The organism is Silvimonas terrae (genome assembly GCF_014202765.1).
Lineage (GTDB): Bacteria > Pseudomonadota > Gammaproteobacteria > Burkholderiales > Chitinibacteraceae > Silvimonas > Silvimonas terrae.
This window is the reverse complement of sequence record NZ_JACHHN010000009.1, coordinates 113,627-225,250: the sequence shown is the minus strand read 5'-3', so window position 1 is coordinate 225,250 and position 111,624 is coordinate 113,627. Positions and strand designations below refer to the sequence as shown.

The window sequence follows — 111,624 nt, the reverse complement described above, 5'->3', positions numbered from 1 at the left end:
CTCCCTCTATGGTGATCACCTCGCCCCCCTTGAGCCAGGCTTTGACCAACTTGGGCGACGCACTCTGTACGATCGCCGCCAGTTCTTCATCAGAGTCCTTGATGTCAGCTACTGCATCGTCTAATGCTTCTTCATTACCAGCATTGAAAAGTTCTGGGTCTATAAAGCCTTCAGGACCCCGATATCCATGACGGATGTCGTAATCGACAAGGCCCTTTCGCAGGGCAACATACGCGGCTGTCTGGTTCTTGCTGTCGAGCGTCGTGTAAACCTTGAATCCGGCGGTATACGCGGCATCCTTGTAACGGTCGAACATCATTTGTCGTACCGATTCGGCTACGTATTCAGCGTGTACCGGGAAATCCTGGACCATACGCTTGATGGTGAGGGGGGTGTTCAGGGCTGTGTTGTACTGTTCGTCGGTGATGAAATGCAGCTCATGCATGCGCCGTAATACATATTGCTGGCGTAATGTAGCGCGTTTGAAATTGGCGACTGGATTGTAGGACGAAGGAGCCTTGGGCAGGCCGGCCAGCATGGCGGCTTCGGCAACATTTAATTGTTTCAGGTCTTTGCCGAAATAAGTCTGTGCAGCAGAAGCAAAACCGTATGCACGTTGGCCCAGATAAATCTGGTTCAGATAAAGTTCCAGAATCTGGTCTTTGGAAAGATTGTGTTCAATTTTGAATGCAAGCAGTGCTTCGTTGAATTTACGGCTTAATGTTTTTTCGTTGGACAGATAAAAATTGCGGGCGACCTGCATGGTGATGGTACTGGCGCCAGACTGGACATGGCCAGGAATCATGTTGCCTGCCATGGCGCGCATGACGCCCATGTAGTCGACACCGCCGTGCTGGTAAAAGCGTTCGTCTTCCGCTGCCAGCAAGGCTTGTTTCATGACCAGGGGAACCTGGTCAATGGGGATGAAAGCGCGGCGTTCTTCGCCGAATTCACCGATTAACACCTGATCAGCGGTATATACACGCAACGGAATTTTAGGGTGGTACTCGGTTAATGCTTCAAGCGAGGGTAATCGCGGATAGGTCAGAAGGACGGCAAAGAAGACCAGACCGACGGCAAAAAGAATAAGGCCGGAGAAGATGCCGAGGCAAATAAACAGAATTCGTTTTGTCATTTTGTTCATTAATGGCCGCATTACAAAGTTTTTAAGATATACGCAGCCTGTTGCAAAAATAAACGTAAATACCAGGCGCTTCTTTACAGGTCTGGCCGCAGCTTGTTAGGATTTTCACGCATTCTGACAGCTTACCATCCTACTTTCCTGTTTTTAAAAGGAAATTGTGTTGAATCTCGACTTTCTCAAACCAAAGGCGCCGCCGTTGATCGGAGTGGATATTAGCTCCTCGGCCGTCAAGATGGTCGAACTGGGTCAAACCGGGCGCAACTATAGTCTTGAGCGCTATGTGATCGAGCCATTGCCAAAAGACGCTGTAACCGACGGCAACATTGCCAACATGGAAGCAGTGGGCGAAGCCGTGCGCCGCGCCTGGAAGCAAATGGGCACCCGGTTGAAAAACGTGGCGATTGCCTTGCCGGCAGCGTCCGTCATCACCAAGAAAATTCTGGTGCCCGGTGAGCTCTCTGAACGTGATCTGGAAACGCAGGTGGAAACCGAAGCGAACCAGTACATCCCGTTTTCGCTCGATGAGGTGAACCTGGACTTCCAGGTACTGGGCGCAGCGCCCAATGTACCGGAAGAAAACGAGGTGCTCATCGCTGCCGCCAAGAAGGAAAAGGTGGAAGAGCGTGTGGCGGCCATTGAACTGGCCGGTCTCAAAGCGCTGGTGGTGGACGTAGAGTCCTACGCGACCCAGGCGGCATTTGAGCTGATGCGTCCGCAGTTGCCCAACAACGGTGACAACCAGATTGTGGCCGTGGTGGACATTGGCGCGACCGCCATGCACATGAACATCTTCAAAGATGGCCAGTCGATTTACAGTCGCGATCAAGCCTACGCCGGCAATCAGCTGACTCAGGAAATCCAGCGCAAGTTCAACATGTCTTCGGACGACGCGGAAGTCGCCAAGAAGCAAGGTGGGCTGCCGGAAAACTATGAGCCGGAAGTGCTGCAGCCGTTCATGGATACCATGGCGCTGGAAATCTCCCGTTCTTTGCAGTTCTTCTACACCTCCAGCAACTACAACACGGTCGACCATATTTTGCTGGCCGGCGGTTGCAGCGCCATTCACGGTCTTGATGATGCGGTGTCAAGCCGTACCCAGGTCACCAGCACCATGCGCGCCAACCCGTTCTACGGCATGGCCACTGGCAAGGTCCGTGGCAAGCAAATCCAGCTGGATGCCCCTTCTTTGTTGATCGCATGTGGTCTGGCCATGCGGAGGTTTGACCCGACATGATCCGCATTAACCTGTTACCGCACCGGGAAGAAGCGCGCAAAGCGCGGCACAACCGGTATCTGGCGATGCTGGGCGTCGCTTTTGCTGCCGCCGCGGCAATTGTGGCGCTGGTTTACTTTTACTATCAGGCCCGCATTGATACCCAGATCGAGCGCAACCAGTTCCTGACTCAGGAAAACGCCAAGCTCGATCAGCAGATTGCCGAGATCGACAAGCTCAAGCAGGAAAAGCAGCAGTTGCTGGACCGCAAGAAAGTGGTTGAGCGTCTGCAATCGAATCGTTCTGAAGACGTGAAGGTGCTGGATCAGCTGACACGGCAGACGCCGGAAGGCATTTACCTGAAGAACGTCAAGCAGACCGATATGGTGCTTAACCTCAATGGTTACGCCCAGTCCAATGCCCGTGTTTCCACCTATATGCGCAACCTGGCTGATTCGCCGGTGTTTGAGCAACCGACGCTGATTGAAGTGAAGTCGGCGCAGGTGGGGAACCAGCGTTTGTCCGAGTTCACCCTGGTTGTCCATATTGCGCGTCCCAAGGATGACGCTTCTGGCCCGGCGGCTGCACGTAACGCTGCATCTGCGCCTGGAGGTGCCAAATGACGCTTGATGAATTGCGCAACCTTGACCCCAAGGATATGGGGAACTGGCCACGCGCGGCACAGATTGGTCTGGTCGTGGTCGTCGCAGTGCTGGTGCTGGTGCTGGGTTACTTCCTGTTGTGGAGTGACCAGATGGACCAACTGGCTGCCGGGCAGCAGCAGGAAGAGGCGCTGAAGACGCAGTATCTGGACAAAGCCCAGAAGGCGGCCAACCTGGAAGCCTACAAGCAGCAGCTGGCAGAAATTCAGCAATCGTTCGGTGTGTTGTTGCGCCAGTTGCCGACCAAGTCGGAAATGGAAACGTTGCTGACTGAAATTAACCAGGCTGGCGTGGGGCGTGGTCTGCAGTTTGATTTGTTCAAACCGGATACCGAAACCAAAACCGCTGAATTTGCGGAAATGCCGATCAACATCAAGATCACTGGTAGCTATCACGATCTGTCGGCCTTTGTGAGCGATGTTGCGCAACTGTCGCGCATTGTGACGCTGACCAATATCGAACTGACGGTGCCCAAGGCGCCCGATACGCTGAGTATGTCGGCCGTGATCAAGACCTACCGCGCGCTGGACGACGCGGAGCAACAACAGGTGCATCAGGCTGAGACTGCTGCGAAGAAGAGGACGCAATGAGTAACCCTCGCTTGGACCATCTGCACAAACGCATGATGCTGCGCGGCCTCGCGGTGTCGATGCTCGCACTGATGCTGGCTGGTTGCTTCGGTGACGAGAACAGCGATCTGAAGGCCTGGATGCACGAACGCGCGGAAGGGATGCGCGGCCATATCGAGCCGCTGCCGGAAGCGCGTCAGTACACGCCATTTGCCTACAACGCCTTTGATATGGCCGATCCGTTCAATCCCCACAAGATGGACGCGGCAAGAAAGAGCAACAGCGCGCTGGCGCCGGATCAGAACCGGCCCAAGGAAGCGCTGGAAAACTACGATCTTGAGAAGCTGACGTTTGTCGGCACGCTGCAGCAGGGCAAGACGGTACAGGCATTGGTGCACGCGCCTGACGGCAATTTGTACCGGGTCAAGGTCGGTAACTATATGGGGCAGAACTTCGGCAAGATCCTGGCGATCACCGATACCGAAGTGAAGCTGAAAGAAATCGTCGAAGACAGTGGTGGAGACTGGGTGGAGCGCGACACGTCGCTTCCCCTGCAAGAGGCGGAGCAAAAGAAATGATCAAGGCATCTTTCCTGCAACGAGCGTTGCTGGCCAGTGGCATGCTGGTGGCGTCGTGGGCGTTTGCGGCAGATATCACCGCCGTGGATGTAACGACGATTTCTGCTGAAAAGCAGGTGGTCAAGCTGACCTTCAGCGGTGATGTGCCGACGCCGACCAGCTTCTCGGTCAACACACCACCGCGTATTGCCTTTGACTTTGCCGGTACCGGCAATCAAGTGGGCAAGAGCACGGTTCAGGTCAATGGCGCAGCACTGCGCCTGATCAACCTGGCGGAAGGTTCCGGCCGTACCCGCGTGGTGCTGAACCTGCAAAAGCAGGCTGGCTACACCACCAAGGTCGATGGCAAGACCTATCTGATTACCCTGGATTCCACGCAGTCTGCGGTCTCCAGCGAAGCGCGCCCGGTGCACTTTGCCGACGTGAAGCCCTCCGCCACGACTCAGTCGATCAAGGCGGTCGATTTCCGTCGCGGCCCGAATGGCGAAGGTCGTCTGGTGGTCGATCTGTCTGACCCCAACGTCGGTATCGATATCAAGCCACAAGGCAAGAGCCTGGTGGTGGACTTCACCAAAGCCACGCTGCCCAAGCCGCTGGAGCGCCGTCTGGATGTGACCGACTTTGGTACTCCGGTGGTCAAGGTGGATTCGTTCAGTCTGGGCGATAACGCCCGCATGGTGATCGAACCCAAGGGCAACTGGGAATACTCCGCGTACCAGACTGAAAACCGCTTCATTGTTGAAGTGCGTGAGAAGATTGATGATGACAAGGTCGTCAAGGCCAAGCCGGTTTACAAGGGTGAGAAACTCTCGCTGAACTTCCAGAACGTGGAAATCCGCACGGTACTGCAAGTGATTGCCGAGTTCACCGGGCTGAACATCATTACTTCTGACACGGTCAACGGTAACCTGACGCTGCGTCTGAAAGATGTGCCGTGGGATCAAGCGCTGGATATCATCCTGCAAGCCAAGGGTCTGGATCAGCGTCGCAGCGGCAATGTGCTGTGGATTGCCCCGCGCCAGGAACTGGCCGACAAGGAAAAGCAACAATTCGAAGTGCAAAAGGCAACGGACGATCTGGAGCCGACCCGCACCGAATCGTTCCAGCTCAAGTATCAGAAGGGTGACGACATCAAGAAGATGCTCACCGACGGCCAGCAAATGCTGTCCAAGCGCGGTAGTGTCGTGGTGGATCAACGCACCAACACGCTGTTCATCTCTGATGTGTCGAGCAAGCTGGAGCAGATTCGCGGCATTATCAACAAGGTGGATATTCCGGTTCGTCAGGTGTTGATTGAGGCACGGATTGTGGAAGCATCCGATACCTTCAGCCGTGAACTGGGTGCGCGTCTGGGCTGGGCTGCACTGGGTCACACCGGCGGCACCACCATCGGAACTGCGCCAAGCCTGAACAACATCAACTCCAGCTCGGGTAACAATATTGCGTCGGGCACCACGCTGGGTGGTAGCGATGCGACCAACCTGTTGAACGTGAACCTGCCGGCAACGGGTCTGGGTGTGGGTAATGCCTCCACCTTCGCCCTGGTGGCAGCAAGCGCCAACTGGCTGGTGGGTCTGGAAATCTCTGCACTGGAAGCGGACAGCAAAGGCAAGATTATCTCCAGCCCGCGTCTGGTGACGGCTGACCAGGTGGAAGCGGTGATTGAAGACGGTCAACAGATTCCGTACTCGCAAAGCGCGCAGAACGGGGCTACGACCATTGCCTTCAAGGACGCCACCCTGTCGCTGCGTGTCACGCCGCAGATCACGCCAGACGGCAACGTGATCATGGACGTGAAGGTCAACAAGGATAGCGTGGGCCAGAACACCAGCAACGGTCCGGCCATCAACACCAAGCACATCGAAACCAAGGTGCTGGTCGAGAATGGCGGCACGATTGTGATCGGTGGTATCTACACCCAGACGCTGACCAACTCGCAGAACAAGACCCCGCTGCTGGGCGATATCCCTATCCTTGGCAATTTGTTCAAGTACAAGATTGATACGGATAACCGTGCCGAACTGCTGATCTTCATCACACCGAAGATTCTGCAGTCTGACCTGACCCTGCGTTAAACCGCACAGGTTGCAAAAAAGGAGAGCCGCGGCTCTCCTTTTTTGTTGTCCACGTCAGCGGCCGCAGGCTGACGCGTGCCATGCCCGGCTGGCTTCTGTACAATTGATCATTATGAAAATCCCAGGCAACTTCTTTCTTGTCGGCCTGATGGGCGCCGGCAAAACGACAGTCGGTCGGGCGCTGGCGCGGGCGACTGGCAAAACCTTTTACGACTCGGATCATGAGATCGAGGCGCGTACTGGTGTACGCATTCCCACGATTTTTGAACTGGAGGGCGAAACGGGTTTTCGCGGCCGCGAACACGATGTGATCGCGGAACTGGTGGCCATGAAAGACATTGTGCTGGCGACCGGTGGTGGCGCGGTGCTCAATCCGGAAAATCGTGCCAATCTGCGGCGCGGCGGCTTTGTGATCTACTTGCGTGCCAGTGTGGATGACCTTTATCTGCGCACCGCGCACGACAAGAATCGTCCGTTATTGCAAACTGCCAATCCCAAGCAGCGCCTGGCGGAACTGTTTGAAGCGCGCGACCCGCTGTACCGCGAAGTGGCAGACCTGGTCGTTGATACCAGCCGCCAGACCGTCCAGCATCTGACCCACCAACTCTTGCAGCAACTGGAACAAAAAGCATATGCGCACCGTCAAGCTTGATCTCGGCCCGGATTCTTATGACATCGTGATTGGCCGGGGTCTCTTGGCGCAAGTGGAGCGCATGACCGCGCTGTTGCCCCAGAAGCGCGCCGCCATCGTGACCAACACCACGGTTGCCGCGCTCTATCTGGCGCCGTTGCAAAAGGCGCTGGAAGCCGCAGGGGTGCAGATCATTCCGATCGTGCTGCCCGATGGTGAGCAATACAAAACCTGGGAAACGCTGAACCTGATTTTTGACGGACTGCTGACCGCACGTGCCGAACGCAAGACCACGCTGATTGCCCTGGGCGGTGGCGTGGTGGGCGATATGACCGGTTTTGCGGCCGCGGTGTATCAGCGCGGCGTGCCGTTTATCCAGATTCCGACCACCTTGCTGGCGCAGGTGGACTCCTCTGTTGGGGGGAAGACCGCCATCAACCATCCGCTGGGCAAGAACATGATTGGCTCGTTCTACCAGCCCCAGTTGGTACTGGCTGATCTGGCCTCGCTCGATACCTTGCCGGATCGCGAATATTCGGCTGGCCTGGCCGAAGTCATCAAATATGGCCTCATCGACGATCTGCCTTTTCTGGAATGGCTGGAAGCCAATATCGAACGCCTGATGGGGCGCGACACCGATGCACTGGCCTATGCCGTAGAGCGCAGCTGCCAGAACAAGGCGCGGATTGTCGGTGAAGATGAGAAAGAGCACGGTGTGCGTGCGCTGTTGAACCTGGGTCATACCTTTGGTCACGCCATTGAAACCGGCCTGGGTTACGGCGCCTGGCTGCATGGTGAAGCTGTGGCCGCAGGTATGGTGCTGGCCGCGCGGGCCTCGTATGAACTGGGGCAGATCACGGATGCTGACCTCGCCCGTATCATCAAGCTACTGGACGCCGCCGGCCTGCCAACCATGGCCCCGGCGCTGGGGTACGAGCGCTATGCCGCTCTGATGGCGCAAGACAAGAAAGTCGACGCCGGCCAGATCAAGTTCATCATCATGCGCAAGCTGGGCGAGTCGTACATGGGGACGCTCTCGCCCGAAGTCATTGCCGCTGCGCTTCAGGCCGGCTGCAGCGACGACGCGGCCGCTTCACGCGTCGCATAGTCTTCCAGCGATTCATCCAGGGTCATCCGCATCTGGTCGATCAATTCGGCCAGATATTTGCCGTCATGTGTGTATAGCGGTGTCACCACGTGCTCAAACACGTCCACCAGCTTGATATGCCGCAGGGAGATGGCCGAGACCCACGCGCCATCGCGCACCTGTTCTACCCAGCCTTTTTCCAGCATGCGTTCCAGCAGGCCGTGTGCAGTGTCCAGCCCCAGACTGACCGCCCGGCGTAGCTCATCGATATGCATGATCTCGCCCCGATGACGCGCACGGGAAAGCTCAACAAGGATACGCAGTGCCTGCTCAAAGCGTGTGCCAGCGTGGCTTTGCCAGGTCCAGGCATTGCCGTGCCAGTACGACAGACTGGCTGAGAACACTGCGCCGCCCAGCACAATCACCCAGCAGACATACAGCCAGGTCAAAAAGATCGGGAAGCTGGCAAACGCGCCGTAAACCAGTTTGAGGGTCACGAACTCGTTGATATACAGGCCGAACAAACCCTTCATTAATTCCAGCAAAATCCCCACCAGCAAGCCCGCAGCCACGGCATGACGGCGTGGCACATAGCAATTGGGGATCATCTTGTACATCAGGCTGAGCATGGCGAACGTCACCATGGTCGGCCCAATGCGCACGGTACTGTCAAAAATGTGGAATCCACCAATCAGGCCGCGATGGTAGAACCAGGACGTCATCGTCAAACTCAGCCCCAACGCCAGCGGGCCCAGCGTGAGCGCCGCCCAGTAGATCAGCGTCCGGGTCAGCAGTTTGCGCTGCCGGCGCACCGCCCAGATCTGGTTGAAGGATTTCTCGATATTGAACACCAGCAGCAAGGCGGTTACGGCCAGGCCGATCGTACCGAACGCCGTCAGTTTTTCAGCGTTGTCAGAGAACTGTTTGAGATACACGCTGATGACTTTGGACGAGGCATCCGGCACCAGGTTGATCACGATGAAGTTGCGAAAGCGGTTGCTGTAATCGCTGAACATCGGGAACGCCGAGAACAACGTCAGCGCAATGGTAAACAGCGGAATAATGGCCAGCAGTGTGGTGTAGGTCAGGCTGCCGGCGGTCTGCATGCAGCGGTCTACCAGCAGGCGGCGCCCGACAAACTGCATGAAGCCATACAGTCTGCGCCAGGAGTGCAAGGTCAGCCAGGTTTGAAGTTGCTGTCGAGCCACCAGAAAATGCCGCATGTGCGTTGAATGTTCCTGCAGAAATGATGCCGTCAAAGGGGCGGCGGGAATTTATAATACGCGAGTTTAACCATACCGCCGCTACGCGGGTTCGCCATCGTCATGGTGAAGTTCACGCGTGTCGGAAACCCCTGATTCTTCGCTGGAGTTTTCCTTGGCTGACATTCTGGTTCTGTATTACAGCACGCATGGCGCTACCCGCCAGCTTGCCCAACTGATCGCCCGCGGTGTGGAAGCCGTACCCGGCGCGCAAGCCCGGTTGCGCACCGTTCCGCGTGTTTCGACCGTGTGCGAGGCCACCGAGCCCGCCGTGCCCGAATCCGGCGCCCCGTATGTAAGCGAGCAGGACCTGACCGAGTGCATTGGCATTGCAGTGGGTTGCCCCACACGCTTTGGCAATATGGCCGCGCCGATGAAGTATTTCTGGGACTCCACCATCAACGCCTGGCTCTCCGGGTTGTTGGTTGGCAAACCCGCCAGCGTGTTTACCAGCACCGGCTCCATGCACGGGGGTAACGAGGCCACGCTACTGACGATGATGATTCCGTTATTGCATCACGGCATGATCATGGTGGGTACGCCGTATTCCGAAGAAGCCCTCTCTGCGACCGAGAGTGGTGGCACGCCCTATGGCGTCAGCCATATTGCCGGTGGACGTGGTGAAAAGCCCATTTCCGAACATGAACGTGCGCTGGCGCTGGCCCAGGGTAAGCGGCTGGCGCAGATTGCGCTCAAACTGGCCGCCGCATGACGCCCGCCACCAAACGCGCCTGGGCGCAATGGACGGCGGTGGGCTGTGTGCTGGCGCTGATTGCGTTGTGTCTGGCCTGGGAGCTATGGCTGGCACCATTGCGGCCCGGCGGCTCGTCGCTGGCCCTTAAGGCCGTGCCGTTGCTGCTGCCGCTGCGGGGCTTGTTGCACGGTCGACGTTACACCTATCAATGGTCGTCCATGTTCATCTTGCTGTGGTGGACGGAAGGACTGACGCGGGCGTGGAGTGACACGGGTTTGTCCCAGCGTCTGGCACTGCTGGAAGTGCTGCTGACCACCGTCGCATTTCTGGCGATTGCCTGGTATGCCAAATGGACACGCCCCAGCGTACTGGAAGCGGAAATCGAGGCCGCCGAAAAAAGCGCATAAAAAAACAGGCCGGATGCCTGTTTGTCTGGTTAACGCGCGAAGGGAAAATAATGCCGGAGCCGTTCAACCTGCGGGGAAGTGATGCTTCCTGCGGTTGAGGGTATCAAAGCTTTCGGTAAAGCTTTGCCTGTCCCGCCTTGTGGGCAGGAAGAAATCCGGCAACATCGCAATATCTGGAAACGGCCCGCCCAGCGGGCCGTTTTCATTGAACCGATGCGTCGATAAACGGCTTAGACGGGTTGCGGATGCGTACGTGTGATATTGGCGTGTAATTTGTTCACAGCGGAGATATAAGCCTTGGCGCTGGCCACCAGAATGTCGGTGTCGGCGCCCTGACCATTGACCACTCGGCCGTCTTTGGACAGACGCACCGTCACTTCACCCTGGCTGTCGGTCCCCTGGGTGATGGCGTTGACCGAATACAACTGCAGTTCGGCGCCGCTATTGGCAATCGATTCAATGGCTTTGAAGGCGGCATCAATCGGGCCGTCGCCCTCGCATTCCACGCGGTGTTCTTTGCCGTTCTCGTTCATGACCAGCGTGGCACTCGGCGTTTCACCGGTTTCAGACACGATCTTGAGCGAGGTCAGGCGCCAGGTTTCCTGTTCCTTGTTGACCAGTTCATCTGACACCAGTGCGTGCAGGTCTTCGTCGAAGATTTCACGCTTGCGATCGGCCAGATCCTTGAAGCGGGCAAATGCGGCGTTCAGCGCTTCTTCGCTCGCCAGTTCAATGCCCAGTGCGGTCAGCTTGGTCTTGAAGGCGTTCCGGCCAGAGAGCTTGCCCAGGGTGAGGCGGTTGGTGGTCCAGCCGACCGATTCCGCGCTCATGATTTCGTAGGTTTCGCGGTGCTTGAGCACGCCGTCCTGATGAATGCCGGATTCATGCGCAAACGCGTTGGCACCCACAATCGCCTTGTTCGGCTGTACCGGGTAACCGGTGATGGTGGAAACCAGCTTGGACGCCGGCACGATTTGAGTCGCGTCGATGCGGGTTTCTACGCCAAAGATATCCTTGCGGGTTTTCACCGCCATTACGATTTCTTCCAGGCTGGCGTTGCCTGCGCGCTCACCCAGACCGTTGATGGTGCATTCCACCTGACGTGCGCCACCCAGCACCGCAGACAGCGAGTTGGCTACGGACATGCCCAGATCGTCATGGCAATGGGCAGACCAGATGACCTTGTCGCCACCCGGTGTTGCGGCAATCAGATCACGGAAAAACGCTTCGGTGACACGCGGAATGGCGTAGCCGACGGTATCCGGTACGTTGATGGTACGGGCGCCGGCCTTGATCACTTCGCCAAAAATACGGGCGAGGAAGACCGGGTCCGAACGCAGCGCGTCTTCGGCGGAAAATTCCACGTCATCCGTGTATTCGCGGGCAATCGTCACGGCCTTGATTGCGGCCTCGACCACCTGATCCGGATGCATGCGCAGCTTCTTTTCCATATGGATCGGGCTGGTCGCAATAAAGGTATGTACACGGCCACGTGCGGCGGGCGAGATGGCTTCGCCAGCGGCGCGCACATCACGCTCGTTGGCACGGGCCAGCGAACAGATCGTGGATTCACGGATGATGCCGGCAATGGTGCGGATGGATTCGGCATCACCCGGGCTGGCGGCGGCAAAGCCGGCTTCAATGACGTCAACACCCAGACGTTCCAGTTGGCGGGCGATGCGGATTTTCTCTTCGCGGGTCATCGAGGCGCCGGGAGACTGCTCGCCGTCACGCAAGGTGGTGTCGAAAATGTAAAGACGATCGCCCATATTCGGTGTGCTCCGTGTGGCCGGTGCAGCGTCTGCACCGGTAAAAAACGACTGGATGTCGAAAGCGCGCCCCTGACTGGCGGCAAGCCGGGAAATACGGTTCAGTGCGGAGAGGGGCATGCTGCCGCGCTCGCGCCATTTGTAGATGGCGGCGCGCGAAACAGGATCATCAGGGAAGAGGCGGTTGAGCGCGTCGGCCAACTCGCTGGGGCCGCCAAATTGCTCAATCAAACGTTCAATGTCCACTGACATGTCATGCTCCAGACCGGATATTGGTCTGAAGCATAAAACGTCGTGGACATTTGGTCAAACGATTTTGTCCAATTTTTGTCGAACAAGTGCAGGCTGCACGATGGGATTCGACAATTGATAGACTTAATGTCTAATTTGAGGCGCCATTGGATGGGCGCTCAGCCGGTTTCTTACCGCGGCGCAGTAGTTTCCACACCCACATCACATAGCCGGATGCGGCGTAGACGAGGAACAGGCAGAACAGCATCAGTTGCGGCTTGGCCGCCAGGGCCAGGAGCGCCAGCATCATCACCAGCATGGCGACAAAGGGCACGGTCTTGCGCATGTTGATTTCCTTGAAGCTCCAGAACGGCACATTGGAGACCATGGAAAGGCCCGCAAACAGCGTCAGCAACAAGGCCAGCAGCGGCAGCGCATCGCTGATCGGCGAGAGCAGATCGGCATATTCATGGCTGATCCACACGAGGCCGGCCACCAGCGCAGCGGCGGACGGGGAGGGCAGGCCCTGGAACCAGCGTTTGTCGCCGGTTTCAATATTGGTGTTGAAACGCGCCAGGCGCAGCGCGGCACCGGCGCAGTAAACAAACGCCACCATCCAGCCTACTTTGCCGAACTCACGCAGCGCCCATTCGTAGACCACCAGTGCTGGGGCCACGCCAAAGGACACCATGTCGGAAAGGCTGTCAAATTCAGCACCAAAAGCCGATTGGGTGCGGGTCAGCCGCGCCACGCGGCCATCCAGACCATCCAGCACCATGGCAATGAAAATGGCGACAGCGGCGGGCACGAACATCTTGTTCATCGACTGCACGATGGCATAAAAGCCAGAGAACAAGGCCGCCAGTGTGAACAGGTTGGGCAGCAGATAAATGCTCTGCCGCCGGAGTGTCTGGCGACGTAATGCGATTGGACGTTTGGGTTGCACAGGTGAGTTCCTTGCTTGTTATAGGCGGTCTGTCGCTAACAGAACCATGCTGCACTGAAGGTTGAACAGATCAGCATGGTTGTGTTGGCGGTCCGGGCGTAAACCCGGACGCACCGCATCAGGCCAGTTCAGCCAGGATGGTTTCGGTGGCGGAGACCTTGTCGCCAATGGTGACACGCGCTTTGGCGGTCAGCGGCAGGTACACGTCCACGCGGGAGCCAAAGCGGATAAAGCCGTAGCGCTGGCCGCGCGCGAGCTGGTCACCCACCTTGGCATAGCACAGGATACGACGTGCGACGAGGCCGGCGATCTGCACAAAGGTCACTTGGGTGCCATCAGCAAGGCGCGCCAGAACGGCGTTGCGCTCGTTTTCTTTGGAGGCTTTGTCCAGCGCCGCGTTCAGGAAAGAACCGGCGTTGTATTCGATATGTTCGATGGTGCCGTCAACCGGGCTGCGGTTGGAATGTACGTTGAATACGTTCATGAACACGCTGATCTTGAGCGCTTCAACCTTGCGGTACGGGTCCATGGCTTTTTCCACGACCACGATTCGGCCATCGGCCGGGCTCAGGATGGCTTTGGGCGCTTGCGGGATTTCACGCGGCGGATCACGGAAGAACTGCACCACAAATACGGCGATGATCCAGAGCGGGATCGACCAGGCGCCAAACAGCGCGGTCACAACAATAGCCACGATCAGGCTGATGGCAATAAAAGGCCAACCTTCGCGGGCAAGGATAGGATGAGGGTAGTGTTTGTTCAAATTGTTCCCCGAGGGTCTGGGCGCGGCTGGCAAAAAAAACGGTCTGGCCTCTTCACACCGCCACGGTGTGCGCGTTGCCGGACTCGTCAGCCGTACTGATCACAAAGTGCAGATTGTAACCTGGGGGCCGGGGCTGCGGCATGCCGCATTGTGGTGCGACCGGCTAACCGGTTGCGATGGTGCGGTAAAGGCCGTAGCAGAAAATGTCTTCGGCCTGACCACAACTCATCCCCCAGCCAGGTCGCATGCCTTCACGCACAAAACCGGCTTTTTCCAGCAAGGCCACGGAGGGTGCATTGCGGATGAGTACGGTGGCATCAAAGCGTTGCAAGGCCAACTCGTCAAAGCCGTAGCGCAACACAGCGCAGACGGCCTCGAACGCATAACCCTTGCGCTGAAACGGTAAACCAATCCAGTAGCCCAGTTCCGCGCGATGTCCCTGCCGGATATCGTGCAGTTCTACACACCCGACCAGTTGCAGGCCACCACGTTGGCGGATACCCAGATAAACGGCTTGCCCGGCCGCAAACAGGCCGGGGTGGGTGGCAATCCACTCCGCCGCCGCACCGTCTGGATACGGACAGGGCGCGTTATCGAGCATGCTGATGAGCGCGGGCGCACTGGCAAATGCCTGTACCTGGTCGGCATCTTCGGCACTGAACGCGGTGAGGACCAGGTTCTGCGTCATGATCAACGGAAAATCGCCCACGGTTTTATCTCTGCATTGATGTATGCAGGATAATGCGCGTGGGCGTGTTGGCGTTGACCGGCCAGACTTATGGCTGGGCGAGGCGCGAGTGGTGACGGGCGTAGCCGAAATACACGACCAGCCCGATCAGAATCCAGATGCCGAATGCTTTCCAGGTGATCGGCTGGAGCGCGCTCATCAAAAACAGGCAGAAGGCCACACCCAGCAGCGGTACAACGGGAACCCCGGGGCAGCGGAAAGCACGGTGCAGATCAGGCCGGGTTTTACGCAGCACAATCACCGCAATGGAGACCAGCGCAAAGGCCGACAGCGTGCCGATATTGATCAGTTCTGCCAGGACATTGAGCGGAATCAGCGCGCCGATAATGCCGAACACAATGCCGACCACCCAGGTGGTGACAAAGGGGGTGGCAAAGCGCGGATGCACGCGCGCCAGCGCTTCGGGCAGCAAACCATCGCGTGACATGGCAAAAATCACCCGGGTCTGGCCGTACATCATCACCAGAATCACGGTCGTCATGCCGAGGATGGCACCCAGATCAATAAACCCGGCCACCCAGTTCTGCCCGGCATATTGCAGTGCCAGCGAGACCGGGTGATCAACGCCTTCAAACTGCTTGAACGGCACAATACCGGTCATGATGGCGGATACGGCCACGTACAGAATGGTGCAGACCGATAGCGAACCAATAATGCCGATCGGCAAATCACGCTTGGGGTTTTTGACTTCTTCGGCTGCGCTGGACACTGCGTCGAAACCGATAAAGGCAAAGAACAACAAAGCCGCCGCGTTGAATACGCCGTGGAACCCGAACGGCATGAACGGCGTCCAGTTGGCTGGCTTGACGTAACCGACGCCGACCGCAATGAACAACAATACGATGCCGATCTTGATTGCCACCATAATGTTGTTGAGTTTGGCAAAGCCGGACACGCCGATTGATACCAGCGTGGTGATCAGCATCATGATGACGAAGGCGGGCAGGTTAAAGAGTGTCGTCTTGCCGGCCAGGGCCCCTGGCGCTGCGGTGAGCGCCGTGGGCAGGTCAAAACCGAAGCCATGCAGCAGGGACTGGAAATACCCGGACCAGCCAACCGACACGGCGGAAGTGGCCAGACCGTATTCCAGCATCAGATCCCAGCCGATGATCCAGGCCACGATCTCGCCCAGCGCGGCGTAGGAATACGCGTAGATGGAACCGGAAACCGGAATGGTGGAGGCGAACTCGGCATAGGCCAGTGCGGACAAACCGCAGGCGATGGCGGCAATGACAAAAGAGAGTGTCAGTGCCGGGCCGGCGGTCAGGGCGCCAGTGCCGGTCAGGACAAAAATGCCGGTGCCGATGATGGCGCCAATACCCATGAAGACGAGGTCCATGGAACCCAGCGCTTTTTTCAGGCCCGAAGCACCCGATTCGCTGACGGCGACCATCGCGTCAATATTTTTGGTACGAAAAATGCTCATGTTGTTGTGCTTTCGAAGTTGCGGCGGGACCGCCAGGTGCCATGGGGCACCTGCGAGCGGTCAGTGGCTCGCCTCGTGGGCTAACAGGTGCGGCGATCAATTCAGGAGACCGGGGTATGGCCAGGAGAAACGTGCCGCGAATGGAATCTGGACACCAGCTCTTACCGGTTAGTCCGGCTTGCTGGTAATGTCAAGATTCACTTGGAGGGGTAGTCGAACAGTACACGCCCATCGTCGGGCTTGTAAGGTTGAAAATCCCCACTTGTTTTTTTCTGGAATTGCATGATTTGTATGCCATTTTTTGATCAAACTGCGGGTCCTGCCGAAAAAATGACCGAAACCCAAGACAAGGAGAGCGGCATGTGGGCTGACATCACCGCACAACTGGCCGCCGTCACCGGCCGAGCGCTGCAGTTTCGCCGTGCCGAGGTAGTGGCCGGGGGCGATATCAACGAAGCCTGGCGCCTGCGCACTAGTGAAGGCGACTGGTTTGTCAAACTCAACACTGCATCGCGGCGGGCCATGTTTGAGGCCGAACGCGCCGGCCTTGCCGCGCTGGCGCGGGGCATCCATGTGCCGTCGCCGGTGTTGTGCGGCGTAGCGGGGGAGCACGCTTTTCTGGTGCTGGAATGGCTGGATTTGCGCCGGCGGGGCGATGAGGCCGAACTGGGCCGGCAACTGGCCCGGTTGCACCGGCTCACTGCGCCGCAATACGGCTGGCCGCATGACAACACCATTGGCAGCACCACCCAGCCCAACGGCTGGATGGACAACTGGCTGGATTTCTTTCGCGAGCGCCGGCTGGGGCACCAGTTTGCGCTGGCCGCCCGCAATGGCATTGCCCTGCGCGATACGCGCCTCTTGCTCGATTGCCTGCCGGCGTTGTTGGGTGGGCGCAAAACCGTCCCGTCGTTGTTGCATGGCGATTTGTGGGGCGGTAATGCCGCATGGCTGCCCGATGGCAGTCCGCTTCTGTTTGATCCAGCTTGCTACTATGGAGACCGGGAAACCGATCTGGCGCTAACCGGCTTGTTTGGCGGTTTTGGCAGCGCGTTTTATGCCGCTTACCAGGCCACCTGGCCGCTGGAGCCGGGGTTTGAACGGCGGCGCGATCTCTACAATCTGTACCACATGGTCAATCACGCCAATATGTTCGGTGGCGGTTATGTGCAGCGCAGCCAAAGCATGATCGACGCGCTGATTGTGAACATTCAGGCTTGAGCGGATTGACCGCCTCATCGTTTAATGCCAACCCGCGCCACGGCGCGGTCCACTGAAAAAAGACAGGGCCAATATCAGGTCCGGCCCCAAACTGGAGAATGCATGCAGGTCACCTTGCAGGCCATGATCGGCGCAACGCCAGAGCGCGCGCCCGCGCTGCTGCGCGAACTGGTAGAAACCATGCGCCCGCGCCGGGTGGATGACGCCCAGGCCGCCATCAACGGTGTTCGTTCCCTGGCGTTTTTGCTGGAGCAATCACCCCAGGCGCGGGCGGCATTGCGTCGTTGCCTGCTGGCGGTGCTGTCCCGCAGTGAACAAGTCCAGTTCTTTGCCGACACCGGCATTTTGTCCAACGAGAGCTTTTTCTCTGCCGTATCGCGCCGCATTGGTGATCGGCTACTGCCGCCGGCACCGAATCCTGGCGCGTTGCGGGATTTGTTTGGCAGCGTGTTTTACCGGCATAACGATTACATCTGGCTGGAAAGCGTGCCGCAGGACATCTGGTTCAGCCTTGGCACGGCACTGCATATTGAAGAAGAAACTGACGTTGAGCAGATTGGCCGCGTACGCGGGCAATTGCTGGATGCCATTGAAGTGTTGTCAACGCGTATTGCCGCCATTGGCCTTGAGCCGGAAATCACCCGCAACCAGCCAGAAACGCGGCGCAGCGTATCGCCCTTTGTGCGGCAAAACCTGGAAGTGCATGCCTTCATTGAGCACAACCTGCAAGCCATGACCGAGAAAACGGTGCCGCAGGAAGACGAGCGCCATATTCTTGTGCTGCTGGAGCAATGTGAAGACGTGATCAGCCGCGTGCGCAAATACGCCATGCGCAACGGGGTTTCGGTCAGCCTGAGCTACCATTTGCTGCGGATTACCCAGCATATCGAACGCTTGAAAGCGCTGCTGCGGCTGGTGTCGGTGACGCGTACGCGGGAAAAAAGCGAAGCCATTCTGGGCGTCAGCCTGACGCTGGTCCGGGCAGAAAACCGCAAGCATTCGTTGCGCGACGTGTTTGCCGAAAACACCGAGATGCTGGCGCTGCAAGTGACCGAACACGCCAGCCACACCGGCGGCCATTACATTGCCGAAACCCGCAAGGAATGGCGCGGCATGTTCCGCTCTGCCGCAGGTGCCGGGGTGATTGTCGGCTTTATGGCGCTGCTCAAACTGTTGTTTGCCAAGGCCCATCTGCCGCTTTTGCTGGAGGCCCTGGCCTTTGGCTTGAACTACGCCTTTGGCTTCATGCTGGTGCATATTCTGCATTTCACCATCGCCACCAAGCAGCCCGCCATGACAGCGGCGCGGATCGCCGCCACGCTGCACGAAGGCACACGCTCGGGCAAGCTCAAGCCGGACGATATCGACCAGTTGAGCGAATTGATCGTCAAAGTCTTCCGCACCCAGTTCATCGCCATTCTGGGCAACGTGCTGGTGGTGCTGCCCACGGCGCTGCTGATCGCGCTGGGCTGGGTATGGAGCACCGGCCATCCGGTGGCGGATGCCGACAAGGCCCAGCATTTGCTGCACGATCTGAACCCGATCCAGAGCCTGGCGTTGTTCCACGCCGGTATTGCCGGGGTATGCCTGTTTCTGGCCGGGCTGATATCGGGTTATTACGATAACAAGGCGCTGTACAACCAGATACCGCAACGGATTGCGGCGCTGCCGTGGTTGAACCGGCTGGCCGGTGAGCAACGCGCGCGGCGGCTGGGCAATTATCTGGGCAACAACCTGGGGGCGCTGGCCGGCAATTTTTACTTTGGCATGATGCTGGGCACCATCGGTACTATCGGCGTCCTGCTGGGTTTGCCGATTGATATCCGCCACATCACCTTCTCGTCCGCCTACCTGTCATTTGCCGCCGTCACGTTTGATTTTGCGCTGGACTGGCATGTGGTGGCGATCTCGGCGCTCGGGATTGCGCTGATCGGGTATATCAACCTGATTGTGAGTTTCGGGCTGGCGCTGTGGGTCGCGCTGCGTTCGCGCAAGCTGACCTTGCGGGCCACGCGGCCTATTGTCGGGCGCCTGTTGCGCCGTTCCGTCCGCCGCCCGCAGGATTTTCTGATTCCGCCCCGGGCACGGGTAGAAGAAACCAAAGTGACCGAATTGAAAGGGGAAAATGTTGTTGAATGGGTTCAGCGCCGCCGCGCAGACACTGGCCGATGAAGGCAAGCTGATCTGGCCAGGTTTTCTCAGCCAGGACGAAGTACGACAACTGCGCGCCGACATGGATGCGCGTCGCGACACCTTTCATGCCGCCGGGATCGGCCGCGAACAAGGCTATCAGCGCGATACATCCATTCGCGGGGACGAGGTCCTGTGGCTGGAGAACGACGCGCCGCTCTCTGTACCCATCCTGTCTGCGCTGGAAAATCTGCGGCAGACCTTCAACAGTGAGCTGTATCTGGGCCTGGCGGAATTCGAGGCTCATTTCGCGGTCTATCCGCTGGGGGGCTTTTACAAACGCCATCTGGATCAGCACCGCAATCGCGACACGCGGGTAGTCACTTTTGTGTTGTACCTTAACGAGGACTGGCATGAGCAAGATGGCGGCCAGTTACGTATTTATCTGGACGGTACACAAAGCGGCGCCTGGCAGGATGTGACGCCCCACGGCGGCACGCTGGTGCTGTTTTTGTCGGACCGGTTTGAGCATGAAGTTATTCCCGCCACGCGGGAGCGGCGTTCGCTCACCGGCTGGTTCCGCCGCCGCGCGCTGTAAGCGCAGTGTGAATGTTGCGCTCCCAGCCATTTGGTCGGTTGCCTATAATGGGTTGATTACGTTCGCAATTCTCATAATTGTTGATTGAAAATCAAACGGCATCTCGGGAGAAAATCATGAAATTTCGCAACACGCTGATCATTGCCATGAGCGCGGCTGCGCTGGGTCTTGCCGGCTGTGCCAGTGATTCGGCCAATACCTACACGCGCAGCCAGGCCATGCGCACGTCCACCGCCCAGGCCGGGACAGTAGAAAGTGTGCGCAATGTGCGCATCCAGAATGACACCAATGCCATTGGCACGATTGCCGGTGGTGTGATCGGTGGTGCGGCCGCCAGCCAGATCGGTGGTGGCAATGGCGCGATTGTGGCCGGTGTACTGGGTGCCATTGCCGGTGGCGTGGTGGGTAACCAGGTCGAGAAACAGGGCAGCACCCAGAACGCGTATGAAATCACGGTGCGCCTGGATAACGGTCAGCGTCTGGTCGTGACCCAGGCTGCGGATGTCGCCTTTGGCATTGGTCAGCGCGTCGACGTGATCAGCGATGGTCAGACCAGCCGTGTCGTGCCGACCTCGCAACAAGCTGTGCCGGTACAGCGCTAATTGCCAGCACCGAGTTGGCGTCAGCGGTAAAAAACAAAAGGGCCCAGAGAGGCCCTTTTGTTTTGTCCGCGTTGATTGCTGCGTATTAGCGACCCAGCCGCTGGCAGATGGTAGACACCGCACCTGCCGCGTTTAGCGTGTAAAAGTGCAAGCCAGGTACACCTTGCTGCATCAAACGGTCACACAACTCGGTAATGAAATCGAGCCCCAGTGCGCGGATGGACGCGCTGTCATCGCCAAATGATTGCAGGCGCAGCTTGAGCCAGCGCGGAATCTCGGCCCCGCACATGTCAGAAAAACGGGCCAGCTGGCTGAAGTTCTGGATTGGCATGATGCCTGGCACAACCGGAATCTTGACCCCGCGCGCGGTCACCTCATCCACAAACCGGAAATAAGCATCAGCGTTGAAGAAGTACTGGGTAATGGCGGAATCCGCACCGGCGTTCACCTTGTTCACAAAGGCACGCAGATCGGCCTCGGCACTTTGGGCTTGCGGGTGGTATTCCGGGTAGGCAGCGACTTCAATCTGGAACCAGTCGCCATGCTGTTCGCGGATGAACGCTACCAGTTCATTGGCATACCGAAACTCACCGACATCCACCATGCCGGACGGGATATCGCCGCGCAGCGCCACAATGTGGCGAATGCCGTTGTCGCGATAACGTTGCAGAATGTCCGCCACACTGGCGCGGCTGGAGCCGATGCACGACAGATGTGGCGCAGCGGCCAGCCCTTCGGACTGAATATCCAGCACGGCGTTGAGCGTCCCGTCCTGGGTGGTGCCGCCCGCGCCAAAGGTCACCGAACAATATTCAGGTTTGAACTGCGCCAGTTGCCGGCGCGTAATGCGCAGCTTTTCGGTGCCCTCTGCGGTTTTGGGCGGGAAAAATTCAAAGCTGATGGGCGGTTGGCTCACGGTATCTCTGGCGCAAAAAATGAAGAAAACGGTGTCGCATCTTAACATTGTCCACCGGTCGCTGGCGCATCGCCTGTTTCATGCGGGTGTGAGCCCGGTGCATGTAGGACATATCAAACAGGCGAATGCGGCGTAGACCCCATGCCTTGTTTTGTCCGTATGGTCCTACAATGCATTCATCATCACCGACCCGATTACGCGACGACCCACCCGACACGATGCAGAACGCGATGCACGACCTGCCCGAATTGACTCGCAGCGAACTGGCTGCCCGCCTGAATGGATTGCGCCGGGCCCAGCGCCGCCAGCCCATGCCGGAGTGGGCCGCCCGTGCGCAGAGGCTGCAGACTTTGCGCCGGTTGATTGTGGAACACCGCGCGGAATTGATTGACGCCATCAATCAGGATTTTGGCCAGCGCCCGGCCCAGGAAACCGAACTGCTGGAGCTGGTGCCCACCCTGGCGGGCATTGAGCACGCACTCAAATGCGGCCAACGCTGGATGAAGCCACGGCGCCGCGCAGTGGGATGGCGGCTGTGGCCAGCCCGTGGTTGGCAAATGCCACAACCGCGGGGGGTGGTGGGGATTGTTGTACCGTGGAACTATCCGCTGTTCTTGTCACTGGGGCCGCTGACCGGTGCACTGGCGGCGGGCAACCGCGCCATGATCAAGTTATCAGAATCCTCCCCGGCCTTTTTCCGGGTCATGCAGCGCCTGGTAGGGGATTATTTTGCGCCGGATGAGGTAGTCGTACTCGGTGGAAATGTGGATGAAGCCCGCGCTTTTGTGTCGCTGCCGTTTGACCAGCTTGTGTTCACCGGCTCAACCGCCGTGGGCCGTAGCGTCATGCAGGCGGCTGCGGCGAATCTGACGCCGGTGACGCTGGAATTGGGGGGGAAATCCCCCGCGCTGATCACGGAAGATTGCGATTTTGAACAAGCAGTCTCCCGCATCCTGTACGGCAAGCTGGTGAATGCGGGTCAGACCTGCGTAGCACCCGACTACGTGCTGTTGCCAGCCGGACGGGAGGCGGATTTTATTGCCGTAGCCAAACGTTGGGCCGAGCGCCTGTATCCGGCCTGGCCGCGTGATTTTGCCAGCATGGCGACTGCCGGCCAGTTCCAGCGCATGCAGGCCGTGCACGACGATGCGCTGACGCTGGGGGCATTGGCGCATGGCTTGCTGCCGGCTGCCACGCTGGATGCCCAGGCGCGGTTCTTCCCGCCATTTGTATATACCGGCGTGCCGACAGATGCGCGTCTGCTTTCCGAAGAATTGTTTGGACCTTTACTGCCGCTAGTACCGTATCAAACGCTGGAGGAGGCGCTGGCCTGGATCAATGATCGGCCGCACCCGCTGGCGCTGTATGTGTTTACCCGTTCCCGCGCCAAGGTTCGCCGCGTGTTGCAGCAGACCCGGGCCGGCGGGGTCACCGTCAATGACACGCTGCTGCACATTGCCGCAGCGGAGCTGCCATTTGGTGGCGTAGGCGAAAGCGGCATGGGCGCTTATCACGGCAAGGATGGCTTTGATGGCATGTCGCACCTTAAATCTGTATTGCGGCAGGGGCCGATTCGCACGCTGGACTGGCTGATGCCGCCCTATGGTGAGCAATTTGCCCGGCTGGTGAAATGGCTGACGCGATAGCTTCATATTCGTCAGTGTGTAGCAAAGACACGAACATAACGCTTTCATTATGGCTATAACTCAAACACGGTTTGTGGCCGGCTCCTTCATTTGGCGCCGATCACGACAGGATTGATCATCTGGTTTTGTAGTCTGAGCAGTGCCTCAGGGGGAAAGCCCGATATCTGTCTGCCAGGGTCAGTTGCAGATGACTAGCCGATGGAACATAGAGTCCAGAGCGCAGCAGGATATCGATAACGTCACTTGAAAGGAGAACCCGACATGAACAAGACATGGATTGCGATCCCCGCAGTAGTTGCCCTGTTGGCTGGCGCCCCGGTTATGGCGCAAGAGATGAACAACACCGATGCACTCTCGGCGCCCAAGAAGTCGCCGGATGCGCGCCGCGCCGAAATTCGCAAGGTCACGCAGGAAACGCTGGAGACTGTCTACCAGAAGCACCCGACGGCGAAGGAAGCGATCGCCAAGTCGGCAGGCTATGCCGTGTTTAACAACGGCAGCGCCACGGTGATCTTCGCCGGTGCCGGCGGTGGTTCGGGTATGGCGGTGGACCCGGCGACCGGGCGTGAAGTCTTCATGCAAATGATCCAGCTCAAGGGCGGGATTGGTCTGGGCGTGAAAAACAGCCGTCTGGTGCTGGTCTTTAACGACAAGACCTCTTTCCACAAATTTGTGACCAAGGGCTGGGTACTGGGTGGCGAAGCCGCTGCCTCGGCCAAGGCTGGTGACGTAGGCGGTGGTCTGGAAGGTGCGCGTTCGCTGGGTAACGGTGTTTATGCTTACCAGTTCACCGAGAACGGGGCCGATGCTGAAGTGACCGTGACCGGGACCAAGTACTCCATTGACCATGATCTGAGCCCCAAGGCCAAGAAATAAGGGTCATGCAATACTGAAAAGGGGCCTGATGGCCCCTTTTTTATCTGCTTGAATCTGTTGAAGTTTCAAACTCAGAGTTTGCTGATCAGCACCTGGTCAATCTTGTGGTGATCAATATCCACCACCTCAAAACGGAACCCTTCAAACTCCAGCGCCTCGGCCTTTTTGGGAATGCGCTTGAGCCGCAGCATCAAAAACCCCGCCAGCGTGTCATAGCTTTCTTCATCCAGCAGGTCATCCAGGCCAATGGCGCGTTTCAGATCACCAATGGGGGTCATGCCGTCGGCCAGCCAGGAGTGTTCATCCCGCCGCACGATCTGGTCTTCATCACTGTTGTCCACAATGCTGCCTATCAGTTGACCGGTCACATCATTGAGCGTGATCACACCGACCACCAGCGCGTATTCATTAATGATGACCGCAAAGTCTTCCCGCGTTTCGCGGAAGCGGTCCAGCATATCGGCCAGCGACAAGGTATCGGGCACCACCAGCACGCCTTTGACCGCGATCTCCCGCAAGACGGTCAACAAAGGGGCTTGCGGGGTTTTAAGGATGGCGTGCAGCAGATCTTTGGCATCGATATAGGCAAACACGGTATCGATACTGCTGTTCTCGCACAGCGGAAACTTGGCATGCGGTTGTGCGGCGATTTTCTGGCGAATGGCGGCATCGGTATCGGTCATGGAGAAGTACACCACGGCCTCACGCCCGGTCATGGCCGAGGGCAGATAACGTTCGGCCAGCTCGAACACATTCTCGATAAACCGGTGTTCCTGCTTGTGCAAGGTACCGGCCTCGGCACCGGCATCGACAAGCGCAACGATCTCGTCTGCCGTCACTGTTTCCGAGCGCACCGTGGGCATGCCGGTCAGTTTGAGCACCAGCGTGGCAATCCCGTTGAACAGCAGCACAAAGGGTTTGAGCAGCACGGTGCACAAATGCATGGGCCGCACGATGGCAATGGCGATCTGCTCGGGTGCCACCATACCCAGCCGCTTGGGAATCAGATCGGCAAACTGGATAAACAAGCTGGTGGTAATCAGAAACGTCGCCAGAAAGGCCAACCGTACGGCCATATCCGGGTCCAGCGCATTAAAGCCGCGCAGCAAGAGCGGCGAGAACGTCGCATCGCCGACAATCCCGCCCAGAATGGCGACGGCATTGACGCCAATCTGTACCACGGTAAAGAAATCACCCGGTTTTTCCTGCAGGTCAATCACCGCCTGGGCGCGGGCTTCACCTTCTTCGGCCAGCATTTGCAATTTGAATTTGCGGGCGGACGCCAGCGAGATTTCCGACATGGAAAAAAACGCGGACAGTGCGATCAGCACGACCAGCAGAAAAAGACCTGTTGCGATACTCAAGAGGGGCCCCCGGTAAGAAACTATGCCATTGTGTTTTTGTGTGCGTCTTTACATTACAAAATAGCGCATCCCGCCTACCGCGCGGAAAATAAAAAACGGCGCCGCAGCGCCGTTTTTCTCAGTCTCAATCCGGTTACAGACCGGCGTCAGCGCGCAGCGCTTCGGCCTTGTCGGTGCGTTCCCAGGAGAAGTCCGGCTCTTCACGACCAAAGTGACCGTAAGCCGCAGTGCGGGTGTACACCGGGCGCAAGAGGTCCAGCATCTGCACAATGCCTTTCGGGCGCAGGTCGAAGTGCTTCTTGATCAGTTCAACAATCTGCGCGTTGGAGAGCTTGGAGGTGCCCCAGGTGTCGACCATGATCGAGACCGGCTTGGAGACGCCAATGGCGTAGGACACCTGTACCAGGCACTGCTTGGCAATGCCGGCAGCCACAATGTTCTTGGCAACATAACGGCCCGCGTAGGCAGCAGAGCGGTCCACCTTGGACGGGTCCTTGCCGGAGAACGCACCACCACCGTGTGGCGCTGCGCCACCGTAGGTATCGACGATGATCTTGCGGCCGGTCAGACCGCAATCGCCCATTGGACCACCAATCACGAAACGGCCGGTCGGGTTGACCAGGAATTTCGGGCTGTCCTGCAGCCATTCCGGCGGCATCACGGGCTTGATGACTTCTTCAATCACGGCTTCGGACAATTGGGCGTGGCTGACATCCGGGTGGTGCTGGGTCGACAGCACGATGGTGTCAACGGCCTTTACCTTGCCGGTTGCTGCGTCATACTTGAGTGTCACTTGCGACTTGGCATCCGGGCGCAGCCACGGCAGGCGGCCGTCTTTACGCAGTTCAGACTGGCGCTGCACCAGACGGTGCGCGTAATAAATGGCCGCCGGCATCAGTTGCGGGGTTTCGTCGCACGCATAGCCAAACATCAGGCCCTGATCGCCCGCGCCCTGGTCCAGGTCCATGCCCTGGCCTTCGTTCACGCCCTGGGCAATATCGGGGGACTGCTTGTCATACGCCACCAGCACCGCGCAGGTCTTGTAGTCAAAACCGATGTCAGAGTGGTCATAACCGATGCGCTTGACGGTGTCGCGCGCGATCTGGATGTAATCGATATTGGCAGAAGTGGTGATTTCACCCGCCAGCACCACAAGGCCTGTGTTCACCAGGGTTTCAGCCGCTACGCGGGCGTATTTATCCTGTGCCAGGATGGCATCGAGGATGGCGTCGGAAATCTGGTCGGCTACCTTGTCCGGATGGCCTTCAGAAACTGATTCGGAGGTAAACAGGAATTCGCTCATGGGCTTGATGATCCTTTATGCCATGTCTGTAATGGTTGAAAGTCGTTAGAATCCGGGTTTTTGCCCGAAAGGTCTTCATACATGCTGGTGCGTTTGCTCAGACCAATTGCATATACACCATTATGCATCCTGCAAGCTGTTGGTGCAGGATTGGGCTGGATTGCGTGGTGGACCTCGCCGACCTGGCGACGCCGGCTTGCCGATAATGCAAGGCGGGCCGCGCAATTCGATTCAACTATCGATTATATCCGATTAAGGCGCTCAAGTATTGCCGAGCACGGCAAGGGGGCGCTGGAGCTACTGGCGGCCTGGCTGCGTCCGGTACCCGTAGTGGCCGCGCTGGTGACCGAGGTCAAAGGGAAAGAACACCTTGATGCCGCTCTGGCCCGGCCCGAACCCATCATCTTCGTTTCACCCCATCTGGGCGCGATTGAGGTCTGTGGTGTTTACCTGGCCCATGCTGTGCCACGTGCCCTGGCCGCGCTGTACCGCCCGCCCAAACTGGCGTGGCTGCAACCCCTGATGCTGGCCAGCCGGGACCGCGGCAACGCGCGCGCTGCGCCGGCCAACGCGCAAGGGGTGCGCCTGTTGCTCAAGACCCTCAAGGAAGGGCAGTCAGTCTACATTTTGCCAGACCAGGCGCCCGGTGGCGGCGATGGCGCATGGGCACCGTTCTTTGGGCATCGTGCTTATACCATGACGCTACTGGCGCGCCTGGCGCGCTCCAGCAAGGCCACTGTATTGTTCTGCTTTGCCGAACGCCGCAAGGGCGGTCGCGGCTACATCATGCATTTCGAGCCCATGCAAGGCAGCTTCACGGGTGATGCCGTGGCGGATGCCACCACGCTCAACCAGAATCTGGAACGGCTGATTCTTAAAGCCCCAACCCAGTATCTGTGGAGTTACAACCGTTATAAAACCCCTGCCGGTGCACCGGCTCCGGAGTCTGAATGAGTTTTACCGCCCGTTTGCTAGCCGCGTTCTTCTGGCTGCTGCACCTGTTGCCTTTCACCGTGTTGCGCTGGTTGGGTGCTGCCCTTGGCACGGTGCTGTTTTACGTGGCCGCGCGCCGGCGCAAGATCGGCCTGACCAATCTGCGGCTGTGTTTTCCGGAGTGGTCGGATACCCAGCGCAGCAAAGTGCTGCATGAGCATTTCAGGTTGCTGGCCACTTGCGCGGTCAGTTATGGCGTGCTGTGGTTTGGCAGCAAGGCTCGGGTAGAGAAGCTGGTCCGCCGCGAAGGTTACGAGCATTACCTGGCGCATCAGGACCAATCCATCATCCTGCTGGCACCGCACTTTATCGGGCTTGATTACGGTGGCATCCGCCACACTATTGATCACTGGGGCGCCAGCATGTATTCGGCGTCGCACCAGAACCCGTTTGATGAACTGCTGTTGATGGGCCGCAGCCGCTTTGGCGAGCCTTTGCTGATCAAGCGTAACGATGGCATCCGTGCCATTGTCAAAGCGCTGCGTCAGCACACCATCCCGTTTTACTATCTGCCCGATCAGGATCTTGGGCCCAAAGAGTCGATCTTTGCGCCGTTCTTTGGCATTCAGGCCGCCACCATCCCCGCGCTGTCACGGTTGGCCCAAATGGGCCGCGCGGTGGTCATCCCCATGATCACGCGGCTGGAGAAAGACGGGTTCGTGACCCGTTATTACCCGGCATGGACCGACAACTTCCCGTCGGACGATCTGCTGGCCGATACCACGCGCATGAACCAGTTCATTGAAGATCGCGTGCGCGAAATCCCGGCCCAGTATTACTGGATGCACCGGCGCTTCAAAACCCGGCCTGAAGGTGAGAAGTCGCCTTACTGAGCGATCGCTCAGGCAGGCAGTAAAGCGAAAAACGAAAGCGGTGTGCGTGTGACGGCCACACCGATAATCCATGCAAATACCAGTAGCGCGGCAACAAAGGCGATGGCCCTTGTTTTTCTGGTCTTGCCGCGTTTAAGCGCGATCATACCCAGCCCGATATAGACAACCAGCCCGATCAGTTTGGCCGTTAGCCACGGCTGCTGACCCGGATACTGGTGGCTGATCACCGCCAGCGTCACACCGGCCGTCAAAAGCACGGTATCGACGATATGCGGCAGCACGCGCAGCCAGGTCTGGCGCAGTCGGGGTGATGCCGCCAGCATCAAGCCTCCCCGGTACAGAAACAATAGCCCCGACAACAGGACGCAAGTGACGTGGATCTGCTTGATGATCAGGTAATACGCCATGTTTTCTCCGTATCGGGCGCGCCGGGCGCAGGTGAGACCTACAATTCTGATATTCTGCCGGCTTCGCCGAGAGGCGACCAGTCACAAGGAGATGAACCATGACCGATGAATCCCGTCGCGACGAAAGCGACAGCGCTGGCGCGCCCGATGATGGCTCGATGCGCCTGTCCAAACGTATGGCCCAATTGGGAATCTGTTCCCGCCGCGAGGCCGACGATTACATTGAACGCGGCTGGGTGCGGGTGGATGGTGTGGTCGTCAACGTACTGGGTAGCCGTGTCAAACCAGACCAGCAGATTGCACTGGATAAACCGGCGCAGCAGGCTCAAGCCAACCGCGTGACCATCTTGCTGAACAAGCCGGTGGGGTACGTGTCCGGCCAGGCTGAACGCGGTTACAAACCGGCATCAGTGCTGGTGACCCTGGACAATCACTGGGACGGCGATCTGTCTGGTGTGCGTTTTCATCCGCAGCACTTGCGTGGCCTTGCGCCGGCAGGCCGGCTGGATATCGACTCTGTCGGTTTGCTGGTGCTGACCCAGGATGGTCGCATTGCCAAAACGCTGATTGGCGAAGACTCTACCGTCGATAAAGAATATCTCGTGCGCGTGTCCGGTTCGCTGTCGGCAGAAGGCTTGCGCATGCTCAATCACGGGCTGGAACTGGATGGCGAAAAGCTCAAGCCGGCCATCGTGACCTGGCAAAACAAAGACCAGTTGCGGTTCATTTTGCGTGAAGGCAAAAAACGGCAGATCCGCCGGATGTGTGAGCAGGTCGGCTTGCATGTGGTGGGGCTGAAGCGTATCCGCATCGGCAACGTGCGTCTGGGGCAGTTGCCACCCGGAAAATGGCGTTATCTGGCCTCGAACGAACAATTCGACTGAGCCATGCAGCGCGCTGATGTTCTCCTCGTGGAGCGCGGTTTTGCCGCCTCGCGTACCGCTGCGCAAGGCTTGATTGATGCCGGGCGAGTGACGGCAGATGGCAAGCCGGTGGCCAAATCCAGCCTGAAACTGCCACCTGACGCTGAAATCAGCATCACGCCGGATGCGGCTGACCGCTATGTGTCACGCGGTGGCCTCAAGCTGGCGGGCGCGCTGGCCCACACCGGGCTGGACGTCACCGGCATGCTGGCGCTGGATGTGGGTATTTCGACTGGCGGCTTCACCGATTGCCTGTTGCAAGCCGGTGCGCGCAAGGTGATCGGGGTAGAAGTCGGGCACGACCAGTTGCACCCGCGCTTGATGGCTGACCCACGCGTGACCCAGTTTGAAGGGGTGAATGCGCGGCACCTGGACGCCGCGTTGATCGCACCTGCCCAGGATGGGCCGATTGATCTGGTCGTGGGGGATGTGTCGTTTATCTCGCTCACTCTGGTGCTGCCGGCCATTGCCAGCGTGCTGCCCACCGGCGCGCGGCTGTTGTTCCTGGTCAAACCGCAGTTTGAGGTGGGTCCGCAGCGCATCGGCAAAGGCGGCATTGTGCGGGACGACAGTTGTTATCCCGAGGTCGAGCAGAAAATCCGCACGGCCGCCGCGGCCGCCGGGTTTGAGGTGCTTGATTACCTGGCCAGCCCGATCACGGGCGGAGATGGCAACCGCGAGTTCTTCATCTACGCGGTTTACCGCTGACCGCCCGTAGCGGGCCCTCACTCTATCTTTACTACTACCCCGGCTTTATTCGGCTGGGCAATTCACCATCCATGGCGTGCCAAACCGGTCGACCAGCATGCCAAAGCCTTTGGTCCAGAATGTGGCCTGGAAGGGCATGGTGATCTGGCCGCCTTCTGCCAGACCATGAAACATGCGCTCGCCTTGTTCCACTGAATCGGCATTCAGTGACAAGGTAAATCCGCTTTTGGTCGCCAGTGCACGTTCTGGCGGACAGTCTGCGGCCATGATCTGGGTGCTCCCCGCCGAAAAATTGCAATGCATGATCTTGTCGGCCCAGGCGGGGTCTACCGCCTGATCGGCCGGCGCTTCTTTGTAGCGCACCATGAACGTGATCTCGCCGCCCAGCACCTTGCTGTAAAAGGCCAGTGCCGCTTCGCAGTCACCATTAAAGGTGAGATAGGGCTGAACTTGCATGATGTGCTCCTGTTGCGTGAATAGAACTGGATGAGAACTGAATGCGGGGGGAGTCCCCACACCGTGTGTGAATTTTCTCAAACATGCCAACTTGAATGCAATAACAAGTAAGTTTCTGCCAAAATCGGGAAAGCAAATCATATGAACCTCATATGAACTTATAAATTTCCCCGGGTACGCTCATGCGCCTGATCCGCACGCTGGTCATTGTCTCTTCTGTTTTGTCTGGCGCGTCTGCGCTGGCGGCAACGGTTTCCACGTTTTCCCCTCAGAATGAAGTGCGTGAAATCCAGCAGGCGCGCGCGACTTTCTCTGCGCCAATGATCCGCATGGGCAGTGTGTCCGCTGCCGCACCCTTTAGTGTGGACTGCCCACAAAAAGGTGATGCCCACTGGATCGATGATCGCACCTGGGTGATGGATTTTCCGCAAGGTGTACCGGCCGCCACCATCTGCCGCTTTACGCTTAAACCAGACCTGCACACCCTCAGCGGTGAGGCCCTGACTGGCCAGCAACAATTCCGCTTTAACACCGGCCCGCTGGCGGTTGAAGAAAGTTCCCCCGGTGAGGGTGATCTGGTGGATGAAGACCAGACTTTTGCCTTGCGCTTTAACGGCGCCGTGAGCAAGCCGGTGCCCATGTTCTGCCAGGTAGAAGGCTCGCCCGAGCGCTTGCCGGTGCAGCGCGTCAGTGCCGCGGATCGTAGCGCGGTGCTCAAGTACCTGGATTGGGAAAAGCGCACGGCCAGCGTGGATATCGTCACTTGCGGCCAGCGTTTGCCTGCCGGCAAGAAAGTCAAACTGGTCCTGACCCGACCGGGTAGCGCAGAGCAGCAAACGCTCTCGTTCACTGTGCGGGAGGCCTTTACCGCCACACTCAATTGCGAGCGGGAAAATGCCAAGTCCGCGTGTATTCCGCTGCGCCCGATCGCGCTGCATTTCTCGGCCGAGGTCTCGCGCAAGCTGGCCGGACAGATTGTGTTGCAGACACCGGATGGCGAGCGCAAACCAGACTTGGGGCATGACCGGGGCGAAATGGTCTACGAGGCCAGTTTCAAACCACCGTTCTCGCCCAATGCGTCGTTCAAGCTCAAGCTGCCGGAGGGTTTTACTGATGCCAACGGACGCGAACTGGCCAACAAAGGTTCATTTCCGTTGTCGTTTGGCACGGCCTCCGCGCCACCGCTGGCCAAATTTGCCGCCGCGCCGTTTGGCATTGTGGAACTCAACGCCGAACCCGCCATTGCCGTGACATTGCGTGATGTGGAAGCTGATCTGGATGTGAAGCAGATTCAGGTGGGGCTGCAAAGCCTGACGGTCAAAGACGACCAGTCCATCATGAACTGGCTTTCCCGCGTGGAGAGCTGGCATGAGCCAACCGTGATGGTGGGCAAGAAGGGGGTCGAAACCCGGCGTTTATCCCTCTTGAAAGGGCAGGCCGGCGTGCAAAGCATGAGCGTGCCGACGGCGCCGGACAAAACCGGCAAGTGGCCGTTCTCGGTGGTGGGTATTCCGGCGCCGGAGCCCGGCTTGCATGTGGTGGAGTTGCAATCACATCTGTTGGGGAAATCCTTGTTGGGGCTGGATGCGCCAATGTATGTGCGCACCGCCATGCTGGTGACCAACCTGGGGGTGCACTTCAAGCGCGGCCGCGACAATGCCGCCGTCTGGGTCACCACGCTCGATTACGCCAAGCCGGTGGGCGATGCCCAGGTGAGTGTCTATGACTGCCGTCGCCAGTTGCTGTGGCAAGGCAAGACCAGGGCCGATGGCGTCGCCCGCATAGACCGGCCACTGGAAGAATCTGGTGATTGCCCGGGCAACTCGCTCTCCGGCTTGTTCGTGACGGCCCGCAAGCAGGACGAGAAAGGTCGTAATGACGTCTCATTTGTGCGTTCAGGTTGGGATCAGGGCATTGAAGCCTGGCGTTTCCCCTATCCGACCGATACCAGCCCGCAGCCCTCTGTGCGCGCCACCACCGTGCTGGACCGCCCGCTGTTCCGTGCCGGTGATACGGTCTCCATGAAGCATTTCATGCGCCTGGAAACCAGCAAAGGCCTGGCCTTGCCGCGTGCGGCACAACTGCCGGACCAACTGGTCATCACGCACGATGGCAGCGGTCAGACCTTTGATTACCCGCTGACCTGGCGGCAAGGGCGTTATGCCGAATCCACCTTTGCTATTCCCAAAGCGGCCAAGCTGGGCACGTATTCGATTTCGCTGGTCAAAAAGCCGCAGCGTAGTGCCAACCAGCACGGCCCGGCCAGTATTGAGCGGGACGGTATCACCTTGTATACCGGCTCATTCCGGGTAGAGGAGTTCCGCCTGCCGGTGATGCGCGGGCAGTTGTCGGCGGATGCCAAAACCACCATTGCGCCCGCATCTGTCCCGCTGAAAGTCTCGCTGTCTTATGGCACGGGCGGGCCCGCCAAAGGGCTGCCAGTTCAAGTTAGCGCCATGCTGCGCAGTCGGTATGACCGCCTGGATGGCTACGACCGCTTCAATTTTGACCCGCCAGAAGCGAACGAAGATGCGCCGCAAAAGGGCCTGAATGGCAAAGTAGTGCTCGATAAAGCCGCGCTGGTGCTGGATGCCAATGGCAATGGCAAAGTGGATGTGAGTGGCCTACCCAAAATTGACCGCCCTTACGACATGGTGGTCGAGGCCACCTATGCCGATCCGAATGGCGAGGTGCAGACCCTTTCACGCACCGTCCCGTTATGGCCCGGCAGCGTGCGCGTGGGCATGACGGTCGATGACTGGATGACCGCCGGCAAAACCGCCAATGTGAAAACCGTGGTGCTCGATACAAATGGCAAGCCGCTGGCTAATCGCAAAGTGACCATCAATGCCGTGGAGCACGTCTATCTGTCCAGTCGCAAACGGCTGGTGGGCGGGTTCTATGCCTACGACCATCACGACACCACCAATGACCTGGGGCAGGTGTGTGAAGGCAAGACCGATGGTCGCGGCTTGTTGTTCTGCGATGTCACCCTCAAGAATGAAGGCAGTATCGAACTGATTGCCCGTGCCCCGGATGATGCCGGGCGCGTCGTGGCGGCGTCCAGCCGGGTCTGGGTGTCGCGCGAGGGCGAAATGTGGTTTGACGTCGATAACAACGACCGCATGGATGTCCTGCCGGAAAAAACCAGCTACCAGCCAGGGGACATGGCGCATTTGCAGGTGCGTATGCCGTTCCGCAAAGCCACCGCGTTGCTGGCGATCGAGCGGGAAGGTGTGATTGACACGCGGGTGGTGGAACTCTCCGGCAAAGACCCGGTGGTTGATCTGAAGATTGAGCCCGAGTGGGGCCCGAACGTGTATGTCTCTGTGCTGGCGGTGCGTGGTCGCGTGCGGGATGTGCCGTGGTATTCCTTCTTCACTTGGGGTTGGCGTACGCCGCTGGAATGGTGGGATGCCTTCCGTCACGAAAGCCCGGACTACCAGGCGCCCACCGCGATGATTGATCTCTCGCGCCCGGCCTTCAAATACGGGATTGCCGAACTTGCTGTGGGTACCGCCGGCCACAAGCTGGCCGTGACGGTCACGCCGGACAAACCGGTGTATTCCATCCGCAAGACGGCGACCGTGAAAGTTCAGGTCAAGCTCCCCAACGGGCAGCCCGCGCCGGCCGGGTCAGAAGTGGCCTTTGCCGCAGTGGATGAAGCCCTGCTGGAGTTGCAACCCAACGACAGCTGGGACTTGCTCACCGCCATGCTGCAACGGCGCAGCTACGGGGTAGAGACCGCCACCGCGCAATTGCAGGTGGTTGGTAAACGCCACTTCGGCCGCAAGGCATTGGCCCCTGGCGGAGGCGGCGGTTTTGCGCCAACACGTGAACTGCTCGACACCCTCTTGACCTGGCAGCCGCATGTGGTGCTGGATAAAAACGGCAGCGCAACCGTGTCTGTGCCGCTCAACGACGCGCTCACACGCTTCAAGCTGGTGGCTGTGGCGGATGTGGGAGAGGCCTACTTTGGCACGGGTCAAAGCGCCATCACCGTCACGCAGGACGTGCAGATTACTGCAGGCGTGGCCCCGCTGGCGCGCACTGGCGATCAACTGGATGCCGGCATTAACGTGCGCAATGGTTCCAGCCGTGCCATGACACTGCAGGTGGAAGCGCAGGCGAGCGGATTGCCGGCGCTGGTAGCACAGACCGTACAAATCCCGGCGGGAGAGGCGCGTGAGGTGCGCTGGCCGGTGACCATTCCGGCCGGCATCTCCAGCCTGCAATGGACCTTTGCCGCACACGAACAGGGCGGTGACAAGGCGCAGGACAAACTGGCCTTTACCCAACAGGTAGAACCCGCCACGCCGGTGACGGTGCAACAGGCCACGTTGCGGCAACTGAATGCGCCGCTGTCCATTCCGGTGGGCTTGCCGCAAGGCGCAGAGCCGGGGCGTGGCGGCGTCTACGTACAGTTGCAGAGCAAGCTGGCTGGCGACATGCCGGCCGTACGCGACTGGTTCCTGCGCTACCCGTATAGCTGCCTGGAACAGCGCTCTTCCATCGCGGTTGGTCTGAATGACAAACAGCGTTGGGAGGGCATCATGGCTGATCTGCCCACCTATCTGGATGCAGACGGTCTGGCGCAGTATTTCCCGGTGCAGGAGGGCAGCCCGGCGCATGGCAGCGATACGCTCACGGCTTACGTGCTGGCCTTGGCCAACGAAAACGGCTGGACTATTCCGGACGACGCACGCGAACGCATGCTCACCGCCTTGGGCAATTTTGTCGATGGCAAACTCAAGCGTGATCTGTGGATGCCGCGAGATTCGTCTGACGCCCGCCGGCTGGCCGCGCTGGAAGCGTTGTCCCGCTATGGGCGTGCCCAGCCACGCCAGCTCGATACCCTGACGCTGCAGCCCAATAGCTGGTCGACCGGCATGCTGATCGACTGGATGTCTTTGCTGGAGCACATGAGCAACGTGCCGGATCGTGCCGCACGGCTGGCGCAGGCCGAACAACTCTTGCGTGGACGCTTGACCTATCAGGGCACGCGCCTGGTGTTCTCGACCGAGCGGGATGACTACTGGTGGTGGCTGATGGGCAATGCCGACGTGAACACTGCGCGGCTCGTGCTGACGGTGAGCCAGTTGCCCTCGTTCAAGGACGACATGCCGCGCCTCTTGACCGGCTTGTTGGGTCGGCAGGAACGGGGTAGCTGGATGACCACCAATGCCAATGCCTGGGGCGCGCTGGCGGTCCGCCATTTCAGCGCGCAATTTGAAAGCCAGCCGGTCACCGGGCAGGTCGATATTACGCTGGGTAGCGCAAAACAGAATGTGCCCTGGACCGCAGCCCAACCGCCACGCGCCGAACTGCCATGGCCGGCCGGCGGACAAGGTACGCTCTCGGTTACGCAGCAGGGCAGTGGTGCGCCGTGGGCGACCGTACAAGTCCTGGCTGCATTACCACTGACCGCTCCGCAAACGGCGGGCTATCGCATCAAGAAGACGGTGACGCCGGTAGAGAGCAAAACACCGGGCCAATATAGTCGTGGCGATGTTCTGCGGGTCAAACTGGAAATCACCGCCCAGGCAGACATGACCTGGGTGGTGGTGGATGACCCGGTGCCTACCGGTGCCAGCATTCTGGGTAATGGCATGGGGCGAGATTCGCAAATTGCCACACAGAACGAGAAACAGGAAGGCGATGCCTGGCCGGCGTATGTTGAACGGCGTTTTGCCGGCTACCGCGCGTATTACGAGTACATTCCGCGCGGCACATTCTCGGTGGAGTACACCGTGCGGCTGAACAGTACTGGTGCATTCAAACTGCCGCCGACGCGCGTCGAAGCGCTGTATGCGCCAGATGTATTCGGTGCCGCCCCCAACCCGGTGTACAAGGTGGGTGATGCGCATTAAGTCTGTCAGGGCCGGGCTGGCGCTGGTTGCGGCGCTGGTCAGCCTGCCCGCCTGGGCCTTGCCCGACTTTGCGACGGTCAAGGCCGGTTGGCGTTCATCTGACGTGATCTTGCTGGATCGCCACGGCCAGCCCCTGCAACGCGTACGGGTAGATCAGAAGCAGCGCAAGCTCGACTGGGTAACGCTGCCAGAGATTTCCCCGGCCATGCGGCAGGCGCTGGTGGTGTCGGAAGATCGTAACTTCTACAGTCACAGCGGTGTTGACTGGTCCGCCGTGGCCGCCGCCAGTTGGGGTAATGTGTGGAACAAGCGCACGCGTGGCGCTTCCACCTTGACCATGCAACTGGTGGGCTTGCTGGATGACGACCTCAAGCGCGGCAATCAAGGTCGCTCACTCGGGCAGAAGGTGCAACAAGGCTGGTCGGCAGAGTGGCTGGAGCGACGCTGGACCAAGGCGCAGATTCTGGAGGGGTATCTCAACCTGGTCGGGTTTCGCGGGGAGATCGTCGGGCTGGATGCGCTGAGCGCATCGCTGTTTGATAAAGCCCCGTCCGGACTGGATGCGCATGAATCTGCCATTGCCGTGGCGTTATTACGCGCGCCCAACTCAGCGCCGGATAAAGTAGGCTTGCGTGCCTGCGGCATCCTCAAGGACATGGGCCGCCCGGCCGATTGCGACCAGTTACGGGTGGAGGCGCAAATTGCGCTGGCGCGTCATGGCAATGGTTATCAGCAAGATGAACAACTGGCCCCGCACTTTGCCCGCAAATTGCTGGCCCGCAGCCCGTTACCGGCGGGGACGGTGGTGCGCACGACACTGGATGCCGACCTGCAACGCTTTGCCACACTGACCCTGCGACGCCAGTTGTCCGAATTGCGTCAGCGCAATGTGGAGGATGGTGCGCTGGTGGTGCTGGATAACCGCAGTGGCGATATTCTGGCCTGGGTGGGCTCCAGCGGTGATTTGTCGCGGGCGGGGGATGTCGATGGGGTGACCGCACTGCGTCAGGCCGGCTCCACCCTCAAACCGTTTCTTTACCAACTGGCGCTGCAAGGGCACTGGCTGACCGCAGCCTCTTTGCTCAACGACAGCCCGCTGGACCTGAATACCAGCAGCGGCCTGTATGCGCCGCAAAACTACGACAAGGATTTCAAAGGCCCGGTGTCGGTGCGCACCGCGCTGGCCTCGTCACTGAACACGCCTGCGGTACGCACGATCGAAATGGTGACGCCGGCACGGCTGCGGGAGCGCCTGTATACCCTGGGGATGACCAGCCTGAACGAGGCCGGGGATTACTACGGTTACAGTCTGGCGCTGGGCGCGGCCGATATACGATTGCTTGATCTGGCCAACGCCTACCGCACTCTCGCCACGGGCGGCACACAGAACCCGCTGCGCTGGCTGGGCAGTGACCCCAAGCCTGGCAGCAAGCGGGTGCTGGACGAACAAAGCAGCTTCATCATCAGCGACATTCTGTCTGACCGCACCGCCCGGGCCCGCACCTTCGGCCTGGAAAGTGCGCTGGCGACGCGGTTCTGGACTGCGGTCAAAACCGGCACCAGCAAAGACATGCGCGACAACTGGGCGGTGGGTTATTCGCAGCGCTATACGGTGGCGACATGGGTGGGTAACGCCAGTGGCGCGCCGATGTGGGATGTCTCTGGCATGCACGGCGCCGCGCCAGTGTGGCTGGCGGTCATGAACCAGTTGCATACAGGGACGCCATCGTTACTACCCACGCCGCCCGCAGGTATCCAGGCGCAGCAAATCCGGTTTGAAGACAATATTGAGGCCAGCCGGCGGGAGTATTTTTTGCCGGGTACGGCACGGGACGAAATTTACCTGGCCCGGGATGACGCACGTGACCGGCCGGCAGGGATTTCCTACCCGGTCGAAGGGGCCATTTTTGCGCTGGACCCGGATATCCCGCCGGCCAATCAACGCATTGTGTTCCGCGCCAACGGCACTGCCCGGCCGCAATGGTGGCTCAATGGCAAGCCTTTGGGGCGCGGCCAGACCCTGGCCTGGTTCCCCATGCCGGGGCGGCATGTGCTGGAGCTGCGCGATAACACTCGTTCGGTGGAGCAGGTCCATTTTGAGGTTCGCGGCGCATTCCTGCGGCAAACGCCACCCCGCAAAGGGGCGGGCAAGAAAACATAAAGGCCACCCGCAGGTGGCCTTTATGGATGCTGGGTCAGGCCCGGTCTGAGCGGGTGCCTGATTTTTAGCGGCCAGTGCTGGATGCAATATTGTGTGGCGGTGGGAAAGCACCGTTGTTGGCACCCATATTACCTCCCATATTGCCGCCATTTGCCAGGGCTGCGCCGGTCAGCGCACCCGCCAGTACTGCAATAAAAAGCAGTGAGCGAATCATGATGTTCTCCAGTGAGCAAGCCCGCAGGCTCTTGCATGGATGTACGCCCGCAAGCGGACGCTGGATGCGCTCATGCAGACCAGGGGCGACAGACGGCAACAAAAAAGCCGGCAGCAGCCGGCTTTTTTTCGGGACCGTCAGAGGCGCCAGGATCAATCGTCATCGCTATCGTCGTTGGGGTCATACGGTTGCTTGCCGTACATTTTCTCGCCGGCTTCCACGTCGACCAGCAAGGCCTGCACGGCGGGCTCATTCGGGAAACGTTCGATCTCATGGCGGTAATAACCCAGGCTATCCGGGAAAGAGTAAACCGCCTCCCGCATGCGCTGGTGCGCCATGCCTTGATCACCCATCAAGGCACGCATGATGGATTCGTCTGACAACTGACCCGGGTACGGGTGCAGGCGATCCAGTTGCGAGACAATCCCCATTTTCCAGCCCATATCCGAGCGGTTGGCGACGACAAAGTTGGAGAGGCCAAACTCGGCAAAATAATCCAGGAACGGATTTTTGCGCATGCCTTCCAGAATGTGGATACGGCGCTCGTTTTCTTTGACCTTGGCCGTGTTATCCATGATGGGATAAAGCTGCAGGTAGTACACCAGACCGGCAATGCCCAGACCCAGCGCAACCAGCCCGGCCAAAAGGCCACCCAGGCGCGTTTGCAGCGAGGACAAACCGCTGCCCGGCGTGCCGTCGTACATCATGAACAACATCAGCGCAAACGGTCCGAGGAAGTGGAAGTACCACAGGGGGTACTCCACCAGGCTGTGCAGGATCGAGACCAGCACCATGGCCGCGCCGAATACCGCCACGGGGTCATGCCGGCGTCGCCACAGCGCAATAAAGGCAATCAGGATCGGTACGACCACCACGCCCGCGCCGACAACGCCGGTTTCCGCCATCAGGTTCAAGAGCGAGTTGTGGCAGTGCGTAAACAGGACCGGCTCGACCACTTTGGCGAACTCCGGAATCACCTGCAGGCGCACACTTTCTGCCCCGTAACCACCCCAGCCAATACCCAGCAGCGGGTGTTCGCGGAACACGATCAGTGCTTTTTGCCATTCCACCAGGCGACGGGCACCGTTGGAATCCAGTCGATCCAGTCCGGTCGGGACTTCGTTTTTGGCATGCAGTGAGGCTTGCGCCAGATGGTTGATCACCGGTGCGACAAATTGCATGGCCAGGATCAGCACGGCCGCGCCAAACAGCAGGGTGGCAAACCGGCGGTTATCCCCACGTGTGCTGAAGAACAGAATGCCGCCAAACACCAGCCAGGCGCCGGCGTACAGGAAGATGGAGCGTGAGCCGCACCAGGCCATCGACAAAGTCAGCCAGATGGCCAGAACCCAGAAGGCCCAGCCTTGCAGACGGCGATGTGCGCCCAGCCATGCGGCGGCAGCCAGGCCCCAGGCCAGGTAGTGGCCATACATGTTTTTCTGGCCGATATTGCCAAACACCAGGCCATTGCCGGTCTGCTGGACGTGAATGATCTGCGGAATCGACAAACCGGTGTTGAACAGCGCGCCGATCAGCAAACCCCAGGCCAGGGCCACTGCCAGGGGTTCGAGGCCGTGTTCATCACGCGCCAGCGACAGGCTCCACACCACCAGAGCAGCACCGAGCATGTAGCTCATCGGGATGGTGCGTTCGGACCAGTAGATCACCGGCATGGCGACGATCTGCACTGCCAGCACCGCGGCAAGCGCCAGCCAGGGCCAGCTCATCAAGGGCGGGCCGGAGCGGCGATTGCTGGCGGGCAGCGTCGCTGCGGCCATGACAATCAGCGCACAAAAACCGTAGGCGGCCAGTTCGGACGGGAACACCGGGTTGGGCGGATAACGAAAGGGAATGCCACAAGGCACGCAGGCCAGCAGGAACAACAGGGCCTGGTAGATACGAAGTGAAGGGTGCGTTTTCATTGTTCTTGCGTGTGGGTTTGAGTCGAAGCGCGAGTGCCGGTCCAGCGGGCAACCACGCAACCGGCTTCATACAAAAGCCAGAGAGGAACGGCAAGCAGGCATTGCGAGAGCGGATCGGGCGGTGTGACCACGGCGGCCACAATAAAAGAACCGACGATCACATACGGTCGCCAGCTCACCAGTTTTTCTACGGTCACCACGCCAATATGAACCAGCAGCACGATTGCCACCGGCACTTCAAAGGTGATCCCGAAAGAGATAAACAGCCCCAGTACAAACGAGAGGTACTGTTCGGAGTCTGGTAGCCATTGCATGGAGCTGGGCACATGCGAGGCCACAAAGGCAAAAACGGTTTTGAACACAAAGAAGTACGCAAACGACATGCCCAGCAAGAACAGCAGGGTAGAGGACACTACCAGCGGCAAGATCATGCGTTTTTCGTGGACATATAGCCCCGGTGCCACAAAGGCCCAGACCTGGTAGAGTGTATGCGGCATGGTCACGATCACCGCCGTCAACGCCACAATCTTGACCTGCAGCAGGAACGGCGACGCAATGCCAATGGAGACCAGCTTCTGGCCCGGCAATACAGCGGTCAGCGGGGCGACCAGGAAGTCATACAACTGCTGGGAGAAATAAAAACAGATGGCGAAAGCGATGAAGAACACCACGGCGCTGCGCACAATGCGGGCGCGCAGCTCGATCAGGTGAACCAGCAAGGGCTGAAAATTATCCTCAATCATGGATCAGCGGCGATCACGCGCCGGCGAAACCGGGGCGCTGGGGGTAGAGGTTTCAAACAGATCCAGCTGACGCTCGTCATGTGCGGGGGCACTGGTCTGAGGGGCTGGGTGTGAGACCGGCGCGGCGGCAGGCGCTGGCTGCAAGGCTTGATCAGCGGCGGTGAGCGCAAACTGATCCGGCTCTGGCAAGGGGGTTGCCGGTGGGTCTACCGGCGTGTTCATGGCTGCGGGTGCGGATACCTCCGCCGGACCAGCCAGCAGTGCCGCTTTGGCGTCGGCCAGCGGCTGGTGGATGGTATTGCGCAAATCGTTGCCATGAGAGCGCATCTCCGCCTCCAGCTTCGCCAGCTCGGTTTGCGAGATTTCGCGATCCAGATCGGCTTTGACGCTGGCGGCAAAACGCTGGGCACGCCCTACCAGCAAACCCAGCGTTCGCGCTACCTTGGGCAGCCGTTCCGGCCCGATCACCACAAGAGCAACCGCGCCAATAACGGCCATTTCACCCAGACTGATATCAAACACTGCCGGTATCCGCCTTGTGATCCGGTCAGCGCTTGTCGCGCTCTGCGGTGTCGATTACACGCGGGGTGTCGGTGTGGTTCTCGGCCGGCTTCTCGCCTTCGCCGTTGACGCCTTCCTTGAAGCCGCGCACCGCAGAGCCCAGATCCTTGCCGACATTACCCAGTTTTTTGGTGCCAAACACCAGGACAATGATCACCAACACGATCAGCCAATGCCAAATACTAAGCGAACCCATTGCGTTGTACTCCCGGCGCCACGCGCCGCAGGTTGAACCGGACAAACCCCGGCAGGTCAGGGGTTTGACTCTTTACACGTTGTTTATTGCGTCTTGATGGCAGCCAGGTCTGGCGACATGGTCTCGCCGCCAAAGACATGCACATGCAAATGAAAGAACGTTTGCCCACCGCCGTGGCCGGTGTTGATGACGGTGCGAAAACCCTCTTTCAGACCTTGTTCGGCGGCCAGTTTGGGCGCCAGCAACAGCATCTTGCCCAATAGGGCCTGATGTTCCGGGCCGGTATGAGCCAGCGAATCGACATGGATTTTAGGTACGATCAGAAAATGCACTGGCGCTACCGGATGGATATCATGAAACGCCACCACGTCATCGTCGCTGTAAATCTGTTTGCTGGGGATTTCTCCGCTGGCCAGCTTGCAGAACAGGCAATCGCTCATCAAGTTTCTCCCATTACGCCCACAAGGGCACCATCATCCATCAGACCTGGTCAAGCCAGCGTGCTGCTCAATCCTGTGCCGGACGGGCCGCTTTTTCTTCGATGCCGGAAATGCCTTCCCGGCGGGCCAGTTCTGCCAGCACGTCTTCGGCAGAGAGGCCTTCGTTGGCCAGCAGCACCATGGTGTGGAACCACAGATCGGCCACTTCACGCACCAGATGCAGTTTGTCGCCATCTTTGGCGGCCATGATGGTTTCAACCGCTTCTTCGCCCACTTTTTTCAGGATGGCTTCCTGACCTTTGTGAAACAACCTGGCGACATAAGAGGTGCTGGGGTCGGCGTCGCGGCGGGATGCCAGCGTGGCGGACAGACGCTCCAGAATTTCGGCGGAAACCATGCTTCGCTCCAGATACAAAGGACCAATTATAAGGGGGTTTGATTACGAAAGGACGCTACGGTTGCAGCGCGCTTGTTTTAAGTTGTACGAACATCCGGATGAATGGGTTTATTCCCACAAAAAAGCCCGTCACGGACGGGCTTTTGCAGGTGGCGGGCCACTTAATGCGAATGACCGTGCCCATAAATGGCATTGGGGTCTTTGAGCACTGGATCAACCGTCTCCCAGGTGTCACCACTGAGCTTGCGGAAGAAACAGCTTTCGCGCCCGGTGTGGCAGGCAATGCCGCCTTCCTGTTCGATCACGTAAATCAACACGTCGCCATCACAATCCAGGCGGATTTCCTTGATACGCTGGAAATGGCCGGATTCTTCGCCTTTGTGCCACAGTTTCTGGCGGGAGCGGGTCCAGTAATGTGCGGTGCTTTTTTCGGCAGAAAGGGCCACGGCCTCGCGATTGGCATAAGCGAACATCAGTACGCGGCCAGTGTGTTCGTCTTGTGCAATCACAGGCACAAGGCCAGCGGCATCAAATTTGATTTCGTCGAGCCAGCTCACAGGCGCACCTCGATCCCGGCTGCATGCATGGCCTCTTTGGCCTGGCGCACGGTGTATTCACCAAAGTGGAAAATCGATGCGGCCAGCACGGCATCAGCGTGACCTTCGGTGACGCCTTCGACCATATGCTGCAGATTACCCACGCCGCCGGAGGCAATGACCGGGATGTCCACAGCGTCAGAAATAGCGCGGGTCAGCGGCAGGTTAAAGCCGATCTTGGTGCCATCGCGGTCCATGCTGGTCAGCAGGATTTCGCCCGCGCCCATTTGCTGCATTTTCAGCGCCCATTCCACCGCATCCAGCCCGGTGGCATTACGGCCGCCGTGGGTAAAGACTTCCCAGCGATCATTGTTGGGCGACACGGCTTTGGCATCAATGGCGACCACAATGGCCTGGCTGCCAAACCGTGCGGCGGCATCAGCCACCAGTTGCGGGTTGGTAATGGCCGAGGTGTTGATGCTGATTTTGTCCGCGCCGGCATTGAGCAGGCGGCGCACGTCTTCCACTTTGCGCACGCCACCGCCCACCGTGAGCGGGATAAACACTTGCGACGCCACGGCTTCAATCACCGACAGAATCAGATCGCGGTCATCGGAAGACGCAGTGATATCCAGAAAGGTCAGCTCATCCGCACCTTGTTCGTCGTAGCGGCGGGCGATTTCCACCGGATCGCCGGCATCCCGCAGTTCAACAAAATTGACGCCCTTGACTACACGACCAGCGGTGACATCAAGGCAGGGAATAATGCGTTTGGCTAAGGGCATATCGGTGTCCGGACGCGCCACCGCTGCCGGCATAGACTGCAAAGACAGTCCATCACGGCAGCGGCGGGCGGTTCAATCAGGAAAATCAGGCGGCGACGGCTTCGTCGGCGAGGTCTTGCGCAGCCTTGAAGTCGATCGTGCCTTCGTAAATGGCACGGCCGGTAATGACGCCTTCAATGCCTTCGCTTTCAACTTCCACCAGCTTGCGCACGTCGTCCAGGTCGGTCAGGCCGCCCGATGCAATCACCGGAATCGTCAGTGCCTGTGCCAGTTTGACAGTGGCTTCAATGTTCACGCCCGAAAGCATGCCATCGCGGCCAATGTCGGTGTAAATGACGCTTTCCACGCCGTAATCCTGGAAGCGGCGGGCCAGATCAATCACATCATGTTCAGTGATCTTGGACCAGCCGTCAGTGGCCACGCGGCCATCCTTGGCATCCAGACCGACAATGATGTGGCCGGGGAAGGCATCGCACGCTTCATGCAGAAAACCGGGGATTTTCACCGCAGCCGTGCCGATGATGACGTAGTCGATACCGGCATCCAGATAGCTTTCGATGGTTTCCAGGTCGCGAATGCCGCCGCCCAGTTGAACGGGGACGTCCCCATCCACTTCTGCCAGGATGGACTTGATGGCATCCAGGTTTTTGGGCTTGCCGGCAAAAGCGCCGTTCAGATCCACCAGGTGCAGGCGGCGACCGCCTTTATCCAGCCAGTGGCGCGCCATGGTGGCCGGGTTTTCCGAGAAGACCGTCGCGTCTTCCATCAGGCCCTGACGCAAACGAACGCAGGCGCCATCTTTCAAATCAATTGCAGGAATAATCAGCATGGTGCAGAAACTTCAATGAACTCAGGTTGACAGTATGTCGCAGATTACGGGCGACCATCCCAGTGTACAAAATTTCGCAATAATTGCAGCCCGGCGTTGTGGCTTTTCTCCGGGTGGCACTGAATGGCAAAGATGTTGTCTTTTGCCACGGCCGCTGCAAAACGGTACGGGTAAGCCGATTCGATCACGGCGATGTCATCGGATGGCTTGAAGTGGTAGCTGTGCACAAAGTAAAAACGCTCGCCCTGGCTGATGCCCTGCCACAGCGGGTGTTCCCGGGCAATGAACATTTCGTTCCAGCCCATATGAGGCACTTTGAGCTTGTGGCCCGCCTCATCGTGCATGCGTTCCTTGGGGAAACGCACCACTTCGCCGGCAAAAACGCCCAGACCTGGCGTGTCGCCTTCTTCACTGTAGTCAAACAACAGTTGCGCGCCGACACAGATGCCCAGAAAGGGTTTCTGGCGGGCGGCATCCAGCACCGCGCCTTTGAGCCCGCTTTCTTCCAGGTGGCGCATACAGTCGGGCATGGCGCCCTGACCGGGAAACACCACTTTGTCGGCGGCGGCGACCTCGATTGGATCGTCGGTCAGCACAATGCTGGCGTCATCGCCGGCAACGTGTTCAAAAGCCTTGGTGACGGAATGCAGGTTGCCCATTCCGTAATCAACGATTGCGATACGCATTTCTTGGTTTCAACGTAGAGGGTCTGTTAACCGACCAGCGTGCCTTTGGTCGAGGGCGTCACGCCAGCCATGCGTTCATCGTATTCGATTGCCATGCGCAATGCACGGCCGAATGCCTTGAAGATGGTCTCTGCCTGATGGTGGGCGTTTTTGCCCTTCAGGTTGTCGATATGCAGCGTGACCGCCGCGTGATTGACGAAACCGCGGAAAAACTCGCCAAACAGATCGACATCAAAACCACCAATCGCAGCACGGGTGAACTCCACACCGTACTCCAGACCGGGCCGGCCAGAGAGATCAATCACCACGCGGGAGAGCGCTTCATCCAGCGGGACATAGGCGTGGCCATAACGGCGAATGCCTTTCTTGTCGCCCAAGGCCTTGGCCAGCGCCTGACCCAGGGTGATGCCAACGTCTTCCACCGTGTGGTGAGCGTCGATATGCAAATCACCCTTGGCGACGACGTCCAGATCAATCAGCCCGTGACGGGCGATCTGGTCCATCATGTGTTCCAGGAACGGCACGCCGGTATCAAAACGGGACTTGCCAGTACCATCCAGATTGATGGTTACGGTGATCTGGGTTTCCAGCGTGTTACGGCTGACCTGTACTTCGCGCATGCGTATTCTCGTAATCAGCAATAGCCCAATTGGGCACAATTTGGGTAATTGTCCACGACTTTGCCCACCAGGTGAAGCAAAAGCCGCCCAGGACCCTGTAAATACGTAGTAAAACCCCGCCATCAGGCCAGGATTCGGTCCCCATGACTGGGTGGTGACGATGTCACCAGAAAATGTGCGTCGGTTTGCGACACATTACGCACCTGATGCGTAACACCCGGCGGGATCACCAGGCCTTCCTGTGCCTGCAAAGTATGGATTGCACCGGCCAGTTCAATTTCAAGCTGGCCAGAGAGCACATAAAAGAACTGGCTGGCGTGTTCATGGTAGTGACGCGCTTCCGTGCCACCCGGGCCGATCCGTTCCTGGATGACCGAAAGTTCGGGCGTGCGCACCAGATGCCAGCCATCTTCTCCGGCGCCCCAGTGGTAGTGCGGCGCATTTGTGGTCGAAATTTTCCCGGTCATCAGTGTTTTTTGGTTTTGGCTGCTGCCCGCAGTGCTGCGCCAAGGCCTTCACGCGCCCAGTCTTGCAACGCTTCAGAGTCTTCCAGCGCGGACTCAGGCAATGGGTAGTAAGACAGATGTTTCTTGCCATCTTTGACGTCATAGCGAAACGGCTGCAAACCAGCCTTCGCAAAACGGGGCCGGTTGATGTCATCCACTTTGACGTAAAACACATCGTCAGAAACGATGGCAAAGAACATCCCATCGCAATACAGGCCAAAGCCGCCAAACATCGATTTGGGTCGCAAACTGCCCAGTGGCGCCAGTTGTTCCAGCAGCCAGTCCAGGTATTCACTTCTCGCCGGCATGCCGGGTGACCTGTTTATGGTTGCTCGTCGAGGCGGTATTCCGCCGCTTTGGCGTGCGCTTGCAAGCCTTCGCCATGCGCCAGCGTACTGGCAATACGGCCCAGCTTTTGCGCACCCGCCGCGGAGACCTGAATCAGGCTGGAGCGCTTCTGGAAGTCATACACGCCCAGCGGGCTGGCAAAGCGCGCGGTGCGGGCAGTCGGCAAGACGTGGTTGGGACCAGCGCAGTAGTCGCCCAAAGATTCAGAGGTGAACTTGCCGAGGAAAATCGCCCCGGCGTGTTTGAGCTCCGGCAGCCATACTTGCGGCTCCGCGACGGATAACTCCAGGTGTTCCGGTGCAATCCAGTTGGCAATCTGACAGGCTTCGGCCAGGTCCTTTACCTGAATCAACGCACCCCGGCCAGTGAGCGAGGCGCGGATGATGTCAGCGCGGGGCATGCCGGGTAACTGGCGGTCGATGCTGGCGGCCACTTTCTCGATGAAAGCGGCATCCGGGCACAGCAAGATGGCCTGGGCGATTTCGTCATGTTCGGCCTGGCTGAACAGGTCCATGGCGATCCAGTCCGGATCGGTGGTGCCATCACAGATCACCAGGATTTCTGATGGGCCGGCCACCATATCGATGCCGACAATCCCGAACACGCGCCGTTTGGCCGCTGCTACGTAAGCGTTGCCCGGCCCGGTAATCTTGTCGACTTGCGGGATGGTTTGCGTGCCATAAGCCAGGGCGCCCACCGCTTGCGCGCCCCCAATGGTAAAGGCGCGGCTGACACCGGCGATATACGCTGCGGCCAGCACCAGATCATTGCGTTCGCCGCGCGGTGTCGGGACCACCATGATGATCTCGGCGACGCCAGCGACATGTGCCGGAATGGCGTTCATCAGTACGGAAGACGGGTAAGAGGCCTTGCCGCCCGGCACGTAGATACCGACCCGGTCCAGTGCGGTGACCTGCTGGCCCAGCATGGTGCCGTCTTCATCGGTGTACTGCCAGGAGGCGGCTTTTTGATGTTCGTGATAGCGGCGCACGCGGGCGGCGGCGGCTTGCAGCGCGTCTTTCTGGACCTGAGGCAGGCGCTCGAACGCTGCTTTGAGTTCAGCTTGCGACAGCTCCAGCTCGGCCATGGTCGCGGCAGACAGGCTATCGAAGCGCTGGGTGTATTCGATAACTGCGGCATCACCACGCTGTTTTACATCGTCCAGAATCGCGGCCACGCGGGCATCGACTTCCGGGTCTTGAGAGGACTCGAAAGCGAGCAGGGCCGAGAGTTCTTGCTGGAACTGGGCATCGCGGGAATCAAGGCGGCGAATCATGGCAGGTGTCCGGTGTGGCGATGGAGAGAACAATTATAACTGCTGTGCGTTGCCCGTTTTACAAGGGCAGGGCAGCAATACTGACAAAAAAGGCGGATGGCGTACTGCACATCCGCCTTTGTCCCGTCAGTTGCGACGGGCGGCGACGGTTGCCGCAAAGGTGTCGATGATCGGCTGCAGGCGGTCTTGCTTGAGCTTGAGGGCGGCCTGATTGACGATCAGGCGCGAACTGATGTCGCGCACATCTTCCACCGCCACGAGGTTATTGGCCTTGAGCGTGCCGCCCGTAGACACAAGGTCCACGATGGCATCGGCCAGGCCCACCAGCGGGGCCAGTTCCATGGAGCCGTACAACTTGATCAGGTCTACGTGCACGCCCTTGCCGGCAAAGTGCTCGCGCGCGCATTCGGTGTATTTGGTGGCCACACGCAGGCGTGCGCCTTGCTTGACGGCACCTTCGTAATCGAAGCCATTTTGCACGGCGACCATCAGCTTGCACTTGGCAATTTCCAGATCCAGCGGCACATACAGGCCCGCGCCGCCATGCTCCAGCAGCACATCTTTACCAGCCACGCCCAGATCGGCCGCGCCATATTGCACGTAGGTGGGCACGTCGGTGGCGCGCACAATGATCAGGCGGACGTCTTCATGATTGGTGCCAATGATCAGTTTGCGCGAGCTTTCCGGCGCTTCGGCGGGCACGATGCCGGCGGCAGCCAGCAGCGGCACGGTTTCTTCGAAAATGCGACCTTTGGATAGCGCAATCGTAATCATATGTAGTCGTACTTACTTGAAAAGTTTCAGGGTCAGCGGATAGCGGGAGCGCCAGCCATTAATGGCTTTGGCGCCTTCCCACAGGCTGAACATGGCGGAGCCAATGGCCACCCACCAGATCGGGAAGGTACTGTGCAGTACCGTCATCATGATCATGGCAAGTGCGTAGAGACACCCCATCAATAACTGGAAATTGGTCGCCTGAATGGCATGCTGCTCCACGTAGTCTGAGTGTACGCGGGCAAATTGCAACACCAGAAACGGAATGATCAGCGCCAGTACCTGCATGGGCAGGTACGGAATCCAGAAAATGCCGGCCAGATGGGTCAGCATGGCGATGGTTTTTTCTACGCCACTGGGGGGCTGTAGTTTGCCGTCGCTATCGTCACTGGCCGGTTTGGGGTTGAGCGTCAGCATCAGGCAATCCGCTCAATACTGGCGCCAATGCCGCCTAGCTTGGCTTCGATATGCTCGTAGCCGCGATCCAGGTGATAAATACGGTCGACGATGGTTTCGCCTTCCGCAATCAGGCCCGCAATCACCAGCGAGGCCGAAGCACGCAGGTCGGTAGCCATGACGGTTGCGCCGGAGAGCTTTTGTACGCCGCGTACCACGGCCGTATTGCCTTCGGTGCTGATATCCGCGCCCATGCGGGCCAGTTCTGGCGCGTGCATGAAGCGGTTTTCAAAAATGGTCTCGGTCATCACTGCCGTGCCTTCGGCAATGGTGTTGAGCATCATGAACTGGGCTTGCATGTCGGTCGGGAACGCCGGGTAGGGCAGTGTGCGCACATTGACGGCCTTGGGGCGCTGTTTCATGTCCAGCGCAATCCAGTTATCACCGGCTTCGATATACGCGCCGGCTTCACGCAGCTTGTCCAGCACGGCTTCCAGGATATTGGCGCGGGTGTTGCGCAGTACCACGCGGCCTTGTGCAGCGGCGGCGGCGCACAGGAATGTCCCGGTTTCGATGCGGTCGGGCACGACCGAGTGGGTGGCGCCGTGCAGCGACTTCACGCCTTCGATGGTAATGGTGTCGGTGCCGTGGCCGCTGATTTTGGCGCCCATGGCAATCAGGCACTCGGCCAGATCGACCACTTCCGGCTCACGCGCGGCGTTTTCGATCGTGGTGATGCCTTCGGCCAGCGTGGCCGCCATCAACAGGTTTTCAGTACCGGTCACAGTGACCATGTCGGTGACAATGCGGGCGCCCTTGAGCTTGCCCTTGGCCTTGACGTAACCGTGTTCAATGACGATCTCGGCCCCCATGGCTTGCAAGCCCTTGATGTGCTGATCCACCGGACGCGCGCCAATGGCGCAACCGCCAGGCAGCGAAACCTGCGCTTCGCCAAAACGGGCCAGTGTCGGGCCCAGTACCAGAATCGAGGCACGCATGGTTTTCACCAGGTCGTACGGTGCGCACAGGTTAGAGACCGCATTGGCGGTGAGTTCGTACTCATGCACGTTATCGGTCATCACGCGCACGCCCATGCCTTGCAGCAGTTTTTGCGTGGTCTTCACATCACGCAGTTGCGGCACATTAGTCAGACGCAGCGTGTCTGCGGTCAGCAGACCGGCACACAGAATCGGCAGTGCGGCGTTCTTGGCGCCCGAGATGGTGATTTCACCCGCCAGCGGATGACCGCCGGTGATCTTAAGTTTTTCCATATTCTTTTACCCGCCCCTCGCGGGAGTGTGACGTGCGGCCAGCGGCCGCGTTATGCCGGTGTATTCGTGTGTCGATCAGAGGAATTTCCACAGCAACCAGGCCACCAGCGCAATCAGCCAGGGCAGGTTGGTGAGGGCGATCAGTTTTTGTGTGCTGTGATCACGCGTGGTGCGCTGCGTCTGGTTGGCGTGGTCAATCTTCGCCTTGTGAGCGCCGATGCCATCCAGATTAAAGCGGTTGTCGCTGCTCACAGCGCGGCCCATTCGGCCGGCGTGGAGGTTTTTTCCAGCGACAGCGCGTGCAGTTCGCCAGAGTCGATCACGTCTTTGAGGGCGTCTTTGACCAGACGATGTCGCGCCAGCAGGGCCAACCCCTCAAACCGGGGAGAGACCACGCGGGCGTAGAAATGGTGACCATCACCACGCACTTCTGCCACGGTGGCATCAAGTCGGGTGATCAGGAGGGTCTGTACTTGCTCTGGAGTCATGACAATCTTTACTTTCTAGTGCCTTAATTTATAACCGGATTTTATCAGGTGCCAGCCCAGTGTGGCGAGTACCAGCAAAGTACCACCCGCAACGGCAAGGCTTAGCCATGGCGAGACGTCGGCCTGACCGAAGAAACCGTAACGGAATCCGTCGATCACATAGAACACCGGGTTCCAGTTGGAAACACCCTGCCAGAACGGCGGCAGGCTGTGAATGGAGTAAAACACGCCCGACAAAAAGGTCAGCGGCATGATCAGGAAGTTCTGGAATGCGGCCAGTTGGTCAAACTTGTCGGCCCAGATGCCGGCGATCAGGCCCAGAATGGCCATGATGGCAGAGCCCAACAGTGCAAACACAATGACCCACAATGGGTGTTGCAGTGGCGGAACGGCAAACACCAGTGTGGCCAGCAGCACGCCAGAACCCACCACCACGCCGCGCAGCACGGCCGCCAGCACGTATGCGGCAAAGAATTCAAAGTGCGACAGTGGTGGCAGCAAAATGAAGACCAGGTTGCCGGTGATCTTGGACTGGATGATGCTGGAACTCGTATTGGAGAACGCGTTCTGCAGCATCGACATCATGGCCAGACCCGGAATCAGGAAGGCCGTATAACGCACGCCCGGATAGGGTTCAACGTGCGCATCCAGCACGTGTGCAAAGATCAATAGATACAGCAGCGCCGTCAGTATGGGCGCCAGCACGGTCTGGAAGGCAACCTTCCAGAAACGCAGCAGTTCTTTGTAAAAAAGCGTGGAAAAGCCTTGCATGTGTTCCTATCGGGACGCTGCGGGATCAGACCGCGCTGCGCCCCTGCATCATTTCGACGAAGATATCTTCCAGATCCGGCTTGGCAATTTCGACATCACGCAGCGTCGCCCCGTGCATGCGGATCTGCTCCAGAATTTCTTCCAGGCCGGCGACGTCTTGCAGCCGTAATTCGTACAGACCCTCTTTCTCGCTCACCACTTGTTCGGCCAGGCTGAGCGGCAGATTGCCTTGCGCCAGGCGCACCCGCAATGTACGGGTTTTGCCGCGATTCAACAGCTTGGCCTTGTCTTCCAGCGCCAGCAGCCGGCCCTGTTTGAGCATGGCGATGCGGTTACACAATTCCTCGGCTTCTTCCAGATAGTGCGTGGTCAGCACAATGGTGTGACCTTGCTCATTCAACCTGCGCACAAAGGCCCACAGCGTCTGGCGCAGTTCTACGTCTACACCAGCGGTAGGCTCATCCAGCACGATGACGGGGGGGCGATGCACCAGCGCCTGCGCCACCATCACCCGGCGCTTCATGCCGCCGGACAGTGCGCGCATATTGGAATTGGCCTTGCTGGTCAGTCCCAGGTTTTCCAGGATTTCATCAATCCAGGCGTCATTTTGCTTGAGGCCAAAGTAACCAGACTGAAAACGCAGCGTTTCACGTACCGTGAAGAAGGGATCGAACACCAGTTCTTGCGGCACGATGCCGACGGCGCGGCGGGCATTGCGGTAGTCGCTGACCACGTCGCGACCCAGAATGGAAATCTGGCCGCTGGTAGCGCGCGCCAGGCCGCCAAGGATGGAAATCAGCGTGGTCTTGCCCGCCCCGTTGGGGCCGAGCAGGGCGAAGAAGTCGCCTTCTTCGACGCTGAAGCTGACATCGTTCAGCGCCTGGAAGTCGCCGTAATGTTTGACGACGTTCTGAAACTGGATAGCGCTCACTGCTCTGCCTTTGCCGGAGCGGAAGCTGCTGCCGCCACTGTTGTTGTGTCTGCTGCTGCCGATGCCGCCTCAGCAGCCGGGACAGCGCTGGCGACAGTCGAGGCGTCAATCACCGGTTTTGCGGCGGCGGCAGGTTCGCTGGCATGGCTGGCGGGCTTGGCGGGTGGAAGATCGGCATCATCATCACCGTCGTCCTCGCCGGTATCCCCCAGTTGCAGCGGATGCGGCGGCTGACCGTCATACACCTTGTACCAGCGGCGTTGCAGATAAGCATCGCGGATATAGGCGTATGGGTCAGGCTGGGATTCGATCATGGCATCCAGCGGCAAGACTTGTGCGCGCAGGTTGATGCCTTCTACGGCACCCCAGGCGATCTTTTCGCCCGTAGTATTCAGGTAGCTGCCCGGTCCGTAGAACCAGCGCACACCAGGGTCTACCGAATCACGCAGGGTGGTTGGGCCAAGAAAGGGCAGCATCAGGTAAGGGCCGGAGCCGATGCCCCAATGCCCCAGCGCGAGACCCAGATCCTGATCCGGCTTGGGCAGGTTCATATCGCTGGCCCAGTCAAAAATACCGAATAGACCAATCGTCGTGTTGACCGCGACACGGCCCACGCTGGTGCCAGCATCCTTGAAGCGGCCTTCCAGCACAGAGCCGATGGCCGAGAAGAGGTCGTCGATGTTGCCGAAGAAATTGCTGGTGCCCTGTTTGACCGGGCCCGGCGCGTAATCGGCATAGACGGTGGCAACGGGTTTGACCACGGCGCGGTCGACCACGTTGTTGACGACGAAAATGCCGCGGTTTACGGGTTCCAGCGGATCGTAGTTGTTCTTGGGGCTGGCACAGGCGGTCAGCAGCAATGCTGCTATGGGCACAATTCTTCGCATGATCGGGTATCGGGTCATGTATTCAGGGGGCAGGGCTGTATTGTAAGTGGTTTCTTGCAACGTATCAGCCTGAGTTACAAAGGAATCTGTCTACGGTAAAAGCAAAAACCCCGCACGCTGGCGGGGTTGTGCCCAAGCCGGTCAGACACCGGCCGGTAACAAGGACTGCACACCATAAAGTCGTATCAGTTCGGCCAGAGCGATGGGCATGTCCTTGATCTCAAGCCGGGCCTTGCGGGTCCGGGCAATCCGTTGCCAGTGGAGCAAGACCGACACCGCCGCCGAGTCAACTTCACCCAGTTGCCCCAGATTGAGCGTCAGTTCGCTCGCCCCTTCGGGCCACACAAAGGCCGCCAGTTGTTTGCTGGCGGTCAGCATGGTGAGGTTACCAGTGACGGTGTAGTCGCTCATTTGGCAGTAGTGCCGCTCTTGGCCGCGTTGGCGTTCTGGGCGGACAACTGTTGAATCAGCCCGTCAATGCCATCCTTGCGGATCACGGTGCCAAACTGGTTGCGATGGCTATTGATAAAGCTGATGCCGTCAACCGAGATGTCGTACACCTTCCAGCCGTTGTCCGCTTTTTCAAAGTTGAAATCCAGGCCAATCGGCTTTTGCCCCGGGGGGGTGACTTCGGTCTGCACGGTTTGCTCGTCCGCGCTATCCCCCGCACGCGTGCCCTTCACATCCACCGTGACGTTCTTGTAAATAGTCAGGGCAGAGAGGTAAGTGCGGACCAGCATAGTCCGGAATTCTTTGGTCAGGGCAGCTTGCTGGTCAGGGGTGGCGCTTTTCCAGTAACGACCCACGGCCAGCGCGGTCATGCGGTTGAAGTCGGCCAGCGGCACCAGTTTGGTATCGACCTGGCTGCGCACTGCGGCCTGATCCTTGTCGCCTTTTTTGACGATCTCGAGCACATCACGGCTTACATTGCGCACGATCTGCTCAGGGGTGTCGGTTGCCGCAGCAAAGGCAGCGGGGAGCAACGCGGCGGCACACAAGGCCACCAGCCATTTTTTCAGCACGGTCATTTTATTGGTTTCCTGCATTTGTTTTATCGCCACTGTCTTCCGCTTTGGAGAACAGGAAGCGACTGATCAATTGTTCAAGCACGATGGCCGAAGACGTCAGTTTGAACGTACTGCCTGCGGTCAGCATTTTGTCGTCAGCACCCGGGGTGATTCCGATGTACTGTTCACCCAAGAGGCCGGACGTCAAAATCTCAGCGGATGAATCACGACTGAAATGATAGTGATTATCCAGCGACATGGTCACCTTGGCCACGTAACGGGAGGTATCGAGCTCAATGTTTGTGACCCGCCCCACGACCACCCCGGCACTTTTCACCGGCGCCCGTACTTTCAGGCCACCAATATTGTCGAAATTGGCCGTCACGTTATAGGTCGAGCGGGCTGGCAAGGCACTCTGGCTGCTTACGCGCAAAGCCAGGAACAAAATGGCAACCACGCCAGCGGCAATAAATAATCCGACCCAGAAGTCGAGCATGCCTCGTTTCATCAGATTCCCCGGAACATGAATGCGGTCAGGATCACATCCAGACCTAAAATAACCAAAGCTGAAATCACAACGGTGCGGGTCGTCGCGCCCGATACACCTTCGGCGGTCGGTGCCGCGTCATACCCTTCAAACACGGCAATCAGTGATACCGCAATACCAAACACAATGCTCTTGATCACGCCATTCATCACGTCGAAACGCAGATCAACCGAGCTTTGCATTTGCGACCAGAACGTGCCCGAATCAAGCCCCAGCAGCACCACCCCGACCAGATAACCACCAATAATGCCCATGGCGCTGAACATGGCGGCCAGTAGTGGCATGGAGATAATCCCGCCCCAGAACCTGGGGGCAACCACGCGGGCGATCGGATTGACCGCCATCATTTCCATGGCAGACAACTGCTCGGTCGCTTTCATCAGGCCAATTTCTGCGGTGATGGCAGACCCGGCCCGGCTGGCAAACAGCAGCGCGCCCACTACCGGCCCCAATTCGCGCACCAGCGAGAGCGCAACCAGCACACCCAGGGCGGACGAGGCACCAAACCGGCTGAGCGTGTCATAGCCCTGCAAGGCCAGCACCATGCCGATAAACAGGCCCGACACCACAATAATCAACACCGACAGCACACCGGCAAACCAGATTTCACGCATGGTGAGCCTGAAACGGACCAACGCCGTCGGTGAATGCCGTAATACCGATAACAAAAAGCGCCCGGCAAAACCAATCTTGATAAATGCATTGGTAAATGGCCGGCCAATTGCTGAAAAGAAACGGACAAAAGGATTGCCAGAGCGATCAGTCATGCGCCAACCCCAGATCAAGCGCATAGTCAGGCGCGGGTTTGTGGAACGGCAGCGGTCCGTCACGTTCACCATTAATAAACTGCTTGATGAAAGGCTCGCTCGAAGCGCGAATCTCATCAGGCGTCCCCTGGCCCACCACGCGGCCGCCAGAGAGGAAATACACGTAGTCCACCATGGCCAGCGATTCGGTTACATCGTGGGTGACGATGATCGAGGCGGCGCCCAGTGCGTCGTTAAGCTCCCGCACCAATTGGCCAATCGTGGACAGGGAAATCGGGTCCAGCCCGGTAAAGGGCTCGTCATACATCATCAGCATGGGGTCCAGCGCAATCGCCCGGGCCAGCGCGACCCGGCGCGCCATGCCGCCAGACAGTTCAAACGGCATCAGCGTATGCGCGCCACGTAAACCAACCGCTTGCAGCTTCATCAAAACCAGATCGCGAATCACGGTTTCTGGCAGATTGGTGCGTTCCCGCAGCGGAAAGGCAACGTTGTCGTACACCGAGAGGTCGGTGAACAAAGCGCCAAACTGGAACAGCATGCCCAGTTTGCGCCGCATGTTGTACATGGGGCCCTCTGACAGCATGCCGACGTCTTCGCCATCGACCATGACCGAACCAGACTGGGCTTTTACCTGGCCGCCAATCAGCCGCAGCAGCGTGGTCTTGCCGGAGCCCGACCCGCCCATGATCGCCACCACCTGGCCGCGCGCGACCGTCAGCGATACATCGGTGAGAATGTCGCGGTCGGAATAGCCAAAGCGGACCCGGTCGAGCTGAACAAGCGGGGATGTCATGCGAGCCTGGTTAGACTGATGAGTACAAGGGCTGCCTATTTTAGGTGGAAAGCGGCTTTGCCGCCAGTCCTATGAATATGTCATGACGTATCTTGCATACTATTCATTCAATTGGCGACAGGTAATGGACAGTCAGAATTATGTAAATTCCTGGCATTAACCAACATCAAGCTTTGCCGATCTGACAAAGCGTAGCGTTTGCTCATCATTGACTAAGCACTCGTCCTATATCCAGGGCTTTTGATGCGCAAAACGGCAAAATTCACATTCCTGCTCGTCCTCAGTCTGTTCGCGGTCGGTTGTGCCAGCGAAGTGGGACAGGTATCGCTGCCTGTGGGCCATTTGAATGGCTCGCTACCGCCGATCGCTGTTGCACCGCCCAGCCCGGCGGTGGTAAGCGCACCCAGACCCCTCGCCCCGAAGCCCCCGCTGTATTCCGTGGTGGCCTACAAACTGCCCGTCGCATCGTTGCTGTTTACACTAGCGCGTGACGCCAAAGTCAATGTCGATGTTTCCCCGCAACTGACTGGCGAAGTCTCGCTGAACGCGCACGACCAGACCCTGCCGCAAATCCTTGAGCGCATCTCGCGCCAAGTACCTTTGTACTGGTTCATGACGGATGGCGTATTAACCGTTATGCCCGATCAGCCCGTCTGGCGCACCTATCAGGTGGACTATTTCAATCTGTCCCGAAGGGTGAAGTCTTCGGTCAGCCTGGCGACCTCGGTGGGGCCTACGGGAGGCGTCACTGGCACGGCAGAACGCAACGCCAACAGCTCTACCACTGATGTTCTGACCAGCGCTGACAACACGTTCTGGGAGCGCCTGGAAACCCAGTTGCGGGCCATGGTGCACGCCGTCTCTCCGGGGGTGTCCCGCCCACAGACGCTTACGCCAGGCATGCTCGCCGCCGCGGCGGCAGATGCGGCAGTGAGCCGGGGTAATAGCGGGCTGGAGGCCGCAGAGCGACTCTCCCGCATTGAGAAAAACCTTGCTGATGCCGGGCGGGCAGGGGGGCCTGCGGTATCCAGCAACCCGGCCCCCGCCCCGGAGCCCGGCAATCAAGTGCTGATCCACCCGGAAACCGGCGTGATTTCGGTTTTTGCCAGCGCGGCAGAGCAGCGACAAGTGGCGGACTATCTGACCGCGCTGAAATCCAGTGCCGGCCGCCAGGTGCTGATCGAAGCCACCATTGTCGAAGTTTTGTTATCCGACCATTACCAGGCCGGTATTGATTGGGGCTGGTTGGCGGCAACGGATCGGGGCTGGCGGTTGGCACAGCAAGTCACCGCGAGCAACCTTGTCGATGCGCCATTGGCGCTCTTGGGCTACAGCAGCCAGAGCTTTAACCTCACCGTCAAACTGCTGGAACAATTTGGCCGCACGCGTGTGCTGTCCAGCCCCAAGATTGTGGCCCTCAACAACCAGCCGGCCGTGATGAAGGTCGTGGACGAGCAGGTGTATTTCACGCTGGAACAAATTGAAGAACAAAACGGTGACGGGGTGGTGACCCAACGGCGTTATCAAAGCCAGTTGCATACCGTACCGGTGGGACTGGTGATGCAGGTGCTCACCCAGATTTCCGGTTCGGGCGAAATCTCGCTCAATGTGCGGCCCACGATTACCAACATCCGTGGCTGGGTAGATGACCCGGCGGTTGCGCTGTTGTCCCGCGATGCCGACAAACCGGTGGTCAGCCAGGTGCCCGTGCTGCAAGTGCGGGAGTTCGATGCCACCTTGCACGTACCGTCCGGCCAACTGGCCATCCTGGGCGGCCTGATCCAGGACGTGCGCAGCGACAATCGCACGGGGGTTCCCGGCCTGTCGCGGCTGCCGGGGGTGGGCGATCTGTTCAGTTACCGTGACGACACTGCCCGGCGGGTGGAGCTGGTGATTTTTCTGCGGCCACGGGTGCTCGACAATAGCCCGGACATCCTGACGGGGGCCGGTGTGCAAGTGCCGGATGCACATTTCTTTGATGCCAGCGTCGGGCAGGATTTATCCGCATGGCACAGTGGTCAGGTGTCTGCGCCATGAAGCACCAGATTGTATTGAGTGCTGGATTATTCCTGCTGGCGGTGGCTGCCATATTACTCTGGCCAGTTCCGCCCGCAGCTCAGCCAGCCGCTGCATCCAGCCAGGCTGGTGATGACGAAGCATGGTTGCAAAGCCATCTGGCGGCCACCCCGGCAAAACGGGAGGGCGGCCAGTGAACCCGCAACAACACACCCTGGCCACCCTGTTGCTGGATTGCGGCCTGATTGATGCAGACGTCCTTGCCGTGGCGCAGGCAGAACAGCTGCATTCCGGCCTGGCGCTGGGCCCGCAACTACTCGCGCTGGGTCTGGTGGATGAAACGCGCCTGGCCCATGCCATGGCTGACTTTGCGGGCGAAACTGAAGCTGCACCGTCTCGCCTCGAACCTGACCCGGCTGCGGTCGCGCTCATGCCAGAAAACATGGCGCGGGAGTGGCAGGTTTGCCCAGTGGCGTGGCAAGCGCACGTCGGCGTGCTGTTGCTGGCGCTGTCCACGCCAAAACCACTAACCGCACTGGACCGCCTGCGCTGGCAACTGGCAGGCGTGCGGGCGTTGCGCGTGTGTTATGTAGCGCAATCCACACTCCAGTCCTGGCAAGATGCCTGTTACCCACGCCAATTGCAGATCGACCCGCTACTGGCCGCGCTGGACGCCGGCGACACCCAGGGTGCGGCGAACCCGGTGGCGCAACTTGTCCAGCAATTGCTGGATCACGCCCTCCACCAGCGGGCATCCGATGTCCATTTCGAGCCAGAAGCCGCCTTTGTGCGGATTCGCTACCGTGTTGATGGGGTGATGGTTCCGGTGCGTATCTTGCATAGCCGGTTCTGGAGCCCGATGCTGGTCAGGCTCAAAGGCCTGGCCGGGATGGATATCACGGAAACGCGCCGGGCGCAGGATGGCCGGTTCAGCCTGGCTTCTGGTGTGGATATCCGCGCGGCCAGCTTGCCGGTAGTTCATGGAGAAAACCTGGTTTTGCGCCTGCTGGAGCGCAACCGCGCGCTGCTGCAATTGCACGAACTGGGTTTGAGTGAACAGGCGCTTGCTGCGCTGCAAGCGTTGATTCGCCGCCCGGCCGGCTTGATCTTGCTCACCGGCCCGACTGGCTCCGGCAAGACCTCCACCTTGTATTCAATCCTGGCGCATCTCAACAGCAGCATGGTCAACATCATGACGCTGGAAGACCCGGTGGAGTACAAGCTCGCCGGCGTGCGGCAAAGCGCGGCGGGGGACAGTGGGCTGGCGGATTTTGCCGACGGTGTGCGGGCTTTGTTGCGGCAAGACCCGGATATCATCCTCATCGGTGAAATCCGCGATACCCCCACCGCCCAGGCGGCGATACGTGCCGCCATGACCGGGCACCTGGTGCTGGCGACGCTGCACGCCAACTCTGCTGCTGGCGCACTGCCACGCTTGCTGGATCTGGGCATCAGCGCGGCGCTCATGGCGGATAACCTGCTGGGCGTGATTGCCCAGCGTCTGGTCCGCAAACTCTGCGTGCATTGCCGCAAAGCGATTCCGGCGGCGGAACTGCCCCAGCACCCCGTCGCGCTGGGCGAGCAGCCCACCGTTTTTGCCGCTGTGGGTTGCCCCCGTTGTGACGGGCGGGGCTATCGGGGGCGCCTCGCCATCATGGAGCAATTGTTGCTGACGCCGGAGCGGGTGGATTTGCTGCTCCAGCCCGCCCACCGGCGCGCCGCGTTGGCGCAAGCGCGGCAAACCGGATATCGCTCTTTGCAAGATGAGGTGGCCGCTTGCGTTGCCGCTGGCCTGACCGACCTCGCGGAGGCACAGCGCGTCGTTGATTTTACGGCGGCGGACTAACCCATGCGCTATCGCTACCGGGCCATCTCCGCTGAGGGCAAGCGCCTGCAAGGCGAAGGCCATGCTGACTCTTTGATCACGCTGGAAGCCGATCTGGCCGGGCAATCCATCACGCTGTTACACGCCCGGCCAGTCAGGGGCACCCGTCGACAAGACCCGGGCTGGCGCGCACGTGGGGACTTCTGCTTTCACCTGGCCCAGTTGCTGGCGGCCGGTATTTCTTTGCTGGAAGCGCTGGCGTTGCTGGCCAACGCGCTACCGGCAGGCCCGCTGGCATACGCCTTGCCGGATGTACTGAACCGCATTCGCAACGGTGCGGCTTTTTCCGCCGCGCTCGCGGCGCATAGCCGGTGCTTTGGTGTTGCGCTGGTGTGTGGGGTTAAAGCGGGCGAAACCAGCGGTCAGCTGGTGGAGGTTCTGCAAGACCTGAAAGACAGTTTTCTCTGGCGCGAAGACATGGCGAACAAGACGCGCAAAGCGCTGTATTACCCGGCATGTGCCTCCCTGGTCATGCTGGGCGCCACGGTTTTTCTGCTGACCAGCGTGATGCCGCAGGTCAGGGACTTTGTCATGGACACCGGCGGCAGCTTGCCCTGGTCCACCCGTCTGTTGCTGGCTGTCAGTGACGGGCTCCTGCATTTTGGCGGCTGGCTGGCCTTGGGCCTGGCGGCAATGGCGATGGCGTTGCTGGCCTGTATCCGCCGCTCCAGTGTGCGTGCCGACCGCCTTCTGATGCGCTTGCCCGTGGCGGGTACATTGCTGCATCAATCTGCCCTGGCCCAGTATGCGCGCCAGTTGGCCATGCTGTACGACGCGGGCGTTCCGCTGCTGGAGGCGCTGGATATTGCGGTGGCGACCTTAACCCGCCCGGCCCTTGCCACGACCTTGAGCCAGATTCGCCCAAAGGTAGAAGCCGGCGCAACGTTATCGCAAGCCTTCGCCAGTGTGGATGTCATCCCGCCTTTGCTGATGGCCATGTTGCGCACGGGTGAGGCGACGGGCCAGTTGGGGACATCGTTGCGCCAGGCCGCCCTGTATTACCAGCGATTGGTCGAGGAGCGTGCCCAGCGCCTGCAAAGCCTGATCGAACCCATGCTGACTCTGGTACTGGGTGGCTTGCTGGGCTGGATCATGCTGGCCGTGCTGGGCCCGGTGTTCGACAACCTGGCGCGCATGCGATGACTGACAGACTATTACTGATCGGGGCCGAAGGGTATTGCTGGTATCTCTGGCGGCGCGGGCGGTGGCAGGCCGGGCCGCAGGCCGCCGGCACGCTGCCATCCCTGCCGGAGGCATCCGTGCTGATGGTGCTGGATTTGCCGGAAGAAGAATGCGCATGGATCAACCTGCCCGATCTGAAGCCGGCAGACCGCAAACCCTGGCTGCGCGCCAGGTTGCAACAGCATTTCCCGGGCTGGTTTTGCGCAAAGGCGAGCATGGAGCCCACCGCGCAGGCGGTGTTGCATGGGCTTGCTGCGACGGAAAACACCACGGCTCTGGCGATGGCGTTTGTACAGAGCCCGGCAGCCCATATCAATGGCATCTGTTTTCAGTCCAGTTTGTTGGCTGAGGCCGGGGCCGCTGATGCCATCCCCCGACTGATTGTTGCACAGGGATTGCGTGGTGGTCTGCGTCATGCGCTGACGCAAAAGGGGCGCGTCCTGTTTACCCGCTTGTGTCAGGACGAACACCAGCCCGAGGGCGATCTCGTCACCACCTGCCGCCATCTGGATGAAGCCGGTTTGTTGCCAGCGCAACTGAGCGTGTGTATCGACCCGGAAAGCGGCCTGGATGAAGCCGCCGTCCGCACACTGCTGACGCAACACTGGCCGGACTTGCAACTGGCGGTCGCCAGCCGTTTTGCAAGTATCCACCCAGCGCAACGCAGCCGGGCTGCGCTGTTGCGTCACCGCGCCTGGCTAAATGGGCCCTTGCTGGTGCGACAAGCCCGCCAGCGTCTGAACCACCGCGGGTATTGGGGCGCTTTGGTATTGAGCGCACTGGCCATCGTTTACAGCGCCTTGTTGCTCTATTTATCCTGGCAAATGCCCAGCGGCATTGGCCGTGTGCCCGCCACAGCGACTCAAAGCGCCCGGTTTGCCGTGCTGGATCACGCCGCGCTGCAATTGCTGGAGGGGCGCGGCACGTCGATCACGCGGATGGGGTTGACTTCATAAATGCCGGGGACCTTGATCGAGCCGTAGATAGCGACTTGCGGATTGGCGGCCGGGATATGCAGCACATCGCCTGGCTGCAGCAAAATGTCGTGGCTCTTGTCGCCCTTGAGCAGCAGATCGTACAGGTCAAAGTGTGCCACGATCTGGCCGCCGCGCTTGATCTGGATATCGCGCATGCTACCGGCCGCGCTGGGGCCGCCTGCCGCAAACAAAGCGGTGACGAGGGTGGAGAGCGGGTTCAGCGTGTAGCTGCCTGGATTGGTGGCCTGGCCGGTCACAAAGATGGGCAGCATGCGCAACTGGCCCATATTCACCGAGACATCAAAGTTGCGGTAAACACGGCCGACGGCGTTGCTGATTTGCTGGCGCAGCATGCCGTAGGGCACCCCTGCGAGGTTGATATTGCCTACCTTGGGGATGAACACCGTGCCGTTGCGATCAATGACCAGTTGCAAGTCTGCGTCGATAGAGCCCCAGATGCGCACGCCAAACTGGTCGCCCGGGCCGAGTACATAGTCCGGGCCGACGGGTGAACTCTCGGTGGGTAAAAATGCCGACTGCCGCGCAAAGATACTTTGGCCAAATAGCGGCAGGGCGAGCCCGGCGGAACGGCACAGGTATTTCTGGAAATCCGTGAGGTCGCCGGAGCGACAAGTGAGCCGCTCCAGGGGCGCTGCCGGGGCCGGGGAAACCGGCATGACGTTACTGACAGGTGGCTTGGCCGGTTGGGGGAGCGTCTGGCTGTTGGACAGCGCTGGCGCACCGACTGGATAGAGGGGCGACGGCATCACGTCTGCGGCGAAGGCCGCAGTGGGTCCCGCGATGATGAGGGCGGTTGTGACAGCGATAAAACGGGTACGTCCAGACATCATAAGAACTCAGCAGGCAATCAAGAAACGCTGATATCTGGCCGGACGTGCCTGGGTTGAATCAAAGCAAACGTGGGGATATCAAGCAAGCCACGAAGCTTAGGGACTGAGGAATTATAAGAATATCGGAGGGGCCCTAAAATGACCGTGCGGTGAGAGCTGGATCACCCATGCAGGGTCGCACCGTACTGGCGCAACCATTGGCGGTGGTTTTTCCAGTCGGGCATCATTTTTTCCACTTCGGCCCAGAAGCGGGGCGAGTGATTCATCTCTTTGAGATGGGCCAACTCGTGGACGATGACGTAATCGATCACCGCGGGTGGCGCTTGCATCAAGCGCCAGTGAATGCGCACGTCGCCCGCCGCTGTGCAGGAGCCCCAGCGCGTGCTTGCACTGGTCAACAGAATGCGTCGCGGATTGACTTGCATATTTGGGGCAAAGTGGGCCGCACGCTGGGCAAAATAAATACGGGCGGTGGAGCGGCTAAAGCGGATGAAGGCGTCGCGGACGGCCTCAGGGCTTTCGGCCTTGCTGGCCAGGGCCAGGATGTTGTCGGTGAGTTTGCTGCGCGGGGCGGGCGCGGCAATCCGGCAAGGCTGCCCCAGCCACTGAATGGCCGCACCGTTGTGCAACAGCGCCGGTGGCGGAGGGGGCAGGCTTTTCAAGCGCGTCAGGTGGCCGCGTATCCAGGCAATTTTGGCGCGGATGGCGCGTTCTGCGTCGGCAATGGTTGCCCTGGCGGGGATGATCAGCGTCAACCCGCTATGGTCGATTTTCAGTCCGATTGAGCGGCGGCGGGCGCTGCGGGTCAGTACGTACTCCAGCACCTCGCCATCGGCAAGTTCAAGCTTTTGTGTGCCCATTTTTTGGAAAGCACGGCCCGGCACCCTGGATGCGGGCCTGTTCGGTTTCAATCCAGTTTTCTACTTCAACCGTGACTTCTTCTGCCACGCGATCCATGGTCTCAATGACCGGGCCAATCGACATGGTGATCATGCCCGGATATTTAAGGAAAGAATTACGTGGCCAGAATTCACCCGCATTGACCGCCACCGGCACCACCGGAATATGGAGGCTGGATGCCAGACGTGCGCCGCCGTGCTTGTATTTACCGCGCTGGCCCGGCGCAATGCGGGTACCTTCCGGGAAAATGGAAATCCACAGACCGTTATCGACCCGGTCACGGCCTTGTTCCATCAGCAGGCGCTGGGCTTCACCACGATTGGAGCGGTCAATGGCAATCGGCGCGGCAGCGCGCAGACCCCAGCCAAAAACCGGGATCATGAAGAGTTCGCGTTTGACCACAAATACGGCCGGCGGGAACACCAGTTGCAGGCCCATGGTTTCCCAGGCTGATTGGTGTTTGCACATGATCATGGCGGGCCCCTTGGGGATGTTCTCCCGGCCGACGATCTGGTACCGCAACCCGCAAATGACTTTGAGACACCAGATCAGGATGTGGCACCAGCCGGAGATGATCTTGACGCGAGTGTATTTGGGCAAGGGCAGGATCAGAAAGCAGATCACCGCGTAGATCGGCGTCACAATACAGAACACCAGCCAGTAAATGAGGGAACGCAACAACACCATGACAGGGGGACTTCCTTGCTTGTTGTTTGACCGCCGGGATCAGTTGCCGCTTAGCAAATGACGCGCCACCGCGGCGAGATCGTTGAAAACCAGCGTGCCGGCCGGCAGTTTGCCTGCGGCTTCGGTTTTGGCACCGTTGCCGGTGCGTACCAGAATGGGTTTGCCGCCTGCGGCGACAATACATTCCAGATCCCGCTGACTGTCACCGACCATGATGCAGTCGGCCGGTTGAATGTTATAGCGCCGTACAATATCCAGAATCATGCCGGGTAAAGGCTTGCGGCAACCGCAGTTGTCTTCCGGGCCGTGCGGACAGAAAAACACAGCGTCGATATGCCCGCCGGCTTCGTTCACGGCTTTATACATGCGGGCGTGGATCCGGTTGAGGGTTTCCACATTGTAGTAACCGCGTGCCACGCCAGACTGGTTGGTGGCGACCACCAGCGACCAGCCGGCGCGGGTCAGTTCACCCATGGCTTCCAGGCTGCCGGGAATGGGGATCCACTCTTCCGGCGACTTGATATATCCTGGGTCATCCTCGTTAATGACGCCGTCACGATCCAGAATCAGCAGTTTGAGTTGCATGTGAGGCATGACGGCACCCGGAGAGGTTATTCAGCCAGCAGCGACAGTTCTGCCACGCGGTTCATCAGTTCAGCCAGCCCCGCCAGCAAAGCCAGGCGGTTGTTACGCACGGCCAGATCATCAGCCATGACCATCACGCCATCAAAGAACGCATCGACCGGGGCCTTGAGGGCGGCCAGTTGCTTGAGCGCGCCAGTAAAGTCCTGCGCGGCCAATGCCGTGTTGACCGGGCCGGTGACTGCAACAGCGGCATTGTGCAGGGTTGTCTCCGCGCTTTCTGCAAATAGCGCCGGATTCAGCGCCGGAATGTCGCCTTCCACTTTCTTCAGAATATTGCGGATACGCTTGTTGGCCGCAGCCAGGGCGGTGGATTCTGGCAGTGCCTTGAATTGGGCAACCGCATCCAGACGCTTTTGCACGTCGTCCAGGCGCACCGGCTTGAGCGCCAGTACGGCGTCGATGTCGGCCGTGGGGTAGTCCGCTGCCAGGTAGTTGCGCAGGCGTTCTTGCATGAAGTCGAACACGCTATCGGCCACATCGTGGCTGACCACGCCCGCCGGGAAGGTGGCCGCAGTGGCAACCAGCAGCGATTTGAGATTGAGCGGCTGGTCCAGCAACATACGCAGCACGCCTAGTGCGGCGCGACGCAGGCCAAACGGGTCTTTGTCGCCGGTCGGGATCAGGCCAATGCCATAGATGCCGACAATGGATTCGAGTTTGTCCGCCAGCGCCACAGACAGGGCGATCGGGCCTTCCGGCAGTGTATCGCCGGCAAAACGGGGGTGATAGTGACCTTCAATGGCGCGCGCGACTTGCTCATCTTCGCCATCAATACGGGCGTAGTGCATGCCCATGATGCCTTGCAGTTCCGGGAACTCGCCGACCATGTCCGACACCAGATCGGCCTTGGCGAGGTATGCTGCGCGTTCAGCCAGCTTGCGGTCTGCACCCAAGGCTGCAGCAAATTCGCCGGCCAGACGGGCCAGGCGTTCCACGCGCTCATATTGCGTGCCAATCTTGTTGTGATACACCACCTGGCGCAGCTTGCCGACGCGGCCTTCCAGCTTGATCTTCTGGTCTTGCTCAAAGAAAAAGCGGGCGTCGGACAGGCGGGCGCGCAGTACGCGCTCATTGCCGTGAATGATATGCGACGGGTCCGCGGTTTCCAAGTTGGAGACGACCAGGAACCTGGGCAAGAGCTTGCCGTTGGCATCGAGCAGCGGGAAATACTTCTGATGCTGCTGCATCGAGAGGATCAGACACTCCTGCGGCACCTTGAGAAAGTCCGCGCTGAATTCGCCGGTATAGACCACCGGCCATTCGACCAGCGCGGTCACCTCATCAAGCAGGCCATCAGACGGGGCGATGGTCGCATCAATGGCATGCGCAGCCTGGGTCAGACGGTCTTCAATCAGATGCCGACGGGCCGCGAAGCTGGCGACTACTTTACCCTCTTCAAACAGCGTGCGGGCGTAAGTGTCGGCATTGGCCAGGCTGATTTCATCGGCCTTGGCGAGGAAACGATGACCACGAGTGATGCGGCCGGCATCCAGGTGCAGTGCCTTGGTGGGGATGACATCCGTGCCATGCAGGGCAATCAGGCCATGAATCGGGCGGATAAACTGACCATCGCGGCTGCCCCAGCGCATCATCTTGGGCGCCGGCAGTTTTTTGAGTGCCAGTTCAACGAGGCCAGACAAGACACTGGTCAGCGGCTCGCCGGTTTTGGTAGTACGGAACACAAAGACATCTTGTTTGCCGTCGTGACCTTTTTCCAGCTGGTCAGGGGTGACGCCACAAGAACGGGCAAAGCCGGCCAGCGCCGGTGTGGGTTGGCCATCCTTGAAGCCAGCCGCGACGGCCGGGCCTTTTTTCTCGATGGCTTGATCAGGCTGCACCGCCAGTACGCCGGGAATCGACACGGCAAGGCGGCGAGGGCTGGCAAACGGGTGAAACTCAACGTCCTTGCTCACAAAACCCAGACGGGCGAGTTCATCAAACAGTGTCTGGGCAAACGAGGCGCCCAGACGGGGCAGCGCCTTGGGCGGCAGTTCTTCAGTAAAAAGTTCGATCAGCAGGGTTTGCGACATCGTTGTTTACTCGTTCTTGGCTTGGTCGTCTTCGTGCTTCATGATCTGGCAGACCTGCTTCACGAAGTCCGAACCGTAGGTATCGGGGGCGGGGGTTTCGAACTCCCACTGGTAGCCGGGCACGTCATAGCGGGCGACGATTTCATCGTCTTCCGAGCGCAGTTCTACCGCGATGCCGGCCATGCGCCCGCTGGGGCAATCAATGGCCTGGCGCATGTATTTCTTGCGGTAGATGCCTTTGGACGTGCCATCCACCTGGTTTTGCTTGAAGTGCTGCAACATCCACACATAGGTGTAGTTAGCGTCGGCATCACGTTCGTGATGACCGATGGATTTGATATCCGCCAGCACTTCAAAGTCTGCCATGTCACCGTACGAGCGCCATTCGCCTTCTCTGGGGACCGGCTGCGGGCCATGAGTGCCATCGTCAAACTTGCCACAGGCAGTCAGGGCAAGGGCGGCAAGGAGGAGGGCGGCGTAAAGACGCATCTTAGGGCTCAGGCCTGCGGTTTGCACATGGGAAAGCCCAGTGCCTCGCGCGAATCGTGATAGGCCTGCGCGACCAGTCGGGCCAGCGTGCGGATACGGCCAATGTAGGCGGCGCGCTCGGTGACCGAGATCGCCCCGCGGGCATCCAGCAGGTTGAAGGCGTGCGCGGCTTTCAGAATCATCTCGTAACCTGGCAGCGCCAGGCCGGCTTCCAGCAGCTTGCCGGCTTCGGCCTCAAAGCTGTTGAACAGGCTCAGCAACAACTCGACATTGGAATACTCGAAGTTGTAGGTCGATTGCTCGACTTCATTCTGGTGATAGATATCGCCGTAGGTCACCACCTGGCCATCCGGATAACGTGTCCAGATCAGGTCATAGACGTTTTCTACGCCTTGCAGATACATGGCCAGCCGTTCAGTGCCGTAGGTGATTTCACCCAGCACCGGCTTGCAATCCAGGCCGCCCACTTGCTGGAAGTAGGTGAATTGCGTGACTTCCATGCCGTTCAGCCAGACTTCCCAGCCCATCCCCCAGGCGCCCAGCGTCGGGTTTTCCCAGTCGTCTTCGACAAAACGGATGTCGTGTACGGTCGGGTCGATGCCCAACTCACGCAGCGAACCCAGGTACAGGTCCTGGATGTTATCCGGCGACGGTTTGAGCACCACCTGAAATTGATAGTAGTGCTGCAGACGATTGGGGTTTTCGCCGTAACGGCCGTCTTTCGGGCGGCGCGACGGTTGTACATAGGCGGCGTTCCACGGCTCTGGGCCAATGGCGCGCAGGAAGGTGGCGGTGTGTGAGGTCCCGGCACCCATTTCCATATCGTACGGTTGCAACAAGGCACAGCCCTGGCGCGCCCAGTAGGTTTGCAGGGTAAGCAGGATTTCCTGGAAAGTCAGCATTCGTTGTTCTCGGCCGTAGCAGGCGGTGGTCCACTCTAAACCCGCTGATTCTACTTGCAATTGGCCCATTTGGGTTACGTTGCTGCGCTGGATTCCTCCGCCAGCTGTGCCATGCACCAGGCGTGAAAGCGCTGCATGCCTTGGGTCGGGACCTTGTCGCGCGCGCGAATCAGGTAAAAATGCCGCGTCAGATCAAGGTCGGGTGCACCGACCGCGACCAACTCGCCGCGCGCCAGTTCACCCCCGACGGTGCGCCGGGAAAGACACGCCAGCCCAAGCCCCGCCCGCACCGCGCCCTTGATGGCTTCGCTACTGCCCAACTCCAGCGCAACATCAAGGCTGCCGACCAGGGGGGCCAGCGCGCCGGATAACACTTCGCGCGTGCCAGAGCCTGGCTCACGCAGTAGCCAGCGCTGGCTGGCCAGTTGTTGCGGTGTGGCAGATACACCGGCCAGCGGGTGATCCGGCGCGGCGACGATGACCAGTTCATCACGCAACCAGGGTTCAATCAGGATGCGCGCATCGTCGCAAATGCCCTCAATCAAACCCATGTCGGCTTCAAATGCGGCAACGGTGGCGACGGCATCGGCGGTGTTACCAATTGCCAGTTCAATCCGGTTTGCGGGCGCCTGCTGCAAAAAGCGTGCAATCAACGCCGGCATGACGCGGTTGCCAATGGTGGAGCTGGCATACAAGCGCAAACGGGCTGGCGCGTCGGTATTGAAGCGGCTTTCAATCTCGCTGGCTTGTGCCAGTACGGCTTCGGCCTGGGGCAGCAACCAGCGACCATGCTCGTTCAGTTCCAGTCGTCGCCCTACGCGATCGAACAATTGCACGCCCAGCCGCCGTTCCAGTTCACCCAGCGCGCTACTGGCCGCCGATTGCGACAGCCCGATCTGTTCTGCCGCCGCAGTGACGCCGCCGGCACGCGCGGTTGCCAGAAAAATCTCCAGTTCGCGCAGGGTGAGTTTGATCATCGATTTTTCCGATTGGTTGTAACGAAACTATTGGTTATTAATATATAACCAAAAATAATATTATGACGTTGTCGATCTGGATGTGCCGAGGCAAGTCATGGAAAACATTGAACAAAAATCAGCAATGGCAAGGTTTGAACTGGCCAGTGCTACGGCTGGGCTGTGGCGCTTTGGTCCCGGCCTTGTCCTGACGCTGGCACTGGCGGCCGCGGCCATGTGGCTGGCCGGGCTGCCGGCTCTGTCAGCAAGCGGTTTGTCCGCCCTGACGCTGGCGATCGTGGGCGGCATGGTCTTGGGCAATACAGCGTATCCGGCCATGGGGGCCACGGCAGGTGCCGGCGTGGGTTTCTCCAAACAAAAGCTCCTGCGCCTGGGCATTATTCTTTATGGATTTCGCCTGACTTTTCAGCAAATTGGTGCCGTCGGTATCTCTGCCATCCTGATCGACGCCCTGGTGCTGACGAGCACGTTGTTCATCGCTTATCAGGTCGGTACCCGCTGGCTCAAGCTGGATAAGCAAACGGCATTGCTGATCGGTTCTGGCAGTGCCATTTGCGGCGCAGCCGCCGTGCTGGCGACCGAGCCGGTGCTGCGCGCCAAACCGTCAACGGTGACCATTGCGGTATCGACGGTGGTGGTGTTCGGCACGCTGTCCATGTTTGTATACCCGGCGCTGTACCCGCTGGTGCATCACTTGGGTTGGGCGGTGTCGCCACAGGCATTCGGCATCTATACCGGCTCGACCATTCATGAGGTGGCGCAAGTGGTTGCGGCGGCCAGCCAGGTCAGTGCGGCCACCGCAGACACCGCCGTGATTGCCAAGATGATCCGCGTGATGATGCTGGCGCCATTCCTGATTGCCGTGTCCTGGTGGATGGCCCGCACGCCGCAAGCCCGGCATGAAGGCCAGCGTGGTGGCATCACCATCCCGTGGTTTGCCGTGCTGTTTATTGTCATGGCGGGTGTGCATTCACTGGGCTGGGTGCCGCAGCCGGTGGTCAATGGCTTGCTGCAACTCGATACATTATTGCTGGCCATGGCGATGGCTGCGCTGGGTCTGGATACCCGCATCACCGCCATCCGCGCCGCCGGGGTCAAACCCTTGCTGCTGGCAACGCTGCTGTTTGCCTGGCTGATTGCAGGTGGCGCGGTCATTAACGTGGGTGTGCGGGCGCTATTGCATATCTGAACGCGGGTGCAGGTACGGCTATAAGACAAATCCGTACCTGCTGACACAAAAATGACCTGTGACACAGGGCCTGGCTTGCCCTATGCTTGGGCAAAACCTCGGCTGCACCGCCAGCGTGCCCGCGCCAATCAACGCCCTTGAGTTACCGGTTTCATGAAATTTCCCCTCTTTGTATGTCTTGTGGCGGCCAGTGTGGTCGCTCAGGCCCGGATTGACCTTTCCTCTTTGCGTGAAGCAGCCCGCAGTCGGGATTTGCCGGCGCTTGCCCGCATGGCAGATGGTGCGCAGGGCGATCCGCTGGAAATGTACCCGCGCTATTACCTCTTGAGCACGCAGCTCACCAGTGTTTCCGCTGAGGATGTCGATGCATTCCTTGGTCGCTACGATGGCACGCCGCTGGCAGATCGTCTGCGCCAGGACTGGCTCAAGGAACTGGCGCGCCGGCAAGACTGGCCACACTACCTGGCAGACTATCCAAAACTGGATTCGCCCTCCGTCGATTTGCAATGCCTGAATGCGCAGGCGCGCTTTGCCACACAAGGCAGTGCCGATGTCTCGGGTTTGCGCGGCCTGTGGTTTACCGAAAAAGGTCAGCCCGAAAGTTGCGCACCGGTGTTTGATGCGCTGTTTACCGCAGGGCAGCTGACTGAAGAAGATGCCTGGACGCGTGTACGCATGGCCTTGTCGGCTGGGCGGAGCGAATTTGCTGCACAACTGGCCCCGCGCGTTGGCTTTCCGCCAGAGTTGACCGTGCGGGCACTGGGTCAGGCGGCCAATGCGGCGCAGGCCCCCAAGGTCCTGGCCCGGCTGGACTTCAGCCGCCGTGCTGCGCGTGAAACAGCGCTCTTTATTGTGCAGAAAACCGCCCGTTCAGACCCGGACGCCGCCGCTGACATGGTTGAGTCGCTCAAGGGCAAGCTCAGTGAGAGCGATCGGCGCTATGCCTGGCAACAGATTGCAGAAATTGCCGCCAAAAAGCAGCATCCGCTGGCGAGCACCTGGTTTGCCAAAGGTGGTCTGGAAGGGCTGGATGCCGATGGCCGCGCGTGGTCGGTACGTGCGGCCTTGCGTGCGGGCGACATGAATGCCGTGCTCGATCGCATCGTTGCCATGCCCCAGGAGCAGGCGAACGAGAATGCCTGGCGGTACTGGTATGCCCAGGCACTCAAGCGCGCCAATCGGGCCACCGAAGCGGCGCCGGTCCTGTTGCAACTGTCGGCAGGGGATGATTTCTATTCGTTGCTGGCGCGGGAAGAATCGGGCCCAACCCTGACCGCGGCGCCGCAAAACTATGTGCCGGTGGATCAGGATGTACGGACTGTCGCGGCTAAACCGGGCGTGATCCGCGCGTTGGCACTGTATGACCAGAACTGGCGGGTAGAAGGCGTGCGGGAATGGAACTGGGCGATGCGCGGGCTTTCTGACCAGGAACTCGTGGCCGCAGCGGTGCTGGCAGAGCGCAACAAGATTTATGACCGCTCGATTTACGCCGCTGAGCGCGCACGAGCACTGTCGCCGCTGAGCCTGCGTTATCCCACTCCGTATCGCAACCAGGTTGAGCGTGAGGCGCGCAATCAGGGCCTGGACCCGGCATGGGTGTACGGCCTGATCCGCCAGGAAAGCCGTTTTGTGGCGGATATCCGCTCTGGCGCAGGTGCCACCGGCCTGATGCAGCTGATGCCCACAACAGCGCAATGGGTTGGCCGCAAGAACGGGCAGAAGAAGATTGATCTGTCGTCCTTGACGGACCCGGATGTTAACGTCAGCTACGGTGCTTACTACCTGAAGTACATTCTGGACCGGCTGGGCGGTCAGGCCATTCTGGCCACCGCTGGCTACAACGCCGGGCCTGGCCGGGCCAAAGCATGGCAGGACGACAACCGCCAGCTTGATCCGCTTGTCTATATTGAAACGATCCCGTTTGAAGAAACACGGGATTACGTGAAAAAGGTCATGACCAACGCCCAGCTGTACGGTGCCACGTTTGGCGAGACCACACCGTTCCACCAGCGTCTGACGCCCGTGCCAGGCAAGAACGCAGACGCAGCGACGATCGACGCCCCTTAAGACCGGGCCAGCGGAGGCAAGGCATGGCGCTACAGGCAAACCGGCCGCATGTGTTGTTGATTGGCGGTAGTGGCTTTATAGGCCGGGCGCTGACGGCCCGGTTATGTCGTGATGGGTATGAAGTCACCATTCCCACTCGTGACCGGGAACGTGCCCGCGCGCGCCTTTTGACCTTGCCGGGTGTCACGGTGGTGCAAGCCAACGTATTTGATGGCGCCACGCTGGATAGTCTGGTGCCGGAACAAGGCGTCGTGATCAATCTGGTGGGCATCTTGCAAGGCTCGCAACGCCAGTTTGAGCATGCCCACGTCACGCTGACCCAGCGTATCCTCACTGCTTGCCAGCGTCATGATGTTCAGCGTTATCTGCATATGAGCGCGCTGGGGGCAGACCCGAACGGCCCTTCCATGTATCAGCGCAGCAAAGGGCAGGCCGAGGAACTGGTGGCGCAAAGCCCGTTGCCCTGGACTATTTTTCGGCCCTCTGTTGTGTTTGGAGAGGAAGACCAGTTCCTGAACCTGTTTGCCCAGTTGCAGGCGCTGGCCCCGGTTGTGCCGCTGGCCTGCGCCCGGGCGCGGTTCCAGCCGGTGTGGGTCCAGGATGTGGTGGAAGCCTTTGTGGCGGCCCTGCGGCATCGGGACTGGATCGGCCAGCGCTTTGATCTGGCGGGCCCCAAAGTCTATACCCTTGCCGAACTGGTGCATTACGCCGGGCGTATCAGCGGTCACTCGCGCACGGTGATTCCGCTGCCGGACTGGGCCGGGCGCTTACAAGCCGCGCTGATGGCATGGTTACCCAACCCCCCGATCTCGCGCGATAACCTCAATTCCATGCAGGTAGATAATATCTCCAGCCAGCCCTTTGCACCGGTGCGCCTTGGGTTTGCGCCCACGGCGCTGGAGTCAGTCGCTCCGGCGTGGCTTTCGGTGCGGGCCCGCAAAGGGCGCTATGCCCGTTGGCGCGCCCGGCACCCGCGATAACGCGGCGTCATTTTGTAGCTTTTTCCAGCGCCTTGATGCGCCTACACTGAGTTCACCGTTTTCTCTTCCCTTAGATAGACAGGAGTGTCGTTCCATGGCTCAAATCCTGATTGGCAATCTGCCGCCGGATGTTTCCCTTGATGATTTACGCGCCATGCTGGTTGAATTGGGTGTGCCCAAGCTGGGCGAGATCACCATGGCCGAAGGCGCAGAGCGCACAGCCGCACTGGTCACCATTGACTTGCCTGATGTCGACGTGGGCGCCATTTCGCGCCAGCTGGAAGGCCATCTGTGGCGTGAGCGCCAACTGCGCTGCGCCCATAGCACGCTGGGTTGGGGTAACTGATAACAAGGGCTGGATCACTGGCCCCACTGGAGAGCGCAATGCGCATTGCGGTATTTGATACCAAACGTTATGACCGCAGCGGCCTCGAGGAGGCTGCCGGCAAATTTGGTTACGAACTGACCTTTTTTGAAGACCGACTTAACCACAATACCGTTCCGCTGGTGGCGGGCCATGACGTCGTTTGCCCATTTGTAAACGATCGGCTTGATCGCGCCGTGCTCGAGCAAATGGCAAAGCTGGATGTGCGTCATGTTGCCTTGCGTTGCGCCGGTTTCAACGGTGTGGACATTGTCGCTGCGGCGGAACTGGGTATCGCCGTGACGCGCGTGCCGGCTTATTCACCGGAAGCCGTAGCCGAACATGTGTTTGCACTGTTGCTCACCCTGGTGCGCAAAACCCACCGCGCTTACCAGCGCGTGCGTGAAGGCAACTTTTCGCTGGACGGGCTGGTCGGTTTCAATCTGCATGGCCGTACCTTTGGTGTGATTGGCGCGGGCAAGATTGGTGTGGCAGCGATGAACATCGCCAAGGGCTTTGGCTGCCGCGTGCTGGCCTATGATCGCTACCCCTCGGCCGAACGGGCCGCGCAGATCGGTTGCGAGTTTGTGGACATTGATACTTTGCTGGCGCAATCGGACATCATCTCTTTGCATGCGCCGCTGACCGCAGAAACGCATCATCTGATCAATGCCACCGCGCTGGCCAAAATGAAGCATGGCTCGGTCATTATCAATACCAGCCGGGGTGGGCTGATTGATACCAAGGCCTTGATCAAGTCCCTCAAAACCGGGCAACTGGCGGGCGTGGGGCTGGATGTGTACGAGTATGAAGAAGGCGTGTTCTTTGAAGACCTGTCGCACCAGGCGCTCAAGGACGACATGCTGGCACGGCTGACCACCTTCCCGAACGTCATGATCACCTCCCACCAGGGGTTCCTGACCGATGAGGCGCTGGCCGCCATTGCCCATACCGTCATGGAAAACATTGCTGATTATCAAAATGGACAGCCGCTGGTGAATGCAGTAAAACCCGGTGCATGAGCTCACCCCACCGGTTTTCGCGCTGGCTTCCGCTGATTCCCGGGCTGCTGGCCGGCGTGTTTACGCTGGCGTTTGCAGCCTGGCTGCTGCAATCACGCGATGAAGCCTCCAGTCAACGTTCCACCTTGCTGGAACAGGATTTGCTGTGGCAAAAGCAGGCCATTGAGCAGCAGATTACCTTTGACGTGCAGTCGCTTAACGGGCTGGCTGCCACGCTCAATGTCACCGACGTCAATACCGCCATCTTTGAGGCACGTGTCCAGTCCCTGATCCAGACCAGCCCGGAAATCGCCAGTTTCTCGGTGCAGGATGGCAAAGGCACCGTGCTATGGCATGCCGCCACACAGAACAACTGGTCCGTGCCGTATGAAGGGCGGGGCGGCTGGAGCGATATCAACACCTCGCACGGTGAACCCAAAGTGACCTACGCTGTGCTCACGCCCGATCGCAAGCGTTACGTGGTCGCGGTGTTTGCGCTGGATACGCTGTTGCAACAGCAGGTGCCGTGGTGGATTGCCCAGCGCTACCAGATCTCGTTGCTGGATGCGCAAGACCACCCACTCGCGGCCAAGTTTCAGCGGCAGCTCGATACCACCGGGCTGTCGCACACCATTTTGCTGACCGCGCCGCCGCTGGCGCTCAAGCTCAAGGGCGACCTGTATGCAGGTTCGGTCACCGCGACGGGCGACATCCTGCCAGCCTTGATGCTGGTGCTGGCCATTGCCATGCTGGCCTCTACCGCGGCGCTCAATCGCATGATCCGGGTGCGCGCACAAGCGGAAGAACGGCTCAAGGCGGAGGTGGCGTTCCGCCATGCCGTAGATACTTCGCTGGTGTCGGGCATGATCGCGTTTGATCGGCGCGGGCGCATCATTTACACCAACCGTGCCTTTGGCGAGATGGTGGGTTACAGCGCACAAGAACTGCGTGAAGTACGCCCGCCCATGCCGTACTGGCCGCCCGAAGAAATCGAACGCTGCCAGGCCACCTACGACGCCATCATTGCCGGCCACAACGAGCCGGCCGGTTTTATGGTGCGGCTGATGCGGCGTAACGGCGAGCGCTTTGATGTACGTATCCACGCCTCACGCCTTGTGGATGGCGATGGCAATCATATTGGCTGGATGGGCTCGCTGCACGACGTGACGGAAATCCGCCGCGAACGCGAAGCCTTGCAAGCCTCGCACGAGCGCTTTGTGGCGGTCCTGAACGGGCTGGATGCCGCCGTGGCCGTCACCGATGCCGAAACCGGCGAACTGTTGATGTCCAACCTGCAGTTTGACCGGGCGTTCCAGCTGCCCGATCTGCGCGGTCGCTGCTGCATTGTGCCGCTGGTGTTGCGGCGGGCGGAGCCACCGGTGGACGCCGAGTGGTACGACACCTATCGGGATCACTGGTATCAGGTAAAAAGCCGGCAAAGCACATGGGTAGATGGCTCAGCCGTATGGCTGGAAATTGCCTCGGATATCACCGCGCTCAAATCGGGCGCTGAACGTGAACGCCAGCAGACCGAAGCCCTGCAACAAACGGGCCGCCTGATCAGCATGGGCGAAATGGCTTCCAGCCTTGCTCATGAACTCAATCAACCGCTGGGCGCGATTGCCAGTTATGTCTCTGGTTGCCGCAATTTGCTGGGCAGCCCGGAACCCAACTTGCCGCAACTGGGGCAGGCGCTGGATAAAATGGGTGAACAAGCCAAGCGCGCCGGTCATATCATTCGCGGTATCCGCGAGTTTGTGCAGCGCCGTGCCCCGCGCCGGCAGCGCTGTGATATCAATACGCTGCTGGATACGGTGCTCGGTTTGCTGGGGCATGAAATTGTCCGGCGCGGTGTGGAAATCAGTATTGCCCAGCACGAAGGCATGCCACCGATTTTTGCCGATGCGGTAATGCTGGAACAAGTCCTGTTCAACCTGATCAAAAACGCGCTGGAAGCCATGGATACTACGCCCCAGGACAAACGCACGCTGGCCATTGGTCTGTTGCGGGATGAAGGCGTACTGCGGGTAACTATTTCTGACCGTGGCACGGGGATTTCGCCGGCCCAGCGAGAGCAACTGTTCAAGCCGTTTTACTCAACCAAAGATACGGGTATGGGCATCGGCCTGAACATCTGCCGCTCCATCATCGAACATCATCACGGCCGCATGTGGGTGGAAGAAAATCCTGGCGGTGGCACACGTTTCATCTTTACGGTACCTTTTCCCGGCGTTGAAGAAGTCATCGCCGAACAGGAAATGTAGTCGAAAAACGAATACTACTTTTTTGCCCGGCCCAAACGCGATATAAAGGCGCTCTCTTCGCCACGCGTAATACAGACTCAAGGAGCTCCACCATGAAAGCCAACAACTTCGGCCGCATTGCTATCGTTGATGATGACGACGCATTGCGTGACGCGCTGGCCTGGCTTTTTTCCACGCGTGACCATGAAGTCCAGGCCTTTGCTTCGGCGGAGTCTTTCCTCGCTGACTACGCCCCGGAGCGCTTCAGTTGCCTGATCCTGGATGTGCGCATGCCAGGGATGAGCGGTACAGAACTGTTTGAACGCCTGAAAGAATACGCCTATACGCCACCCGTGATCTTTTTGACCGGCCATGGTGATGTCCCCATGGCGGTGGCCGCACTCAAAGGCGGAGCGGCAGATTTTGTCGAGAAACCGTTCAGCGATAACGAAATCGTCGATCTGGTTGAAAACTGCCTGCAGGCCGATACCCTGCGTCGCAATCAGTGGCAGGCCAAACACGCTGTGGAAATCCGTCTTTCCACCCTGACCCCGCGTGAGCGTGAGGTGATGAAACTCATCCTGACCGGGCGCTTGAACAAGCAGATTGCGGATGATCTCTCCATCAGCATGAAGACGGTGGAAGTTCACCGCGCCCGCATTCTGGAAAAAATGCACGTCAAAACCGCCATGGAACTGGCCGCGCTCTTGCGTGACGCGCAGATCAATACGCAGGAAGCAGAGTAAACTGACGAACTGGCCGGCCAACGCCGGCCAGTTCGTCTGACTACACCACAAGCGCATGAACCAGCCCCTGACAATCCCCCTGAAAAAAGCCGGCAAGGCCAAAGTGCCTTTGCTGATGGTGGTTTCTCCTGCCAAAACCCTGGATTACACCTCGGATCTGCCGACCGACCGTCATAGCAAGCCCAAGCACCTGGCGCAGGCGGCGCCGCTGGTAGAGATCCTCAAGGCCATGACCCCGCTCCAGATCAGCCAGTTGATGGATATCTCGGACGACCTGGCCGTACTCAACGCCGGCCGTTTTCAATCCTGGCGTACGCCTTTCACGCGCAAGAACGCACGGCCGGCCGTATTTGCGTTTAAAGGTGATGTGTATGAGGGGCTGGACGCCGGCACGCTGGACGATGCCGCACATGATTATCTGGAACGCCATCTGCGCATTCTCTCTGGTTTGTATGGCATCTTGCGGCCCTTTGACCTGATCCAGCCGTATCGGCTGGAAATGGGCCGCCCGCTGACCAATCCACAAGGCAAGAATCTCTATGCCTGGTGGGGCACAACCCAGACCGACAGTATCAATGCCGACAAGCCCGCCGTGCTGGTCAATCTGGCCTCGGACGAATACTTCAAGTCCGTCAAACCCAAAGCGCTCAACTGCCCGGTGATCACCCCTGTGTTTGAGGATTACAAGAACGGCCAGTACAAAATCATCAGCTTCTTCGCCAAACGGGCGAGGGGACTGATGGCTCGCTACGCCGCGCAAAATGCCATTACTGACCCGGAGCAACTCAAGGGCTTTGATCTGGATGGTTACGCGTATGCGGCGCAAGAAAGTGACGCCATGCGGTGGGTGTTCCGGCGACGGCTGGCAGACTGACCTTGAGGATGAGGCCGATCTGAAAAAGAAAACCCGACCGCAATACGGTCGGGTTTTTTCTTGTCACGAGCGCCGTTATAACTTGCGCAAATACCAACTGGCGCGGGGCGGATTGTCTGTGCTGTTGCCGGCAGGCGTGACCGAGAGCAAGGCAAATTGCCAACGCGCCCCGGTTTTATCGACCAGAATTACCGGCTGGCCGGGCACGACCAGTCTCCCGGCATCATCCTGATCTTGCAAGGTGACGCGATCGCCTTGAATCAGCAAGCGCCAAGTGTTGAGTAGACGGCTACCGCTCTGGCCGTTCTGGATGAGCGATAACCACGGCGCGGACTCATTCGGCCTGGAAAAATGCAGAAAGGTCGCTGAACCGCCGGGGTTGGGCGCCATTTGCAAAGTCACCGTTTGCTTGCCCAGCCGGGTAGGCAGGCCTGCCGGCCAGCCGGCCACAGAGACAGCGCGTTGCAGCGTGAACTGCAACTCTCCGTGGCGATTGACCGCAGGGAGTGTCAGCGTGGCCGACTGTTGCTGCTTGGACTGCCCGGTGATCTGTAAAGTCGCAGGTACGTCAGTGGCCCAGGTCGGACCTGCTGTCAGTAACAATGCGAGTGCCCATGGACGCAGCTGCATCAGTGCCCCCTGTTCTCAATGGCGTTGCAAGCGCGCGCGCACTGCCGCGGACAACGGTTCTTCCGCGAGCACCGGCATACGGGTATTCAAGACCGGATCATAGGGCGCGGTCTGCGTGCTGCTGGTGCTAGCTGAACGCAGGCTGATGCCCGCGTAGTGGCTGAGCGGATACCGGGCAAAAGACAGCGTCAGGTTATTCCAGTCGTTGTAGTCCGTCATGTTTGTGTCGTAGGAGGAATCTGCGCCGCCATCGACGATGTGGACAGATTCCGGGGCCGTGGTGAGCGCACCAGAGAGATCCCAGTCACCGAACGCACCCGCTGCGATTGTACGGCCAACCACATTGCCCTCAATCAGCGCGGATTCCGACATGGCGGCACTGGTCCCGTTGGAGTAATCCAGATTAAACGTGGTGGTTGCCGGGCCATTGCTCATGTTGTCTGGCATGAAGTCGTTGTTTGCAATACCCGGCACGATGGCCGTGCTGGGGGCTTGCTGCAAATCCCACTGATAATAGTAATAGCGCTCGTTGATTTCAGACATGGTGTGGCCGGCGGGAATAGCGCCACTGGAGTCCGGCACGCCATTGAGCTGGTACATATAATTCATGACGCTCAGATGATTGGGTTTGTAGTTGGTATTTTCATTGCCACCATGCAACAGACCCAGCGTATGTCCCATCTCATGCATGATGGTGGCCGCCTGATAATTGACGACGCTGTTGAGATCCGCAGCCGTGCCTGTGGATAGATTCCAGTTGCCCAGCGTCACCAGGAAATTGGGCCCCAGAATTTCTGCGACACCGGAAGATCCACCAAACCGGGCGGGGTTGGTCTGGCTATAGCCCAGCAACATGTAGCGGAAAATACTGGCGCGTCGATAATCAAACGTCGCCGCCTTGATCGTGTAGATATCAGAACATCCCGCATCGGTCTCTACACCCGGGGTGGTTGGATTGACATCCACGCACGAGACAAACGGATGCAGATTGCTGACCGTACCGCTCAAGTTGTAGGCGCTGGTGTTGAATCCGCTCGAAAACAGATTGCCAGCGTCAAAGTGCAGATAAATATTATGCGGCAGGAACGCGGCCACCACGTTATCCAGCGCGCGCTTTTGCAGGATGATCCCTGCGTCGTTGTGGGTGCTGTGATCCATGTAATCCACCTGCACAAAGAGGTCGCGCTGTCCGGGGCGTGCGCCCATGCTGTAGAGGTTGATCCCGTTGAAGGTGTTGCCGGAAATTTTGGCCGAATCCGGAATGCCATCGTTATCGCTATCGGTCACGCCTGCCGGCACATCATTGGGGCCGCCGGGCGTCGCGAAATTGACATAGGTCCAGTCCGCCGCGCTATGGGTTTGTTTGAACGCAGACTCCAGCCGCACGATCGAGGCGTTCATGGCGTAGGGGCCGGTAAACGGGGTCGTGATCGTGGTGATGCTGTTCATGGCCGGTACCGGCGCACCTACCCAGGCACCCGAGGTCAACGGGGTGGTGTTATCTGTGCCGAAATGAACAAAGTCGACGGTCTGGTTGTTTGATACGAGTTCTACAAAACCGTTGGCGCTGTCCCAGCTGGGGACATTGCCGGTGGCATCAGCGATATAGATGGCGTGACTGCTGTTGAGCAGGCCATTGGAAACTTTGCCGGCGACAACAATGCGGCCCCCCTGGGCCAGCGTGACGTGAGGCAGGCTAATGGTTTCGCTGCCGGCACCAACACCGGTCACGGGGTTCTGCACTAGCGCGCGGATGCCATAGTTACCCAGATCAATGGCTTTGCCACTATTGTTGACGATCTCCAGCCAGGCTGCGGTGTAGGAGTAGTGGTGATTGGCGACTTCACTGATGAACACGCCAACAGGCTTGGTGCTGTCGATCTGGGACGTCTGCGGTACCAGGGAAGGGGCGACCTGTACGTCGTTGCTGCTGGTGCTGCTGGCGCCGCTACTGCTGTCACCGCCCCCGCCACCGCATGCGGCAAGAATGAGTGCCGCGGTGGCACTGACCACCAGCGCCTGCGTTTGACTTGCGTATTTCAAGACCATTTCCCCTCGGACAAATTCAAGATCGGCGCGAAGCCGACTCTCCTGTGATTTAGGGAAAATCTTACTTTCTTGTACAGAAATAGATAAAAGAAATTTAGAGAATGATGTTGATATGTCGCTTTTGTATCGAAAGGGGATTAAAACGGTGGTCTCGCCGCAAATGGCTTATTTGCTTGATCTGGCGCCAGTCATATTTTTATATTGTTGTCGCCCTGGTGAACTTGACAGTTAGTCGGGCGCGAAAAGCATGCCTGTCCGTGTCAATTTCCAGATTTCCGCATCGAAAAATGACCGCTCAGGTTTGTGGTTTATGCCAATGGCTTACATGCTTTCAATATACTGACGATATGGCGGCAGTCATTTCGGGGAGAGGTAGCGGGTGATTGCAGGGAACGCAATCGCTCCCTCGTACAGAGGAATACGCGTGGCGGTTAGAACGCCTCATCGTGCTGGATCACGGCACGTCCCTGCGTCAGATCACGTAGTGCTTCAGTGGCCGCGGTCCGCTCACGTTGCGGCAGCTGGATGGTCAGCGTGACCCGTTCGGCATGGTCTGCCGCAATCAGGCTGGCGCTGTTCTGCCCCAGCCAGTGGCGGATGCGCGCTTCATCGGCGTAGTCGGCCTTGATGATCAGCGTCGCTTGCGCAATGCGTTCCACCAGAGTGGCTTGTTGCATGGGTTTGGCAATGGCGTCCGTATAGGCGCGCACGAGGCCGCCCGCGCCCAGTTTCACGCCGCCGTAGTAGCGCACCACCATGGCCAGTACACCATCGACGTGCTGGTGGCGCAGCACTTCCAGCATCGGCCGGCCGGCGGTGCCACCGGGTTCGCCGTCATCTGACATGCCGGATTGTCCGCCGGCCAACAATGCCCAGCACACATGCGTGGCAGTGGGGTGTGCGGCGCGCATGGCGTCGATCAGCGTCATGGCTGCTGCGCGGTCTGCTACCGGCTGCACGCTACCCAGAAATCGGCTTTTCCTGATCTCAAGTTCAACGCTGACCGGGGTGGCGAGGGTATAGGTGGGCATGGCGGCGAGGCGGGCAAAACGCCAGTTTACCGCTTACCCCTCCAGCCGTTTGGGTAATCCGTGCCGGGGTTACACCAGATTGATGGCGGGTTGGGTGGCCAGCCTGGTAAACAGGGCGCCGGCATCCGCCTGATTCAGCGGCAGCAACAGGTGCTGATTGATCAGTGTGTACAACTGCTGCGGCGTGCTGATCAGGGTTTCAGAACGCATGCCGTCCCGCAGTTCGGCCATGCGCAGGTTGTTGAAGGTGATCCGGCCGTGCCCGGTCAGCCGCAGCGCCATCAGGTTGTGCAGAAAGGGCGAGGCGGGGAAAGTAGATGAATAGTGGTTGGACATGATCCAGTCCGCCATCCAGGTGTCTTGCAGATCAAACCAGTAAAGGGTTTCCCAGTGTTCATGGCGGCGGGTTTGCATCAGAAAACCGTCACCATGGCGGTGATAACGCAGGGTGTCGAGCTGCGCAATCGGCGTGTCTTCAATCAGCGGTGCGGCATCGGTCAGGCCGCGTGCGCCAAAGCTCACGTCGCAAATCCAGCGCTGACCGTCGATCTGCACCGACAGCACCATATGCGTGCGCGGGCGTTCTTCCACAATGGCCCCGCCGGCCAGCATCTTGCCCAGATGAACATGGACCTCATAACCCAGTTCCCGCAGCAAGCGGGCAAACAAACCATTCAGTTCAAAGCAATAGCCGCCTCGCCCACGGGTCAGGACTTTGTCTGCGACCTCATCGGGGTCTAGCTGTGGCGGCCGGCCGAGCAAGACGTCCACATTGTTGAAAGGGATCCGCTGTTGATTGGCCACATGCAGGGCCCGCAAGCGGGTCAGCGGATCATCCGGCAGGGATTTCAGTTCAAGGTATTGCAGATAGCGTTCGACAAAGGTCATGTGTGCTCCAGGACAATGAATCCATCATAAGCAACCAGACGTTTGCTGCCAGTGCCATGTCACAAAAAACCCGCGGCAAGCGCGGGTTTTTGCGGGCAGTCCTGCGGGCGGATTACTTGTCCAGCAGGATGCGCAGCATGCGGCGCAACGGCTCGGCTGCGCCCCACAACAGTTGGTCACCAATCACGAATGCGCTGATGTATTCCGGGCCCATATTAAGCTTGCGCACGCGGCCAACGCCGATATCAAGCTTGCCGGTGATCGATGCCGGAGTCAGCTCTTGCTCGGTGATGCTGCGATCGTTCGGCACCCACTTTACCCACTGGTTGGTGGACTTGATCAGCGCTTCGATCTCGGACAACGGCAGGTCTTTCTTGAGCTTGATGGTCAGCGCCAGGCTGTGGCAACGCATTGCGCCAATCCGCACACACAGGCCATCAACCGGAATGGTCTGGTCGGTGCCCAGAATCTTGTTCACTTCTGCCTGACCCTTCCATTCTTCCTTGGACTGGCCGTTTTCCAGTTGCTTGTCGATCCACGGGATCAGACCGCCCGCCAGCGGGGCCGGGAAGAACTCGGTCGGGACATCATGACGGATGGCCTGGGCCACCTTGCGGTCGATATCCAGAATGGCGGAAGCCGGGTTGGCCAGTTCGTCAGCCACGGCGGAATGAATCACGCCCATGCCTTTGACCAGTTCACGCATATTGTTGGCGCCCGCGCCGGATGCGGCCTGGTAGGTCATGGAGCTGACCCATTCCACCAGGTTTTCACGGAACAGACCGCCCACGCCCATCAGCAGAATGGAGTTGGTACAGTTGCCGCCGGCAAAATTCTTGATGCCATTGGCCACGGCCTTGCGGATCAGACCATCGTTGACCGGGTCCAGAATGATGACGGCGTCGTCTTCCATACGCAGCGTGGAGGCAGCATCAATCCAGTAGCCGTTCCAGCCGGACGCGCGCAGTTTGCGGAACACGTCGTTGGTGTAATCGCCGCCCTGGCAGGAAATAATGACGTCCATCGCCGCCAGTTCGGTCAGGTTGTTGGCGTCTTTGAGTACGCCGGCATCCTTGCCGAAGTTGGGCGCCGGTTTGCCGGCTTGCGAGGTGGTGAAGAATGTCGGATCAATCAGGTCGAAATCTTTTTCTTCCTGCATACGTTGCATGAGCACAGAGCCCACCATGCCGCGCCAGCCGACCAGACCTACCTTCGTCATCATCTTTTTCCTTCCAGAAACAGTTTGCAAATCAACAGAGTGAACGACCGATATTAGAGAAATTCCCCATTGTTGACCAGAGCCGATTGGCGAGTGCACCGCAATGCAACATGAAATGGGTGAGGAGGATGCATACCCGCGACTCGTCATTTCCGCGAAGGCGGGAATCCAGGGGGCCGCCGAGGACCGGAATGACGAAGTGGTGGTGTGCGCTGGTTGCGTCGCCCAGGTCTGGATTTACACGCCGCACACCGCCCATTCCGCTACCATCCCTTGTTTAACCCCGTCCGGAAGTTTTCATGCGTGTTCTGCTCCAGCGTGTCAGCCATGCCAGCGTCGTTGTTGATCATCAGACCGCAGGTGAAATCGGTGCCGGCTTGTTATTGCTGATCGGCATTGAACCCGCTGATACGCCGGATGATCTGGCCTGGATGTGCAACAAGGTCTGTAATCTGCGCGTGTTTGAAGATGATGCGGGCGTGATGAACCGCTCTGTGCTGGAGACGGACGGCCAGATTCTGGCGGTATCCCAATTCACCCTGTTTGGTTCGTATCGCAAGGGCAATCGGCCCTCGTGGATGCGCGCGGCCAAAGGCGAAGTGGCCCGGGAACTGTTCGAGGCATTTGTGGCGAAGCTGGCAGTGCAGTTGGGCAAGTCCGTGCCGACCGGGGTCTTTGGCGCTGACATGAAAGTGAGTTTGCTCAATGACGGGCCGATAACACTCATGCTGGATTCGAAAAACCCGGAATAACACGCCCATCCGGACCCACCAGGGAACCGCTGAACAAGATGTCCTGATTTGTCCCATGCTGGTCGAATTTCGCCCTTCTTTCAGCGCAGTATGTTCCGTAAAGTGCAGCTATACCTTCACCAGGGAGCTACACCATGAAATCCGCCTTGATTGTCATTGATGTCCAGAAATCCTTTACGCAGCAGCCATTCTGGTCGGAAGAAGATCTGCCCGCGTTCCGCGAAAAGCAGCTGGCGCTGATTTCCGGATACAAAGCGCGTGGTCTGCCGGTGGTGCAGATTTTTCATCATTCCAAGGGCGCTTTTGATCCGGCCAACGGCTTGTGCGTTAGCCTGGACTGGCTGCCGGACTACGCGGATGTCTCTTTCAACAAGCACGTCCATAACGCATTGACGGACAGCGGCTTGCTGCAATGGCTCCATGACAATGAAATTGAACATGTGTCCGTGAGTGGTATCCGCACCGAACAATGCTGCGAAACCACAGCGCGGGTCGCCTCGGATCTGGGATTCAAGGTCGATTTTGTCTCCGAAGCCACGCTGACCTGGGCCATGACGCATCCGGACGGCAGCACACTGTCGGCCGCAGAGATCAAACACCGCACGGAACTGGTGCTGGCTGGTCGCTTTGCCCGCATCGCCACCGTTGCACAATCACTGGCAGGGCTGGATGAACGCACCGCCACTTGATGTCTGGCTGATTGCCACAGATGGTTTGCTGCTGCTGGACCTGGCTGGTCCGGCCGAGGCTTTGCGCCTGGCGGGAGAGGCGCACTTTCGGCTGCGCTTTGCCGGACCACAGCCGCGCGCCAACACATTGGTCGGCGCGGTACTGGCCGATCTGGCGCCGCTTCCTGAACAGATCACCGGCCCGGCGCTGGTGCTGGTCCCTGGCCACGAGCCGGGCAACGAGGGTCCGGGTAGTGAAGCGGTGGTGGGGTGGTTGCGCCGGGTCTTGCCGCAGCCGGGTGTGCAACTGGCTACTGTCTGCGCCGGCGCGCTGTACGCCGCACGCGCGGGTTTGCTGGATGGTCGCCGCTGCACCACGCACTATGCCCACGCACAGGAACTGCAAACCCTGGCACCTGCGGCAAAGGTCGAGGCAGACCGCGTGTTTGTGCAGGATGGGCCGGTGTGGACTTCCGCCGGTGTCACGGCCGGCATTGATCTGGCGCTGCAGTTGATCGCCACCCAGGTGTCACCCCAAGTGGCCGCAGATGTGGCGCGGCGGCTGGTGGTGTATTTCCGGCGTGGCGGCGATGATCCGCAACTTTCTGCCTGGTTCATGCATCGCAATCATCTGCATCCGCTGGTCCACCGCGTACAGGAAAAACTGGCGCATGACGTCGCTGCAGACTGGTCGCTGGAAGCCATGGCGGAGTTAGTCCATGTGACCCCACGCCACCTCAGCCGGTTATTCCGGGAGCACGCGCAGGTGGCGCCGGCGGAGTATCTGCGGTTGTTGCGTGTGGCCCAGGCGCAAGCACTGCTGGCCGATTCACGCTTGCCGATGGAGCGCGTCGCGGAACTGTCCGGCTTTGGCTCTGCCCGGGATTTGCGCCGTGTGCTGGCCCGGGCGCGTCAGTAATACTGGCGTCATGCCGTGGCTGCGGGCTTGACGCCTGCGGTGTCGCAGGCGTACAAATAAGCCTTCGCGCCGATTTGATCCGCCAGCTTGCGGGCGCGTTATAAATACTGCTAAAGCGTGCCGCGACCTGCGTCTGGCACGCAGGTTTTTTGTTTTCAGGTTTTTGTAGTTTTGCCGCGCGAAAGCGTGGCCGCGCCGAGTTAAGCGACAACTTGCGGGGCGCGCCGGAACACCATTCGGAAAATACCGCTAAAGCGTCGGCCGCACAGGATGCTCTACCGGTTTGACCGGCAGGGCGTTCGGACAGGTTCTCAGCACACCCGGTGGCCGTCGTTGGTTTTTTCAATCAACTGGAGGTCACCATGTACGACTGTATCGTTCCCGAGTTCGCCTTGTTTCAACAACGCCGCACCAAACCGCAAGCCGTGTTTGACTTGCGCCTCGAATGCCGCCGCTGGCTGCATCTGAAATCTGCAGCGGGTGCCGGGCCTGCTCCGCTCTCCAAAGCCGCTGCTGTGGCCGTGGCGCTGGGTTATCGTGCCGAGGCGCTGGAGGATGGCTCGCTGGCGGTACTCGATATCGAGCTGGAAGCGGCGCTGTTGTTGTGTCAACGCTTGCCAGAACTGATTGGCCGGTATGAAGTTCCCGCGCGCCTGATTCGTTCATAAGACGAGCCCGGTGCGACTCCGCACATAAAAACACTCAAAACACGAAGGTTTGCATGACTCTGCCGCGTATCTGGCGCGAGATCCGCGTCACTTGGCATCTGGCATGGCCCATTATGGTGGGCCAGCTTGCTCAGGTAGGCACTGCATTTGTCGATGCGGTGATGGCGGGTCATGTCTCCGCCGGTGATCTGGCGGCGGTCTCGGTGGGGGCCTCGGTCTGGATCACCATCATTGTCACCATGATCGGCCTGTTGCTGGCATGTAGCCCGCTGGTTGCGCATGCGGTGGGTGCCAATGACCGCAAGCATATTCCGGGGTTGGTACAGCAGGCGTTCTATCAAGCCGCGTTCTTTACCCTGATCGGGTGGGCGGTGGTTTGGCTGGCCATGCCCATCTTCAATCATCTGGGCCTTACGCCGGATGTGGCGGATAAAGCCCGGCGCTTTCTGGCGGCGGTTTCGTTCGGATTGCCTGCGTTTGCTTTTTTCCGCGTCTGTTACAGCTACTCGGCCAGCCTGAATAGCACCAAGCCGTTGATGATCATTGCCTTGACCGGTCTGGCGCTCAATGTGCCGGTGAACTACGTGCTGATCTACGGGCACCTTGGTTTTCCCGCGCTGGGCGGTGTGGGCTGCGGTTATGCCACGGCGTTCTGTTTGTGGGCCAGTGCTCTGATGATGGCGGTGTGGCTGAAAATCTCGCCGGTGTATCGAGATACGTATCCGTTGCGGCATTGGGCGCGTATCGATTGGCAGCGGCAGTTTGAATTGCTCAAGCTTGGCGTACCGATGGGGCTGATGTTTTTTGTGGAAGTCAGCGCGTTTGCCGGCATCGCCTTGTTGATTGCGCGCCTTGGTACGGTGCCGGTTGCTGCGCACCAGATTGCGTTGAACTTTGCCTCGGTCTTGTTCCAGGTGCCGGCCGCCATTGGCACCGCCCTCACCGTGCGTGTGGGGCAGGCGTTAGGCGCGGGCAAGCCGCAGGATGCCCGTTTTATTGGCTGGGCCGGCTTCAAGATGGGGCTGGCGGCAGCGGTGGCTTCCGCGCTGTTCACCGGCTTTGGCCACTACTGGGTCGCGTCCTGGTATAGCGAAGATACACAGGTGCTGGCGCTGGCGGCGGTACTGCTCATTTATGCTGCCGTGTTCCAGTTGTTTGATGCCACCCAGGTCATTGCCGCCGGTATTTTGCGCGGTTACAAGGTCACACGCACACCCATGATCATTCACCTGACCGCGTTCTGGGTGGTGGGTTTGCCGCTGGGTTATGCCATGACCTTTGGCGCAGGCGATCTGATTGCCAAGCGTGGTGTCATTGGTTACTGGGAGGCCCTGGTGGTGGCGCTGGGATTTACGGCCTGTCTGCTGACCTGGCAGTTTGTGCGCGTCAGTCACCGCGCATTGCAGGCTCAACCGCCGCGTTGATCAGGCGTCGTCGCCCCAGCGCCGCATCAACTGATGCGGCACGTCCAGTTGGTCCAGAATCCGGGCCACGACAAAATCGACCAGATCGTCGATGGATTTCGGATGATGGTAAAAGCCTGGATTGGGCGGTAGGATCACCACGCCCAGCCGCGCCAGCTTGAGCATGTTTTCCAGATGCAGGGCAGAGAACGGCGCCTCACGCGGCACCAGCACCAGCTTCTTGCCTTCCTTGATCATCACATCTGCCGCGCGTTCCAGCAGATTGTCAGACACGCCGGCGGCAATGGCGGCCAGCGCGCCCATGGTGCATGGGCAGACCACCATGCCATCACCCGGATTAGAACCCGACGCCATCGGCGCAAACCATTCTTGTTGCCCAAATACCTTGAGCGGCGCATCCGCTGGCAACTTGAAGTGCTCGCGCAGCCAGTCCGCAAACTCGGCGGCCCGGCCCGGCCAGGTGTAGCCCAGTTCCTGGCGCGCGACGATCTGCGCGGCCTGCGTGTACAGCACATGCACCTGGCAGCCTGCGGCCAACAGGCATTCAATCAGCCGCATGCCATAAGGCAGGCCGGATGCACCGGTCAGGCCAACGGTAATGGTTTTCATGGTGTGGGGTGTTCCTTCAAGAGGCGGGCACAGATCAGGCCATTGGCAAGGCCAAAGACCAGCGCCGCGCCAAAAAATACGGGAGCCAGGCGGATTAATCCGTTATCGGGGATCAGCCATAAACGTGCCAGCCCAAGTTGGCCGGCAATGTGTGCAAAAGCGGCAATGAGTGAGAGGCTGACCGGCCCGAACCAGCGGCGTTGCAAATATTGCGCGGCCGCCAGGGCCGCCAGGCTGACGATGCCACCACACAGGCTCAAGGCAAACCCGGGGGACAGAAAACCACCCAGCACCAACGCACCGCCAAAGATCCGCAACAGCGACACCCATGCCGCATCGCGCCAGCCATGCCGCCACAACACCAGCAGCGTAACGATGTTGGCAATGCCCGGTTTTACCCCAGGTAGCGGCGAGGGAAAGCCCGCTTCCACCACGCCCAGCATGATCGCCAGCGCGGCATAGCGGGCAATGCGCAGGTCATCGACGCCGGCGGTGACGACGCGATCAGTAGCTGAGGCTGTCATAGGCCCGGGCGCGGCTGCCGGTCAGTTCAATACTGGTGCGATTGGGCAGGCAGATCGCGGTCTGTCCGGTCTCGGTCAACCAGCCAGCCTTGACGCAATACTGGCGCGGGCTGGGATCGGCGGCAATGCGCGCGCGGCCCTGGGCGATTTCCACCGTGGTATCACCCAGCGGGCCGGGCACCTGCATGGTGCGATGGGCCATCAGATCAAGCTCGGCAAACAGTTTGCCGGACTGATAAATGCGCACATGCGTGGCGGCGTCGGTATTCCAGGCCAGCCACGCCAGCAGGGCCACCAGCGTTGCTCCCAGCGCGGCGGTGAGCCAGTCGCCGGGCTGCAACAGCCGCCATTCAGTTTTTGACATGGGGCTCACGGTGACGGATCAACACCTGGCGTTGATTGCCAAAATGTTTTGCCAGTTGCTCGACCAGAAACACGGAACGATGCTGGCCACCGGTGCAGCCAATCGCCACCGTGACATAGTTGCGATGATCCCGGTCGAACTCGGGAATCCAGTGTTCCAGAAAGCCGATCAGATGCGTCAGGTAGCGGCCCACCGATTCCTGACGCTTCAAGTAGTCAATGACTGGCGCATCCTTGCCGGTCAGCGGGCGCAGTTCCGGGTCGTAATGGGGATTGGGCAGGCAGCGGGCATCAAACACAAAGTCGGCATCCAGCGGAATACCGTGCTTGAAGCCGAAGGATTCGAACACCAGCGTCAGCCGGGCGCGGTCCAGGCCGACAAAGTCCCGCACTGAGGCACGCAGCTGGTTGGCGCTCAGAGAGCTGGTATCAATCCGATAGGCATTGATCAGGAAGTATTCCAGCAGCTCCCGTTCCAGCGCGATGGCTTCGCTGACGGTGAGGTTTTCCCCTGCCATCGGGTGACTACGGCGCGTTTCGGAAAAGCGCTTGATCAGCACTTCGTCCGTCGCTTCAAGGAACAGCAAACGTACGTCGATCTTCAGTTCCAGCATGGCCGACAGATAGTCGGGGAAGCCGGCGAGGTTGTGCGCACTGCGTGAATCCACCGCAATCGCCACCTTGGGGTAGCCATCTTCGTCCAGCAAGGCGACTGTTTGCGGCAGGATGGGCGAGGGCAGGTTATCGATACAGAAATAGCCCAGATCTTCCAGCACCCGCAATGCAACGCTTTTCCCCGCACCCGATAAACCAGAGAGCAGGATAACTTGCTGACTCTTGTGCGCCATGCCTTATTCGCCCAGTTCCATAAAGCGCTGATGACGCTCGATAAATTCGCGCGTGGAGTCAATCCCGCGCAGTTGCAGAATATAGTTGCGTACCGCAGCCTCAACCAGTACGGCCAGGTTGCGACCTGCCGCCACCGGGATCACCAGCTTGCGAATCTGCACACCAAGGATTTCCTGCGTGGCCGCTTGCATTTGCAAGCGGTCAATCGGGGCCAGCGTTTCGCCACCGGCCTTGGCCAGATGCACGATCAGCTTGAGCGTCTTTTTGGGGCGAACGGCGGTTTCACCAAAGATGGTGCGGATATTCAACACCCCAATCCCGCGGACTTCCAGAAAATCCCGCAGCATGGGTGGACAGCGGCCTTCCAGGGTTTCCGGGTTGGTGCGATAGACCTCGACCACATCATCGGCGACCAGGCCGTGACCGCGCGAGATCAACTCCAGCGCCAGTTCGCTCTTACCCATGGACGATTCGCCGGTCAGCAGCACGCCAACTTCCAGCACATCCAGAAATACGCCGTGCAAATGGGTGGAGACAGCCAACGCTTTGGCCAGGTAATAACGCAGCACATCCATCAGATACGGCGATTGTTCTGTGGAGGTGAGCAGCGGCACGTGATGGCGTTCTGCCCCCTCACGCAGGGTATCGGGTACGGGCTGGCTGTTGGCGACGATCATCAGTGCCATTTCATTGGCAAACAGTCGCTCTACCGAGTCTTTTTGGGCCTCGGGCGAGAGCCCAAGGAAATAATTGACTTCAGCGATCCCCAGCACTTGCACGCGGTTGGGGTGGATGAAGTTAAGGTGACCGACCAGTGCCAGGCGGGGCTTTTGCTCGGCAGCATCGTTGGTCAGCAGGTTGTTGGCGCCGGATTGGCCAGCGACCCAGGTCAGCCTGAGTTTTTCCGCATTATCGATGAATAACTGTCTAACGGTAATCTGCGGCATAAGGTTCCCAGGTGGAAATCAGCTTAAAGGCCGCGTCCACATCGCTGGCCGTTGCAAGTTGGTCGCGCACGGTCTTGTCTGAAAACAGTTGCGCCAGTTCAGACAGGATTTGCAAATGCAGATCGGTGGCGGCGGCAGGCACCAGCAGCACAAACACCAGACTGACCGGCTTGCCGTCCGGCGCGTCAAAAGGCACCGGGTTTTTCAGGCGAATAAACGCGCCGCTGGCTTCTTTCAGGCCCTTGATGCGCCCATGCGGAATGGCCACGCCCTGACCCAAACCGGTGGAACCCAGTTTTTCACGGGCGAACAGGCTGTCAAAGATGACGCTGCGCGCGATCGCGTGGCTATTCTCGAACAGCATGCCTACCTGTTCGAATACCCGCTTTTTGCTGCCGACGTCCATATCAAGAAAGACGTTATTGGCAGGCAGGATTCTGGAAATCAGACTCATTGTCGGGCCGGCTCTCTGACCTGATTGGGGGCGGCGATACTTGCCGCGCTGCACCATTGACGAATCCCGGCGAGCGCATTCATGCGATCGTCGGTCCGGTTTGCATTTTCAACTGTACCCATTGTACCGCTGCAATGGCATAAACAAAAACGGGAACCCGTTTTCAGGGTTCCCGTTTGTGGTATCAAGATGCTGGTTTATATCGAAAAAGTTACTCTTCTTCTTCGACCGTTTGCTGGTGTTTGATGGCGTCGCCACGGTGATCCATCAAGCACTCTTTGTGTTTGACGATCTGCCGGTCCAGTTTATCGACAAGGAGATCTATGGCGGCGTACATGTCCTTATCGACTGCCTCAACATGAATGTCCTTGCCGCGCACACGCACGGTGACATCCGCTTTCTGCTGTAACTTCTCGACAGAAAGAATGGCGCTGACGTCTACTACCTGGTCAAAGTGGCGCACTATCCGGTCCAGCTTGCTCGTCAGGTACTGACGTAAAGCCGGGGTCACTTCAACGTGATGTCCGCTGATGTTGAGGTTCATGGCATTCTCCTTCTGGTTGAGCCATTAAAACCAGGGGCGGCTGATGCAACCCAGCTGGCTGGATTGTTTCCAGCCGCTCCAGGCCAAGCAAATTACAGATTTTTGCGCAAGTTAACGGGTGGAACGTTCATCCCCTCCCTGTATTTGGCAACGGTTCGTCGCGCAACCACGATCCCTTGCCCGGATAAAGCGTCGGCGATGGCGCTGTCAGACAGCGGCCGGGTCTTGTCTTCGGTCTGGATCATCTGGCGTATCAACGCCTTGATGGCGGTGGCAGAGCATTCGCCACCGGCTTCGGTATCCACGTGGCTGCCAAAGAAGTATTTGAACTCCAGCAGGCCACGCGGGCTGGTCATGTATTTCTGGGTGGTGACCCGTGAGACGGTGGATTCGTGCAGATCCAGTTCCAGGGCAATGTCGCGCAGCACCAGTGGCCGCATGGCTACTTCGCCATGCTCGAAGAACGCGCGCTGGCGTTCCACGATGGCCTGGGCCACACGCAAGATGGTCTCGAAGCGCTGTTGCACACTCTTGACCAGCCATTTGGCTTCCTGCAGTTCGCGCGCCAGCACACCACCCTCGCTGCGTTGCAGGATATCTGCGTACACCTGATTGATACGCAACCGCGGCATCGCGGCTGGATTGAGTCTCACCTGCCATTGCCCCTTGATCTTTTGCACCAGCACGTCAGGTACAACGTAGCGTGGTGTCAATGCCGCCCATTGTGCTGCCGGGCGCGGATTCAGACTGGTGATCACGTTTTGCGCAGCTTTCAGGGCTGCGTCGTCACATTTCAGTAACCTTTTCAACTTAGTGTAATCACGCCCCGCCAATAAATCGAGATGCTGTCCGACGATTTGTCGTGCCAATTGGCAAGCGGGGGTCGATTCAAGCTGTTTCAACTGCAGCGATAGCGCCTCAGCGGTATTGCGTGCGCCCACGCCCAGCGGGTCAAACTGCTTGAGGCGGGCCAGTGCTACGGCCAGATCATCTGTCTCAAGCTCTAATAGAGAGACGATCTCGGCGGGGATTTGTTCCAGTAATTCTTCCAGCGAATATGGTAAAAATCCCTCATCGTCCACTGCGTCGATCATGAACGCCAGTGCAGCATGGTCGCGCTCGGGCAGACGCAGTACGCCGGCCTGATCCAGCAAATGCTCGCGCAGCGTCAGTTCCCTTGCCACTTGCGTGGCCGGGTCGAAATCGTCGTCGTCATCACTATTGCGTGAACCGCCACTTCCCCACTCCATGTCACCGCCGCCGGTGTCATAGCTGTCGTCGGAGGGGGTGCTTTCGGTTTCGCCGCTGGGGCTGTCTGTGGTTTCTGAACTGCTACCGGCACTGTCTTGTTCAAGCAACGGGTTTTCCAGCAGGTAGCGTTCGATCTCGGTCTGGAAGTCCAGCGTAGAAAGCTGCAACAGCTTGATCGACTGTTGCAGTTGGGGCGTCAGGTTCAGTTGCTGCGACAGTCGCAGTTGCAGGGATTGCTTCATGCGGCGGTTCTGGACAGGGGCGGGGCGGTGGGCATGTGTGGGGTTACATCCGGAAGTGTTCGCCCAGGTACACTTTGCGTACCTGTTCGTTGGCAATGATTTCAGCGGGATGGCCCGATGCCATGACTGCCCCTTCGGAGATGATGTAAGCGCGATCGCAAATACCCAGGGTTTCCCGCACGTTGTGATCGGTAATCAGTACGCCAATGCCGCGGTCGCGCAGATAAGCAATGATGCGCTGGATATCCATCACGGCGATCGGGTCGACACCGGCAAAGGGTTCATCCAGCAAAATGAAGCGCGGATCGGCGGCCAGGGCGCGGGCGATTTCGGCCCGGCGGCGCTCACCACCAGACAAGCTCATGGCCCCGCTGTCGCGCAGGTGCGCAATGTGCAGTTCATGCAACAGCTCTTCCAGGCGCTCGGCGCGACGCGCGGCGTTCTTTTCCCGCAGTTCCAGCACGGCCAGAATGTTCTGCGCCACGGTCATCTTGCGGAAGATGGAGGCTTCCTGCGGCAGATAGCCCAGACCCAACTGCGCACGCTCATGCATGGGCAGACGGCTGATGTCGCGGCCGTTGAGACTGATTTCACCGCCATCCGCCGCGACCATACCCACGATCATATAAAAGCTGGTGGTCTTGCCAGCCCCGTTGGGACCAAGCAGCCCGACTACTTCACCAGCATCGACACGGATGGAGACATCACGTACCACGGTACGTTTGCGATAGCGCTTCATCAGCCCCGTGGCATTCAGGGAGGCGGTCAGGGGCTGCGTCATGGGGCCGTTGGGGGTCTGATTGGCGCTCATTGTTTCTCGCTTGTGGTATCGCTGGCCACTGCAGGGGCCGGCTTGGCGGCCGGGCCGCTGGCGGCGGGTTTCTTGGGCACAATGGTCACATTGACCCGGCCGGCGCCGGTTTTGTTACTGGTGGCGGAGTACTGGTCGTTATTGAGGTTGTAGGTGATCACGTCACCAAAGACCTCGTTCTGGCCTTTGCGTACCCAAGCCTTGTTGGTCAGTACCAGCAAACCGGTTTTCTGGTTGTAGTCGTAGTGCAGGGACTCGGCATCGACCCACTCGCCATCGTCAGCCTGCTGGCGGAACTTGACCGGGCGGCCGTCGCCCTGGGAGTACTGCATGCCGTCGGCGTCCTGGTGCACGGTCAGTTTGTCTGAACGCAGGGTCATGGAGCCCTGGGTGACGATCACATTGCCGGTGTACACGCCCGTATTGGCTTTCTGGTCATACGTGGCCGAGTCAGCTTCCACCTTCAGCGGCTTCTCTCGGTCGGCGGTTGCCGCAAACGCGACACCCAGTGCCAGCGCCAGGCTGGCGAAAAGAACGCTATTTGCTGCTGCGCTGCGCAGGGACATAAAGAGTGCTCGCTTTGGATTTGAGTAGAAGGGTCTGATCGTTGATATCGGCCTGAAAGCCCACGCCCGTGGCGTGATACAGGCCCATGTCGGCAATGACGGGCGCGTCGGACCAGGCCAGACCCGGTTTGGGTTGATACCAGACTTCACGCCCATGCACGACCATCTGGGCGTGTTGTGCGTCTGCCTGACGGGTGACGGTGACGGGATCTGGCGCCCAGAATTTGTCGCCACGGTTGATCGACTGGATCCGGGTGGTGACCAGATCGACACGCGGTTGATCTGGCAGGGTAGAGGCCAGGTGCGGGTTGTCAAACCAGGCGGAATCGTTTTCTTCGTAATGACTGGCTTTGTCCGCATCCAGTCGCTGATAAGGCTGACCCTTTTCGTTAAAGCGCACGGTGTGTGTGTGCTCGGCGATCAGATTGGGCTCATTGGAGAGGCGTTTGTCGTCCAGCGCGGGCAGGGTGGCAGCCGTGTTCAGGCCCCAGACCAGAATGGCGAGGAAAATAATCAATACCAGCGGCAGAAGTCGTGAAGACAAGCGGTTCACAAATCGTCCTTAGCGAAGATACCAGGCCATGATGCCATCCAGCGTACCCTGGGATTGCATAATGGTTTCGCAGGCTTCGCGGACGGCACCGTGGCCGGCGCGGGCTACGGTAACCAGATGGGCGTTGTCCCGCACGATCTGGGGCGCATCGGGCACGGAGATCGCAAAGGCGACGCGACGCATCACCGGCAGGTCGATCACATCGTCGCCCATATAACCGCATTGTTCCTGCGTCAGACCTGTGGCGGCGAGCAACTCTGCAAAGGTGGCCAGCTTGTCGCTGGCACCCTGATACAAGAGGTCGATATTCAGATTACGGGCGCGGTGCTCCACCAGTCTGGATTTGCGACCGGTAATGATCGCCACCTTCACGCCGCTGTCTTGCAGCATGCGGATACCATGGCCGTCGAGCGCGTTGAAGGCTTTGAGTTCTTCACCAGCATCGGTGTAGTACAGGCTGCCGTCGGTCATGACGCCATCTACGTCAAAAATCATCAGGCGCACGGCTGTTGCGGCTTGGGAATTCATTGTTTGTCCTGTTTCTGGCCCGTCAGACCACGCGGGCGCGCAGCAGATCGTGCATGTTCAAGGCGCCGGCCAGCTTGCCACCTTCGGTGACCAGCAGGGCGCCGATTCGGCGTTCTTCCATAATGCGGACAGCTTCCGCTGCCAGTTTGCCCGCTTCTATGGTGATGGGGTTGGGTGTCATGACTTCAAGTACGCGGGTGTGATGTACATCTACCCCGCGATCCAGCGCCCGGCGCAAATCGCCATCTGTAAAAATGCCGGCAAGCGCGTTGTTCTGGTCCATGACCGCCGTCATTCCCAAGCCTTTCCGGCTGATTTCCATCAATGCGTCACGCAAGGGCGTATCCAGATGAACGGTGGGCAGATCGTCGCCCTGGCGCATCACATCACTGACACGGATCAGCAGACGCCGGCCCAGACTGCCGCCCGGATGCGAATGGGCAAAGTCTTCGGCGCTGAAATCACGTTCTTCCAGCATGGCCACGGCCAGGGCATCGCCCAGCGCCAACGCCACCGTAGTGCTGGCGGTCGGGGCCAGGTTGAGCGGGCAGGCCTCTTGCTCAACCGCGCTATCCAGCCAGACGTGCGCCTCCCGGGCCAGGGTGGATTTGCTGTTGCCAGTCATGGCAATCAACGGCACGCCAATGCGTTTCAGGCTGGGCAGTATCGTCAGCAGTTCATCCGACTCACCCGAGTAAGACAGAGCCAGCACCACATCTTGCGGCGTAATCATGCCAAGGTCGCCATGTGCCGCTTCTGCCGGGTGCAGGAACAACGCCGGAGAGCCGGTACTGGACATGGTCGCGGCAATCTTGCGGGCCACATGGCCGGATTTGCCCATGCCGGTGACCACAATGCGGCCGGTGCAGGCCAGCATCAGGGCGCAAGCTTCGCTAAAAGGCGCGTCCAGTCGCTGGGCAATGTTCTCGATCGCGGTGGCTTCGATAGACAGCACGTGCCGGGCCCGATCCAGAAAACGAGTGGTATCTCTAGAGGTCATGGAGAACAAGTATAAAAGACCGGGCATGAAAACTGCTAGCGACGTTGTGACAAGACAGGCTGGCCGGTATGCTCTTTAGCTATACTCAAAGTCGTTTTTTCACCATTTCGCCGTCGGGAGCCACCATTCATCTTTCATCGCTTCTTTTGCTGCTGGCCTCTGCCGTTCTGACGGTGGTGGCGTGCCGGAGTCTGAAACTGCCCGCCATGCTGGGTTATCTGGTCGTGGGCATGTTGATCGGGCCGCACGCGCTCGGATTTATTGATACCTCTACCGGTGCTGAACATCTGGCCGAGTTCGGCGTTGTTTTCCTGATGTTCACGCTGGGGCTTGAATTTAATCTGGCGCGACTGATGGCCATGCGCAAAGTGGTGTTTGGCCTGGGCTTTAGTCAGGTGGTTGCCACCGCCTTGCTGGTGTGTGCGGTGACCCGGATCGGCGGCGGAGGCTGGATTACCGGTCTGGCGCTGGGTGGCGCCCTGGCCATGTCGTCAACGGCCATGGTGTCCAAACTGCTGGCTGAACGCAATGAACTCAACGCGCCGCATGGCTTGAATGCCATCGGCGTGTTGTTATTCCAGGATCTGGCCGTGGTGCCGATGCTGATCATGACGCCGGCACTGAGCCGGCCGGCTAGCGAGATGTTCTATGCGCTGGGTCTGGCGGCGGTAAAAATTGGCATTGTGCTGTTCTTGTTGCTGTATCTGGGGCAGAAATTGATGCGGCCGTGGTTCAACCTGGTGGCGCGGCAGCACTCCAGCGAACTGTTCATGATCAACCTCTTGTTCATCACGCTGGGTATTGCCTGGCTGACCGATCTGGCCGGGTTGTCGATGGCGCTGGGCGCATTCCTCGCCGGCATGCTGATTGCGGAAACCCAATATCGCTACCAGGTGGAAGACGATATCCGCCCATTCCGTGACCTGTTGCTGGGTTTGTTCTTTGTCACGGTCGGCATGAATCTGGATTTCCATACCTTGCTGCGGCAGTGGTGGCTGGTACTGGTGGTGCTGGCGTTGATGGGCCCGGGCAAGATGATGCTGATTGCTGGCCTGGCCCGCTTGTTTGGCTCGGCACCGGGCCCCAGCTTGCGAACCGGCTTTACGCTGGGGCAAGGGGGTGAGTTTGCCTTCGTGCTGCTGGCGCTGTCGGCCAGCAATGGTTTGATTTCTGCCGAACTGCAGCAAGCCACCATCGCCGGGATTGTCCTTTCCATGCTGGCCACGCCCTTTGTCATCCAGCACAGCGACAAGCTGGTGCTCCGCCTGGCCAGTTCTGAATGGATGAACATGGCGGCCAACCTGCATCAGATTGCTGTGCGTTCCATGGGTGCGCAAGGTCACGTCGTGTTGTGCGGTTATGGTCGTAGTGGTCAGTCGTTGGCCCGCTTGCTGACCCAGGAAAATATTCCGTTCTTTGCCCTGGACCTTGATCCCGAAGTGGTGCGTGAAGCGGGTGCAGCGGGGGACTCGGTCGTTTATGGCGATGCCGCCAAGCGTGAAGTGTTGCTGGCAGCGGGCCTGATGCGCGCCCGTGCGCTGGTGGTGACCTATGCGGACACGCACTCGGCACTACAGATTCTGGAACTGGCCAAGCAATTGCGCCCGGATTTGCCGGTGATCGTGCGGACCTACGATGAATCTGACATCGACAAGCTCAAGGCCGCCGGTGCCGCGGAAGTGGTGGCAGAAATCCTGGAAGGCAGTCTGATGCTGGCATCGCACACCCTGATGTTGCTGGGTACCCCGCTGAACCGCGTGCTTAAACGGATTCGCGAGGTGCGGGAAGCACGCTACCAGATGTTCCGTGGTTTTTTCCGCAGTGTGAACGATGATCTGGAAGGTACAGAGCGCACACAGCCGCGCTTGCACAGCGTGCACCTGATCAAGGGCGCGGCTGCGATTGGCCGCAAACTGGCCGATCTGGACTTGCATGCCATGCATGTGGAAGTGAAAAACCTGCGCCGCACCAATCTGCCAGCATGGGTGCCTGAGCCAGATATGGAATTGCAGGAAGGTGATGTGCTGGTATTGCTGGGCGAGCCAGAAAATCTCTCTGCCGCCGAAATGCTGTTGTTGGGCGGTGGCCGGCGCTAGGCAAGGCGGACCCATGAAAAAAGCCGCAGCAAACGCTGCGGCTTTTTATTTTTTGGTGCGCTGACGAGCACGGATTAACGCTGGGCGATCCTTGGCCGGCGGCCAATCTTGACCTCCAGCGTGATGTCCTTGCCGTTGCGGAACAAATGCATCGGCGCGGTTTCATCGGGCTTGAGTGCGGCCACCTGGTTGAGCATGGCGGAAGAATCCTGAATATCCTTGCCGGCGACAGAGAGCAAAATGTCGCCGGGACGAATGCCGGATTTATCCGCCGGGCTGCCGCGTACCACACCGGCAATCAGTGCCCCATGTGCTTGCTTGAGTTTGAAGCTGGCGGCCAGTTCCGGGGTGACATCCTGGGCTTCCACACCCAGCCAGCCGCGGGTGACCTTGCCGTCTTTGATAATGGCTTCCATTACCTGTTTGACCGTCGAGGCCGGAATGGCAAAGCCAATCCCCAGGCTGCCGCCAGACTGCGAATAGATCGCCGCATTGATCCCGACCAGATTGCCGTCCGTATCGACCAGCGCCCCACCCGAGTTACCCGGATTGATTGGGGCATCGGTCTGGATGAAGTTCTCGAACGTATTGATACCCAGTTGGGAGCGTCCGAGCGCCGAGACAATGCCCATGGTCACGGTCTGGCCGACGCCAAACGGGTTGCCAATGGCCAGCACCACATCACCCACTTGCAGCTTGTCGCCATCGGCAAACGCAATGGGCGGCAGAATGCCTTCATCGACCTTGATCACGGCCAGGTCGGTATCCGGATCGGCCCCGACCACCTTGGCCTCCGCCGTGCGACCATCGGCCAGCGCCACCTCGATCTCGTCCGCAGACTCCACCACATGGTTGTTGGTAATGATGTAGCCCTTGTCCGAGACGATCACGCCGGAGCCCAGGCTGGATGCCCGCTGCGCATCGTCATTGCCAAAGAAACGACGAAAGGCCGGATCGTTGAGCATGGGATGCCGTGAAGAGCGCACTTCTTTGGAGGTATAAATATTGACCACGGCTGGCATGGCCCGATGCGCCGCGCCGCTATAGCTCGTCACCGCGTGTGCGGCCGGCGCGGATGCGGCGACGCTTTGCGGTGCAGACGCGACATTACCCTCATGCAGCGTGATCACCTCGCGGATCGCGCGAGGTTGTAGCCACTGCGGATAGAGGATCGTGGCAAGGAACCAGATCGCAAGCCCGACCGTAGTGGTTTGTGCGAAAATCAACCAGAGTTTTCTCATAGGAACGCGGTTCAATGCCGGTGAACAGACAGGTACTGGAAAAGTATATCGAACAATATTTATCCGTATCGCGCTTTCGGGATTATTGTCCCAATGGCGTGCAGGTAGAAGGCCGCGAAACGATAACGCGGATCGCGACCGCAGTCACCGCCAGCCTCGCCGCCATTCACCTCGCCATTGAGGCAGGGGCGGATGCCTTGCTGGTCCACCATGGTTATTTCTGGAAAGGCGAGGCGCAAGCCATCGTCCGCACCAAAAAAGCCCGGATCGCGGCGCTGCTGGCAGCTGATCTTAACCTCTTTGCCTATCATCTGCCGCTCGACGCGCATCCGGAGGTCGGCAATAACGCAACGCTGGGTCAGTTGATGGGCGTCACGGCGGAGCGCTTTTTCGGTGATCAGGACCTGGGCTGCATTGGCAACTTCCCGGTGCCGGTGACCGTAGGGCAATTGGCCGCCCGGCTGGAGTCCGCGACGGGCCGGGTGCCGCTGATCCTCGGGCCGTCTGATCGGGAACTGCGTCGTATCGGCTGGTGTACAGGCGGCGCGCAAAGTTTTTTTCACGAAGCTGCTACGCTGGATATTGATTGTTTTGTATCCGGTGAGAGTTCTGAGTTTGTCACCCACCTTGCGGCCGAATCCGGCATTACCTATCTGGCCGCCGGCCACCATGCCACCGAGCGCGGCGGCGTGCGCGCACTGGGTGATCACCTGGCTGCACAGTTCAATCTGGATGTTATTCACCTGGAAGTCCCTAATCCGGTATGAAGAAATTGATCTCGCTCAAATTTGCGCGTCGTCACGCCGTCCGCGTAACTGCTTTTTCCTTTAGCCTTCTGCTCGCCGCATGTGCCACCCCGCCCGCCGACAATACCGGTAAGGCGGCAGGTGCAGGCGGCACACCGCAACCTGTCCCCGAAACGAAGCTTCCCGCTGCCGGCCCGGCGCCCACGGTGCTGATTTCAGGCCGCAAACCGCAAGCGATTCTTGATGACATTGTCAAATATCGAACCGGTAAGGGCATGAAGCTCAAGAACCGCAGCAGCATGAAAGTAGAGTTCGCGGAAACCATCGCCAATGCAAGCCAGCCGACAGAAGCGCGGATGGTCTATTTGTTGAGTCCGGCGGGTAAAGGGTTGAATCTTTCGGCAAGAGTCTTCCAGGTCAGCTATCCTGGAACGGCCAGGGAGCGCGTTGCGGAAATCACCAGTGTCGTTGCGGACAAACTGGCCAGGGAGCTGGCTGGTTACAACACCAGCACAGGCTGGTAAGCCATTGTTGTGCATACGGCTTTTAGTTCAGCCGCACGTCGGGTAGTATTTCTGCTGTCTTACGAGCAGCATCGGCCACGATCACGCTGCAGCGTGGCCTGGTCTTTGTTTCTTGTTCCATAATTTGTCAGGGATGGGGTTATGAGTGACCAGCACGTTGATAACGGCAAACGTCGGTTTCTGCTTCTGGCCAGTAGTGGGGCGGGGGCAGTTGCCGTAGCAGGAATTGCAACACCCTTCATTGCAAGTTTTCTGCCATCCGAGCGCGCCAAGGCGGCGGGCGCACCGGTTGAAGTAGATATCAGCAAGCTCGAAATGGGGCAGAAAATCAACGTCGAGTGGCGTGGCAAACCGGTCTGGGTTGTCAAACGCACCAAAGAAATGCTCGACAATCTGCCCAAGCTGGACAGCAAACTGTCCGATCCCAAGTCAGATTCCAGCGATCAGCCGGATTACGCCCATAACGAGTGGCGTTCTCTCAAGCCGGATATCTGGATCGCCGTGGGCGTCTGTACCCACCTGGGCTGTTCGCCAACCTACCGTCCTGATCTGGCCCCGGCGGACCTGGGCGCAGACTGGCTGGGCGGCTATTACTGCCCCTGTCATGGCTCGAAGTACGACCTTGCCGGTCGCGTCTATTCCGGTGTGCCGGCTCCCCTGAACCTGCCGATCCCGCCTTACAAGTTCCTGACCGATACCAGCCTGCGTATCGGCGACGACAAGTAACCGGCACCTACAGAGGCTTCAGACATGAGCAAAGCACAACAGTTAATGAACTGGGTCGATGATCGCTTTCCGGTGACGGCGACCTGGAAGGCGCAGATGTCGGAATACTACGCGCCCAAGAACTTCAACTTCTGGTACTTCTTTGGTTCGCTGGCGCTGCTGGTGCTGGTGATCCAGATTGTTACCGGTATTTTCCTGACCATGAACTACAAGCCGGATGGCTCGCTCATTCCGGGCACCAGCATCTCGGTGGCGTTCAATTCGGTTGAATACATCATGCGGGATGTCGCGGGTGGCTGGATCATCCGTTACATGCATTCCACTGGCGCCTCGATGTTCTTCGTCGTGGTGTATCTGCACATGTTCCGCGGGCTGATTTACGGCTCGTTCCAGAGACCGCGTGAACTGGTGTGGGTATTTGGTTCGCTGGTGTTCCTGTGCCTGATGGCCGAAGCCTTCCTTGGTTACCTGCTGCCATGGGGTCAGATGTCGTTCTGGGGGGCGCAGGTGATCGTGAACCTGTTCTCGTCCATCCCCCTGATCGGGCCGGATCTCTCGACCTTTATCCGTGGCGACTTCGTGGTGTCAGACGTCACGCTCAACCGCTTCTTTGCCCTGCACGTGATTGCCGTGCCGCTGGTGCTGCTGGCGCTGGTGGTGGCGCACTTGATTGCCTTGCATGAAGTGGGTTCCAACAACCCTGATGGCGTGGATATCAAGAAGCACAAAGACCCGAAAACCGGCATCCCGCTCGATAGCGTACCGATGCACCCGCATTACACGGTCAAGGATATCGTGGGCGTGGTGGTGTTCCTGATCGTGTTCAGCACCATCGTGTTCTTCAAGCCCAATATGTTCGGGTACTTCCTGGAAGACAACAATTTCATCCCGGCAGATCCGCTCAAGACCCCGCCGCATATTGCGCCGGTGTGGTACTTCACCCCGTTCTACGCCATTTTGCGCGCGGTGCCGTCCTTCCTTGGCTCGCAAGTGTGGGGTGTGCTGGCCATGGGCGCTGCGGTGGTGGTGATTGCGCTCTTGCCGTGGCTGGATCGTGCGCCGGTCAAGTCCATCCGTTATCGCGGGCCGGTTTTCAAGGTAGCGATCGTGCTGTTCCTGATTGCCTTTATTGGTCTGGGCATTCTGGGTACCTTGCCGCCAACCGATATCCGCACACTCGTCTCCCGGATTTTGTCGTTCGTTTACTTCGGTTTCTTTATCGGCATGCCTTTCTATACCAAGGCAGACAGTTACAAGCCGGTGCCTGACCGGACAACCAATGCAACAACCGAACAGAAGGTCCGTTTCTTCATCTATGTCGCGATTACGCTGGTCTTGACCGCGCTCTTCGCCAAAGTGATCTAAGGACACCCGCAGCCATGAAACTGAACCTACGAGTCTGGCTTGTTGCTGCAGTACTGTGCCTGCCGCTGGCCGCGTTTGCCGAAGAAGAGGGCGGGCCGGCCCTGGACAAGGCCCCGGTTAACCTGCAGGACGTTGAGTCGTTGCAGCGCGGTGCGCAAACCTTCACCAACTATTGTTTGTCGTGTCATGGCGCAGCCTTGCTGCGTTATAACCGCCTGACCGATCTGGGCCTGACGGAAGACCAGATCAAAAAGAACCTGATGTTTACCACCGACAAGGTGGGTAACCCCATGCGGGTCGCCATGCAGGTGAACGACGCCAAGGTCTGGCTGGGCGCTGCCCCCCCTGACCTGTCGGTAGAAGCCCGCGCCCGTGGTGCGGACTGGCTGTATACCTACCTGCGTTCGTTCTACCGTGACGATAGCCGCCCTACGGGCTGGAATAATCTGGTGTTCGACAAGGTGGGCATGCCGCACGTGCTGTGGGAACTGCAAGGCATACAGGAGCCCGTGTACAAGACCGAGAAGGTCAATGGCAAGGATGTGCAGGAGCTTGAGAAGCTGAAGCTGGTCAAAACCGGTCTGTTGACGCGCCTGGACGGTGACAATGTGGACTCCGCCGAGTACGACAAGCGTGTGGGCGATCTGGTGAACTTCATGGTGTACATGAGTGAGCCAGCGCAAGTTCACCGCGAACAGATTGGCTACGCAGTGCTCTTGTTCCTGATCTTTATCCTGTTCCCGCTGGTGTATTTGCTCAAGCTGGATTACTGGAAAGACGTAGAGCACTAAGTCCTTCTTGCACCAGGGAAAAACGGAGCTGCGGCTCCGTTTTTTCATGCCGGTTTGCAGGGTTGCCAGCCCAGGTGTTGTGTTTTAATTTGTTGATATTTCTCTTTAATATCACTGGCTTATCAAGCAAATTCTGGCTTTGTATCAACAAAATCTTTACAATTTAGCGTTTTGCATTACTGATCTTTCGGAGAAACCCGCTCATGATGAAGCTGTATTCCGGCACTTCCTGCCCGTTCAGCCACCGTTGCCGTATCGTGTTGTTCGAAAAAGGCATGGATTTCGAAATCATCGATGTCGATGTCCACAGCAAGCCGGAAGACCTCGCGGTCATGAACCCGTACAACGAAGTACCGGTTCTGGTCGAACGTGATCTGACCCTGTACGAATCCAACATCATCAACGAATACATTGATGAGCGTTTCCCGCACCCGCAACTGATGCCGGTTGATCCGGTCATGCGTGCCCGTGCCCGCCTGATGCTCTTCAACTTTGAACGTGAACTGTTTGTCCACGTCAAAACCCTGGAAGACGGCACTGCCACCAAGAAGGCGCAGGACACCGCGCGTGTGACCATTCGCGATAACCTGACCCAGATTGCGCCGCTGTTTGCCAAGCAAAAGTACATGCTGGGCGAAGAGTTCTCCATGCTGGACGTAGCCATTGCTCCGCTGCTGTGGCGCTTTGAGCACTACGGCATTGAAGTGACCAAGCCGCTGGCCTCCATCCTCAAGTACGGTGAGCGTCTGTTTAGCCGTCAAGCGTTCATCGACTCGTTGACCGCCAACGAAAAAGCGATGCGTAAATAAACATAGAATGTGAATGATACGGGCCGCCGTTGCTGGCGGCCCTGTCGTTTTGCAGACCATCGGGGTACATTCATGTCTTCTGTATCGACCAAACCCTATCTGATCCGCGCCATTCACGAGTGGTGTTCAGACCACGATTTCACGCCTTACCTGGTGGTTGCCGTCCGCGGCGAAATGCAGGTGCCGATGGAGTACGTGAAGAATGGCGAGATCGTCCTGAATATCAGCTATAACGCCAGCCGCAATCTGAACCTGGGCAATGACTATGTGTCGTTTTCTGCCCGGTTCAATGGTGTCTCCCGCGACATCATGATCCCGGTTGGGGCGGTGGTTTCCATTTTCTCGCGCGAGAATGGCGAGGGCATGGGTTTTGAATATGAAGCGCCGCCGGAAGAAACACCGGTGGCCAGCACGCCCACTTTGCAAACCGCATCGACCAGTCATGATGCGGGCAAAGAGGACGATGACGATGAACCGCCACGGCCGCCGGCTGGGCGTTCACACCTGCGTGTGGTCAAGTAAGCGCAGCAGTCATCAACAAAAACCCCGTCCTTTGGACGGGGTTTTTGTTTTCCGGCTGGCCAGGGTGGGATGTTTGCGCCGATGTGGGGCATAAGATCTATTTTTGTTTGTAATTTCGCACCATTTTTGCGCTTTATGACTATTTTTTGAGTCTATGTTTTTGTGTTTACTACATCTTCGTGTTCGCGGCCGATGCGTTTTGTTTTATTAGATCGTTGGTTTGTATAAATAAAAAGTGTTTTCATCAGGTGGTTTCTGTGATGTTCATCATAAAAAATGTAGTTTTTCAGATAAACGTATGAAATTTAGTTACGTAATCAAACTACATTTGATGTATGATGAAGTCATTGAATAAGTCGCCTGAAGGAGAACTACCATGAGTATCAGCATCCCGTTTTTTGGCAAGATTGGTTCCGATGACGTCAAGCTTGAGCCGAACATGCGTGTGAACCGTGCTGGTGGCCTGGTGGGTCCGGAACAGGTTGATGGCATTGTCATGTACCAGGTGGGTGGCCGCGCCAAGGTGTGCTGGGGCCCGGGTAATTCCCGCATGGAAAAGGTCCGCGACCTGACCCTGATCGTGGAATAAGCGGTCAGTGCATTTGTAGTTCAGGCCATAAAAAAAGCCCCGATACATCGGGGCTTTTTTTATGGCGGTGGCCGCAGGCATCAAGCTTCGCCAGTCGTGGCCGTGACCACGGCTTGAGCCTCATTGCTTGCGTTGTCCTGGGCATCCGCAATGGCGGCTGCAACTTCTTCTGCCACGGCGGCGATGGAACGGCGTTGCATTACGGCGGCATAGAAGCCATCGGTCCCGTGCACAATCGGGGTCAAGCGCAGATCGGGGCCCTCGAGCGGCAATTCCACTTTCTCTTTGGCCAGCAAAGTGCGCACGTCCACACGCTCGAACTCCGGATGCGTAGCGAGGAAAGCATCCACGATCGCGCTGTTTTCAGACTCCAGGATACTGCAGGTGGCGTAAACCAGTCGGCCCCCGGTTTTCACCAGGCGAGCCGCAGAGGCCAGGATGGAGGCCTGCTTGGCATTGAGTTCAGCCACGCCCGTACCGCTTTGACGGTATTTTAGGTCCGGATTGCGGCGCAGCGTACCCAGGCCCGAGCAAGGCGCGTCCACCAGCACCGCATCCATCTTGCCGGCCAGGCGCTTGATTTTCTGGTCATTTTCCGAGGCAATCAGTTGTGATTGCACATTGGATAAACCGGAGCGCGCCAGGCGCGGTTTGAGGTTGGCGAGGCGTTTTTCCGAAATATCAAACGCATACAGACGGCCCGTGGACTGCATTTGCGCACCCAGCGCCAGGGTCTTGCCACCTGCGCCGGCGCAGAAGTCGGTCACCATCTGACCACGGCGGACTCCGGTCAGCAGCGTCAGTAACTGGCTACCTTCATCTTGCACTTCATACAGGCCGCCCAGAAAACCGGGGTGGCGTGACAGCGAGGGCTTGCCGCCCAGGCGAATCCCCCACGGAGAATACGGCGTGGCCTCGGCCTGGAAATGTTCTGCTTGCAGTTGTTCCAGCAGGGCGTCGCGTTTGTTCTTCAAAAGGTTGGCGCGGATATCCAGTGGGGCTGGCTGACCCAGACCCAGACCCAGTTGCAGAATCTCCTCGTCCGTGCGGCTTTCTGCGTGCAAAGCGTCAACAATCCACTGCGGGAAACCAGCACGTACAGCAAGCGGCGCGTCGGCCAGGTTTTTGCCTTTCCAGGTTTTGGCCAGCTCAAGCTGGTCTTCCCGGTAGAACGTGGAGAGTTCCTTGATGGTGTGCTTTTCCACTGCGGCATGCCAGGCCAGCAGCCACAGGCGGCCGCCGGCTTCTTCACCCGCGATCCATTTCAGTTTGGGCAGGGCGCGCAATACGCCAAACACCGTTTCGGCGATGACGGCGCGATCCCGGGAGCCCAGTTTTTTGTGTTCGCGAAACAGGCGCGACATGCAGACATCGGCCGGAGCGGTGAAGGGCAGGATTTGCTCAAGCGCATCAAGAATGGCGTTGAACTGGATAGAGGTAAGCAGCATGTTGTTTTGCCTGATTTGTGTCTTATGCAGATGCGCTGCGACGTCAAACGCCGGTCGCAGCCAGAAAAGCGGTTCAGTCGTCTTTACCGGGGGAATCGGTGGGTGAAGGGGCGTCGAGGACAGATTTGCCGTCGATTTCGACCTCAGTGGCCCACAAGTCCAGCGGTGCGTCGTTGCCCAGGTTGAAAACCATTCTTACCGGCAGGTTAGACCATTGTGGCGCCAGCCAGAAATCAAATACACGATCTTCAAAGGTGCCGCGTACGAGGATCACCTTGACCACCTTGCCCCCCACGCGCCAGTTTTTCTCTTCCTGAACCTCAAAGGCGACATTGGGGTACATCTTGCGCCCGCTGGTCATGGAAAA

Annotated in this window: 116 protein-coding genes, 1 pseudogene and 1 riboswitch (2 of these 118 only partly in view); of the genes and pseudogenes, 48 read left to right on the top strand and 69 right to left on the bottom strand. The window is 59.1% G+C overall.

Annotated features, from left to right (window positions below; all coding sequences use genetic code 11):
• A protein-coding gene (locus HNQ50_RS19145) for a penicillin-binding protein 1A (RefSeq protein WP_184102820.1) crosses the window boundary here: on the bottom strand, nt 1-1,135 show its beginning. Its footprint begins 1,169 nt before the window's first position; 1,135 of the gene's 2,304 nt are visible here — the first part of the coding sequence; the start codon lies at nt 1,133-1,135; its stop codon lies beyond the left edge, outside the window.
• 214 nt (nt 1,136-1,349) lie between these two features.
• Between HNQ50_RS19145 and HNQ50_RS19140 the strand changes: the two genes are divergently transcribed.
• The 7 genes from HNQ50_RS19140 (at nt 1,350) to aroB (ending at nt 7,980) form a co-directional block, all read left to right on the top strand.
• Entirely contained in the window at nt 1,350-2,378 is a 1,029-nt protein-coding gene (locus HNQ50_RS19140) for a pilus assembly protein PilM (protein ID WP_308419184.1), read from the top strand.
• Nucleotides 2,375-2,980 (top strand): PilN domain-containing protein, encoded by a 606-nt coding sequence (locus HNQ50_RS19135; RefSeq protein ID WP_184102818.1) that lies wholly within the window; start codon nt 2,375-2,377, stop codon nt 2,978-2,980. Before HNQ50_RS19140 ends, HNQ50_RS19135 begins: the two co-directional genes overlap by 4 nt.
• Nucleotides 2,977-3,609 carry a type IV pilus inner membrane component PilO gene (locus HNQ50_RS19130; RefSeq protein WP_184102817.1) on the top strand — a complete coding sequence of 211 codons (633 nt, stop codon included), beginning with the start codon at nt 2,977-2,979 and terminating at the stop codon, nt 3,607-3,609. Before HNQ50_RS19135 ends, HNQ50_RS19130 begins: the two co-directional genes overlap by 4 nt.
• On the top strand, nt 3,606-4,166 hold the full coding sequence (locus tag HNQ50_RS19125) for a pilus assembly protein PilP (RefSeq protein ID WP_246428790.1): 561 nt from the start codon (nt 3,606-3,608) through the stop codon (nt 4,164-4,166). The genes HNQ50_RS19130 and HNQ50_RS19125 overlap by 4 nt, the downstream gene beginning before the upstream one ends.
• On the top strand, nt 4,163-6,241 hold the full coding sequence (locus HNQ50_RS19120; protein WP_184102816.1) for a type IV pilus secretin PilQ: 2,079 nt from the start codon (nt 4,163-4,165) through the stop codon (nt 6,239-6,241). The genes HNQ50_RS19125 and HNQ50_RS19120 overlap by 4 nt, the downstream gene beginning before the upstream one ends.
• 112 nt (nt 6,242-6,353) lie before the next feature.
• Nucleotides 6,354-6,893 (top strand): shikimate kinase, encoded by a 540-nt coding sequence (locus HNQ50_RS19115; protein ID WP_184102815.1) that lies wholly within the window; start codon nt 6,354-6,356, stop codon nt 6,891-6,893.
• Nucleotides 6,874-7,980: a 3-dehydroquinate synthase gene (gene aroB / locus HNQ50_RS19110; RefSeq protein ID WP_184102814.1), complete on the top strand. Its 1,107-nt coding sequence runs from the start codon at nt 6,874-6,876 to the stop codon at nt 7,978-7,980. Before HNQ50_RS19115 ends, aroB begins: the two co-directional genes overlap by 20 nt.
• Here the strand turns inward: aroB and HNQ50_RS19105 are convergent.
• Nucleotides 7,935-9,182: a YihY family inner membrane protein gene (locus HNQ50_RS19105; protein WP_184102813.1), complete on the bottom strand. Its 1,248-nt coding sequence runs from the start codon at nt 9,180-9,182 to the stop codon at nt 7,935-7,937. The two genes, aroB and HNQ50_RS19105, sit on opposite strands and share 46 nt — an antisense overlap.
• A 154-nt stretch (nt 9,183-9,336) precedes the next feature.
• Here HNQ50_RS19105 and wrbA point away from each other — a divergent pair, with 154 nt between their 5' ends.
• The gene (gene wrbA / locus HNQ50_RS19100; RefSeq protein ID WP_184102812.1) at nt 9,337-9,933 is read left to right on the top strand and encodes an NAD(P)H:quinone oxidoreductase; all 597 of its coding nucleotides are present in this window, start codon (nt 9,337-9,339) and stop codon (nt 9,931-9,933) included.
• On the top strand, nt 9,930-10,322 hold the full coding sequence (locus tag HNQ50_RS19095; RefSeq protein ID WP_184102811.1) for a DUF2069 domain-containing protein: 393 nt from the start codon (nt 9,930-9,932) through the stop codon (nt 10,320-10,322). The genes wrbA and HNQ50_RS19095 overlap by 4 nt, the downstream gene beginning before the upstream one ends.
• Nucleotides 10,323-10,552: 230 nt before the next feature.
• On the opposite strand, the gene HNQ50_RS19090 is transcribed toward HNQ50_RS19095, so the two are convergent.
• From HNQ50_RS19090 to bcaP, 5 genes and pseudogenes are all read right to left on the bottom strand, one after another.
• On the bottom strand, nt 10,553-12,343 hold the full coding sequence (locus HNQ50_RS19090) for a 2-isopropylmalate synthase (RefSeq protein WP_184102810.1): 1,791 nt from the start codon (nt 12,341-12,343) through the stop codon (nt 10,553-10,555).
• A 130-nt stretch (nt 12,344-12,473) separates the two neighbouring features.
• Nucleotides 12,474-13,268 (bottom strand): CDP-diacylglycerol--serine O-phosphatidyltransferase, encoded by a 795-nt coding sequence (gene pssA / locus HNQ50_RS19085; protein ID WP_184102809.1) that lies wholly within the window; start codon nt 13,266-13,268, stop codon nt 12,474-12,476.
• 124 nt (nt 13,269-13,392) lie between these two features.
• Nucleotides 13,393-14,031, bottom strand: a pseudogene (locus tag HNQ50_RS19080) (phosphatidylserine decarboxylase); the annotation flags it as partial.
• A 163-nt stretch (nt 14,032-14,194) separates the two neighbouring features.
• Nucleotides 14,195-14,740, bottom strand: coding sequence for a GNAT family N-acetyltransferase (locus HNQ50_RS19075; protein ID WP_184102807.1), 546 nt, complete (start codon nt 14,738-14,740; stop codon nt 14,195-14,197).
• Nucleotides 14,741-14,807: 67 nt separating this feature from the next.
• Nucleotides 14,808-16,205 (bottom strand): branched-chain amino acid transporter BcaP, encoded by a 1,398-nt coding sequence (gene bcaP, locus HNQ50_RS19070; RefSeq protein WP_184102806.1) that lies wholly within the window; start codon nt 16,203-16,205, stop codon nt 14,808-14,810.
• 360 nt (nt 16,206-16,565) lie between these two features.
• On the opposite strand from bcaP, the gene HNQ50_RS19065 reads away from it, so the two are divergent.
• The 4 genes from HNQ50_RS19065 to HNQ50_RS19050 all read left to right on the top strand — a co-directional run bounded on the left by HNQ50_RS19065 (nt 16,566) and on the right by HNQ50_RS19050 (nt 20,756).
• Nucleotides 16,566-17,426, top strand: coding sequence for a fructosamine kinase family protein (locus HNQ50_RS19065; RefSeq protein WP_184102805.1), 861 nt, complete (start codon nt 16,566-16,568; stop codon nt 17,424-17,426).
• Between the two features lie 102 nt (nt 17,427-17,528).
• A complete protein-coding gene (locus HNQ50_RS19060) occupies nt 17,529-19,598 on the top strand; it encodes a site-specific recombinase (protein ID WP_184102804.1) in 2,070 nt (689 codons plus the stop codon).
• Nucleotides 19,552-20,154 (top strand): 2OG-Fe(II) oxygenase, encoded by a 603-nt coding sequence (locus HNQ50_RS19055; RefSeq protein WP_184102803.1) that lies wholly within the window; start codon nt 19,552-19,554, stop codon nt 20,152-20,154. Before HNQ50_RS19060 ends, HNQ50_RS19055 begins: the two co-directional genes overlap by 47 nt.
• Before the next feature lie 116 nt (nt 20,155-20,270).
• A complete protein-coding gene (locus HNQ50_RS19050; RefSeq protein ID WP_184102802.1) occupies nt 20,271-20,756 on the top strand; it encodes an outer membrane lipoprotein in 486 nt (161 codons plus the stop codon).
• Nucleotides 20,757-20,841: 85 nt separating this feature from the next.
• Here the strand turns inward: HNQ50_RS19050 and metF are convergent, their stop codons facing one another.
• Nucleotides 20,842-21,672 (bottom strand): methylenetetrahydrofolate reductase [NAD(P)H], encoded by an 831-nt coding sequence (metF, locus tag HNQ50_RS19045; RefSeq protein WP_308419183.1) that lies wholly within the window; start codon nt 21,670-21,672, stop codon nt 20,842-20,844.
• Nucleotides 21,673-21,902: 230 nt separating this feature from the next.
• On the opposite strand from metF, the gene HNQ50_RS19040 reads away from it, so the two are divergent.
• Nucleotides 21,903-23,318 carry a coniferyl aldehyde dehydrogenase gene (locus HNQ50_RS19040; RefSeq protein WP_184102800.1) on the top strand — a complete coding sequence of 472 codons (1,416 nt, stop codon included), beginning with the start codon at nt 21,903-21,905 and terminating at the stop codon, nt 23,316-23,318.
• A 261-nt stretch (nt 23,319-23,579) separates the two neighbouring features.
• Nucleotides 23,580-24,194 carry a lipid-binding SYLF domain-containing protein gene (locus HNQ50_RS19035; protein WP_184102799.1) on the top strand — a complete coding sequence of 205 codons (615 nt, stop codon included), beginning with the start codon at nt 23,580-23,582 and terminating at the stop codon, nt 24,192-24,194.
• Between the two features lie 71 nt (nt 24,195-24,265).
• On the opposite strand, the gene paeA is transcribed toward HNQ50_RS19035, so the two are convergent.
• Together paeA and metK are read right to left on the bottom strand one after the other, a co-directional pair.
• Nucleotides 24,266-25,558, bottom strand: a complete 1,293-nt coding sequence (paeA, locus tag HNQ50_RS19030) for a polyamine export protein PaeA (protein ID WP_221303257.1) — start codon at nt 25,556-25,558, stop codon at nt 24,266-24,268.
• Between the two features lie 133 nt (nt 25,559-25,691).
• Nucleotides 25,692-26,861 carry a methionine adenosyltransferase gene (metK, locus tag HNQ50_RS19025; protein ID WP_184102798.1) on the bottom strand — a complete coding sequence of 390 codons (1,170 nt, stop codon included), beginning with the start codon at nt 26,859-26,861 and terminating at the stop codon, nt 25,692-25,694.
• An 81-nt stretch (nt 26,862-26,942) separates the two neighbouring features.
• On the opposite strand from metK, the gene HNQ50_RS19020 reads away from it, so the two are divergent.
• Together HNQ50_RS19020 and HNQ50_RS19015 are read left to right on the top strand one after the other, a co-directional pair.
• Complete coding sequence (locus HNQ50_RS19020) at nt 26,943-27,815, top strand: lysophospholipid acyltransferase family protein (protein ID WP_184102797.1); 873 nt, start codon at nt 26,943-26,945, stop codon at nt 27,813-27,815.
• Complete coding sequence (locus tag HNQ50_RS19015) at nt 27,812-28,687, top strand: LpxL/LpxP family acyltransferase (RefSeq protein ID WP_184102796.1); 876 nt, start codon at nt 27,812-27,814, stop codon at nt 28,685-28,687. The genes HNQ50_RS19020 and HNQ50_RS19015 overlap by 4 nt, the downstream gene beginning before the upstream one ends.
• 8 nt (nt 28,688-28,695) lie before the next feature.
• Here HNQ50_RS19015 and HNQ50_RS19010 read toward each other — a convergent pair whose 3' ends face one another.
• Nucleotides 28,696-29,094: a SirB2 family protein gene (locus HNQ50_RS19010; protein WP_184102795.1), complete on the bottom strand. Its 399-nt coding sequence runs from the start codon at nt 29,092-29,094 to the stop codon at nt 28,696-28,698.
• 98 nt (nt 29,095-29,192) lie between these two features.
• On the opposite strand from HNQ50_RS19010, the gene HNQ50_RS19005 reads away from it, so the two are divergent.
• A complete protein-coding gene (locus HNQ50_RS19005) occupies nt 29,193-29,978 on the top strand; it encodes a pseudouridine synthase (RefSeq protein WP_246428789.1) in 786 nt (261 codons plus the stop codon).
• A gap of 3 nt (nt 29,979-29,981) precedes the next feature.
• Nucleotides 29,982-30,725: a TlyA family RNA methyltransferase gene (locus HNQ50_RS19000; protein ID WP_184102794.1), complete on the top strand. Its 744-nt coding sequence runs from the start codon at nt 29,982-29,984 to the stop codon at nt 30,723-30,725.
• 45 nt (nt 30,726-30,770) lie between these two features.
• Here HNQ50_RS19000 and HNQ50_RS18995 read toward each other — a convergent pair whose 3' ends face one another.
• A complete protein-coding gene (locus HNQ50_RS18995; RefSeq protein WP_184102793.1) occupies nt 30,771-31,181 on the bottom strand; it encodes a VOC family protein in 411 nt (136 codons plus the stop codon).
• A 182-nt stretch (nt 31,182-31,363) separates the two neighbouring features.
• Between HNQ50_RS18995 and HNQ50_RS18990 the strand changes: the two genes are divergently transcribed.
• Together HNQ50_RS18990 and pbpC are read left to right on the top strand one after the other, a co-directional pair.
• Nucleotides 31,364-37,051 (top strand): alpha-2-macroglobulin family protein, encoded by a 5,688-nt coding sequence (locus HNQ50_RS18990; protein WP_184102792.1) that lies wholly within the window; start codon nt 31,364-31,366, stop codon nt 37,049-37,051.
• Nucleotides 37,041-39,212: a penicillin-binding protein 1C gene (gene pbpC, locus HNQ50_RS18985; RefSeq protein ID WP_184102791.1), complete on the top strand. Its 2,172-nt coding sequence runs from the start codon at nt 37,041-37,043 to the stop codon at nt 39,210-39,212. The genes HNQ50_RS18990 and pbpC overlap by 11 nt, the downstream gene beginning before the upstream one ends.
• Nucleotides 39,213-39,276: 64 nt before the next feature.
• Here pbpC and HNQ50_RS18980 read toward each other — a convergent pair whose 3' ends face one another.
• From HNQ50_RS18980 to HNQ50_RS18845, 28 genes are all read right to left on the bottom strand, one after another.
• Nucleotides 39,277-39,426 (bottom strand): hypothetical protein, encoded by a 150-nt coding sequence (locus HNQ50_RS18980; RefSeq protein ID WP_184102790.1) that lies wholly within the window; start codon nt 39,424-39,426, stop codon nt 39,277-39,279.
• 152 nt (nt 39,427-39,578) lie between these two features.
• Nucleotides 39,579-41,348, bottom strand: coding sequence for a PglL family O-oligosaccharyltransferase (locus tag HNQ50_RS18975; protein ID WP_184102789.1), 1,770 nt, complete (start codon nt 41,346-41,348; stop codon nt 39,579-39,581).
• On the bottom strand, nt 41,345-42,091 hold the full coding sequence (gene tatC, locus HNQ50_RS18970; RefSeq protein ID WP_184102788.1) for a twin-arginine translocase subunit TatC: 747 nt from the start codon (nt 42,089-42,091) through the stop codon (nt 41,345-41,347). The genes HNQ50_RS18975 and tatC overlap by 4 nt, the downstream gene beginning before the upstream one ends.
• A gap of 3 nt (nt 42,092-42,094) precedes the next feature.
• A complete protein-coding gene (gene tatB, locus HNQ50_RS18965; protein WP_184102787.1) occupies nt 42,095-42,613 on the bottom strand; it encodes a Sec-independent protein translocase protein TatB in 519 nt (172 codons plus the stop codon).
• Between the two features lie 25 nt (nt 42,614-42,638).
• Nucleotides 42,639-42,848, bottom strand: coding sequence for a Sec-independent protein translocase subunit TatA (tatA, locus tag HNQ50_RS18960; RefSeq protein ID WP_184102786.1), 210 nt, complete (start codon nt 42,846-42,848; stop codon nt 42,639-42,641).
• An 83-nt stretch (nt 42,849-42,931) separates the two neighbouring features.
• Complete coding sequence (locus tag HNQ50_RS18955; protein WP_184102785.1) at nt 42,932-43,288, bottom strand: histidine triad nucleotide-binding protein; 357 nt, start codon at nt 43,286-43,288, stop codon at nt 42,932-42,934.
• Between the two features lie 67 nt (nt 43,289-43,355).
• On the bottom strand, nt 43,356-43,685 hold the full coding sequence (locus HNQ50_RS18950) for a phosphoribosyl-ATP diphosphatase (RefSeq protein WP_184102784.1): 330 nt from the start codon (nt 43,683-43,685) through the stop codon (nt 43,356-43,358).
• A 161-nt stretch (nt 43,686-43,846) separates the two neighbouring features.
• Nucleotides 43,847-44,242 carry a phosphoribosyl-AMP cyclohydrolase gene (gene hisI, locus HNQ50_RS18945; protein WP_184102783.1) on the bottom strand — a complete coding sequence of 132 codons (396 nt, stop codon included), beginning with the start codon at nt 44,240-44,242 and terminating at the stop codon, nt 43,847-43,849.
• The gene (gene hisF / locus HNQ50_RS18940) at nt 44,239-45,006 is read right to left on the bottom strand and encodes an imidazole glycerol phosphate synthase subunit HisF (protein ID WP_184102782.1); all 768 of its coding nucleotides are present in this window, start codon (nt 45,004-45,006) and stop codon (nt 44,239-44,241) included. The genes hisI and hisF overlap by 4 nt, the downstream gene beginning before the upstream one ends.
• A gap of 85 nt (nt 45,007-45,091) precedes the next feature.
• On the bottom strand, nt 45,092-45,835 hold the full coding sequence (hisA, locus tag HNQ50_RS18935) for a 1-(5-phosphoribosyl)-5-[(5-phosphoribosylamino)methylideneamino]imidazole-4-carboxamide isomerase (protein WP_184102781.1): 744 nt from the start codon (nt 45,833-45,835) through the stop codon (nt 45,092-45,094).
• 44 nt (nt 45,836-45,879) lie between these two features.
• Nucleotides 45,880-46,521: an imidazole glycerol phosphate synthase subunit HisH gene (gene hisH, locus HNQ50_RS18930; protein ID WP_184102780.1), complete on the bottom strand. Its 642-nt coding sequence runs from the start codon at nt 46,519-46,521 to the stop codon at nt 45,880-45,882.
• A gap of 26 nt (nt 46,522-46,547) precedes the next feature.
• Nucleotides 46,548-47,141, bottom strand: a complete 594-nt coding sequence (hisB, locus tag HNQ50_RS18925; protein WP_184102779.1) for an imidazoleglycerol-phosphate dehydratase HisB — start codon at nt 47,139-47,141, stop codon at nt 46,548-46,550.
• Nucleotides 47,142-47,263: 122 nt separating this feature from the next.
• Nucleotides 47,264-47,608 carry a cupin domain-containing protein gene (locus HNQ50_RS18920; RefSeq protein ID WP_184102778.1) on the bottom strand — a complete coding sequence of 115 codons (345 nt, stop codon included), beginning with the start codon at nt 47,606-47,608 and terminating at the stop codon, nt 47,264-47,266.
• On the bottom strand, nt 47,608-47,955 hold the full coding sequence (locus HNQ50_RS18915) for a TfoX/Sxy family protein (protein ID WP_184102777.1): 348 nt from the start codon (nt 47,953-47,955) through the stop codon (nt 47,608-47,610). Before HNQ50_RS18915 ends, HNQ50_RS18920 begins: the two co-directional genes overlap by 1 nt.
• Before the next feature lie 14 nt (nt 47,956-47,969).
• Nucleotides 47,970-49,271 carry a histidinol dehydrogenase gene (gene hisD, locus HNQ50_RS18910; protein ID WP_184102776.1) on the bottom strand — a complete coding sequence of 434 codons (1,302 nt, stop codon included), beginning with the start codon at nt 49,269-49,271 and terminating at the stop codon, nt 47,970-47,972.
• 126 nt (nt 49,272-49,397) lie between these two features.
• The gene (gene hisG, locus HNQ50_RS18905; protein WP_184102775.1) at nt 49,398-50,045 is read right to left on the bottom strand and encodes an ATP phosphoribosyltransferase; all 648 of its coding nucleotides are present in this window, start codon (nt 50,043-50,045) and stop codon (nt 49,398-49,400) included.
• 12 nt (nt 50,046-50,057) lie between these two features.
• Entirely contained in the window at nt 50,058-50,462 is a 405-nt protein-coding gene (locus HNQ50_RS18900; protein WP_184102774.1) for a DUF4870 domain-containing protein, read from the bottom strand.
• Nucleotides 50,462-51,712: a UDP-N-acetylglucosamine 1-carboxyvinyltransferase gene (murA, locus tag HNQ50_RS18895; protein WP_184102773.1), complete on the bottom strand. Its 1,251-nt coding sequence runs from the start codon at nt 51,710-51,712 to the stop codon at nt 50,462-50,464. Before murA ends, HNQ50_RS18900 begins: the two co-directional genes overlap by 1 nt.
• A gap of 75 nt (nt 51,713-51,787) precedes the next feature.
• Complete coding sequence (locus tag HNQ50_RS18890; RefSeq protein ID WP_184102772.1) at nt 51,788-51,964, bottom strand: hypothetical protein; 177 nt, start codon at nt 51,962-51,964, stop codon at nt 51,788-51,790.
• Nucleotides 51,961-52,200: a BolA family protein gene (locus HNQ50_RS18885; RefSeq protein ID WP_184102771.1), complete on the bottom strand. Its 240-nt coding sequence runs from the start codon at nt 52,198-52,200 to the stop codon at nt 51,961-51,963. The genes HNQ50_RS18890 and HNQ50_RS18885 overlap by 4 nt, the downstream gene beginning before the upstream one ends.
• A 15-nt stretch (nt 52,201-52,215) precedes the next feature.
• A complete protein-coding gene (locus tag HNQ50_RS18880) occupies nt 52,216-52,971 on the bottom strand; it encodes an ABC transporter permease (protein ID WP_184102770.1) in 756 nt (251 codons plus the stop codon).
• 25 nt (nt 52,972-52,996) lie between these two features.
• Complete coding sequence (locus HNQ50_RS18875) at nt 52,997-53,902, bottom strand: ABC transporter ATP-binding protein (RefSeq protein WP_184102769.1); 906 nt, start codon at nt 53,900-53,902, stop codon at nt 52,997-52,999.
• The gene (locus tag HNQ50_RS18870; RefSeq protein WP_184102768.1) at nt 53,899-54,789 is read right to left on the bottom strand and encodes an MlaA family lipoprotein; all 891 of its coding nucleotides are present in this window, start codon (nt 54,787-54,789) and stop codon (nt 53,899-53,901) included. The genes HNQ50_RS18875 and HNQ50_RS18870 overlap by 4 nt, the downstream gene beginning before the upstream one ends.
• 141 nt (nt 54,790-54,930) lie before the next feature.
• Complete coding sequence (locus HNQ50_RS18865) at nt 54,931-55,200, bottom strand: STAS domain-containing protein (RefSeq protein ID WP_184102767.1); 270 nt, start codon at nt 55,198-55,200, stop codon at nt 54,931-54,933.
• Complete coding sequence (locus HNQ50_RS18860; RefSeq protein WP_184102766.1) at nt 55,197-55,817, bottom strand: MlaC/ttg2D family ABC transporter substrate-binding protein; 621 nt, start codon at nt 55,815-55,817, stop codon at nt 55,197-55,199. Before HNQ50_RS18860 ends, HNQ50_RS18865 begins: the two co-directional genes overlap by 4 nt.
• 1 nt (nt 55,818) lies before the next feature.
• Nucleotides 55,819-56,304 (bottom strand): outer membrane lipid asymmetry maintenance protein MlaD, encoded by a 486-nt coding sequence (mlaD, locus tag HNQ50_RS18855; RefSeq protein ID WP_184102765.1) that lies wholly within the window; start codon nt 56,302-56,304, stop codon nt 55,819-55,821.
• Complete coding sequence (mlaE, locus tag HNQ50_RS18850; RefSeq protein WP_184102764.1) at nt 56,304-57,110, bottom strand: lipid asymmetry maintenance ABC transporter permease subunit MlaE; 807 nt, start codon at nt 57,108-57,110, stop codon at nt 56,304-56,306. The genes mlaD and mlaE overlap by 1 nt, the downstream gene beginning before the upstream one ends.
• Nucleotides 57,103-57,906 (bottom strand): ABC transporter ATP-binding protein, encoded by an 804-nt coding sequence (locus HNQ50_RS18845; protein ID WP_184102763.1) that lies wholly within the window; start codon nt 57,904-57,906, stop codon nt 57,103-57,105. The genes mlaE and HNQ50_RS18845 overlap by 8 nt, the downstream gene beginning before the upstream one ends.
• A gap of 243 nt (nt 57,907-58,149) precedes the next feature.
• Between HNQ50_RS18845 and HNQ50_RS18840 the strand changes: the two genes are divergently transcribed.
• Genes HNQ50_RS18840 through HNQ50_RS18820 form a run of 5 tightly spaced genes read left to right on the top strand, consistent with a single transcriptional unit; the run spans nt 58,150 to nt 63,945 of the window.
• Nucleotides 58,150-59,943 (top strand): pilus (MSHA type) biogenesis protein MshL, encoded by a 1,794-nt coding sequence (locus HNQ50_RS18840; RefSeq protein WP_184102762.1) that lies wholly within the window; start codon nt 58,150-58,152, stop codon nt 59,941-59,943.
• Nucleotides 59,940-60,119, top strand: coding sequence for a hypothetical protein (locus tag HNQ50_RS18835; RefSeq protein ID WP_184102761.1), 180 nt, complete (start codon nt 59,940-59,942; stop codon nt 60,117-60,119). Before HNQ50_RS18840 ends, HNQ50_RS18835 begins: the two co-directional genes overlap by 4 nt.
• On the top strand, nt 60,116-61,768 hold the full coding sequence (locus tag HNQ50_RS18830; RefSeq protein WP_184102760.1) for a GspE/PulE family protein: 1,653 nt from the start codon (nt 60,116-60,118) through the stop codon (nt 61,766-61,768). Before HNQ50_RS18835 ends, HNQ50_RS18830 begins: the two co-directional genes overlap by 4 nt.
• A 3-nt stretch (nt 61,769-61,771) precedes the next feature.
• Nucleotides 61,772-62,950, top strand: coding sequence for a type II secretion system F family protein (locus HNQ50_RS18825; RefSeq protein ID WP_184102759.1), 1,179 nt, complete (start codon nt 61,772-61,774; stop codon nt 62,948-62,950).
• Nucleotides 62,947-63,945, top strand: coding sequence for a hypothetical protein (locus HNQ50_RS18820; RefSeq protein ID WP_184102758.1), 999 nt, complete (start codon nt 62,947-62,949; stop codon nt 63,943-63,945). The genes HNQ50_RS18825 and HNQ50_RS18820 overlap by 4 nt, the downstream gene beginning before the upstream one ends.
• On the opposite strand, the gene HNQ50_RS18815 is transcribed toward HNQ50_RS18820, so the two are convergent.
• The 8 genes from HNQ50_RS18815 to HNQ50_RS18780 form a co-directional block, all read right to left on the bottom strand.
• Nucleotides 63,879-64,817 carry a polysaccharide biosynthesis/export family protein gene (locus HNQ50_RS18815; protein WP_184102757.1) on the bottom strand — a complete coding sequence of 313 codons (939 nt, stop codon included), beginning with the start codon at nt 64,815-64,817 and terminating at the stop codon, nt 63,879-63,881. The two genes, HNQ50_RS18820 and HNQ50_RS18815, sit on opposite strands and share 67 nt — an antisense overlap.
• Nucleotides 64,818-64,978: 161 nt before the next feature.
• Complete coding sequence (locus tag HNQ50_RS18810) at nt 64,979-65,677, bottom strand: M48 family metallopeptidase (RefSeq protein WP_184102756.1); 699 nt, start codon at nt 65,675-65,677, stop codon at nt 64,979-64,981.
• A complete protein-coding gene (locus HNQ50_RS18805; protein ID WP_184102755.1) occupies nt 65,658-66,404 on the bottom strand; it encodes a lysophospholipid acyltransferase family protein in 747 nt (248 codons plus the stop codon). The genes HNQ50_RS18810 and HNQ50_RS18805 overlap by 20 nt, the downstream gene beginning before the upstream one ends.
• Nucleotides 66,405-66,443: 39 nt before the next feature.
• On the bottom strand, nt 66,444-66,998 hold the full coding sequence (gene gmhB / locus HNQ50_RS18800) for a D-glycero-beta-D-manno-heptose 1,7-bisphosphate 7-phosphatase (protein WP_246428788.1): 555 nt from the start codon (nt 66,996-66,998) through the stop codon (nt 66,444-66,446).
• 17 nt (nt 66,999-67,015) lie between these two features.
• The gene (gene glyS, locus HNQ50_RS18795; RefSeq protein ID WP_184102754.1) at nt 67,016-69,079 is read right to left on the bottom strand and encodes a glycine--tRNA ligase subunit beta; all 2,064 of its coding nucleotides are present in this window, start codon (nt 69,077-69,079) and stop codon (nt 67,016-67,018) included.
• Between the two features lie 6 nt (nt 69,080-69,085).
• Nucleotides 69,086-69,568, bottom strand: coding sequence for a surface-adhesin E family protein (locus HNQ50_RS18790; protein ID WP_184102753.1), 483 nt, complete (start codon nt 69,566-69,568; stop codon nt 69,086-69,088).
• An 8-nt stretch (nt 69,569-69,576) separates the two neighbouring features.
• The gene (glyQ, locus tag HNQ50_RS18785; protein ID WP_184102752.1) at nt 69,577-70,470 is read right to left on the bottom strand and encodes a glycine--tRNA ligase subunit alpha; all 894 of its coding nucleotides are present in this window, start codon (nt 70,468-70,470) and stop codon (nt 69,577-69,579) included.
• A 74-nt stretch (nt 70,471-70,544) separates the two neighbouring features.
• A complete protein-coding gene (locus tag HNQ50_RS18780) occupies nt 70,545-71,447 on the bottom strand; it encodes a LysR family transcriptional regulator (RefSeq protein WP_221303256.1) in 903 nt (300 codons plus the stop codon).
• Nucleotides 71,448-71,571: 124 nt separating this feature from the next.
• Here HNQ50_RS18780 and HNQ50_RS18775 point away from each other — a divergent pair, with 124 nt between their 5' ends.
• The 8 genes from HNQ50_RS18775 (at nt 71,572) to yaaA (ending at nt 80,911) form a co-directional block, all read left to right on the top strand.
• A complete protein-coding gene (locus HNQ50_RS18775) occupies nt 71,572-72,636 on the top strand; it encodes a YeiH family protein (protein WP_184102751.1) in 1,065 nt (354 codons plus the stop codon).
• A gap of 153 nt (nt 72,637-72,789) precedes the next feature.
• Nucleotides 72,790-74,703, top strand: coding sequence for a lytic transglycosylase domain-containing protein (locus tag HNQ50_RS18770; protein WP_184102750.1), 1,914 nt, complete (start codon nt 72,790-72,792; stop codon nt 74,701-74,703).
• 23 nt (nt 74,704-74,726) lie between these two features.
• Complete coding sequence (locus tag HNQ50_RS18765; RefSeq protein WP_184102749.1) at nt 74,727-75,683, top strand: complex I NDUFA9 subunit family protein; 957 nt, start codon at nt 74,727-74,729, stop codon at nt 75,681-75,683.
• 94 nt (nt 75,684-75,777) lie between these two features.
• Nucleotides 75,778-76,029 carry an RNA-binding protein gene (locus HNQ50_RS18760; protein ID WP_184102748.1) on the top strand — a complete coding sequence of 84 codons (252 nt, stop codon included), beginning with the start codon at nt 75,778-75,780 and terminating at the stop codon, nt 76,027-76,029.
• A 38-nt stretch (nt 76,030-76,067) separates the two neighbouring features.
• Nucleotides 76,068-77,069 carry a 2-hydroxyacid dehydrogenase gene (locus tag HNQ50_RS18755; protein ID WP_184102747.1) on the top strand — a complete coding sequence of 334 codons (1,002 nt, stop codon included), beginning with the start codon at nt 76,068-76,070 and terminating at the stop codon, nt 77,067-77,069.
• Entirely contained in the window at nt 77,066-79,312 is a 2,247-nt protein-coding gene (locus HNQ50_RS18750; protein WP_184102746.1) for a PAS domain-containing sensor histidine kinase, read from the top strand. Before HNQ50_RS18755 ends, HNQ50_RS18750 begins: the two co-directional genes overlap by 4 nt.
• 92 nt (nt 79,313-79,404) lie before the next feature.
• Nucleotides 79,405-80,037 carry a response regulator transcription factor gene (locus HNQ50_RS18745; protein ID WP_184102745.1) on the top strand — a complete coding sequence of 211 codons (633 nt, stop codon included), beginning with the start codon at nt 79,405-79,407 and terminating at the stop codon, nt 80,035-80,037.
• 109 nt (nt 80,038-80,146) lie between these two features.
• On the top strand, nt 80,147-80,911 hold the full coding sequence (gene yaaA / locus HNQ50_RS18740) for a peroxide stress protein YaaA (protein WP_184102831.1): 765 nt from the start codon (nt 80,147-80,149) through the stop codon (nt 80,909-80,911).
• Between the two features lie 75 nt (nt 80,912-80,986).
• On the opposite strand, the gene HNQ50_RS18735 is transcribed toward yaaA, so the two are convergent.
• The 5 genes from HNQ50_RS18735 to asd all read right to left on the bottom strand — a co-directional run bounded on the left by HNQ50_RS18735 (nt 80,987) and on the right by asd (nt 86,728).
• Entirely contained in the window at nt 80,987-81,541 is a 555-nt protein-coding gene (locus HNQ50_RS18735; RefSeq protein ID WP_184102744.1) for a hypothetical protein, read from the bottom strand.
• A gap of 15 nt (nt 81,542-81,556) precedes the next feature.
• Nucleotides 81,557-83,584 (bottom strand): hypothetical protein, encoded by a 2,028-nt coding sequence (locus tag HNQ50_RS18730; RefSeq protein ID WP_184102743.1) that lies wholly within the window; start codon nt 83,582-83,584, stop codon nt 81,557-81,559.
• 437 nt (nt 83,585-84,021) lie between these two features.
• Complete coding sequence (locus HNQ50_RS18725; RefSeq protein ID WP_184102742.1) at nt 84,022-84,621, bottom strand: IMPACT family protein; 600 nt, start codon at nt 84,619-84,621, stop codon at nt 84,022-84,024.
• Between the two features lie 69 nt (nt 84,622-84,690).
• On the bottom strand, nt 84,691-85,509 hold the full coding sequence (locus HNQ50_RS18720; RefSeq protein ID WP_184102741.1) for an arylamine N-acetyltransferase family protein: 819 nt from the start codon (nt 85,507-85,509) through the stop codon (nt 84,691-84,693).
• Nucleotides 85,510-85,621: 112 nt separating this feature from the next.
• Entirely contained in the window at nt 85,622-86,728 is a 1,107-nt protein-coding gene (gene asd, locus HNQ50_RS18715) for an aspartate-semialdehyde dehydrogenase (protein ID WP_184102830.1), read from the bottom strand.
• Between the two features lie 299 nt (nt 86,729-87,027).
• Between asd and dtd the strand changes: the two genes are divergently transcribed.
• The 5 genes from dtd (at nt 87,028) to HNQ50_RS18690 (ending at nt 91,159) form a co-directional block, all read left to right on the top strand.
• A complete protein-coding gene (gene dtd, locus HNQ50_RS18710) occupies nt 87,028-87,480 on the top strand; it encodes a D-aminoacyl-tRNA deacylase (RefSeq protein WP_184102740.1) in 453 nt (150 codons plus the stop codon).
• Between the two features lie 134 nt (nt 87,481-87,614).
• Entirely contained in the window at nt 87,615-88,169 is a 555-nt protein-coding gene (locus tag HNQ50_RS18705; protein WP_184102739.1) for an isochorismatase family protein, read from the top strand.
• A complete protein-coding gene (locus HNQ50_RS18700) occupies nt 88,150-89,067 on the top strand; it encodes a GlxA family transcriptional regulator (protein ID WP_184102738.1) in 918 nt (305 codons plus the stop codon). The genes HNQ50_RS18705 and HNQ50_RS18700 overlap by 20 nt, the downstream gene beginning before the upstream one ends.
• A 56-nt stretch (nt 89,068-89,123) precedes the next feature.
• Nucleotides 89,124-89,203, top strand: a riboswitch (SAM riboswitch).
• 226 nt (nt 89,204-89,429) lie between these two features.
• Nucleotides 89,430-89,735, top strand: a complete 306-nt coding sequence (locus tag HNQ50_RS18695) for a hypothetical protein (protein WP_184102737.1) — start codon at nt 89,430-89,432, stop codon at nt 89,733-89,735.
• Nucleotides 89,736-89,788: 53 nt separating this feature from the next.
• A complete protein-coding gene (locus tag HNQ50_RS18690; protein ID WP_184102736.1) occupies nt 89,789-91,159 on the top strand; it encodes an MATE family efflux transporter in 1,371 nt (456 codons plus the stop codon).
• On the opposite strand, the gene HNQ50_RS18685 is transcribed toward HNQ50_RS18690, so the two are convergent.
• The 13 genes from HNQ50_RS18685 to HNQ50_RS18625 form a co-directional block, all read right to left on the bottom strand.
• Entirely contained in the window at nt 91,160-91,768 is a 609-nt protein-coding gene (locus HNQ50_RS18685) for a flavin prenyltransferase UbiX (RefSeq protein ID WP_184102735.1), read from the bottom strand.
• A complete protein-coding gene (locus HNQ50_RS18680) occupies nt 91,765-92,292 on the bottom strand; it encodes a Gx transporter family protein (RefSeq protein WP_184102734.1) in 528 nt (175 codons plus the stop codon). Before HNQ50_RS18680 ends, HNQ50_RS18685 begins: the two co-directional genes overlap by 4 nt.
• Complete coding sequence (locus tag HNQ50_RS18675; RefSeq protein WP_184102733.1) at nt 92,273-92,656, bottom strand: NusG domain II-containing protein; 384 nt, start codon at nt 92,654-92,656, stop codon at nt 92,273-92,275. Before HNQ50_RS18675 ends, HNQ50_RS18680 begins: the two co-directional genes overlap by 20 nt.
• Nucleotides 92,643-93,503, bottom strand: coding sequence for an RNase adapter RapZ (gene rapZ / locus HNQ50_RS18670; RefSeq protein ID WP_184102732.1), 861 nt, complete (start codon nt 93,501-93,503; stop codon nt 92,643-92,645). Before rapZ ends, HNQ50_RS18675 begins: the two co-directional genes overlap by 14 nt.
• A gap of 3 nt (nt 93,504-93,506) precedes the next feature.
• Nucleotides 93,507-94,451, bottom strand: a complete 945-nt coding sequence (hprK, locus tag HNQ50_RS18665; protein ID WP_184102731.1) for an HPr(Ser) kinase/phosphatase — start codon at nt 94,449-94,451, stop codon at nt 93,507-93,509.
• Nucleotides 94,432-94,905: a PTS IIA-like nitrogen regulatory protein PtsN gene (gene ptsN / locus HNQ50_RS18660; protein ID WP_184102730.1), complete on the bottom strand. Its 474-nt coding sequence runs from the start codon at nt 94,903-94,905 to the stop codon at nt 94,432-94,434. The genes hprK and ptsN overlap by 20 nt, the downstream gene beginning before the upstream one ends.
• 211 nt (nt 94,906-95,116) lie before the next feature.
• Nucleotides 95,117-95,449 carry a ribosome hibernation-promoting factor, HPF/YfiA family gene (gene hpf / locus HNQ50_RS18655; protein ID WP_184102729.1) on the bottom strand — a complete coding sequence of 111 codons (333 nt, stop codon included), beginning with the start codon at nt 95,447-95,449 and terminating at the stop codon, nt 95,117-95,119.
• A gap of 92 nt (nt 95,450-95,541) precedes the next feature.
• Entirely contained in the window at nt 95,542-96,942 is a 1,401-nt protein-coding gene (locus HNQ50_RS18650; RefSeq protein ID WP_184102728.1) for an RNA polymerase factor sigma-54, read from the bottom strand.
• Nucleotides 96,943-96,985: 43 nt separating this feature from the next.
• The gene (gene lptB / locus HNQ50_RS18645; RefSeq protein ID WP_184102829.1) at nt 96,986-97,723 is read right to left on the bottom strand and encodes an LPS export ABC transporter ATP-binding protein; all 738 of its coding nucleotides are present in this window, start codon (nt 97,721-97,723) and stop codon (nt 96,986-96,988) included.
• Between the two features lie 26 nt (nt 97,724-97,749).
• Nucleotides 97,750-98,319, bottom strand: a complete 570-nt coding sequence (lptA, locus tag HNQ50_RS18640) for a lipopolysaccharide transport periplasmic protein LptA (RefSeq protein ID WP_184102727.1) — start codon at nt 98,317-98,319, stop codon at nt 97,750-97,752.
• Nucleotides 98,291-98,863 carry an LPS export ABC transporter periplasmic protein LptC gene (gene lptC, locus HNQ50_RS18635; RefSeq protein ID WP_184102726.1) on the bottom strand — a complete coding sequence of 191 codons (573 nt, stop codon included), beginning with the start codon at nt 98,861-98,863 and terminating at the stop codon, nt 98,291-98,293. Before lptC ends, lptA begins: the two co-directional genes overlap by 29 nt.
• Before the next feature lie 18 nt (nt 98,864-98,881).
• Nucleotides 98,882-99,400: a KdsC family phosphatase gene (locus HNQ50_RS18630; RefSeq protein WP_184102725.1), complete on the bottom strand. Its 519-nt coding sequence runs from the start codon at nt 99,398-99,400 to the stop codon at nt 98,882-98,884.
• 22 nt (nt 99,401-99,422) lie between these two features.
• Nucleotides 99,423-100,400 carry a KpsF/GutQ family sugar-phosphate isomerase gene (locus HNQ50_RS18625; protein WP_184102724.1) on the bottom strand — a complete coding sequence of 326 codons (978 nt, stop codon included), beginning with the start codon at nt 100,398-100,400 and terminating at the stop codon, nt 99,423-99,425.
• A gap of 68 nt (nt 100,401-100,468) precedes the next feature.
• Between HNQ50_RS18625 and HNQ50_RS18620 the strand changes: the two genes are divergently transcribed.
• Nucleotides 100,469-102,496, top strand: coding sequence for a monovalent cation:proton antiporter family protein (locus HNQ50_RS18620; protein WP_184102723.1), 2,028 nt, complete (start codon nt 100,469-100,471; stop codon nt 102,494-102,496).
• A gap of 74 nt (nt 102,497-102,570) precedes the next feature.
• On the opposite strand, the gene HNQ50_RS18615 is transcribed toward HNQ50_RS18620, so the two are convergent.
• On the bottom strand, nt 102,571-103,737 hold the full coding sequence (locus HNQ50_RS18615) for a Do family serine endopeptidase (protein WP_184102722.1): 1,167 nt from the start codon (nt 103,735-103,737) through the stop codon (nt 102,571-102,573).
• A 14-nt stretch (nt 103,738-103,751) separates the two neighbouring features.
• On the opposite strand from HNQ50_RS18615, the gene HNQ50_RS18610 reads away from it, so the two are divergent.
• The 8 genes from HNQ50_RS18610 (at nt 103,752) to HNQ50_RS18575 (ending at nt 109,809) form a co-directional block, all read left to right on the top strand.
• The gene (locus tag HNQ50_RS18610) at nt 103,752-104,504 is read left to right on the top strand and encodes a Nif3-like dinuclear metal center hexameric protein (RefSeq protein ID WP_221303255.1); all 753 of its coding nucleotides are present in this window, start codon (nt 103,752-103,754) and stop codon (nt 104,502-104,504) included.
• The gene (locus HNQ50_RS18605) at nt 104,501-105,007 is read left to right on the top strand and encodes a hypothetical protein (protein WP_184102721.1); all 507 of its coding nucleotides are present in this window, start codon (nt 104,501-104,503) and stop codon (nt 105,005-105,007) included. Before HNQ50_RS18610 ends, HNQ50_RS18605 begins: the two co-directional genes overlap by 4 nt.
• Nucleotides 105,008-105,148: 141 nt before the next feature.
• Nucleotides 105,149-105,733 (top strand): ubiquinol-cytochrome c reductase iron-sulfur subunit, encoded by a 585-nt coding sequence (gene petA / locus HNQ50_RS18600; protein WP_184102720.1) that lies wholly within the window; start codon nt 105,149-105,151, stop codon nt 105,731-105,733.
• A gap of 24 nt (nt 105,734-105,757) precedes the next feature.
• Nucleotides 105,758-107,098 (top strand): cytochrome b, encoded by a 1,341-nt coding sequence (locus HNQ50_RS18595; protein ID WP_184102719.1) that lies wholly within the window; start codon nt 105,758-105,760, stop codon nt 107,096-107,098.
• Nucleotides 107,099-107,112: 14 nt separating this feature from the next.
• The gene (locus HNQ50_RS18590) at nt 107,113-107,889 is read left to right on the top strand and encodes a cytochrome c1 (protein WP_184102718.1); all 777 of its coding nucleotides are present in this window, start codon (nt 107,113-107,115) and stop codon (nt 107,887-107,889) included.
• Nucleotides 107,890-108,092: 203 nt separating this feature from the next.
• Entirely contained in the window at nt 108,093-108,698 is a 606-nt protein-coding gene (locus HNQ50_RS18585) for a glutathione S-transferase N-terminal domain-containing protein (protein ID WP_184102717.1), read from the top strand.
• Between the two features lie 72 nt (nt 108,699-108,770).
• Nucleotides 108,771-109,220 carry a ClpXP protease specificity-enhancing factor gene (locus tag HNQ50_RS18580; protein ID WP_184102716.1) on the top strand — a complete coding sequence of 150 codons (450 nt, stop codon included), beginning with the start codon at nt 108,771-108,773 and terminating at the stop codon, nt 109,218-109,220.
• Between the two features lie 376 nt (nt 109,221-109,596).
• Complete coding sequence (locus tag HNQ50_RS18575) at nt 109,597-109,809, top strand: hypothetical protein (protein WP_184102715.1); 213 nt, start codon at nt 109,597-109,599, stop codon at nt 109,807-109,809.
• A gap of 80 nt (nt 109,810-109,889) precedes the next feature.
• Here the strand turns inward: HNQ50_RS18575 and HNQ50_RS18570 are convergent, their stop codons facing one another.
• Nucleotides 109,890-111,257 carry an RsmB/NOP family class I SAM-dependent RNA methyltransferase gene (locus tag HNQ50_RS18570; RefSeq protein ID WP_184102714.1) on the bottom strand — a complete coding sequence of 456 codons (1,368 nt, stop codon included), beginning with the start codon at nt 111,255-111,257 and terminating at the stop codon, nt 109,890-109,892.
• A gap of 73 nt (nt 111,258-111,330) precedes the next feature.
• A protein-coding gene (locus HNQ50_RS18565) for a DUF3108 domain-containing protein (protein ID WP_184102713.1) crosses the window boundary here: on the bottom strand, nt 111,331-111,624 show its 3' end. It continues 450 nt past the right edge of the window; only the last 294 of its 744 coding nucleotides appear in the window; its start codon lies beyond the right edge, outside the window — the gene reads right to left on this strand; the stop codon is at nt 111,331-111,333.

Excerpts from the sequence above, each read along its gene's own strand:
- hprK (WP_184102731.1), bottom strand. The coding sequence starts at position 94,451 with ATGCCGCAGATTACCGTTAGACAGTTATTCATCGATAATGCGGAAAAA.
- HNQ50_RS18695 (WP_184102737.1), top strand. The coding sequence starts at position 89,430 with ATGTACGACTGTATCGTTCCCGAGTTCGCCTTGTTTCAACAACGCCGC.
- HNQ50_RS18995 (WP_184102793.1), bottom strand. The coding sequence starts at position 31,181 with ATGCAAGTTCAGCCCTATCTCACCTTTAATGGTGACTGCGAAGCGGCA.
- HNQ50_RS19035 (WP_184102799.1), top strand. The coding sequence starts at position 23,580 with ATGAACAAGACATGGATTGCGATCCCCGCAGTAGTTGCCCTGTTGGCT.
- HNQ50_RS18920 (WP_184102778.1), bottom strand. The coding sequence starts at position 47,608 with ATGACCGGGAAAATTTCGACCACAAATGCGCCGCACTACCACTGGGGC.
- HNQ50_RS18755 (WP_184102747.1), top strand. The coding sequence starts at position 76,068 with ATGCGCATTGCGGTATTTGATACCAAACGTTATGACCGCAGCGGCCTC.
- HNQ50_RS18790 (WP_184102753.1), bottom strand. The coding sequence starts at position 69,568 with ATGCGTCTTTACGCCGCCCTCCTCCTTGCCGCCCTTGCCCTGACTGCC.
- HNQ50_RS18775 (WP_184102751.1), top strand. The coding sequence starts at position 71,572 with ATGGCAAGGTTTGAACTGGCCAGTGCTACGGCTGGGCTGTGGCGCTTT.
- HNQ50_RS18915 (WP_184102777.1), bottom strand. The coding sequence starts at position 47,955 with ATGCCGGCGAGAAGTGAATACCTGGACTGGCTGCTGGAACAACTGGCG.
- dtd (WP_184102740.1), top strand. The coding sequence starts at position 87,028 with ATGCGTGTTCTGCTCCAGCGTGTCAGCCATGCCAGCGTCGTTGTTGAT.
- HNQ50_RS18595 (WP_184102719.1), top strand. The coding sequence starts at position 105,758 with ATGAGCAAAGCACAACAGTTAATGAACTGGGTCGATGATCGCTTTCCG.
- HNQ50_RS18990 (WP_184102792.1), top strand. The coding sequence starts at position 31,364 with ATGCGCCTGATCCGCACGCTGGTCATTGTCTCTTCTGTTTTGTCTGGC.
- HNQ50_RS18975 (WP_184102789.1), bottom strand. The coding sequence starts at position 41,348 with ATGAAAACGCACCCTTCACTTCGTATCTACCAGGCCCTGTTGTTCCTG.
- HNQ50_RS18700 (WP_184102738.1), top strand. The coding sequence starts at position 88,150 with ATGAACGCACCGCCACTTGATGTCTGGCTGATTGCCACAGATGGTTTG.
- hisH (WP_184102780.1), bottom strand. The coding sequence starts at position 46,521 with ATGCGTATCGCAATCGTTGATTACGGAATGGGCAACCTGCATTCCGTC.
- HNQ50_RS18885 (WP_184102771.1), bottom strand. The coding sequence starts at position 52,200 with ATGACTCCAGAGCAAGTACAGACCCTCCTGATCACCCGACTTGATGCC.
- HNQ50_RS18840 (WP_184102762.1), top strand. The coding sequence starts at position 58,150 with ATGCGCAAAACGGCAAAATTCACATTCCTGCTCGTCCTCAGTCTGTTC.
- HNQ50_RS18900 (WP_184102774.1), bottom strand. The coding sequence starts at position 50,462 with ATGCTGACGCTCAACCCCAAACCGGCCAGTGACGATAGCGACGGCAAA.
- hisD (WP_184102776.1), bottom strand. The coding sequence starts at position 49,271 with ATGATTCGCCGCCTTGATTCCCGCGATGCCCAGTTCCAGCAAGAACTC.
- HNQ50_RS18625 (WP_184102724.1), bottom strand. The coding sequence starts at position 100,400 with ATGACCTCTAGAGATACCACTCGTTTTCTGGATCGGGCCCGGCACGTG.
- HNQ50_RS18835 (WP_184102761.1), top strand. The coding sequence starts at position 59,940 with ATGAAGCACCAGATTGTATTGAGTGCTGGATTATTCCTGCTGGCGGTG.
- HNQ50_RS19105 (WP_184102813.1), bottom strand. The coding sequence starts at position 9,182 with ATGCGGCATTTTCTGGTGGCTCGACAGCAACTTCAAACCTGGCTGACC.
- HNQ50_RS19120 (WP_184102816.1), top strand. The coding sequence starts at position 4,163 with ATGATCAAGGCATCTTTCCTGCAACGAGCGTTGCTGGCCAGTGGCATG.
- HNQ50_RS18705 (WP_184102739.1), top strand. The coding sequence starts at position 87,615 with ATGAAATCCGCCTTGATTGTCATTGATGTCCAGAAATCCTTTACGCAG.
- HNQ50_RS18860 (WP_184102766.1), bottom strand. The coding sequence starts at position 55,817 with ATGACCGTGCTGAAAAAATGGCTGGTGGCCTTGTGTGCCGCCGCGTTG.
- lptB (WP_184102829.1), bottom strand. The coding sequence starts at position 97,723 with ATGACGCAGCCCCTGACCGCCTCCCTGAATGCCACGGGGCTGATGAAG.
- HNQ50_RS18955 (WP_184102785.1), bottom strand. The coding sequence starts at position 43,288 with ATGAGCGATTGCCTGTTCTGCAAGCTGGCCAGCGGAGAAATCCCCAGC.
- HNQ50_RS18980 (WP_184102790.1), bottom strand. The coding sequence starts at position 39,426 with ATGATTCGCTCACTGCTTTTTATTGCAGTACTGGCGGGTGCGCTGACC.
- HNQ50_RS18845 (WP_184102763.1), bottom strand. The coding sequence starts at position 57,906 with ATGACATCCCCGCTTGTTCAGCTCGACCGGGTCCGCTTTGGCTATTCC.
- tatC (WP_184102788.1), bottom strand. The coding sequence starts at position 42,091 with ATGATTGAGGATAATTTTCAGCCCTTGCTGGTTCACCTGATCGAGCTG.
- mlaE (WP_184102764.1), bottom strand. The coding sequence starts at position 57,110 with ATGACTGATCGCTCTGGCAATCCTTTTGTCCGTTTCTTTTCAGCAATT.
- aroB (WP_184102814.1), top strand. The coding sequence starts at position 6,874 with ATGCGCACCGTCAAGCTTGATCTCGGCCCGGATTCTTATGACATCGTG.
- glyQ (WP_184102752.1), bottom strand. The coding sequence starts at position 70,470 with ATGCTGACTTTCCAGGAAATCCTGCTTACCCTGCAAACCTACTGGGCG.
- HNQ50_RS19095 (WP_184102811.1), top strand. The coding sequence starts at position 9,930 with ATGACGCCCGCCACCAAACGCGCCTGGGCGCAATGGACGGCGGTGGGC.
- HNQ50_RS18820 (WP_184102758.1), top strand. The coding sequence starts at position 62,947 with ATGACTGACAGACTATTACTGATCGGGGCCGAAGGGTATTGCTGGTAT.
- gmhB (WP_246428788.1), bottom strand. The coding sequence starts at position 66,998 with ATGCCTCACATGCAACTCAAACTGCTGATTCTGGATCGTGACGGCGTC.
- HNQ50_RS18765 (WP_184102749.1), top strand. The coding sequence starts at position 74,727 with ATGGCGCTACAGGCAAACCGGCCGCATGTGTTGTTGATTGGCGGTAGT.
- petA (WP_184102720.1), top strand. The coding sequence starts at position 105,149 with ATGAGTGACCAGCACGTTGATAACGGCAAACGTCGGTTTCTGCTTCTG.
- lptA (WP_184102727.1), bottom strand. The coding sequence starts at position 98,319 with ATGTCCCTGCGCAGCGCAGCAGCAAATAGCGTTCTTTTCGCCAGCCTG.
- HNQ50_RS18745 (WP_184102745.1), top strand. The coding sequence starts at position 79,405 with ATGAAAGCCAACAACTTCGGCCGCATTGCTATCGTTGATGATGACGAC.
- pbpC (WP_184102791.1), top strand. The coding sequence starts at position 37,041 with ATGCGCATTAAGTCTGTCAGGGCCGGGCTGGCGCTGGTTGCGGCGCTG.
- HNQ50_RS18720 (WP_184102741.1), bottom strand. The coding sequence starts at position 85,509 with ATGACCTTTGTCGAACGCTATCTGCAATACCTTGAACTGAAATCCCTG.
- HNQ50_RS18950 (WP_184102784.1), bottom strand. The coding sequence starts at position 43,685 with ATGGTTTCCGCCGAAATTCTGGAGCGTCTGTCCGCCACGCTGGCATCC.
- HNQ50_RS19115 (WP_184102815.1), top strand. The coding sequence starts at position 6,354 with ATGAAAATCCCAGGCAACTTCTTTCTTGTCGGCCTGATGGGCGCCGGC.
- HNQ50_RS18780 (WP_221303256.1), bottom strand. The coding sequence starts at position 71,447 with ATGATCAAACTCACCCTGCGCGAACTGGAGATTTTTCTGGCAACCGCG.
- HNQ50_RS18585 (WP_184102717.1), top strand. The coding sequence starts at position 108,093 with ATGATGAAGCTGTATTCCGGCACTTCCTGCCCGTTCAGCCACCGTTGC.
- HNQ50_RS19000 (WP_184102794.1), top strand. The coding sequence starts at position 29,982 with ATGCAGCGCGCTGATGTTCTCCTCGTGGAGCGCGGTTTTGCCGCCTCG.
- HNQ50_RS18770 (WP_184102750.1), top strand. The coding sequence starts at position 72,790 with ATGAAATTTCCCCTCTTTGTATGTCTTGTGGCGGCCAGTGTGGTCGCT.
- HNQ50_RS18725 (WP_184102742.1), bottom strand. The coding sequence starts at position 84,621 with ATGCCCACCTATACCCTCGCCACCCCGGTCAGCGTTGAACTTGAGATC.
- HNQ50_RS19125 (WP_246428790.1), top strand. The coding sequence starts at position 3,606 with ATGAGTAACCCTCGCTTGGACCATCTGCACAAACGCATGATGCTGCGC.
- HNQ50_RS18615 (WP_184102722.1), bottom strand. The coding sequence starts at position 103,737 with ATGAGAAAACTCTGGTTGATTTTCGCACAAACCACTACGGTCGGGCTT.
- ptsN (WP_184102730.1), bottom strand. The coding sequence starts at position 94,905 with ATGAGTCTGATTTCCAGAATCCTGCCTGCCAATAACGTCTTTCTTGAT.
- hisA (WP_184102781.1), bottom strand. The coding sequence starts at position 45,835 with ATGCTGATTATTCCTGCAATTGATTTGAAAGATGGCGCCTGCGTTCGT.
- HNQ50_RS18865 (WP_184102767.1), bottom strand. The coding sequence starts at position 55,200 with ATGAGCGACTACACCGTCACTGGTAACCTCACCATGCTGACCGCCAGC.
- HNQ50_RS19090 (WP_184102810.1), bottom strand. The coding sequence starts at position 12,343 with ATGTCAGTGGACATTGAACGTTTGATTGAGCAATTTGGCGGCCCCAGC.
- murA (WP_184102773.1), bottom strand. The coding sequence starts at position 51,712 with ATGGAAAAACTTAAGATCACCGGCGGTCATCCGCTGGCGGGTGAAATC.
- rapZ (WP_184102732.1), bottom strand. The coding sequence starts at position 93,503 with ATGGCGCACAAGAGTCAGCAAGTTATCCTGCTCTCTGGTTTATCGGGT.
- HNQ50_RS19010 (WP_184102795.1), bottom strand. The coding sequence starts at position 29,094 with ATGGCGTATTACCTGATCATCAAGCAGATCCACGTCACTTGCGTCCTG.
- HNQ50_RS18870 (WP_184102768.1), bottom strand. The coding sequence starts at position 54,789 with ATGCGAAGAATTGTGCCCATAGCAGCATTGCTGCTGACCGCCTGTGCC.
- HNQ50_RS19050 (WP_184102802.1), top strand. The coding sequence starts at position 20,271 with ATGAAATTTCGCAACACGCTGATCATTGCCATGAGCGCGGCTGCGCTG.
- hisF (WP_184102782.1), bottom strand. The coding sequence starts at position 45,006 with ATGCCCTTAGCCAAACGCATTATTCCCTGCCTTGATGTCACCGCTGGT.
- HNQ50_RS19130 (WP_184102817.1), top strand. The coding sequence starts at position 2,977 with ATGACGCTTGATGAATTGCGCAACCTTGACCCCAAGGATATGGGGAAC.
- HNQ50_RS19020 (WP_184102797.1), top strand. The coding sequence starts at position 26,943 with ATGCTGGTGCGTTTGCTCAGACCAATTGCATATACACCATTATGCATC.
- HNQ50_RS18825 (WP_184102759.1), top strand. The coding sequence starts at position 61,772 with ATGCGCTATCGCTACCGGGCCATCTCCGCTGAGGGCAAGCGCCTGCAA.
- asd (WP_184102830.1), bottom strand. The coding sequence starts at position 86,728 with ATGACGAAGGTAGGTCTGGTCGGCTGGCGCGGCATGGTGGGCTCTGTG.
- HNQ50_RS18880 (WP_184102770.1), bottom strand. The coding sequence starts at position 52,971 with ATGCAAGGCTTTTCCACGCTTTTTTACAAAGAACTGCTGCGTTTCTGG.
- HNQ50_RS18605 (WP_184102721.1), top strand. The coding sequence starts at position 104,501 with ATGAAGAAATTGATCTCGCTCAAATTTGCGCGTCGTCACGCCGTCCGC.
- mlaD (WP_184102765.1), bottom strand. The coding sequence starts at position 56,304 with ATGAAACGAGGCATGCTCGACTTCTGGGTCGGATTATTTATTGCCGCT.
- HNQ50_RS18575 (WP_184102715.1), top strand. The coding sequence starts at position 109,597 with ATGAGTATCAGCATCCCGTTTTTTGGCAAGATTGGTTCCGATGACGTC.
- HNQ50_RS19040 (WP_184102800.1), top strand. The coding sequence starts at position 21,903 with ATGCACGACCTGCCCGAATTGACTCGCAGCGAACTGGCTGCCCGCCTG.
- HNQ50_RS19060 (WP_184102804.1), top strand. The coding sequence starts at position 17,529 with ATGCAGGTCACCTTGCAGGCCATGATCGGCGCAACGCCAGAGCGCGCG.
- tatA (WP_184102786.1), bottom strand. The coding sequence starts at position 42,848 with ATGGGTTCGCTTAGTATTTGGCATTGGCTGATCGTGTTGGTGATCATT.
- HNQ50_RS18680 (WP_184102734.1), bottom strand. The coding sequence starts at position 92,292 with ATGACAGCCTCAGCTACTGATCGCGTCGTCACCGCCGGCGTCGATGAC.
- metK (WP_184102798.1), bottom strand. The coding sequence starts at position 26,861 with ATGAGCGAATTCCTGTTTACCTCCGAATCAGTTTCTGAAGGCCATCCG.
- HNQ50_RS19015 (WP_184102796.1), top strand. The coding sequence starts at position 27,812 with ATGAGTTTTACCGCCCGTTTGCTAGCCGCGTTCTTCTGGCTGCTGCAC.
- HNQ50_RS18650 (WP_184102728.1), bottom strand. The coding sequence starts at position 96,942 with ATGAAGCAATCCCTGCAACTGCGACTGTCGCAGCAACTGAACCTGACG.
- HNQ50_RS18815 (WP_184102757.1), bottom strand. The coding sequence starts at position 64,817 with ATGATGTCTGGACGTACCCGTTTTATCGCTGTCACAACCGCCCTCATC.
- HNQ50_RS18750 (WP_184102746.1), top strand. The coding sequence starts at position 77,066 with ATGAGCTCACCCCACCGGTTTTCGCGCTGGCTTCCGCTGATTCCCGGG.
- HNQ50_RS18580 (WP_184102716.1), top strand. The coding sequence starts at position 108,771 with ATGTCTTCTGTATCGACCAAACCCTATCTGATCCGCGCCATTCACGAG.
- HNQ50_RS18630 (WP_184102725.1), bottom strand. The coding sequence starts at position 99,400 with ATGAATTCCCAAGCCGCAACAGCCGTGCGCCTGATGATTTTTGACGTA.
- HNQ50_RS18610 (WP_221303255.1), top strand. The coding sequence starts at position 103,752 with ATGCCGGTGAACAGACAGGTACTGGAAAAGTATATCGAACAATATTTA.
- HNQ50_RS18810 (WP_184102756.1), bottom strand. The coding sequence starts at position 65,677 with ATGGGCACACAAAAGCTTGAACTTGCCGATGGCGAGGTGCTGGAGTAC.
- hisG (WP_184102775.1), bottom strand. The coding sequence starts at position 50,045 with ATGATTACGATTGCGCTATCCAAAGGTCGCATTTTCGAAGAAACCGTG.
- HNQ50_RS19135 (WP_184102818.1), top strand. The coding sequence starts at position 2,375 with ATGATCCGCATTAACCTGTTACCGCACCGGGAAGAAGCGCGCAAAGCG.
- HNQ50_RS18690 (WP_184102736.1), top strand. The coding sequence starts at position 89,789 with ATGACTCTGCCGCGTATCTGGCGCGAGATCCGCGTCACTTGGCATCTG.
- HNQ50_RS18675 (WP_184102733.1), bottom strand. The coding sequence starts at position 92,656 with ATGTCAAAAACTGAATGGCGGCTGTTGCAGCCCGGCGACTGGCTCACC.
- HNQ50_RS18590 (WP_184102718.1), top strand. The coding sequence starts at position 107,113 with ATGAAACTGAACCTACGAGTCTGGCTTGTTGCTGCAGTACTGTGCCTG.
- HNQ50_RS19065 (WP_184102805.1), top strand. The coding sequence starts at position 16,566 with ATGTGGGCTGACATCACCGCACAACTGGCCGCCGTCACCGGCCGAGCG.
- HNQ50_RS18805 (WP_184102755.1), bottom strand. The coding sequence starts at position 66,404 with ATGGTGTTGTTGCGTTCCCTCATTTACTGGCTGGTGTTCTGTATTGTG.
- HNQ50_RS18620 (WP_184102723.1), top strand. The coding sequence starts at position 100,469 with ATGCTCTTTAGCTATACTCAAAGTCGTTTTTTCACCATTTCGCCGTCG.
- HNQ50_RS18685 (WP_184102735.1), bottom strand. The coding sequence starts at position 91,768 with ATGAAAACCATTACCGTTGGCCTGACCGGTGCATCCGGCCTGCCTTAT.
- HNQ50_RS18570 (WP_184102714.1), bottom strand. The coding sequence starts at position 111,257 with ATGCTGCTTACCTCTATCCAGTTCAACGCCATTCTTGATGCGCTTGAG.
- HNQ50_RS18760 (WP_184102748.1), top strand. The coding sequence starts at position 75,778 with ATGGCTCAAATCCTGATTGGCAATCTGCCGCCGGATGTTTCCCTTGAT.
- glyS (WP_184102754.1), bottom strand. The coding sequence starts at position 69,079 with ATGTCGCAAACCCTGCTGATCGAACTTTTTACTGAAGAACTGCCGCCC.
- bcaP (WP_184102806.1), bottom strand. The coding sequence starts at position 16,205 with ATGAGCATTTTTCGTACCAAAAATATTGACGCGATGGTCGCCGTCAGC.
- HNQ50_RS18735 (WP_184102744.1), bottom strand. The coding sequence starts at position 81,541 with ATGCAGCTGCGTCCATGGGCACTCGCATTGTTACTGACAGCAGGTCCG.
- hisB (WP_184102779.1), bottom strand. The coding sequence starts at position 47,141 with ATGCGCGAAGTACAGGTCAGCCGTAACACGCTGGAAACCCAGATCACC.
- HNQ50_RS19055 (WP_184102803.1), top strand. The coding sequence starts at position 19,552 with ATGTTGTTGAATGGGTTCAGCGCCGCCGCGCAGACACTGGCCGATGAA.
- HNQ50_RS19005 (WP_246428789.1), top strand. The coding sequence starts at position 29,193 with ATGACCGATGAATCCCGTCGCGACGAAAGCGACAGCGCTGGCGCGCCC.
- hpf (WP_184102729.1), bottom strand. The coding sequence starts at position 95,449 with ATGAACCTCAACATCAGCGGACATCACGTTGAAGTGACCCCGGCTTTA.